The organism is Brevundimonas sp. A19_0, from assembly GCF_017744255.1.
In the GTDB taxonomy this organism is placed as follows: domain Bacteria; phylum Pseudomonadota; class Alphaproteobacteria; order Caulobacterales; family Caulobacteraceae; genus Brevundimonas.
Genome location: NZ_JAGHQP010000002.1, coordinates 1 through 109,293, shown reverse-complemented (window position 1 = coordinate 109,293; position 109,293 = coordinate 1). Strand labels below are relative to the sequence as shown.

The 109,293-nt window shown below is 67.2% G+C and carries 119 protein-coding genes, 4 tRNA genes and 1 other RNA gene (1 of these 124 only partly in view); 65 read left to right on the top strand and 59 right to left on the bottom strand.

From position 1 onward, the window contains the following. From J7346_RS02815 to J7346_RS02800, 4 genes are all read left to right on the top strand, one after another. Positions 1-737, top strand: partial view of an FAD-binding oxidoreductase gene (locus J7346_RS02815; protein WP_209117562.1) — the 3' portion only. 670 nt of this gene lie to the left of the window's left edge; the window shows 737 of its 1,407 coding nt (coding positions 671-1,407); its start codon lies off the left edge, out of view; it ends in the stop codon at positions 735-737. 76 nt (positions 738-813) lie between these two features. Next, positions 814-1,584 (top strand): peroxide stress protein YaaA, encoded by a 771-nt coding sequence (gene yaaA / locus J7346_RS02810; RefSeq protein WP_209117560.1) that lies wholly within the window; start codon positions 814-816, stop codon positions 1,582-1,584. 132 nt (positions 1,585-1,716) lie between these two features. Then, a complete protein-coding gene (locus tag J7346_RS02805; RefSeq protein WP_209118038.1) occupies positions 1,717-2,505 on the top strand; it encodes a 3-hydroxybutyrate dehydrogenase in 789 nt (262 codons plus the stop codon). Positions 2,506-2,510: 5 nt separating this feature from the next. Further along, on the top strand, positions 2,511-3,545 hold the full coding sequence (locus J7346_RS02800; RefSeq protein ID WP_209117558.1) for a patatin-like phospholipase family protein: 1,035 nt from the start codon (positions 2,511-2,513) through the stop codon (positions 3,543-3,545). Here J7346_RS02800 and J7346_RS02795 read toward each other — a convergent pair. Both J7346_RS02795 and J7346_RS02790 read right to left on the bottom strand, forming a co-directional pair. Continuing rightward, positions 3,542-4,462, bottom strand: a complete 921-nt coding sequence (locus J7346_RS02795; RefSeq protein WP_209117556.1) for an L-threonylcarbamoyladenylate synthase — start codon at positions 4,460-4,462, stop codon at positions 3,542-3,544. The genes J7346_RS02800 and J7346_RS02795 overlap by 4 nt on opposite strands. Further along, positions 4,459-5,010: a cytochrome b gene (locus tag J7346_RS02790; RefSeq protein WP_209117553.1), complete on the bottom strand. Its 552-nt coding sequence runs from the start codon at positions 5,008-5,010 to the stop codon at positions 4,459-4,461. Before J7346_RS02790 ends, J7346_RS02795 begins: the two co-directional genes overlap by 4 nt. A 103-nt stretch (positions 5,011-5,113) precedes the next feature. On the opposite strand from J7346_RS02790, the gene J7346_RS02785 reads away from it, so the two are divergent. From J7346_RS02785 to J7346_RS02770, 4 genes are all read left to right on the top strand, one after another. Further along, positions 5,114-6,898: an acyl-CoA dehydrogenase gene (locus tag J7346_RS02785; protein WP_209117551.1), complete on the top strand. Its 1,785-nt coding sequence runs from the start codon at positions 5,114-5,116 to the stop codon at positions 6,896-6,898. 91 nt (positions 6,899-6,989) lie between these two features. Beyond that, entirely contained in the window at positions 6,990-9,191 is a 2,202-nt protein-coding gene (locus J7346_RS02780) for a S9 family peptidase (protein WP_209117549.1), read from the top strand. A 47-nt stretch (positions 9,192-9,238) separates the two neighbouring features. Beyond that, the gene (locus tag J7346_RS02775; protein WP_209117547.1) at positions 9,239-9,586 is read left to right on the top strand and encodes a hypothetical protein; all 348 of its coding nucleotides are present in this window, start codon (positions 9,239-9,241) and stop codon (positions 9,584-9,586) included. A 52-nt stretch (positions 9,587-9,638) separates the two neighbouring features. Then, complete coding sequence (locus J7346_RS02770; protein ID WP_209117545.1) at positions 9,639-10,979, top strand: hypothetical protein; 1,341 nt, start codon at positions 9,639-9,641, stop codon at positions 10,977-10,979. Positions 10,980-11,020: 41 nt separating this feature from the next. Here J7346_RS02770 and J7346_RS02765 read toward each other — a convergent pair whose 3' ends face one another. Next, on the bottom strand, positions 11,021-11,458 hold the full coding sequence (locus J7346_RS02765) for a response regulator (protein WP_209117544.1): 438 nt from the start codon (positions 11,456-11,458) through the stop codon (positions 11,021-11,023). A gap of 309 nt (positions 11,459-11,767) precedes the next feature. On the opposite strand from J7346_RS02765, the gene J7346_RS02760 reads away from it, so the two are divergent. Beyond that, positions 11,768-12,226 carry a hypothetical protein gene (locus J7346_RS02760; RefSeq protein ID WP_209117542.1) on the top strand — a complete coding sequence of 153 codons (459 nt, stop codon included), beginning with the start codon at positions 11,768-11,770 and terminating at the stop codon, positions 12,224-12,226. 3 nt (positions 12,227-12,229) lie between these two features. Here the strand turns inward: J7346_RS02760 and J7346_RS02755 are convergent, their stop codons facing one another. Both J7346_RS02755 and J7346_RS02750 read right to left on the bottom strand, forming a co-directional pair. Beyond that, positions 12,230-12,685, bottom strand: a complete 456-nt coding sequence (locus tag J7346_RS02755) for a surface-adhesin E family protein (protein WP_209117540.1) — start codon at positions 12,683-12,685, stop codon at positions 12,230-12,232. Between the two features lie 98 nt (positions 12,686-12,783). Beyond that, positions 12,784-12,857, bottom strand: a tRNA-Gln gene (locus J7346_RS02750). 175 nt (positions 12,858-13,032) lie between these two features. Here J7346_RS02750 and J7346_RS02745 point away from each other — a divergent pair. Continuing rightward, positions 13,033-13,109, top strand: a tRNA-Pro gene (locus J7346_RS02745). Between the two features lie 37 nt (positions 13,110-13,146). Here J7346_RS02745 and ilvC read toward each other — a convergent pair. Beyond that, on the bottom strand, positions 13,147-14,163 hold the full coding sequence (gene ilvC / locus J7346_RS02740; protein ID WP_209117538.1) for a ketol-acid reductoisomerase: 1,017 nt from the start codon (positions 14,161-14,163) through the stop codon (positions 13,147-13,149). On the opposite strand from ilvC, the gene J7346_RS02735 reads away from it, so the two are divergent. Together J7346_RS02735 and J7346_RS02730 are read left to right on the top strand one after the other, a co-directional pair. Next, positions 14,162-14,704: a DUF924 family protein gene (locus tag J7346_RS02735; RefSeq protein ID WP_209117536.1), complete on the top strand. Its 543-nt coding sequence runs from the start codon at positions 14,162-14,164 to the stop codon at positions 14,702-14,704. The genes ilvC and J7346_RS02735 overlap by 2 nt on opposite strands. 664 nt (positions 14,705-15,368) lie before the next feature. Beyond that, a complete protein-coding gene (locus J7346_RS02730; RefSeq protein WP_209117534.1) occupies positions 15,369-16,226 on the top strand; it encodes a thymidylate synthase in 858 nt (285 codons plus the stop codon). A 14-nt stretch (positions 16,227-16,240) separates the two neighbouring features. Here the strand turns inward: J7346_RS02730 and J7346_RS14950 are convergent, their stop codons facing one another. Then, positions 16,241-16,555 (bottom strand): hypothetical protein, encoded by a 315-nt coding sequence (locus tag J7346_RS14950; protein WP_245157594.1) that lies wholly within the window; start codon positions 16,553-16,555, stop codon positions 16,241-16,243. 267 nt (positions 16,556-16,822) lie between these two features. On the opposite strand from J7346_RS14950, the gene J7346_RS14945 reads away from it, so the two are divergent. From J7346_RS14945 to J7346_RS02710, 4 genes are read left to right on the top strand one after another with little or no spacing between them, the layout of a single operon-like run. Further along, positions 16,823-17,074, top strand: a complete 252-nt coding sequence (locus J7346_RS14945; protein WP_245157593.1) for a hypothetical protein — start codon at positions 16,823-16,825, stop codon at positions 17,072-17,074. A 2-nt stretch (positions 17,075-17,076) separates the two neighbouring features. Next, complete coding sequence (locus tag J7346_RS02720) at positions 17,077-17,379, top strand: phosphoribosyl-ATP pyrophosphohydrolase (RefSeq protein ID WP_209117530.1); 303 nt, start codon at positions 17,077-17,079, stop codon at positions 17,377-17,379. Then, positions 17,376-17,897 (top strand): dihydrofolate reductase, encoded by a 522-nt coding sequence (locus J7346_RS02715; RefSeq protein WP_209117528.1) that lies wholly within the window; start codon positions 17,376-17,378, stop codon positions 17,895-17,897. Before J7346_RS02720 ends, J7346_RS02715 begins: the two co-directional genes overlap by 4 nt. Further along, the gene (locus J7346_RS02710) at positions 17,894-18,214 is read left to right on the top strand and encodes a YbjQ family protein (protein ID WP_209117526.1); all 321 of its coding nucleotides are present in this window, start codon (positions 17,894-17,896) and stop codon (positions 18,212-18,214) included. The genes J7346_RS02715 and J7346_RS02710 overlap by 4 nt, the downstream gene beginning before the upstream one ends. 98 nt (positions 18,215-18,312) lie before the next feature. On the opposite strand, the gene J7346_RS02705 is transcribed toward J7346_RS02710, so the two are convergent. From J7346_RS02705 to J7346_RS02695, 3 genes are all read right to left on the bottom strand, one after another. Next, the gene (locus tag J7346_RS02705) at positions 18,313-19,410 is read right to left on the bottom strand and encodes an NADH:flavin oxidoreductase (RefSeq protein ID WP_209117524.1); all 1,098 of its coding nucleotides are present in this window, start codon (positions 19,408-19,410) and stop codon (positions 18,313-18,315) included. Positions 19,411-19,502: 92 nt separating this feature from the next. After that, entirely contained in the window at positions 19,503-19,850 is a 348-nt protein-coding gene (locus J7346_RS02700; RefSeq protein WP_209117523.1) for a hypothetical protein, read from the bottom strand. Between the two features lie 73 nt (positions 19,851-19,923). Then, positions 19,924-20,991 carry an Mrp/NBP35 family ATP-binding protein gene (locus J7346_RS02695; protein WP_209117521.1) on the bottom strand — a complete coding sequence of 356 codons (1,068 nt, stop codon included), beginning with the start codon at positions 20,989-20,991 and terminating at the stop codon, positions 19,924-19,926. A 73-nt stretch (positions 20,992-21,064) separates the two neighbouring features. Between J7346_RS02695 and miaA the strand changes: the two genes are divergently transcribed. After that, complete coding sequence (gene miaA, locus J7346_RS02690) at positions 21,065-21,937, top strand: tRNA (adenosine(37)-N6)-dimethylallyltransferase MiaA (RefSeq protein WP_245157592.1); 873 nt, start codon at positions 21,065-21,067, stop codon at positions 21,935-21,937. On the opposite strand, the gene J7346_RS02685 is transcribed toward miaA, so the two are convergent. Both J7346_RS02685 and J7346_RS02680 read right to left on the bottom strand, forming a co-directional pair. After that, complete coding sequence (locus J7346_RS02685) at positions 21,903-22,763, bottom strand: hypothetical protein (protein ID WP_209117517.1); 861 nt, start codon at positions 22,761-22,763, stop codon at positions 21,903-21,905. The genes miaA and J7346_RS02685 overlap by 35 nt on opposite strands. Continuing rightward, positions 22,760-23,332, bottom strand: coding sequence for a hypothetical protein (locus tag J7346_RS02680; RefSeq protein WP_209117515.1), 573 nt, complete (start codon positions 23,330-23,332; stop codon positions 22,760-22,762). Before J7346_RS02680 ends, J7346_RS02685 begins: the two co-directional genes overlap by 4 nt. Before the next feature lie 75 nt (positions 23,333-23,407). On the opposite strand from J7346_RS02680, the gene ssrA reads away from it, so the two are divergent. The 6 genes from ssrA (at position 23,408) to J7346_RS02650 (ending at position 27,842) form a co-directional block, all read left to right on the top strand. After that, positions 23,408-23,771: a transfer-messenger RNA gene (gene ssrA / locus J7346_RS02675) on the top strand. A gap of 80 nt (positions 23,772-23,851) precedes the next feature. Then, a complete protein-coding gene (locus tag J7346_RS02670) occupies positions 23,852-24,343 on the top strand; it encodes a ClpXP protease specificity-enhancing factor SspB (protein WP_209117513.1) in 492 nt (163 codons plus the stop codon). Between the two features lie 36 nt (positions 24,344-24,379). Continuing rightward, a complete protein-coding gene (locus J7346_RS02665; RefSeq protein ID WP_209117511.1) occupies positions 24,380-25,492 on the top strand; it encodes a hypothetical protein in 1,113 nt (370 codons plus the stop codon). Beyond that, a complete protein-coding gene (locus J7346_RS02660; protein WP_209117509.1) occupies positions 25,482-26,531 on the top strand; it encodes an endonuclease/exonuclease/phosphatase family protein in 1,050 nt (349 codons plus the stop codon). The genes J7346_RS02665 and J7346_RS02660 overlap by 11 nt, the downstream gene beginning before the upstream one ends. Before the next feature lie 72 nt (positions 26,532-26,603). Continuing rightward, the gene (locus tag J7346_RS02655; protein ID WP_209117507.1) at positions 26,604-27,362 is read left to right on the top strand and encodes a C13 family peptidase; all 759 of its coding nucleotides are present in this window, start codon (positions 26,604-26,606) and stop codon (positions 27,360-27,362) included. A 33-nt stretch (positions 27,363-27,395) separates the two neighbouring features. Next, the gene (locus tag J7346_RS02650) at positions 27,396-27,842 is read left to right on the top strand and encodes a GFA family protein (RefSeq protein ID WP_209117505.1); all 447 of its coding nucleotides are present in this window, start codon (positions 27,396-27,398) and stop codon (positions 27,840-27,842) included. Here the strand turns inward: J7346_RS02650 and J7346_RS02645 are convergent. After that, positions 27,815-28,207: a RusA family crossover junction endodeoxyribonuclease gene (locus tag J7346_RS02645; RefSeq protein WP_245157618.1), complete on the bottom strand. Its 393-nt coding sequence runs from the start codon at positions 28,205-28,207 to the stop codon at positions 27,815-27,817. The two genes, J7346_RS02650 and J7346_RS02645, sit on opposite strands and share 28 nt — an antisense overlap. After that, positions 28,195-28,812: a peptidylprolyl isomerase gene (locus J7346_RS02640; protein WP_209117501.1), complete on the bottom strand. Its 618-nt coding sequence runs from the start codon at positions 28,810-28,812 to the stop codon at positions 28,195-28,197. Before J7346_RS02640 ends, J7346_RS02645 begins: the two co-directional genes overlap by 13 nt. Positions 28,813-28,918: 106 nt before the next feature. Here J7346_RS02640 and fumC point away from each other — a divergent pair, with 106 nt between their 5' ends. Together fumC and J7346_RS02630 are read left to right on the top strand one after the other, a co-directional pair. Further along, positions 28,919-30,316 carry a class II fumarate hydratase gene (gene fumC / locus J7346_RS02635; protein ID WP_209117499.1) on the top strand — a complete coding sequence of 466 codons (1,398 nt, stop codon included), beginning with the start codon at positions 28,919-28,921 and terminating at the stop codon, positions 30,314-30,316. 5 nt (positions 30,317-30,321) lie between these two features. Beyond that, complete coding sequence (locus tag J7346_RS02630) at positions 30,322-31,077, top strand: AAA family ATPase (RefSeq protein WP_209117497.1); 756 nt, start codon at positions 30,322-30,324, stop codon at positions 31,075-31,077. On the opposite strand, the gene J7346_RS02625 is transcribed toward J7346_RS02630, so the two are convergent. From J7346_RS02625 to J7346_RS02615, 3 genes are all read right to left on the bottom strand, one after another. Further along, positions 31,074-31,313 (bottom strand): DUF2188 domain-containing protein, encoded by a 240-nt coding sequence (locus J7346_RS02625; protein WP_209117495.1) that lies wholly within the window; start codon positions 31,311-31,313, stop codon positions 31,074-31,076. The two genes, J7346_RS02630 and J7346_RS02625, sit on opposite strands and share 4 nt — an antisense overlap. 91 nt (positions 31,314-31,404) lie before the next feature. Beyond that, the gene (locus J7346_RS02620; protein WP_209117493.1) at positions 31,405-31,632 is read right to left on the bottom strand and encodes a DUF2171 domain-containing protein; all 228 of its coding nucleotides are present in this window, start codon (positions 31,630-31,632) and stop codon (positions 31,405-31,407) included. An 82-nt stretch (positions 31,633-31,714) separates the two neighbouring features. After that, positions 31,715-32,116, bottom strand: a complete 402-nt coding sequence (locus J7346_RS02615; protein WP_209117491.1) for a YccF domain-containing protein — start codon at positions 32,114-32,116, stop codon at positions 31,715-31,717. A 71-nt stretch (positions 32,117-32,187) separates the two neighbouring features. Here J7346_RS02615 and J7346_RS02610 point away from each other — a divergent pair, with 71 nt between their 5' ends. Beyond that, on the top strand, positions 32,188-32,373 hold the full coding sequence (locus J7346_RS02610; RefSeq protein WP_209117489.1) for a DUF4169 family protein: 186 nt from the start codon (positions 32,188-32,190) through the stop codon (positions 32,371-32,373). Next, the gene (locus J7346_RS02605) at positions 32,366-32,506 is read left to right on the top strand and encodes a hypothetical protein (protein WP_209117487.1); all 141 of its coding nucleotides are present in this window, start codon (positions 32,366-32,368) and stop codon (positions 32,504-32,506) included. Before J7346_RS02610 ends, J7346_RS02605 begins: the two co-directional genes overlap by 8 nt. Before the next feature lie 12 nt (positions 32,507-32,518). On the opposite strand, the gene J7346_RS02600 is transcribed toward J7346_RS02605, so the two are convergent. Then, positions 32,519-33,430: an EamA family transporter gene (locus J7346_RS02600; protein ID WP_348521439.1), complete on the bottom strand. Its 912-nt coding sequence runs from the start codon at positions 33,428-33,430 to the stop codon at positions 32,519-32,521. 191 nt (positions 33,431-33,621) lie between these two features. On the opposite strand from J7346_RS02600, the gene J7346_RS02595 reads away from it, so the two are divergent. From J7346_RS02595 to J7346_RS02585, 3 genes are read left to right on the top strand one after another with little or no spacing between them, the layout of a single operon-like run. After that, positions 33,622-35,487: a sodium:proton antiporter gene (locus J7346_RS02595; RefSeq protein ID WP_209117485.1), complete on the top strand. Its 1,866-nt coding sequence runs from the start codon at positions 33,622-33,624 to the stop codon at positions 35,485-35,487. Continuing rightward, entirely contained in the window at positions 35,484-36,023 is a 540-nt protein-coding gene (locus J7346_RS02590; protein WP_209117483.1) for an OmpA family protein, read from the top strand. The genes J7346_RS02595 and J7346_RS02590 overlap by 4 nt, the downstream gene beginning before the upstream one ends. Positions 36,024-36,069: 46 nt before the next feature. Beyond that, entirely contained in the window at positions 36,070-36,315 is a 246-nt protein-coding gene (locus tag J7346_RS02585) for a ribbon-helix-helix domain-containing protein (RefSeq protein ID WP_209117481.1), read from the top strand. An 18-nt stretch (positions 36,316-36,333) separates the two neighbouring features. On the opposite strand, the gene J7346_RS02580 is transcribed toward J7346_RS02585, so the two are convergent. Both J7346_RS02580 and J7346_RS02575 read right to left on the bottom strand, forming a co-directional pair. After that, the gene (locus J7346_RS02580) at positions 36,334-36,546 is read right to left on the bottom strand and encodes a hypothetical protein (RefSeq protein WP_209117479.1); all 213 of its coding nucleotides are present in this window, start codon (positions 36,544-36,546) and stop codon (positions 36,334-36,336) included. A gap of 66 nt (positions 36,547-36,612) precedes the next feature. Beyond that, positions 36,613-36,966 (bottom strand): DUF4282 domain-containing protein, encoded by a 354-nt coding sequence (locus J7346_RS02575; RefSeq protein WP_209117477.1) that lies wholly within the window; start codon positions 36,964-36,966, stop codon positions 36,613-36,615. 120 nt (positions 36,967-37,086) lie between these two features. Between J7346_RS02575 and J7346_RS02570 the strand changes: the two genes are divergently transcribed. Next, positions 37,087-39,399: a UvrD-helicase domain-containing protein gene (locus tag J7346_RS02570; RefSeq protein WP_209117475.1), complete on the top strand. Its 2,313-nt coding sequence runs from the start codon at positions 37,087-37,089 to the stop codon at positions 39,397-39,399. 30 nt (positions 39,400-39,429) lie between these two features. On the opposite strand, the gene J7346_RS02565 is transcribed toward J7346_RS02570, so the two are convergent. The 8 genes from J7346_RS02565 to J7346_RS02530 form a co-directional block, all read right to left on the bottom strand. Continuing rightward, positions 39,430-39,506, bottom strand: a tRNA-Pro gene (locus J7346_RS02565). A 51-nt stretch (positions 39,507-39,557) separates the two neighbouring features. After that, complete coding sequence (locus J7346_RS02560) at positions 39,558-40,058, bottom strand: DUF192 domain-containing protein (protein WP_209117473.1); 501 nt, start codon at positions 40,056-40,058, stop codon at positions 39,558-39,560. A 1-nt stretch (position 40,059) separates the two neighbouring features. Beyond that, on the bottom strand, positions 40,060-40,554 hold the full coding sequence (locus J7346_RS02555) for a DUF192 domain-containing protein (protein ID WP_209117471.1): 495 nt from the start codon (positions 40,552-40,554) through the stop codon (positions 40,060-40,062). Between the two features lie 17 nt (positions 40,555-40,571). Beyond that, positions 40,572-41,150, bottom strand: a complete 579-nt coding sequence (locus tag J7346_RS02550; RefSeq protein WP_209117469.1) for a cold-shock protein — start codon at positions 41,148-41,150, stop codon at positions 40,572-40,574. Positions 41,151-41,331: 181 nt separating this feature from the next. Beyond that, positions 41,332-41,406 (bottom strand) — tRNA-Glu (locus J7346_RS02545). A gap of 70 nt (positions 41,407-41,476) precedes the next feature. Further along, complete coding sequence (recJ, locus tag J7346_RS02540) at positions 41,477-43,288, bottom strand: single-stranded-DNA-specific exonuclease RecJ (protein WP_348521438.1); 1,812 nt, start codon at positions 43,286-43,288, stop codon at positions 41,477-41,479. A 7-nt stretch (positions 43,289-43,295) separates the two neighbouring features. After that, positions 43,296-44,255, bottom strand: coding sequence for a class II fructose-bisphosphatase (glpX, locus tag J7346_RS02535; RefSeq protein ID WP_209117467.1), 960 nt, complete (start codon positions 44,253-44,255; stop codon positions 43,296-43,298). A 63-nt stretch (positions 44,256-44,318) separates the two neighbouring features. Continuing rightward, positions 44,319-44,780, bottom strand: coding sequence for a hypothetical protein (locus J7346_RS02530; RefSeq protein ID WP_209117465.1), 462 nt, complete (start codon positions 44,778-44,780; stop codon positions 44,319-44,321). Between the two features lie 96 nt (positions 44,781-44,876). Here J7346_RS02530 and phaC point away from each other — a divergent pair, with 96 nt between their 5' ends. Then, a complete protein-coding gene (gene phaC / locus J7346_RS02525) occupies positions 44,877-46,838 on the top strand; it encodes a class I poly(R)-hydroxyalkanoic acid synthase (protein WP_209117463.1) in 1,962 nt (653 codons plus the stop codon). Then, positions 46,835-47,206: a hypothetical protein gene (locus J7346_RS02520; protein ID WP_209117461.1), complete on the top strand. Its 372-nt coding sequence runs from the start codon at positions 46,835-46,837 to the stop codon at positions 47,204-47,206. The genes phaC and J7346_RS02520 overlap by 4 nt, the downstream gene beginning before the upstream one ends. Here the strand turns inward: J7346_RS02520 and msrB are convergent. The 6 genes from msrB to J7346_RS02490 form a co-directional block, all read right to left on the bottom strand. After that, a complete protein-coding gene (msrB, locus tag J7346_RS02515; protein WP_209117459.1) occupies positions 47,203-47,703 on the bottom strand; it encodes a peptide-methionine (R)-S-oxide reductase MsrB in 501 nt (166 codons plus the stop codon). The genes J7346_RS02520 and msrB overlap by 4 nt on opposite strands. Positions 47,704-47,735: 32 nt before the next feature. Beyond that, positions 47,736-48,668: an N-acetyl-gamma-glutamyl-phosphate reductase gene (gene argC / locus J7346_RS02510; RefSeq protein WP_209117457.1), complete on the bottom strand. Its 933-nt coding sequence runs from the start codon at positions 48,666-48,668 to the stop codon at positions 47,736-47,738. Positions 48,669-48,675: 7 nt separating this feature from the next. Then, the gene (locus tag J7346_RS02505; RefSeq protein ID WP_209117455.1) at positions 48,676-49,065 is read right to left on the bottom strand and encodes a VOC family protein; all 390 of its coding nucleotides are present in this window, start codon (positions 49,063-49,065) and stop codon (positions 48,676-48,678) included. Positions 49,066-49,917: 852 nt separating this feature from the next. After that, positions 49,918-50,412 (bottom strand): 30S ribosomal protein S9, encoded by a 495-nt coding sequence (gene rpsI, locus J7346_RS02500; protein ID WP_209117453.1) that lies wholly within the window; start codon positions 50,410-50,412, stop codon positions 49,918-49,920. A gap of 2 nt (positions 50,413-50,414) precedes the next feature. After that, a complete protein-coding gene (gene rplM / locus J7346_RS02495; protein WP_209118032.1) occupies positions 50,415-50,888 on the bottom strand; it encodes a 50S ribosomal protein L13 in 474 nt (157 codons plus the stop codon). Positions 50,889-51,075: 187 nt separating this feature from the next. Further along, complete coding sequence (locus tag J7346_RS02490; RefSeq protein ID WP_209117452.1) at positions 51,076-51,471, bottom strand: hypothetical protein; 396 nt, start codon at positions 51,469-51,471, stop codon at positions 51,076-51,078. A 238-nt stretch (positions 51,472-51,709) separates the two neighbouring features. On the opposite strand from J7346_RS02490, the gene J7346_RS02485 reads away from it, so the two are divergent. From J7346_RS02485 to J7346_RS02475, 3 genes are all read left to right on the top strand, one after another. Continuing rightward, positions 51,710-53,218: a DEAD/DEAH box helicase gene (locus tag J7346_RS02485; protein ID WP_209117450.1), complete on the top strand. Its 1,509-nt coding sequence runs from the start codon at positions 51,710-51,712 to the stop codon at positions 53,216-53,218. 95 nt (positions 53,219-53,313) lie between these two features. Next, entirely contained in the window at positions 53,314-54,366 is a 1,053-nt protein-coding gene (locus tag J7346_RS02480; protein ID WP_209117448.1) for a GGDEF domain-containing protein, read from the top strand. Next, on the top strand, positions 54,350-55,177 hold the full coding sequence (locus J7346_RS02475) for a 1-acyl-sn-glycerol-3-phosphate acyltransferase (protein ID WP_245157591.1): 828 nt from the start codon (positions 54,350-54,352) through the stop codon (positions 55,175-55,177). The genes J7346_RS02480 and J7346_RS02475 overlap by 17 nt, the downstream gene beginning before the upstream one ends. Here J7346_RS02475 and J7346_RS02470 read toward each other — a convergent pair. Next, positions 55,174-55,722, bottom strand: coding sequence for a hypothetical protein (locus tag J7346_RS02470; protein WP_209117446.1), 549 nt, complete (start codon positions 55,720-55,722; stop codon positions 55,174-55,176). The two genes, J7346_RS02475 and J7346_RS02470, sit on opposite strands and share 4 nt — an antisense overlap. 541 nt (positions 55,723-56,263) lie before the next feature. Here J7346_RS02470 and J7346_RS02465 point away from each other — a divergent pair. Further along, positions 56,264-56,839 carry a hypothetical protein gene (locus J7346_RS02465; protein WP_209117444.1) on the top strand — a complete coding sequence of 192 codons (576 nt, stop codon included), beginning with the start codon at positions 56,264-56,266 and terminating at the stop codon, positions 56,837-56,839. A 4-nt stretch (positions 56,840-56,843) separates the two neighbouring features. On the opposite strand, the gene J7346_RS02460 is transcribed toward J7346_RS02465, so the two are convergent. From J7346_RS02460 to J7346_RS02420, 9 genes are read right to left on the bottom strand one after another with little or no spacing between them, the layout of a single operon-like run. Next, positions 56,844-57,227 carry an iron-sulfur cluster assembly accessory protein gene (locus tag J7346_RS02460; protein WP_209117442.1) on the bottom strand — a complete coding sequence of 128 codons (384 nt, stop codon included), beginning with the start codon at positions 57,225-57,227 and terminating at the stop codon, positions 56,844-56,846. Positions 57,228-57,230: 3 nt separating this feature from the next. Beyond that, the gene (locus J7346_RS02455; protein ID WP_209117440.1) at positions 57,231-57,617 is read right to left on the bottom strand and encodes an SUF system Fe-S cluster assembly protein; all 387 of its coding nucleotides are present in this window, start codon (positions 57,615-57,617) and stop codon (positions 57,231-57,233) included. Positions 57,618-57,619: 2 nt separating this feature from the next. After that, entirely contained in the window at positions 57,620-58,864 is a 1,245-nt protein-coding gene (locus tag J7346_RS02450; RefSeq protein WP_209117438.1) for a cysteine desulfurase, read from the bottom strand. After that, the gene (gene sufD, locus J7346_RS02445; RefSeq protein ID WP_245157615.1) at positions 58,843-59,859 is read right to left on the bottom strand and encodes a Fe-S cluster assembly protein SufD; all 1,017 of its coding nucleotides are present in this window, start codon (positions 59,857-59,859) and stop codon (positions 58,843-58,845) included. Before sufD ends, J7346_RS02450 begins: the two co-directional genes overlap by 22 nt. A gap of 2 nt (positions 59,860-59,861) precedes the next feature. Further along, positions 59,862-60,611 (bottom strand): Fe-S cluster assembly ATPase SufC, encoded by a 750-nt coding sequence (gene sufC / locus J7346_RS02440; RefSeq protein WP_209117436.1) that lies wholly within the window; start codon positions 60,609-60,611, stop codon positions 59,862-59,864. Continuing rightward, complete coding sequence (locus J7346_RS02435; RefSeq protein WP_209117434.1) at positions 60,604-60,936, bottom strand: hypothetical protein; 333 nt, start codon at positions 60,934-60,936, stop codon at positions 60,604-60,606. Before J7346_RS02435 ends, sufC begins: the two co-directional genes overlap by 8 nt. A gap of 38 nt (positions 60,937-60,974) precedes the next feature. Beyond that, positions 60,975-62,441: a Fe-S cluster assembly protein SufB gene (gene sufB / locus J7346_RS02430; RefSeq protein ID WP_209117432.1), complete on the bottom strand. Its 1,467-nt coding sequence runs from the start codon at positions 62,439-62,441 to the stop codon at positions 60,975-60,977. Continuing rightward, positions 62,441-63,565, bottom strand: a complete 1,125-nt coding sequence (locus tag J7346_RS02425; protein ID WP_209117430.1) for a cysteine desulfurase family protein — start codon at positions 63,563-63,565, stop codon at positions 62,441-62,443. The genes sufB and J7346_RS02425 overlap by 1 nt, the downstream gene beginning before the upstream one ends. Next, positions 63,562-64,050, bottom strand: a complete 489-nt coding sequence (locus J7346_RS02420) for an Rrf2 family transcriptional regulator (protein WP_209117429.1) — start codon at positions 64,048-64,050, stop codon at positions 63,562-63,564. The genes J7346_RS02425 and J7346_RS02420 overlap by 4 nt, the downstream gene beginning before the upstream one ends. 184 nt (positions 64,051-64,234) lie before the next feature. Between J7346_RS02420 and J7346_RS02415 the strand changes: the two genes are divergently transcribed. Further along, positions 64,235-64,885, top strand: coding sequence for an alpha/beta hydrolase (locus tag J7346_RS02415; protein ID WP_209117427.1), 651 nt, complete (start codon positions 64,235-64,237; stop codon positions 64,883-64,885). Between the two features lie 3 nt (positions 64,886-64,888). Here J7346_RS02415 and J7346_RS02410 read toward each other — a convergent pair whose 3' ends face one another. Beyond that, positions 64,889-65,446 carry a DUF2239 family protein gene (locus J7346_RS02410; protein WP_209117425.1) on the bottom strand — a complete coding sequence of 186 codons (558 nt, stop codon included), beginning with the start codon at positions 65,444-65,446 and terminating at the stop codon, positions 64,889-64,891. 65 nt (positions 65,447-65,511) lie between these two features. On the opposite strand from J7346_RS02410, the gene J7346_RS02405 reads away from it, so the two are divergent. Next, entirely contained in the window at positions 65,512-65,853 is a 342-nt protein-coding gene (locus J7346_RS02405; protein WP_209117423.1) for a GIY-YIG nuclease family protein, read from the top strand. A 40-nt stretch (positions 65,854-65,893) separates the two neighbouring features. On the opposite strand, the gene J7346_RS02400 is transcribed toward J7346_RS02405, so the two are convergent. From J7346_RS02400 to J7346_RS02390, 3 genes are read right to left on the bottom strand one after another with little or no spacing between them, the layout of a single operon-like run. Continuing rightward, positions 65,894-66,598, bottom strand: coding sequence for a DUF6624 domain-containing protein (locus tag J7346_RS02400; RefSeq protein ID WP_245157590.1), 705 nt, complete (start codon positions 66,596-66,598; stop codon positions 65,894-65,896). A 46-nt stretch (positions 66,599-66,644) separates the two neighbouring features. Beyond that, on the bottom strand, positions 66,645-67,847 hold the full coding sequence (locus tag J7346_RS02395; protein WP_209117421.1) for a DUF1343 domain-containing protein: 1,203 nt from the start codon (positions 67,845-67,847) through the stop codon (positions 66,645-66,647). Then, entirely contained in the window at positions 67,844-68,350 is a 507-nt protein-coding gene (locus tag J7346_RS02390; protein WP_209117419.1) for a DOMON-like domain-containing protein, read from the bottom strand. Before J7346_RS02390 ends, J7346_RS02395 begins: the two co-directional genes overlap by 4 nt. A 75-nt stretch (positions 68,351-68,425) precedes the next feature. On the opposite strand from J7346_RS02390, the gene tyrS reads away from it, so the two are divergent. From tyrS to J7346_RS02365, 5 genes are all read left to right on the top strand, one after another. After that, positions 68,426-69,688, top strand: a complete 1,263-nt coding sequence (gene tyrS / locus J7346_RS02385) for a tyrosine--tRNA ligase (RefSeq protein ID WP_209117417.1) — start codon at positions 68,426-68,428, stop codon at positions 69,686-69,688. A 51-nt stretch (positions 69,689-69,739) separates the two neighbouring features. Next, positions 69,740-70,102 (top strand): GIY-YIG nuclease family protein, encoded by a 363-nt coding sequence (locus tag J7346_RS02380; protein WP_209117415.1) that lies wholly within the window; start codon positions 69,740-69,742, stop codon positions 70,100-70,102. After that, entirely contained in the window at positions 70,092-70,553 is a 462-nt protein-coding gene (locus tag J7346_RS02375) for a peroxiredoxin (protein ID WP_209117413.1), read from the top strand. Before J7346_RS02380 ends, J7346_RS02375 begins: the two co-directional genes overlap by 11 nt. A 212-nt stretch (positions 70,554-70,765) precedes the next feature. After that, positions 70,766-71,911 (top strand): peptidoglycan DD-metalloendopeptidase family protein, encoded by a 1,146-nt coding sequence (locus J7346_RS02370; RefSeq protein ID WP_209117411.1) that lies wholly within the window; start codon positions 70,766-70,768, stop codon positions 71,909-71,911. Beyond that, a complete protein-coding gene (locus J7346_RS02365) occupies positions 71,901-72,476 on the top strand; it encodes a polymer-forming cytoskeletal protein (RefSeq protein WP_245157589.1) in 576 nt (191 codons plus the stop codon). Before J7346_RS02370 ends, J7346_RS02365 begins: the two co-directional genes overlap by 11 nt. A gap of 187 nt (positions 72,477-72,663) precedes the next feature. On the opposite strand, the gene prfB is transcribed toward J7346_RS02365, so the two are convergent. The 3 genes from prfB to J7346_RS02350 form a co-directional block, all read right to left on the bottom strand. Next, a protein-coding gene (gene prfB / locus J7346_RS02360) for a peptide chain release factor 2 (RefSeq protein WP_209117409.1) occupies positions 72,664-73,786 on the bottom strand; the annotation gives its coding sequence in 2 pieces (ribosomal slippage) (positions 72,664-73,716 and positions 73,718-73,786; 1,122 coding nt in all). 75 nt (positions 73,787-73,861) lie between these two features. Next, positions 73,862-76,273 (bottom strand): penicillin-binding protein 1A, encoded by a 2,412-nt coding sequence (locus J7346_RS02355; protein ID WP_348521437.1) that lies wholly within the window; start codon positions 76,271-76,273, stop codon positions 73,862-73,864. A 92-nt stretch (positions 76,274-76,365) separates the two neighbouring features. Continuing rightward, a complete protein-coding gene (locus J7346_RS02350) occupies positions 76,366-77,610 on the bottom strand; it encodes an N-acetylmuramoyl-L-alanine amidase (protein WP_245157588.1) in 1,245 nt (414 codons plus the stop codon). A gap of 468 nt (positions 77,611-78,078) precedes the next feature. On the opposite strand from J7346_RS02350, the gene J7346_RS02345 reads away from it, so the two are divergent. The 3 genes from J7346_RS02345 (at position 78,079) to J7346_RS02335 (ending at position 83,044) form a co-directional block, all read left to right on the top strand. Next, positions 78,079-80,691: a ribonuclease E/G gene (locus tag J7346_RS02345; RefSeq protein ID WP_209117407.1), complete on the top strand. Its 2,613-nt coding sequence runs from the start codon at positions 78,079-78,081 to the stop codon at positions 80,689-80,691. A 138-nt stretch (positions 80,692-80,829) separates the two neighbouring features. Then, on the top strand, positions 80,830-82,245 hold the full coding sequence (locus tag J7346_RS02340) for a M48 family metalloprotease (protein WP_209117405.1): 1,416 nt from the start codon (positions 80,830-80,832) through the stop codon (positions 82,243-82,245). Between the two features lie 7 nt (positions 82,246-82,252). Beyond that, complete coding sequence (locus tag J7346_RS02335) at positions 82,253-83,044, top strand: thioredoxin domain-containing protein (protein WP_209117403.1); 792 nt, start codon at positions 82,253-82,255, stop codon at positions 83,042-83,044. Positions 83,045-83,053: 9 nt separating this feature from the next. Here J7346_RS02335 and J7346_RS02330 read toward each other — a convergent pair whose 3' ends face one another. From J7346_RS02330 to thiS, 3 genes are read right to left on the bottom strand one after another with little or no spacing between them, the layout of a single operon-like run. After that, a complete protein-coding gene (locus J7346_RS02330; protein WP_209117401.1) occupies positions 83,054-83,836 on the bottom strand; it encodes a thiazole synthase in 783 nt (260 codons plus the stop codon). A 31-nt stretch (positions 83,837-83,867) separates the two neighbouring features. After that, positions 83,868-85,577, bottom strand: coding sequence for a hypothetical protein (locus tag J7346_RS02325; RefSeq protein WP_209117399.1), 1,710 nt, complete (start codon positions 85,575-85,577; stop codon positions 83,868-83,870). 24 nt (positions 85,578-85,601) lie between these two features. Then, positions 85,602-85,799, bottom strand: coding sequence for a sulfur carrier protein ThiS (gene thiS / locus J7346_RS02320; RefSeq protein ID WP_209117397.1), 198 nt, complete (start codon positions 85,797-85,799; stop codon positions 85,602-85,604). 89 nt (positions 85,800-85,888) lie between these two features. On the opposite strand from thiS, the gene aroQ reads away from it, so the two are divergent. Genes aroQ through aat form a run of 4 tightly spaced genes read left to right on the top strand, consistent with a single transcriptional unit; the run spans position 85,889 to position 88,931 of the window. Beyond that, positions 85,889-86,350 (top strand): type II 3-dehydroquinate dehydratase, encoded by a 462-nt coding sequence (aroQ, locus tag J7346_RS02315; protein WP_209117395.1) that lies wholly within the window; start codon positions 85,889-85,891, stop codon positions 86,348-86,350. Between the two features lie 31 nt (positions 86,351-86,381). Then, a complete protein-coding gene (accB, locus tag J7346_RS02310) occupies positions 86,382-86,882 on the top strand; it encodes an acetyl-CoA carboxylase biotin carboxyl carrier protein (protein ID WP_209117393.1) in 501 nt (166 codons plus the stop codon). A 4-nt stretch (positions 86,883-86,886) separates the two neighbouring features. Then, entirely contained in the window at positions 86,887-88,242 is a 1,356-nt protein-coding gene (accC, locus tag J7346_RS02305) for an acetyl-CoA carboxylase biotin carboxylase subunit (protein WP_209117391.1), read from the top strand. Further along, positions 88,209-88,931 carry a leucyl/phenylalanyl-tRNA--protein transferase gene (gene aat, locus J7346_RS02300; protein ID WP_348521449.1) on the top strand — a complete coding sequence of 241 codons (723 nt, stop codon included), beginning with the start codon at positions 88,209-88,211 and terminating at the stop codon, positions 88,929-88,931. Before accC ends, aat begins: the two co-directional genes overlap by 34 nt. Here aat and J7346_RS02295 read toward each other — a convergent pair. Together J7346_RS02295 and J7346_RS02290 are read right to left on the bottom strand one after the other, a co-directional pair. Continuing rightward, entirely contained in the window at positions 88,898-89,623 is a 726-nt protein-coding gene (locus J7346_RS02295; protein ID WP_209117389.1) for a DUF2155 domain-containing protein, read from the bottom strand. The two genes, aat and J7346_RS02295, sit on opposite strands and share 34 nt — an antisense overlap. Further along, positions 89,620-90,012, bottom strand: a complete 393-nt coding sequence (locus J7346_RS02290) for an NADH:ubiquinone oxidoreductase subunit NDUFA12 (RefSeq protein WP_348521448.1) — start codon at positions 90,010-90,012, stop codon at positions 89,620-89,622. The genes J7346_RS02295 and J7346_RS02290 overlap by 4 nt, the downstream gene beginning before the upstream one ends. A gap of 170 nt (positions 90,013-90,182) precedes the next feature. Between J7346_RS02290 and J7346_RS02285 the strand changes: the two genes are divergently transcribed. Together J7346_RS02285 and J7346_RS02280 are read left to right on the top strand one after the other, a co-directional pair. Then, complete coding sequence (locus J7346_RS02285) at positions 90,183-90,695, top strand: pentapeptide repeat-containing protein (protein ID WP_209117385.1); 513 nt, start codon at positions 90,183-90,185, stop codon at positions 90,693-90,695. Positions 90,696-90,757: 62 nt separating this feature from the next. Then, positions 90,758-91,735, top strand: coding sequence for a pentapeptide repeat-containing protein (locus J7346_RS02280; protein WP_348521436.1), 978 nt, complete (start codon positions 90,758-90,760; stop codon positions 91,733-91,735). A gap of 9 nt (positions 91,736-91,744) precedes the next feature. Here J7346_RS02280 and aspS read toward each other — a convergent pair whose 3' ends face one another. Beyond that, on the bottom strand, positions 91,745-93,586 hold the full coding sequence (gene aspS / locus J7346_RS02275; protein ID WP_209117383.1) for an aspartate--tRNA ligase: 1,842 nt from the start codon (positions 93,584-93,586) through the stop codon (positions 91,745-91,747). 151 nt (positions 93,587-93,737) lie between these two features. On the opposite strand from aspS, the gene J7346_RS02270 reads away from it, so the two are divergent. The 7 genes from J7346_RS02270 (at position 93,738) to J7346_RS02240 (ending at position 102,440) form a co-directional block, all read left to right on the top strand. Further along, a complete protein-coding gene (locus tag J7346_RS02270) occupies positions 93,738-94,130 on the top strand; it encodes a hypothetical protein (protein ID WP_209117381.1) in 393 nt (130 codons plus the stop codon). A 69-nt stretch (positions 94,131-94,199) separates the two neighbouring features. Continuing rightward, the gene (locus J7346_RS02265) at positions 94,200-96,251 is read left to right on the top strand and encodes a TonB-dependent receptor (protein WP_209117379.1); all 2,052 of its coding nucleotides are present in this window, start codon (positions 94,200-94,202) and stop codon (positions 96,249-96,251) included. Further along, complete coding sequence (locus J7346_RS02260) at positions 96,251-97,498, top strand: PepSY domain-containing protein (RefSeq protein ID WP_209117377.1); 1,248 nt, start codon at positions 96,251-96,253, stop codon at positions 97,496-97,498. The genes J7346_RS02265 and J7346_RS02260 overlap by 1 nt, the downstream gene beginning before the upstream one ends. A 93-nt stretch (positions 97,499-97,591) precedes the next feature. Continuing rightward, the gene (locus J7346_RS02255) at positions 97,592-98,272 is read left to right on the top strand and encodes a chromosomal replication initiator DnaA (RefSeq protein WP_209117375.1); all 681 of its coding nucleotides are present in this window, start codon (positions 97,592-97,594) and stop codon (positions 98,270-98,272) included. Between the two features lie 44 nt (positions 98,273-98,316). Then, positions 98,317-100,551: an RNA degradosome polyphosphate kinase gene (locus tag J7346_RS02250; RefSeq protein WP_209117374.1), complete on the top strand. Its 2,235-nt coding sequence runs from the start codon at positions 98,317-98,319 to the stop codon at positions 100,549-100,551. After that, positions 100,532-102,043: a Ppx/GppA phosphatase family protein gene (locus J7346_RS02245; RefSeq protein ID WP_209117372.1), complete on the top strand. Its 1,512-nt coding sequence runs from the start codon at positions 100,532-100,534 to the stop codon at positions 102,041-102,043. Before J7346_RS02250 ends, J7346_RS02245 begins: the two co-directional genes overlap by 20 nt. Before the next feature lie 37 nt (positions 102,044-102,080). Continuing rightward, positions 102,081-102,440 (top strand): VOC family protein, encoded by a 360-nt coding sequence (locus J7346_RS02240; protein ID WP_209117370.1) that lies wholly within the window; start codon positions 102,081-102,083, stop codon positions 102,438-102,440. Here the strand turns inward: J7346_RS02240 and rnd are convergent. Beyond that, entirely contained in the window at positions 102,437-103,588 is a 1,152-nt protein-coding gene (gene rnd / locus J7346_RS02235) for a ribonuclease D (protein ID WP_209117368.1), read from the bottom strand. The two genes, J7346_RS02240 and rnd, sit on opposite strands and share 4 nt — an antisense overlap. Positions 103,589-103,668: 80 nt before the next feature. Here rnd and purM point away from each other — a divergent pair, with 80 nt between their 5' ends. The 4 genes from purM to J7346_RS02215 all read left to right on the top strand — a co-directional run bounded on the left by purM (position 103,669) and on the right by J7346_RS02215 (position 107,028). Next, positions 103,669-104,709: a phosphoribosylformylglycinamidine cyclo-ligase gene (purM, locus tag J7346_RS02230; RefSeq protein ID WP_209117366.1), complete on the top strand. Its 1,041-nt coding sequence runs from the start codon at positions 103,669-103,671 to the stop codon at positions 104,707-104,709. 58 nt (positions 104,710-104,767) lie between these two features. Next, entirely contained in the window at positions 104,768-106,153 is a 1,386-nt protein-coding gene (locus tag J7346_RS02225; protein ID WP_209117364.1) for a M28 family peptidase, read from the top strand. After that, positions 106,150-106,725, top strand: a complete 576-nt coding sequence (purN, locus tag J7346_RS02220) for a phosphoribosylglycinamide formyltransferase (RefSeq protein WP_209117363.1) — start codon at positions 106,150-106,152, stop codon at positions 106,723-106,725. The genes J7346_RS02225 and purN overlap by 4 nt, the downstream gene beginning before the upstream one ends. A 75-nt stretch (positions 106,726-106,800) precedes the next feature. Next, a complete protein-coding gene (locus J7346_RS02215; RefSeq protein ID WP_209117361.1) occupies positions 106,801-107,028 on the top strand; it encodes a hypothetical protein in 228 nt (75 codons plus the stop codon). Positions 107,029-107,097: 69 nt separating this feature from the next. On the opposite strand, the gene ndk is transcribed toward J7346_RS02215, so the two are convergent. Further along, a complete protein-coding gene (gene ndk, locus J7346_RS02210) occupies positions 107,098-107,517 on the bottom strand; it encodes a nucleoside-diphosphate kinase (RefSeq protein ID WP_209117359.1) in 420 nt (139 codons plus the stop codon). A gap of 137 nt (positions 107,518-107,654) precedes the next feature. Here ndk and J7346_RS02205 point away from each other — a divergent pair. After that, on the top strand, positions 107,655-109,293 hold a 1,639-nt coding region (locus J7346_RS02205), incomplete at its 3' end, for an ABC-F family ATP-binding cassette domain-containing protein (RefSeq protein WP_245157586.1).

Below are 109,293 nucleotides of genomic sequence, written 5' to 3'. Positions count from 1 at the left end.
CGATCGTCGGTCTGGAGGCGCCCGAGCAGGCCATCACCCTTCTGGCGCGGGCCAAGGCCGAATCGGGCGGCGGGGTCGAAGCCTTCGAGCTGATGAAGCGACTCGGCACTGAACTGGTGCTGAAATGGATTCCGGACACGCGTGAGCCGCTGGAAAGCAGCCCGCCCTGGTCGGTGCTGATCGAGCTGGGCTCCGGCTCTCCGGACGAGGCGGGCAAGGCGCTGGAGCGGCTCTTGGCCCAGGCCTTCGAGGACGGCCTGATCACGGATGCCGCCATTGCCGCGAACGAGACCCAGGCGGCGGCCTTCTGGCGCCTGCGCGAGGAACAGTCCGCAGGCCTCAAGCCTGAGGGCGGGGGCTGGAAGCACGATGTCTCGGTGCCGGTGTCGCGGATCGCCGACTTCATCGAAGAGGCCTCCGCCGCCATCGAGGCCTTCGAGCCCGGCGCGCGAATCAGCGTGTTCGGCCATGTGGGCGACGGCAACCTGCACTACGACGTCCTCTGTCCTGAAGGCGCGAACCTGAGGCCCTTCCTGTCCCGCTGGGCAGACGGATCCCGCATCGTCCACGACATCGTCGCGCGCTACGACGGCTCGATCTCGGCCGAGCACGGCTTGGGACGACTGAAGACCGACGAGGCCCGGGGCTACAAGTCGGATGTCGAAATCGACACCTTGAAAGCCGTCCGCAAGGCGCTGGACCCCCACGGCATTTTCAACCCGGCCATCCTGTTCTGAACGACTGCGACCCTCTGACGCCGGTTCCCATCTGCGGCGAAGCTGCCTAAGTCAGGCGCCCGAAGGGAGACCCGATGTGCTGATGATCCTGTCTCCGGCCAAGCGGCTGGACTTCTCCGAACCTGCGCTGGACGCCCCGGCGACCGCTCACCGCATGGCGGAGGACGTTCGCAGCCTGTCGGTCACGGCCCGGCGCCAGACCCAGGCGGACCTGCGGCGCCTGATGGGTATATCGGCGGATCTGGCCAAGCTGAATCAGGCGCGGTTCAAGGCTTTCGATCCCGACAGCGACGAGGGGATGCAGGCCGCCTTCGCCTTTGCCGGCGATGTCTATCAGGGCCTGGATGCCCGCAGCCTGGATCGCGACAGCCTGAACTGGGCCCAGGACCACCTGCGCATCCTGTCCGGCCTCTACGGCCTGCTGCGACCGCTCGACCGGATCCAGCCCTACCGGCTGGAGATGGGCACCCGGCTGAAGACCCGCCGGGGTTCCAGCCTCTACGACTTCTGGGGCGACCGGATTTCGAAGGCACTCAACGCCGATGCGGACGGCCAGACGGACCCGACGCTCGTCAACCTGGCCAGCCAGGAGTATTTCGGCGCCGTGGACGCGAAGGCGCTGAAGCTGCCGGTCGTGACCATCCACTTCCGCGAGGAGAAGGACGGCGAAAGCCGGGTCATTTCCTTCTTCGCCAAGAAGGCGCGCGGGACGATGGCGCGTTATGCCATCGATAATCGCCTCGACCGGGCCGAGGATCTGAAGGCCTTTGATCGCGATGGCTATGCCTTCCGGCCCGGGCCGTCGACGGAAACCGACTGGATATTCACCAGATCAGGAAATTCCTGATCCGCCTCCGTGGCGCGCCCGAGGATCAGCGGCTATAGATCACGGACGGTTTCATTCACGAGCAGGCAATCGATGTTTCAGTGGCCCAAGCGCGGTGACAAGGCAGAGTCCGAACAGGCCCGCCCGCGCGACATGAACGATCTTCGCGGCCAGGTGGCCGTGATCACGGGCTCGACGTCGGGAATCGGACTGGCGCTGGCCCGGGCCGTGGCCGCGCGGGGCGGTGATGTGGTGCTGAACGGGCTGGGTGATCCCTCCGAGATCGAGCGCACCCGCACCGAGATGGAAGCCGCCTGCGGCGTCCGCGTCCGCTATCACGCTGCCGACATGCGCCATGGCGAGGAGGTGGCCGACATGGTCGCCTATGCCAAGCACGAGCTGGGCCGGCTGGACATCTTGGTCAACAACGCCGGGGTGCAGCACGTCGAGGCCATCGAGAAATTCCCGGCCGACAAATGGGAACAGATCATCGCGATCAACCTTTCGTCGGCCTTCTATGCCACCCGCGCCGCCGTGCCGATCATGAAGGCCCAGGGGCGCGGCCGGATCATCAATGTGGCCTCGGCCCACGGTCTGGTCGCCAGCCCGTTCAAGTCCGCCTATGTCGCGGCCAAGCACGGCGTGATCGGCCTGACCAAGACCGTCGGTCTGGAACTGGCGCGCGAGGGCATCACCTGCAACGCCATCTGCCCGGGCTTCGTCGAAACCCCCATCGTCGAAAAGCAGATCGCCGATCAGGCCCGCACCCACGGCATCTCCAAGGACCGGGTACTGGAGGAAGTGATCCTCAAGTCCCAGCCGACCAAGCGGTTTGTGACGACCGACGAACTGGTCGGCATCTTCCTGTACCTGGTCTCCGATCTGGGCGCCTCGGCCAACGGGACGGCCTTCTCGATCGACGGCGGCTGGACGGCGCAATAGGCCTCATGGCCCGCACATCCCCTCCCCCGCCTGTCTGCCTTGCCCTGCAGGGCGGAGGCTCGCATGGGGCCTTCCAGTGGGGTGTGCTGGACAGATTGCTGGAGGCTGAGGCGCTGGATTTCCGCGCCGTCACCTGTGCCTCGGCCGGCGCGATGAACGCCGCGGCGCTGATCACCGGGCTTGAGGCCGGCGGCTTCAACGGGGCTCGCAAGACGCTGGACAAGCTGTGGCGCGAGATCAACCTGTCGGGGGGCAAGAATGTCTTCGGCGACAGCGCTATCTGGAATGCCGCCTTCAGCCCGTCGTGGTTGAAGGACACACCGTTGTGGCGCTCGGCCGAAAGCCTGGCGATGACCATGTCGCCCTACCAGTTCAATCCCTTCAACCTGAATCCGCTGCGTCGTGTGCTGGATACGGTGGTCGATTACGAAGCCGTCCACCGCTCGGATATCCGGATGTTCGTGGCCACCACGGCCGTGCGCAAGGGCCGCGTGCGCCTGTTCGAGAATGCGGAACTGACCCAGGACGTGCTGCTGGCGTCAGGCTGTTTGCCGCACCTCTTCCAGGCGGTCGAAATAGACGGAGAGCCCTATTGGGACGGCGGCTATCTGGCCAATCCGCCCCTGTGGCCGCTGTTCTATGCCTCCACCCCCGACGACATCCTGCTGCTGCCGCTTAACCCTTTCCGGCGGGACGAAACGCCCCGTGATGCCGATTTGATCATGGATCGCCTGAACGAGATCGTCTTCAACGCCCCGCTGGTGGCCGAACTGCGGGCGGTGGCCTTCGTCCAGGACCTGATCGAGGCCGGGCGGCTGAACCAGACGGGCGACGACGGCTATCGCAAGCTACGTATGCACGCCATCGAGGCCGATGCCCACCTGTCGGACCTGCCGCTGCGGTCCAAGTTCGACACGGAATGGACCTTCCTCAACCGGCTCAAGGACAAGGGCCGGGCTGCCGCTGATATCTGGCTATCCGACTGTCTGGCCCATGTGGGCAAAGCCGCCAGTATCGATCTGAAGGCCCGCTTCCTCTAGCCGACGAACCCGGCCGCCCGGCGGATCCGGTCATTGATAGCTTCGCCCAGCCCGGTCTGCGGAAGGGGTGCGATGGCGATCCCGGCCGGCTGCTCGCGGTCGGCCTCGCGCAGCAGGCGGAATAGTCGGGCAGCTGCCTCGGTCAGGTCGCCGCTGGCGCTGAGGCTCCAGCGCGGATCGCCCACACCGGGGCCGAAGCCCAGCAGGATCTCACCCGGCCGCGCCTCCTCCGCCTCGATTCTCACCGGTGCGTCCGGCGCATAGTGCAGGCTGAGCCGCCCGGGCGACCGGTGGCCCTCCGCCCCGTCGGCCTCCAGCGGCCCGACCACCACCTCCAGCTGCTCGCGGGTGATGCTGCCGGGCCTGAGCAGCCGCGGGCGATCACCCAGCAGGGACACGACCGTGCTCTCAAGCCCCACAGCACAGGGCCCGCCATCCAGAGCGACGGCGGCCGCGCCTCCCGTCTCCTCGACGGCATCGTCGAAGGTGGTCGGGCTGGGTCGTCCCGACCGGTTGGCCGAGGGCGCGACGACCGGACCGCCGAACGCTTCCAGCGCGGCGCGCGCGACCGGATGCCCGGGCACGCGGACCGCCACACTGTCCAGTCCCGCCCGCGCCAGCTCACAGACCCGACTGCCCTCTCGCACGGGCAGGACGAGGGTCACGGGACCCGGCCAGAACCGGTCGGCCAGCGCCTCGCCCATCGCCGTCATCACGCCCACGCGCGCGGCGGCCTCGACGCTGTCGACGTGGCCGATCAGGGGGTTGAAGCGCGGTCGCCCCTTGGCGGCAAAGATGCGCGCCACGGCCTCGGCATTGCCCGCGTCGGCGGCCAGCCCATAGACGGTCTCGGTCGGCAGGATGACCAGATCACCGCGGCGGAGGGCCGCCACGGCATCCGGGATCGTCCAGGTCACGGGCGGCGCGGAATGAACGGCAGCATCCGGTGCAGCACATTGTCGCGGTCGACGAAGTGGTGCTTCAGCGCGCCGAGGATGTGCAGGGCCAGAAGCACATACAGCAGCTTGGCGCCCATCTCGTGCGCATCCATGAACTGGCCCGCGACCTCGCGTCCGCCGGAGATCGGCAGCAGGGGCCAGTTGAACAGGCCAAAGAACTCGATCTCACGACCCGCTGCCGAGGATGCTGCCCAGCCACCCAGCGGCATGCCGATCAGCACCACATAGAACAGCACGTGGGTCGCGCGGGCCATCCAGACCTGCCATTTCGGCATTTCTGCCGGCAGCGGAATGGCCGGATTGGCGATCCGCCAGCCGATGCGGATCAGGGTCAGGACCAGAATCGAAAGGCCCACCGATTTGTGCAGAAGCACTAAGGACCGGCTGAGGTCCCCCTCGGTCGCGTCGTGGGCCATGATCAGGGCGATCTGTCCGATCACCAGAACGGCGATCAGCCAGTGCAGGGTCAGGGACACCTGCGAGTATCGATTGCGAGGCTCGGCCATGACTTCCCTTCCGTGACGGCAGCGGACCAAACTTGGCAAATCCGGTGTTCGCAGCCAAGTGTCTGAGGAACCGCATCACCACCCTCCGGTCAAGGGAATCTCTATGAGCTACCGCGCCCCCATTCGTGATCTCGGGTTCACGCTGAAGCATGTCCTCGGTCTGGAAGAGCTTCAGGCCACCGGGGCCTGGCCCGACCTCGATGCCGATCTGGTCGATGCCGTGCTGGAGGCCGCCGGTCAGGTGGCCGAGGGGACGCTGGCGCCGCTGAACGTCCCGGGCGACCGAGCCGGAGCGCGGCTGGAGGGCGACGGTGTGATCCCCGCGCCGGGATTCGCCGGGGCCTACCAGACCTTCGTCGAGGGCGGCTGGATGGGGCTGGCCGCGCCGATCGCCCATGGCGGACAGGGCCTGCCCAAGGCGCTGGAGCTGGCGGCCTATGAACCGGTGCACTCGGCCAATATGGCCTTCGGCCTGTGCCCCATGCTGTCGCTGGCGGCGATCGAGGCGCTGGAGGCCCACGGCACCGAGGCGCAGAAGGAGACCTATCTGACCCGACTGATCTCGGGCGAGTGGACCGGCGCCATGGTGCTGACCGAGCCCAATGCCGGATCCGACCTCGGGGCCCTGACCGCCACCGCCACGCCGAACGGCGACGGCACCTACAGCCTGACCGGACAGAAGATCTTCATCACCTGGGGCGACCACGACATGACGGACAACATCGTCCACATGGTGCTGGCCCGCCTGCCCGATGCCCCGCCGGGACCGAAGGGCATCAGCCTCTTCCTCGCCCCCAAATACCTCGTGAACGACGACGGCTCGCCGGGCGAGCGGAATGCCTTCCGGCCCGTGGGCGTCGAGCACAAGCTGGGCATCCATGCCTCTCCGACCTGCGTCATGGCCTATGAGGGCGCCACGGCCGAACTGGTCGGGCGGCCCAATGAGGGGCTGGCCCATATGTTCGTGATGATGAACGCCGCCCGCGTCGCTGTGGGCGTCGAGGGCGTGGGCATCGCCGAGCGCGCCTATCAGCATGCCCTGGCCTATGCGTCGGATCGTCGGCAGGGCCGTTCGGTCTGGACCGGCGAGGCCTCGGCGCCGATTCTGGATCACCCGGACGTCCGCCGCAGCCTTTCGGTGATGAAGGCGAAGGTTGCCGCCGGTCGCGCCATCTGTCTGGCGACCGGCATGGCGGCCGATCTGGCCCGCAGTTCGACGGACGCGGACGTGGCCCGGCACTGGAAAGGCCGCGAGGATCTGCTGACCCCGATCGCCAAGGCCTGGGCAACCGACATGGGTGTCGAGGTGGCTTCCATGGGTTTGCAGATCCACGGCGGCATGGGCTTCATCGAAGAGACCGGCGCCGCCCAATACTATCGCGACGCCCGGATCGCCCCGATCTACGAGGGCACCAACGGCATTCAGGCCATGGACCTCGTCGGCCGCAAGCTGTCGCAGGACGGCGGGGCCTCGGCGCGCCTGCTGATCGAGGAGATGAAGACGGTCCTGACGCCGCTGGCCGGCCTCTATGACGGCAAGCCGGTCGAGCGGATGGCCAATGCCCTGTCGGCGGTCGAGGACGCCACGCTCTGGCTGCTGGACCGCAAGACCGCCGAGGACGGCACCGCCGATGTGCTGGCCGCCGCCGACGCCTATCTGAAGCTGATGGGCGACGTCATAGGCGGCTGGTTTTTGGCCCGCGGCGCGCTCGCGGCCCAGGCGCTGAAAGCCAATGGCGAGGGCGACACCGAATGGCTGGACGGCCGCATCACGCTCTACGAGGTCTATGCCGCCAATGTTCTGGGCCATGTGTCCAGCCGTCTGGCTGCGATCGGTCAGGGCGGCGACCTGCTGCTGCGCATGACCCCGGCGGTTCTGGCCCCCTGAGGCCCTTCATGGCCGTTTGTTCATTTGACGCCTTCGCGCGCCGCCGATCATGGTGCCGGCTCCTGATTTCCGTCCCTTGCTGGAGCCTGTCATGAACCGTCGGCAGATGATCGCGTCCACCGCCGCCACCGCCCTCGCGGCCGCGGCCTCCCCTGCCCTTGCCCGTTCTCCGAAAGGCTACCTGCCCGACATGCCCGTGCCCCCCGTCGCCAAGAAAATCCCGGTCACCATCGAACAGCTGGGCCGCGTCCGCGTGGACGAGTACCAGTGGATGAAGGACGACAACTGGCAGGCGGTGCTGCGCGATCCGACCCTGATCAAGGCCGACGTCAAGGAACACCTCGAGGCCGAGAACGCCTATCGCGAGGCCATGATGGCCTCGACCGAGCCGCTTCAGGCCACGATGTTCGACGAGATGAAGGGGCGGATCAAGGAAGCGGACAGCTCGGTCCCGTCGCCGGACGGCCCCTGGATGTACTACACCGAATACCAGGTCGGAGATCAGCACCCGCGCTACATGCGAATGCCGATGCCTGACCCTGACGAAACGCAACGTGTCGAGCTCCAGCCGCAACTTCTGCTCGACGCCAACGCCCTGGCCGAGGGCAAGGCCTATTCCGACGTCGGCGACATCGCCTGGACACCCGACCATAGCCTATTCGGCTATTCCGAAGATGCGCAGGGGTCCGAGGTCTATCGCATCTATGTCAAGGATCTGGCGACCGGCGAGTTGCTGGGCGAGCCGATCGAATCGGCCTCGGGCGGGCTGACCTTCTCGCCCGACAGCCAGTGGATCTTCTGGACCAACCGCAACGACAACGGCCGCCCCGACAAGATCTTCCGCCGTCCGGCCCGCGGCGGCGCCATCACCCTGGTCTATGAGGAAGAGGACGAGGGCATGTTCATCGGCGTCGGCCGCACCTCCGACGACCGCTTCATGATCATCGGCATCGGCGATCAGGAGACCTCGGAGACCCGCTACATCCCGGCCGACGACATCGCCGGCACGCCGCGCGTACTGGAGCCCCGCCAGGTGGCCCGCAAGTATGACGCCGACCACTGGGGCGACCGCTGGGTCATCCACACCAATGCCGACGACTCGATCGACTTCAAGGTCTGCGAGGCCCCGACGGCCACGCCGGGCAAGGCGCACTGGCGGGACCTGATTGCCCACACCCCGGGCCGCTATATCGAGGGCATCTCGCTGGTGAAGGGCTTCATCGCCCGTCAGGAACGCGCCGATGCCAACACCCGGATCGTCATTCGGGACCGCGCCGGCGCCGAGCACGAGATCGCTGTCGACGAACCCGCCTATGCCCTGACCCTGGGCGGGGCGTCCGAGTTCGACACCCCGGTGATGCGCTACACCTACAACTCGCCGTCCACCCCGACCTCGACCTATGACTACGACCTCGCGACCCGCGAGCGGAAACTGCGCAAGGTTCAGGAGGTCCCTTCGGGGCACAATCCCGATGACTATGTGGTCGAGCGGGTGAACGCCCCCGCCAGCGACGGCCAGCTGGTGCCGGTCACCATCCTGCGCCGCAAGACCACACCGGTGAACGGCTCGGCCCCGCTGCTTCTCTACGGCTATGGCTCCTACGGCATCCCCATGTCGGCCAGCTTCTCGACCAACCGCCTGTCGCTGGTCGACCGGGGCTGGATCTATGCCATCGCCCATATCCGGGGCGGATCGGACAAGGGCTGGGGCTGGTTCCTCGACGCCCGCCGCTTCACCAAGAAGAACACCTTCACCGACTTCATCGCCGCCGCCGAGCACCTGATCTCGACCGGGCACGGCAAGGCCGGGCACATCGTGGCCCAGGGCGGTTCGGCCGGTGGCCTGCTGATGGGCGCCGTCAACAATATGCGCCCCGACCTGTGGGCCGGGGTGATCGGCCAGGTGCCGTTCGTGGACGTCATCAACACCATGAGCGACGTCAGCCTGCCGCTGACCCCGCCGGAGTGGCCCGAGTGGGGCAATCCGCTCGAGGACCCCGAGGCCTATGACTACATCGCCAGCTACAGCCCCTATGACAACATCGAGGCCAGGGCCTATCCGGCGGTGCTGGCGACCGGCGGCCTGTCGGACCCGCGCGTGACCTATTGGGAGCCCGAGAAGTGGGTCGCCCGCCTGCGTCCTGCGACCACCTCGGGCAAGCCGGTGCTGCTCAAGATCAATATGGAGGCCGGCCACGCGGGGTCCTCGGGCCGCTTCGACTATCTGAAGGAAGTCGCCCACGACTACGCCTTTGCCATCTGGGCCATCGACAAGGGCTGGGAGCGGGCCTGACAATCCGCCGCCTCGACCTGACAGCCGGACGGCGCTAGAGACAGCGCATGGCGATCGTTCGCGTCCTGTCGATCCTGTTTGGTGTCCTGGCCGTGCTGGCGCTGGGTTCCGTCCCGGCCCCGGCCAGGGCGGACGCCATGCCCTGCCATGAGCAAGGCATGCAGACGACCGACATGGCGATGCCGTCCTCGCCGGACACTCCCGCGCCGTCGAAGCCGGTCGGGGTGGCCATGGCCTGCTGTGTCATGTGCGTGGTCTCGCCGCTTCAGGAACCCGCGACACCTGCATTGGTGGCCCTCCCAACCTCGACGCCTGTGATCCGGGCGGGGCAGGGCATGACCGGTCTGGCCCCCGCCCCCGCATCGCCCCCGCCCCGACGCCCTGCCTCATTCTGAAAGCCGCGCCGGGTTCGCCCGGCATTCCGATACCTTTCAAGAGGAGGGCCTTATGGCTGTCCGATATCTTGCCGCCCTGATGTGCGGCACCTGCCTGACCGTGGTGGCCCCTGCCGCCCAGGCCCAGGACTCGCATGACCACCGCCCCGCGCCTGACGCCCATGCGGAGCATGACATGAGCGCCGACACGCAGCCGGCGGATCCACACGCCGGTCACGCCATGCCGATGACCAGCGTGCTGGGCGCCTGGCCCATGACGCGCGACGCCTCCGGCACCAGCTGGCAGCCCGACACCTCGGAGCATGGCGGCATCCACTGGGGCGAAGGAGGCTGGTCCTTCATGGCCCACGCGACCTTCGACCTGGTCCATTCGGATCAGGGCGGGCCGCGCGGCGACACCAAGACTTTCCTGGCCGGCATGATCATGGGATCGGCCCGCCGGGACTTTGCCGATGGCTCGACCGTCAACCTCAGGGGCATGATCAGTCCCGACCCGCTGATGGGCAAGGAGGGCTACCCCCTGCTCCTCGCGGCCGGGGAAACGGCGGATGGCGCCACGCCACTGGTGGACCGCCAGCACCCGCATGACCTGTTCATGGAGCTGTCGGCCTCATACGCCCGACCCGTTACGGATCGCGACAGCGTGTTCGTCTATGTGGGACTGCCGGGCGAGCCGGCCTTCGGTCCTCCGGCCTTCATGCACCGCATGAGCGCCATGGCCAGTCCTGAGGCGCCGATCACCCATCACTGGCTGGACTCGACCCACATCACCTTCGGCGTGGCCACGGTCGGCTGGGTCCGGGATGACTTCAAGCTGGAGACCTCGGCCTTTCGGGGCCGTGAGCCCGATCAGGACCGCTACGACATCGAAAGCCCCGACCTGGACAGCTGGTCGGTGCGCGCGTCCTGGAATCCCTCGCCGGAATGGTCCCTGCAGGTCTCGTGGGCGGATGTGACAGCCCCCGAGCAGCTCGAACCCGACGAGGACGAGACCCGCATGTCGGCCAGCGCCATTCACACGCGCCGGCTCGGCGATGCGGGCTGGTGGTCCACCACCCTGGCCTGGGGCGCCAAGACCAACGACCACGATGAAACGAAGAACGGCTGGGCACTGGAAAGCGCGCTCAGCCCCGACGACCGCTGGACCCTGTTCGGCCGGTACGAGCGGATCGAGACCGACGAGCTGGTGGCTGGTCATGGCGGTGGACACGGAGACCTCTACACCGTGTCCAAGGTGTCGGTCGGGGCGGTCCGTGAATGGGAAGTGCGGCCCAATGCCCGTTTCGGCGTCGGGGCTCTGTACTCAATGAATAGCGTCCCCGCAGCGCTGGACAGCGAGTATGGCCCGGATCCGGACGGCAGTATGGTGTTCGTGCGGCTGCGGCTGAACTGAACCACTGGCCCGGGTCGCTTACCGGCGGCCCGGGTTCTCTCCTAGTGCGGGGCGATCGTCGGCGGAGGCGTTTGCAGCCACGGCGCAAGCCTCAGCCTGCGCGGGGGCCGGGACGTGTCGCCGGAGGCCCGGAAGCGGCAGGCAAAGTCCACGACATCCTTGAGGGTGCTCTCGTCGAAGGGCTTGCACACTACGCCGAGCGCGCCGGCAAAGCCCTCCGGAATCTGTTCGGGATTGGCCGTCATGAAGACCACGGCCGCCCCGTGGCGGCTGACCAGCTCATGCGCGACGGCCGGGCCGGACAGCCCGTCCAGCAGGTTCAGGTCGACCAGGGCCAGATTGGGCTTGTGACGCTCGGCCAGAATGGCCGCAGTGGCCTGGTCCGCTGCGATGCCCACGACCTCGCAGCCGTGGTCAAGCAGCATCAACTCCAGCTCCATCGCCAGAATGGGCTGGTCCTCAACGACGATGACCCTCATTTCCCCCGGGAGATACTTGATCAACACAACAACCAAACGCCGGTGGACGAGGCGGCTAACACGGTTGAGCCCGCAATTGTCCGATTGCGTACACAGTGAACGCACCTGTATCGGATTGGTTCGACCTTTGCTATTCACGCGCCGGGGCGATGTCAGGATAGAGTAGGCGGCGTGTCGGAATTTGAGCCTCGTCACGAGGAAACCCCTGTTTCCACGCAGGGATTGAAGCTTCTTGGAAGCCTGGTGCGAATCCGGTTGCGCGCGGTGCGCGACCCGGAGGCCGTGCGTCATTTGGGCTGGGTCGCGGACATGACCAGTGCCCTCAACCTGATGGCGGAGCGTGTCGCGCGCAGCGACGGGGCCGCCCTGGACGACTATCTCAACGAGGCCGTTGCCTTCTGGCGCCGCCACTATGAGGACGCGGGCCTCAGGCTGACCCTCAGCGGCCTGCCGCGCGAGGTGCCGCGGGCCCTGCACCTGCCGCTCGCCATCATCCTCCACGAGATCTGCGGCGAGGTCGCCCGCCTGCATCAGCCCGGCGAGGTCGGGGCGGCGCTGGCGGTCGCCTTCTCGGCCTCCCGCGAGGATGTGGGCATGGTGGTCACGACCACCGCCAGCCCCCGCGAGGACACGCCCCACGCGGAGGTCCGCGCCATGATCGAGGGGCTGGTGGCCCTCATGGGTGGCATGACTGGCTGGTCGGACCCGCGCGAGGGCGGCCTGACGCTCCGCGTCCGCCTGCCTCGCGAGGGCCGCAGCCTGCAGTAGGGCCTACTGGCCGTCCGCCGCGACTGCCCAGGCGTTGTTCGCGAACTGCTGGGCCGAGATGAAATAGCCCTTGCGCGACGCATCGCTGGAGCAGACCTCGCGGCGCACGTCACTCATGATCGTGCCGTCGTTGACGGGCGTCAGACTGCCGTCGCCGATAAAGTCCTCGACGACGATGTTCCCGCCACGATCAAAGAACTGGCTCCGAAGCGTGGCATAGCTGGCCTGCGAACAGTCCATGGTGATGCTCGAGACGGCGTAATCGAACGGCACTGCGTCCGGCACCAGGGAGACCATGGTGAAGGTCACGTCCCGGCTGCTGCCGCTGATCCGCATCGAGCTCCAGTCCACGGCCGCCACGGCAGTGTCGGATGCGGAGACCGCTTCCCAGCTCTGGGCCAAGGCAGGGGTTGCGCCGATGACGGCCAGAGACGCGGCGATTGCGAGCGATTTCAACATGGAAGGCCTCCCGAATGATGCGCCGCATTCTGACCGAACGGCGGTCGCGGGTCGACCGCGATGTCCTGATCATATCTGACGGGAGGGCCGCGAGGCGGTGGCTGGGGAACTAGGACTCGAACCTAGAATGACGGTACCAAAAACCGTAGTGTTACCATTACACCATTCCCCAGCAGGGCCGGTGCGTCGCGGGGCGGGCCCGCGAGAGGCGCCGAAATACGCCAAGGGCGCGGGCGATGCAACACCCCCTTTCGCAACTTTGCAGCGCTTTTCCTCCCCCTTGAGAATTAGGCCATATCGCGGCTTGCGGGGGGTGGGCTGCATGGGTATAAGCCGCGTCCTCAAGTCGGAGTGTGGCTCAGTCTGGTAGAGCACTGCGTTCGGGACGCAGGGGTCGCAGGTTCGAATCCTGCCACTCCGACCATTTTCCCGGGGCCCGTCCCGTCGGCCCCCTTCCCTCCCTAATCCTCGGCCTTCGAGGCGACCCCGGCCAGATGGCGGCCCACGGCCTCGATCGGGCGTTCGCCCAGCGCCTTGCGCCGCGCGACCAGGTCCGGGGAGCCGGCGTCATAATCGGCCATCAGCGTCTTCACGAAGGCGCCCGAGCGGACCTCGGCAAGCACCTCGTCCATGGCGGCCTTTGACGCCTCGCCCAGCACGCGCGGACCGGTCAGATAGGCCCCGTATTCCGCCGTGTTCGAAATCCGGGCGAAAGCCCCGGCAATGCCCCGCTCGAACATCAGGTCGGTGACCAGCTTCAGCTCATAGAAGCATTCGAACCAGGCGACCTCGGGCGGATAGCCGGCCTCGACCAGCTTCGTGAAAGCGCCGTCCACCAGATTCTTGACCCCGCCGCACAGCACCACCTGTTCGCCGAACAGGTCGCTCTCGCACTCGGCAGCAAAGGTTGTCTCGAGAATGCCCTTGCGCCCACAGCCCAGCGCCGCCGCATAGGACAGGCCGAGCGCATGGGCGCCCCCGGATGCGTCCTGGTGCACACCGAACAGGCAGAAGACCCCCTGCCCCTCCTCATAGAGGTCGCGGATGCGCGGCCCGATGCCCTTGGGCGAGGCCAGAATCACATCGAGGTCGGCGCGCGGCTGGACCAGTCCGAACCGCACGGACAGGCCATGGGCGAAGATCAGGGCGGCACCCGGCTTGATGGCCGGCTCGATATCGTCGGCCCACAGATCACGGTGCGCCTCGTCCGAGACCATGATGGCGACGACATCGGCGCCCTCCGTCGCCTCGCCGGCGGTCAGCACCTCGAAGCCGTCCGCCTCGGCGACAGCGCGGGTCTTTGAGCTGCCCTTCAGGCCGACGACGATGTCGGTCACGCCCGAATCGCGCAGGTTCAGCGCATGGGTCCGCCCCTGGCTGCCATAGCCGATCACGGCGACGCGCTTGCCGCGGATGATCGACAGGTCGCAGTCGCGGTCGTGGAAAACGGGCAGCGGGGCGGCTAGGGTCCGGGTCATGACCCAAGACATAACGCCTTCTGACGTGATCGCCTTCTGGAAAGCGGCCGGACCGGAGAAATGGTTCGCCAAGGACGAGGCTTTCGATGCCGAATTCAAGGACCGGTTCCTGGAGGCGCACATGGCCGGTGCGCGGCGCGAGCTGGACGGGTGGATGAGGACGGCAGAGGGGGCGCTGGCGCTGATCATCCTGCTGGACCAGCTGCCCCGGAATGCCTTTCGTGACACGGCGCACCAGTTCGCCACTGACCCGCTGGCGCTTAGCCTGGCGAAGGACGCCGTGGCCCGTGGCCATCTGGAGCGGACCGAGGCGGGGTTGCGGAAATTCCTGCTCCTGCCGTTCGAGCATTCCGAGCGGCTGGAAGACCAGGACCGATTCATCGACCTGATCGGAGACGATCCCGAGGATCTCAAATGGGCGAGGATCCATCGCGACATCATCGTGCGCTTCGGCCGCTTTCCGCACCGCAACCCGTCGCTGGGCCGCGAGACCACGCCCGAGGAACAGGCCTTCCTGGATGAGGGCGGGTTCGGGGGGTGAGAAATACCGTCTGAATGGTCTGAATGGTCTGAAGTGCGGGCCCCGAAAACACCGTCTGAACCGTCTGAATAATCCGAAACGTCATTTCTCATATCCTCCCCGCTTGCGGGGAGGTGGCGCGGCGCGCTGGCGCCGTGACGGAGGGGGCGGCGCTGCGGGTTCTGAGTTTGCGCTTTCCCCTCGCTTGGCGGCGGTGCCGCCCCCTCCACCACTCCGTGGTCCCCCTCCCCATCAAGATGGGGAGGTGATGGAAAATTACCGTCTGAATGGTCTGAATCGTCTGAAATGTGTGCGCCTCCGTCGGCCGGGCCTCTGCCAACCGGACAGTGTGGGCGCGGCGCGGACCAGGGCGGGCAGAACGGCCCGGGAAGCGGCGGCGCTGTTGAAGGCATTCGGGAAATGGGGGGCGGCTATCGCAGTTTCCGTCTCCTCCCTGTCGAAGATGGGGAGGTGGCGCGGCGCGCCAGCGCTCTGACGGAGGGGTTTTCGAGGGCACGCACAGCCAAGAGCCCCTCCACCCTGCTTCGCCAAGGCTTCGCAGGGTCCCCCTCCCCACCGCTGCGCGGCAGGGAGGAGACGCCGGCGCGACTGAGTCCACAGGTGGGTGGGCAAGCTATCCACCGTGCCGCATTGGCGTTTCGCGAATCAGCGGCAAAGTGGCGGGATGAACGCGCTCGCTCCGATCCTGACCGCTGATGCCGGGCCGGCCGCCGATCCGGCGCATCCCGAGTATCAGTATCTGAACCTGCTCCGGGACATCCTGGACAATGGCGCGCGACGCGGAGACCGGACGGGCACGGGGACGCTCGGCGTATTCGGACGGCAGATCCGGTTCGACCTGTCGAAGGGGTTTCCGCTTCTGACGACCAAGAAGCTGCATACCCGTTCGATCATCGTCGAGCTGCTGTGGTTCCTGCGCGGCGAGACCAATATCCGCTGGCTGAAGGACAATGGCGTCCGCATCTGGGATGAATGGGCCGATGCCGAGGGCGAGCTGGGCCCGGTCTATGGCAAGCAGTGGCGCAGCTGGACCGCGCCTGACGGCCGGGTGATCGACCAGATCGAAAAGGTGGTTGAGAGCATCCGCACCAATCCCAACAGCCGCCGGCACATCGTCACGGCCTGGAACCCGGCCGATGTCGACGACATGGCCCTGCCGCCCTGTCACTGCCTGTTCCAGTTCTTCGTCGCCGACGGCAAGCTGAGCTGCCAGCTGTACCAGCGGTCGGCCGACATCTTCCTCGGCGTGCCGTTCAACATCGCCAGCTATGCCCTGCTGACCCATATGCTTTGCGAAGTGACGGGCTACGCGCCCGGTGAATTCATTCACACCTTTGGCGACGCGCATCTGTATCTGGATCATCTGGATCAGGCCCGGCTCCAGGTGACCCGGGAACCGATGGACTTCCCTCGCCTGACCTTCGGGCGACGGGTGCGTACTCTTACCGAGTTTGAACTCGCTGACATCGTGATCAGCGACTATCGGGCCCACCCGCACATCGCGGCCAAGGTTTCGAAGTGATACGGCGGCCGCCGCTATTTATAGGATCTTCGGTTGAGGCACTGGATGTCGCCTACGCCATTCAGGAGAACCTTGAGTTCGATTGTGAACCGACGGTCTGGTCGCAGGGCGTGTTCCAGCCGTCCAGCGCGGCGTTGGTCGACCTGCTGAAATTTTGCGATCGGGCGGAATTCGCGATCTTTGTCTTTACGCCCGATGACATAGTCCAAATGCGTGGCCAAACTTTCCCCGCCGCGCGCGACAATGTGATTTTCGAACTGGGCCTCTTCGTGGGCGCCCTTGGTCCAAATCGCTGCTTCTACGTCGTCCCGTTCGGTGAGGACCTGCATTTGCCCTCGGACCTCATCGGCGTCGAACCCTTGCGATACGTTGCGGATCGTAGTGACCGGAACTTGCGGGCTGCCCTAGGTCCGGCTTCCAACAAAATCAGGCAAGCGATCAGGTCCATCGCCCCGGCTCAGCCAACTCCTGACCTGCCATATAATGTGGCAAGATTGGCAACCCCAGTGGAACTCGCCCAAGGGTTGGCTGAGGCTTGGGACTCAGAACCCCTACTCAGCATGCGCGAACATCTGAGAGCAGGACTGCCAAGTCACATGGCAGACGATGACTCCGTAGAAGTGACCCGGTCGCTATCCGAGATATATAGTTTCCTGAACAGCGCCGCGCATGGTGTGCTGACCGGGTCTGTAGACGAGACTATCGCGCGGGCCACATTCGCTGAAGCCATGACTGCGGTATGGGCGGCGGCCTACACCTATTTCGTCCCGGCAGGCGTCGACCCTGCGGAGGCTTGGCATCCCCTGCCTCCCCTCGCCCAACTGGTGCAGCAATGGCATCAAGATTGACGATGAAGCTGAACGACCTCTCCGCCTCGGTCCTGCGCATCTCCGACATCTATGCGGCCGAGCACGGGATCGACCGGGATCGCGACTGGGCGCTGCTGAAGCTGCAGGAGGAGCTGGGCGAGCTGACGGCCGAGCATCTGCGGATGAGCGGACGGGCGCGGGGTGAGGCGGATGCGTCAAAGCTGGGCGATGAGGCCGCCGATGTGCTGGGCATGCTGCTGATCTATTGCGACAGCGCCGGCATCGAGCTGGAGGCCGCGATGCAGCGCAAATGGCTGCACTGGCTGGAGAAGGCGCCCGCATGATCCGCCCTCGCCTGTCCCTCGTTGCGGCCCGCGCGCGGAATGGCGTAATCGGGCGTGACGGCGATCTGCCCTGGCGGCTGCGGGGCGACCTGCAGCGGTTCAAGGCCATCACCATCGGCAAGCCGTGCCTCATGGGGCGGACGACCTGGGAGAGTTTGCCGCTCAGGCCCCTGCCCGGCCGGCTGAACATCGTGCTGACCCGGGACGAGAGCTTCGAAGCGAAGGGCGCGGTGGTCTGCACCAGCCTGTCGGAAGCGCTGGAGATGGCGCGCGAGCAGGCGCGCGAGGACGGCGTCGACGAGATCTGCGTGATCGGCGGGGCGCAGCTGTACGAGGCGGTGATGGACCGGGCCGACCGGCTGTACATCACCGAGGTCGAGGCCGAACCTGACGGCGACACCCACTTTCCGGCCTTTGACGAGGGGGCCTTTGTCGAGATGGCGTCCGAGGCGCATGATGCGGGCGAGAAGGACGACCACGCCTATGTGTTTCGCACCCTGGACCGGAGAGCCAAATGATCGTCGCCACCACCAATGACCTGCCCGGACACCGCGTCGTGCGCGTGATCGGGATGGGGCGCGGGATCACCGTGCGTTCGCGCAACATCGTGTCGGACGCCCTCGGCGGGCTGCAGTCGATCGTGGGCGGGCGCATCGGCGCCTATGTCAAACTGGCGGAGAGCGCCCGCAAGGAAGCCTATGAGGCCCTGATCGAGGAGGCGCGCGCCATGGGCGGCAACGCCATCCTCGCCATGCGCTATGACGCCAACGAGATCATGCCGGGCATCACCGAGGTGCTGGCCTATGGCACGGTCGTGGTGGTGGAAGCCGAGTGAGTGACGAATGGCGAGTGATGAGTGGCGAGCAAGGACTCGCAAGCTTTGAGCGCGCCTGATTTTTTCCTCGTCACACGCCACTCGCCACTCGCCACTTCCTAGCTGAGCGTCGTCAGCGCGCTGCGCTCAAAGTCCTTGAGCTCGTCGTGGCGGCCGTCGCGGATCTTCTGCACCCAGTACGGATCGGCCAGCAGGGCGCGGCCGACGGCGACCAGATCGAACTCCTCGCGCTCCAGCCGGGCGATCAGGCCGTCCAGCGAGGCAGGCTTTGAGCCCGCGCCGCCGAAGGCCGCGATGAACTCGCCGTCCAGACCGACCGAGCCGACGGTGATCGTCGGCTTGGCCGTCAGCTTCTTGATCCAGCCGGCGAAATTGAGGTCCGAGCCTTCGAACTCCGGCTCCCAGAAACGGCGCTGCGAGCCGTGGAAGACGTCGACGCCCGCGTCCGACAGCGGGGTCAGCCACTGGGTCAGCTCGTCCGGAGTATGGGCATTCTTCGCGGTGAAGTCGTGCGACTTCCACTGGGACAGACGCAGGATCAGGGGCATGTCAGGGCCGATGCCCTCGCGCACCGCCTTGACCACCTCGGCGCCGAAGCGGGCGCGATCGGCGATGGTCGGGCCGCCCCAGCGGTCGGTGCGGTCGTTGAGGCCGCTCCAGAAGAACTGGTCGATCAGATAGCCGTGGGCGCCGTGGATCTCGACCGCGTCAAAGCCCAGCTCGCGGGCGGCGCGAGCCGAGCGGCCGAAGGCGGCGATGGTGTCGGCGATGTCCTCCTCGGTCATCGGCTCCAGCTTGCGCTTGCCCGGGGTGGTCATGCCGGACGGGCTGTCGACCTTGCCGAGGGGCTGCCAGTCCTCGCCCGGACCGCGGGCCGAGCCGACGTGCCAGATCTGCGGCGCGATCAGGCCGCCGGCGGCGTGGACCTCGCCCACCACCTTCTTCCATTCGGGCAGGGCCTCGCCGTGGAAGACGGGGACCTTCGGGTCATTGCGGGCAGCGGGGCGCTCGACCACCGTGCCCTCGGTGATGATCAGGCCGACGTCACCCTCGGCCCGGCGGCGATAGTAGCCGGCCACATCCGGGGTCGGGATGCCACCCGGCGAGAACGACCGCGTCATCGGCGCCATGACGATCCGGTTGGGCAGCTTCAGCGACTTGATCTGAAACGGCTGGAACAGGGCATCGACGGACATAAGGGACTCGCGGTTCAGTGACTGGAACCGTCGATGTGGCGATTGAGGTTGCGTTTGAAAACCCTCGCGCGGAAAAAACCGTGTGCGCCGGATCAGGACCGGAACGGCGCTCCACATCGTGTGCACTCGCGGGGAAGCGGCAGGTGCACCCCACCTGGGTCCTTGCCCCAGAAGCGGGTCCAGAAGCGCTGATCCTGTTTGAGCCGCTCCTCCGCAGCATGATCCGTGAAGGCCGGCCAGCCGCAGCGATAGCATTTCAGCGTGAACAACCACACGCTCGGCAGGAAGGCGACGAGAGCCGCCGCAGCCGGCCAGAGATATCCCAGGGGCCACGCCACGAAGACCGTGATCACAGCCAGGGAAGCCCCGGCCAGAGCGACCCACTGCCAGCGCCGGGCAATGGCAAAGCGTGGAGGGATGGAATTCGGAGGCTCGCTCAATCCGTTCTCCCGGGAGGTCCGGGGAAGCCTACCGCCGCAGGAACCGCCCGCAAAGGTCTCAGTGGATCGCGCGTCAGGGAAAGAGCACGGCCGCGACCTGCCCGGCCAGACGTCCGAACGGCTCTGCCGCATCAGGGGTGACCGCACCGATCAGGAAAGGTGTGCCGGAATCGCCTGCCCGGCGGACGGCGGCGTCCAGCGGGATGTCGGCCAGCAGGGGGATGCCCAGTCGCCCGGCCTCCGCCGGGCCGCCGTCGGTGCCGAAGACGTCGCCGCTCATGGTCTGGACCAGGCCGAGCACGGGGGTGCCGACCTTGCCGAACAGGGCGTGGGCACGGCGGGCGTCGGCGAGGGCGACCTCCTGCGGCGTGGTGACGATGATGGCGCCGTCCAGCGGGGTCTTCTGGATCAGGCTGAGGTGGACGTCGCCGGTGCCGGGCGGCAGGTCGACGACCAGCACGTCGAGGGGCGCGGCCTCGGTGCCCCAGCGGGTCTGGGTCAGCATCTGGGTCATGGCCTGGGAGGCCATCGGCCCCCGCCAGACCATGGCGTCCGAGGCCTGGGTCAGGAGGCCGACCGACATGGCGGCGAGGCCGTGCACGCGCTGCGGCTCCATCTTGCCGTCGACATAGTCGGGCTTGCCCGAGATGCCGAGCATGGTGGGCAGGGAGGGACCATGCACATCGGCGTCGAGGAGGCCGACGCGGAGGCCGCGCTGCGACAGGGCGACGGCCAGATTGACGGCGACGGTCGACTTGCCGACCCCGCCCTTGCCGCTGCCGACGGCAATCACCCGGCGCACATGGTCAGGACGGTCGGTCGGCACCGGGGCCTTCGGGCGCCCCTGATCCACCGCCTCTTTCGACAGGCCGGCCGTGCGGCGCGGCGGTGCGGGCGTCGTCTCGGCGGTCAGGATCACCGACACCCGGGTGATGCCCGGCAGGCCCTTCAGCGCGGCCTCGGCCTGATCGCGGACGGGGGCATAGCGAGCGACCTCGGCCTGATCGACCTCGAGCACAAAACCCGCGCGATCCTCGGCCACCACCAGACCCTTGACCTTGCCGCCGTCCATCAGACCGCCGCCGGTGACCGGATCGGTCAGGCGGTTCAGCAGATCGATGACGGCCTGTCTGTCGGGCACGGCTTGCTCCTTGGCGCGCGAGGGGGTTTACCGGGCCTTCTATCCCCCTGACCGCATCGGCGCGAGGTTCCATTTGTCCCAGGGCGAGGCCGCCAGATTGACCCTGATCGGGGGGCCGACCGCGTCAGGCAAGTCGGCGCGGGCGCTTGAGATGGCCGAGCGAACCGGGGCGGTGATCGTCAACGCCGACAGCCAGCAGCTGTATGCCGAGCTCAGCGTGCTGAGCGCCCGGCCGGATGCCGACGAGGAGGCCCGGGCCGAGCACCGGCTGTACGGCGTGGCGGCGGGCGACGATCCCTGGTCGGTCGGGCGCTGGGTGCGCGCGGTGCGGGACCTGCTGGCGGAACTGGACAGGCGACCCGCCGTGCTGGTGGGGGGCACCGGCCTGTACCTTACCGCCCTGACGAAGGGGCTGGCCGATATCCCGCCCGTGCCTGACGCGGTGCGGCAGAGCATCGAGGCGGACTATGACCGGATGGGCGAAGCCGCCTTCCGGCAGCGACTGGCCGGGGTCGATCCCGAGGCCGCCGCGCGGATCGAGGACCATGACCGGCAACGGTTGATCCGGGCCATGGCGGTGGCCACGCACACCGGACGCGCGCTGTCGGACTGGCAGGCGGACACCCGCCCGATCCTGCCGCCCGGAAGCTGGACCGGCGAGTTGATCGTTCCGGAGCGCGAAGTCCTCTACGCCGCCTGCGATGCCCGGTGCGCCGTCATGCTGGAGCGGGGCGCGCTGGACGAGGTACGGGCCCTGATGGCCCGGGACCTGTCCCCTGCCCTGCCGGTGATGAAGGCGGTCGGGGTCCGTGAACTGGCAGCGCACCTGCGGGGCGAGACCTCGCGCGCGGTGGCGCTGGACCAGATGCGTCAGGCCACCCGCAACTATGCCAAGCGCCAGCTGACCTGGTTCAGGAACCAGATGCCGGACTGGGAGCGGGTCTGAGCCGCGCGGCCAGCAGGCCCACGCCCAGCCAGGCCCCGACAATGGGGCTCATGCCGATGCCCAGCCACGGGACCGGAAAGGCGCCGCACAGGGGCGTGACGGCGGTCGCCACAAACCAGGTAGAGAGTGCCAGCGCGGCCGTCGACGCCGTCGACCGGCTTGCCAGCACCGGGGTAAGCACCGTCGCCGCCAGCATCAGCACGCCGGCAACGGCAAGGACGGGCGACAGCGACCAGGCCAGCTGGACGATCTGCTCAACCTCGGGGACCGGCTGGAGCGGATCGGGCCGGAGCCAGCTGACCGCCGCCGCCACGAACAGGGCGCCGAGCAGGACCATCTTCGCCGGTCGCTGCAGATCCGACCGGGCCACAATCACCGCAAACGCCAGCGCGAAGGCTGTGGCCTGCGAGGCGTCAGGCTGCCCGACCAGCACGGCGAGCACGCCGAGGGCCAGCACGCCCTGCCATGCCTTGAGACTTGAACCGGCCAGGGCCACGACCATCACGGGCAGGACGACGAGGGCGACATTGATGTGAAGGGGCCCGACATCCAGCCAGCGATGAACTCCCTGCTGGGGCATGCCGAGCAGGCTGGCGACCAGCAGCGCCGCGCCGGACATCAGCAGGACCATTCCGGTGCGCGGTCCGGCCGCCATCATCAGCGGCAGGGCCAGCACGGCTCCGGCGGCCCAGGCGATCAGATTGCGGACCCACGACCCCGTCGCCACGTCCGCGAGGGCGCATATCCAGCAGCCGAGGGCCACCGTGATCAGGCTGGCGACCGCAAAGAGGCCGTAGAGGCGCAGCGGACGACGGCTTTCCGTCAAGGCTCGACCATCTCCATCACGCCGGAATCGAACCGGACGCCCTCGAACTCGGGATAGGCCTTGCGGAGCATGGCGGCCTGATCGGGGCTGGAGGGATCCATGATGTACCAGACCCCGTCGACCACGAAGGCAAGGTTCGGCGTGATGGCGCGCACCTGGATGTCCTCGACCTCCATGAGCATGGTCAGGTCGAAGATGGCGTATCGACGGCTGCCGTCGGGGGTGATGAAGGCCTGCGCGTCGTCGACGTCGATGTCATATTGGACAATCGTCACGCTACTCATGACCTCGCGGACCGATGCCTTGGTCGCGGCCCGGGCTTCTGCTTCGTCCACGCCGAAATGCTCGGCGATCGTGGGAAGAAGCCGCGGCGGCAGGAAATCCATGATGGCCTCGAACTGGCCGGCATCGACATAGCCGGTCATTTCGGCGACGCGGGCCTCAAGGCCGGCGCGCTCGTCAGCGGTCAGCTGTACGGCGGTCTGTGCAGCGGCCGATGTCGGCGCAACCAGTGCCACAGCTACGAGGGGCCCCAGAAGGGCAAGACAGAGTGCGAGACGACGAAACATGGGACCTCCCCCTTTGAATCAGGAATGATTGCCTGAGGCTGGTCCGACAGGCCAGCGCGTTTCTTCATCCCGACGATTATTGGATTCGTGACCAATGGCCCCTATATTGGGGGTGTCCGGGTTCGCCCGGACTATGGCGATAAAGGCGCTTGTAATAAGCGGACCGGACCCGGGTGCGATTCCCGGCGGCTCCACCATTTTCCCCCGCGTTATCGGCGGAAGGTATGGGGCCGACTAGCATCGACGGACGTGTAAAGAAGATTGCTTTCGCTCGTACTGGCCCATCGTTATCGGGCCATTTTCTAACTGCGAACGATAACTTCGCTGGGGAATACGCTGTCGCCGCGTAATGCGGTTCCGGTAATTCCAATCTAAACTCCTGGAGGTTCAGATCTTCAGGCGGGGCCTGTCGGGAGCCTGGCAACAGAATCCCGGCGCTTTTCCCGCATTCCGGCTCATGTCGCCCTTTCGTCCCCCGGCGCACGGGGCTATCAGGGTGCGTTCCTGACTGAGGCTGGCATGACAAGCGCGACCCCACCCGTCGACGAGATGCATTATGAGCGCCTGGCGCAGGATGCCCTGCGCGGGGTGATCCGGGCGGCGCTGGCGCGCGCCGCCGAGCCCGATGGCCTGCCCGGGGCGCACCATTTCTACATCACCTTCCAGACCCGGGCGAAGGGCGTGCAGCTGCCGCCCGACGTGGTCGCCAAATATCCGGAAGAGATGACCGTCGTCCTGCAGCACCAGTACGAGGATCTGGTGGTCGAGGACGACCAGTTCAGCGTGATGCTGCGCTTCGGCGGCGTGCCCAAGGCGATGACCGTGCCCTATCGCGCCATCAACCGCTTCTTCGATCCCTCCGTGCAGTTCCTGCTGCAGTTCGAGACCGTGGCCGCCCCCGATCCCGACGAGGATGGGGACGAGGAAGAGGCCGTGGAGGCGCCCGTCGCCGAGGTCCCGGCCGATGACGGCCCCAAGGTCGTCTCGCTGGACCAGTTCCGGAAAAAATAGCTAAGGTTCCGCCGGCCAGCCGGACGGAGCCCGCCCTTGCCTTCACTCGCCGCCGATGCCCTGCTGATCGGGGTCGTGTACGCCATCGCGCTTGTGCTGCTGCGGGCGTCGTATCAGCGCAGCGGACGGGTCTGGGTGCTGCGCCACTGCATCGTCGTCCCGAACGCGCGCCGCCCTTCCCAACGGGCCTGGGTCGAGGGCTGGATCGGCGAGGCCGTCATCCTGACCCTGGCCGCCGCAGCCAGTCTGGTGATCGCATACTTCACGCCGGATATTTCTCTGGTCGGCCTGCTGGTCCGCTGGTGGTGGCAGGCTCTGCTGACCACCCTGATCGTCGTGGCCGTGGTGCAGGTCTACTCCACCACGGTCATCCGCGCCGCCGTGCTGGAGGGGCGGAAGGCGGTCTATTGCAAGCGCCTGCGGGCGGCCTATGCGACCTATAATTTCTACAGCGTCTGCCTCTTCGGGGTCGGCGCCATGGTTCTGCTGATGCTGGCGGCCCAGTACCTGAGCGACGGTGCGGCCTTCCGGGCCGAGGCGCGGGTGATCTCCGATGTGTTCGATCTGGCGCGCATGGCCGCCCTTTCGGGCACGGAGCCGGGAGCCTCGCTGCAGGGCCGCTACGTCGAGGCGATGACGCTGGCCGAGACCGGTTTCGGCCGGATCGCCCTGGCCGCCAAGCTGCTGCAGAGCCAGTTCAACCCGCTGTTCGTGTTCGCCGGCCTGCTGATCGCGATCAATATGCTGATCAACTTCACGCCGCTGAAGCACATGTTCATGGGCGAGGCCGTGGTGATGACGGCGATCTTCACCTACGGCCCACTCGCCATCATAGGCCTGTTCGCCCTGGCGGTTTACATGGGGTCGTACGAGACCCTGCTGGAGGGCGCGCTGGCCAACCTGCGGGCGTTTACGCCCCCACCGGGTCTCGGCGACTGGGAGATCGCCCAGCGCCATTCCGAAATGGTGGCCGAGCTTGCCAACTCGATGAACCTGTTCGGATTTGTGCGGATGATCGCGGGGGAAGGCGGCGGCTTTGCCATCCTCGCCTGGGGTCTTCAGTTCGCGCTCGAAAAGATTTCAGACAAACGGGAGGCCGCCGTGCCCGTCCGCCTGCCGAACGCCCGGTTCCGTCCCAATGCGGGTTAGGGCCGCCCTCGCCACCGCCGTGGTCTTCTGCGCGGGCCTGATCGCGGTGCATGCCTGTTCGGCGCCGCTGAAAGAGGCTACGCGCACCTTCCCTGCCCATCCGGAGTGGCCGCAGTCCATGGACACCATCAGCGTCATCACCTGGAACCTGGGCTATAGCGGACTGGGACGGGGCTCGGACTTCTTTGCCGACGGGGGACGGTCCTGGCTGCCGCCGGGGCCGGGCACGACGCGCGAGTCGGCCGATGCGATCGCCGCCTGGCTGGGCGACAGCGATGCCGATGTGATCCTGACGCAGGAGAACGCCCGGGCCAGCGTGGTCAATTTCTGGACCGATCTGAAGGGCCGCACGGACCGGGCGCTGGCCGACTATCAGGCCCAGTTCCATGACGACTTCCGCACCCGCTATCTGCCGCCGCCGCTCCGGATCAGCAACGGCATGGCCACCTATGTGCGCCACGGCCGGGTCCGCTCCGAGATCTGGCCCATGCCCAGCGACGGCGACCCCTATGACGGGCTGATCCGGCGTCGCTATGGGGCGCTGGCGACCTATGTCGAGGGGCCCGGCGGGTGCTGGGTGATGGTCAATCTGCACACCTCGGCCTTCGACGAGGGCGGTGCCCTGCGCAAGCGTCAGGTGGCCGCCGTGCTGGAGCGCGCAAACGAGGCGCACGGCCAGGGCTGGCGCGTCGTGATCGGGGGCGACTTCAACCTGCGCCTGGTGGAGACCGCCTTCCCGCACACGACCGAAGAGCAGTATCTGGACTGGATCCACGACTTTCCGGACGAGATCCTGCCCGAGGGCTGGCGGATCGCCGCCGACTCCTCGGTGCCCAGCGTGAGGACCAATGAGCGCCCCTTCGAGGCGGGCCAGAACTATACGACGGTGATCGACGGCTTCCTCGTGTCGCCAGGCGTCGAGGTGGTGTCGGTGGCCGGGACACCCATGGGCTTTCGCCATTCCGACCACCAGCCGGTGCGGGCCGTGTTTCGGAGCGCGGATATGCCGGGCGCGGCGGTCTGTAGCGAGGCGCCCTGACCTCCATCAGGTTCAGCAGGCTTGACCCCCTGACGAATTGGCGGCTCCAATCGCGTCAGGAGGAGGCCTGCCATGATCCGTCGCATCATCCCCGCCCTGTTCGGCGCCCTGGTGCTGTTGGGCACAGTCGCTTCGCCGGCCGCGGCCATGCCCGGCGTCGGGTTCGAGGGCTGGGCCTCGGCCATCGTCGCCGCCGACTGGCGCACCAGCCGCGGGACGCCGATCCAGGCCTTTGACAATGCCCGGCGCGATCTGGTGGCCGGCTTCACCGGGGTCGGCTTTGACCGGGCGGACATGGTCGACTTCAGCCTGCGCCCCGACGTGGCGGATCCGGTTGGCGGCGACCAGGCACTGGCAGCGATCACCGAGGTCACGGACCGCGCGACCCGGGGGTGCTTCCTCTATTTCACCTCGCACGGCTCGCCGCGCGGAATCGTGTTCGGCCCGGACCGGATGATCAGCCCCATGCTGATGGACCGGCTGGTCGATGGCTGGTGCGGCGAGCGGCCCACGGTGGTGGTGGTCTCGGCCTGTTTCTCCGGCGTGTTCGCCGATCAGCTGGCGGCCCCGAACCGCATGATCATGACGGCGGCGCGGCGGGATCGCTCCTCGTTCGGCTGTTCCGAGGACGCGACCTATCCCTATTTCGACGGCTGTGTGCTGGAGAGCCTGCCGACCGCGCCGGACTTCCTCGCCCTGGCCGATCAGGCTGCCCTGTGCGTCGAACGGCACGAGCAGGAGGAAGGCCTCAGCCCCGCGTCCGGGCCGCAGACCGTCGTCGGGGTCGAGCTGGCCCCCCTGCTGCGCACCACCTACGCCTTTCGCCGCTGACCGCATCTTCCCGCTTGCCATGACCGGCCGGCCATGGAACATATGAAGAACATCGAGGCAGGGAGGGACGAAATGCTCGAGGGCGGATGCCACTGTGGCGCAGTGCGGTACAAGACAGACGGCAAGGTCGAGCACCACGCGCTTTGCCATTGCATGGACTGCAGGAAGTCATCAGGCGCGCCGGCGGTCAGTTGGTGCCTGGTGCCGACCGACAGCCTGACCATCACGGGCGAGACCCGGACCTACGCCTCGTCGGAGCATGGACGACGGTCCTTCTGCGTCACCTGTGGAACAGGCCTGTTCTATACGAATGAAGTCATCTTCCCCGGGATGACCGATATCCAGGGGGCCACGCTGGATGACCCCGACGCCCTGCCGATCCAGGCCCAGATCCAGACGGCCGAGCGCATCGGCTGGATGGCGACCCTGGACCAGATTCCGGCGTTCGAGCGCTATCCGCCGATCGGGCCGGACGCCTGATCGGGCCTGGGAAAGACCCGGATCACAATGCGTTCGCGCTCGCCCTCGTGGCGCTGGACCAGCAGGCGCGCGACCTGGGCGTCGTCGTGGAACAGATAGCCCTTGATGGCGTCCAGCAGGGCCTTGGCCAGATTGTCGAGGTCCATGTGCGGGGGCTCGCCGACATGCTCCATGTCGATCTCGACGACGTGGTCACCCCATGAGGGCCGGGCGCCACGCCATTCCTTGCGCATGAACTCATAGACGAGCGGCTTGTAGTATTTGGCCTGGGTGGTCAGGCCGTCGATGGTGATCTCGACCCCCTGCCCGGCCTCGCGCGCCCGGACCTTTCCCGTGCCGATCCAGTCCGGACTCACGGGAAGCAGGGCGCCGGCAGGTCGCCGACCAGACTGGCGGACAGGATGCGCACCGGCGGCGTCAGCTGTTCCTCGGCATTTGCAGGGCTGCGGTGGATCGCGTGAACCAGATCCATGCCGGCGGTCACATGGCCGAAGGCGGCAAAGCCCTGGCCGTCCGGATTGCGCGCGCCGCCATAGTCGAGGCTGGGCGCGTCCTCGACCACGATGAAGAAGCTGGAGGTCGCCGTGTCGGGCCCGTCGCGCGCCATGGAGATGGTCCCTGCCAGATGGCTGAGGCCCGTGTCGCGGGTGCGCTCAAGGCTGATCGGCGGGTTGAGGTCGTCGTCCGACCCGCGCGGGGTGGCCGCCTGGATGACGCTGATCGGATTGGGGTTGGCGTTGGTCTCGGCGACGACGGTGCGGAAAAAGCTGCCCCCCTCGTAGTGCCCGTCGGTGACATAGGACAGGAAGTTGCAGACCGTCAGCGGGGCCTTGTCCGTCGCCAGCTCAAGCGAGATGACGCCGCGCTCGGTGACCAGATCGACGCGCACCGGCTCACCGACCGGCCGGGGTTCGGTCGCACAGGCCGCGAGGGCCATGGCGGCGACCGGAATCAGGGACAGAATTCGCATCAGGTCCTCCGCATGTGAGGGCCGCTTGCCCCCCTGACGCTTCGTGCTACACCCGCGCCCATCCAGGCGCCAAGCCCGATCCCTCTCCGCTGCCGGAAAGCTGTCCATGTCCGATACCCAGAAGCCCCGCGTCGAAACCGATACCTTTGGCCCGATCGATGTGCCCGCCAGCCGTTACTGGGGCGCGCAGGCGCAGCGCAGCCTCGGCAATTTCAAGATCGGCTGGGAGACGCAGCCCCTGCCGGTCGTGCGCGCGCTGGGCATCGTCAAGAAGGCCGCCGCCGAGACCAATATGGCGCTGGGCAAGCTGGACCCGAAACTGGGCCAGGCCATCATCAAGGCTGCCGATGAGGTGATCGAGGGCAAGCTGAACGACCATTTCCCGCTGGTCGTCTGGCAGACCGGCTCGGGCACCCAGTCGAACATGAACGCCAATGAGGTGATCAGTAACCGCGCCATCGAAATGCTGGGCGGCGAGATGGGCTCCAAGGCCCCCGTTCACCCGAACGACCATGTGAACATGAGCCAGTCGTCGAACGACACCTATCCGACGGCCATGCACATCGCCTGTGCCGAGGAGGTGGTGCACCGCCTGCTGCCGGCCCTGCAGACCCTTCACAATGCCCTGAACGACAAGGCCCAGGCGTGGAAGGACATCATCAAGATCGGCCGCACCCATACCCAGGACGCCACCCCCATCACCCTGGGTCAGGAGTTCAGCGGCTATACCCAGCAGATCGCCAAGGGCATCGAGCGGATCAAGGGCACCCTGCCTGACCTGATGCAGCTGGCGCAGGGCGGCACGGCCGTCGGCACCGGCTTGTCGGCGCCGGTCGGATTCGCCGAGGGCGTGGCCGACAAGATCGCCCAGATCACCGGCCTGCCCTTCACCTCGGCGCCGAACAAGTTCGAGGCATTGGCCGCGCACGACGCCATGGTCATGACCCACGGCGCGATCAACACGGTCGCCATGTCGTGCTTCAAGATCGCCAACGACATCCGCTTCCTCGGCTCGGGCCCGCGCTCGGGCCTGGGCGAGCTGGCCCTGCCGGAGAACGAGCCAGGCTCGTCGATCATGCCGGGCAAGGTCAATCCGACCCAGTGCGAGGCCCTGACCCAGGTGTGCGCCCACATCCACGGCAACAATGCCGCCATCGGCTTTGCCGGGTCGCAGGGGCATTTCGAGCTGAACGTCTACAACCCGATGATGGCCTACAACTTCCTGCAGTCGGTGCGGCTGCTGGCGGATGCGGCGGTCAGCTTCACCGATAACTGCGTGGTCGGCATTGAGCCCCGCCTCGACAACATCGAGCGCGGGCTGAAGAACTCGCTGATGCTGGTGACGCCGCTCAAGGAAAAGTACGGCTACGACCTGGCCGCCAAGGTGGCCAAGACCGCGCACAAGAACGGCACGACGCTGCGCGAGGAAGCCATTGCGCTTGGCATCCCCGGCGAGGACTTCGACGCCATCGTGCGGCCCGAGACGATGATCGCCCCGGGGTAACAGGCATGGCGCGGCTGGATCGCCCCTACTGGATCGAGGCCCGACTTGAACGGCGGGAGGGCTGGGACGAGTCGCGATACCCTTTCGACATCCCGGTCGTTCGCACCCTTGACACCCTGGCCTTCCATCCCGCTGTGACGTTCCTCGTTGGCGAGAACGGGTCCGGCAAGTCGACTTTGATCGAGGCGCTGGCCACGGCGTGGGGTTTCAATCCCGAGGGTGGATCACGGGACCACGTCCACAGCACACGGGCCTCGCATTCCGAGCTCCACGCCTACATTCGCCCTGTGCGGGCGCCGCAACGGGCACGGGACGGCTACTTCCTGAGGGCCGAGAGCCTGTTCACCCTCGCCACCTACATCGAGAGCACGGGCAGCGGACGTCCGGGTCAGGCCGGCCTGCACGAACAGTCCCACGGCGAGGCCTTTTTCGACCTGTTCGAGAACCGCCTGCAGGGCCACGGACTGTACATTCTCGATGAGCCCGAGGCGGCCCTCTCCCCGTCACGGCAACTGTCGTTCCTGACGCGTCTCCACGAGCTGGTGAACACCCGGTCGCAATTCATCATCGCGACCCATTCGCCCATCCTGCTCGCCTATCCAGACGCCTGGATCTACGAGACCTCGTCGCACGGGCTGAACCGGATCGCCTACGAAGACACCGAGCATTTTCAGGTCACGCACAACTTCCTGAACCGGCGCGAAATGATGCTCGACATCCTGCTGGAACGCCGGGACCAGAACGGAGACGACGACGGTTAGTCGACCACCGTCGTTTCGGGGCGGTCGCCGCCGTCCGAAACTTCGCGGTGCCACTGGCCGGAGGAGTCCTCCCAGCTGATGGTGCGGGTCTGGCCGCCGACCTGCTGTTCGGCGGCGGCGGTGCGGGCCGCCTTCAGCGCCGCGTCATGGTCAGGGAAGGTCTCGGAATATGTCTCGCCGACCTGATAGGCCCAGCCGCCATCGTGCTGGACGATCTTGTAGATGACTTCGGTCATGGGGTGTTCCCGGGTTGATTTGACTTGAGATAGGCAGAAGGCCCCGCCTGTGAAAGCGGGGCCTTCCGTATTTCAGATGGGAGGCCGCGACCTATTGCTTGTCGGTCCAGCGGTCCTTGGCCTGGTCCTCGGTGAGGTTCAGGTGGACATGCTCATCGACGCGCGAGACCCACTCGGTGGGGATCATCCGGTGCTTGAACCCGGTATCGAAATCCAGCTTGGCCAGTTCGATCTGATCGCCCTTCACATGGTCGACGCGGCCGATGCGACCGCCGTCCGAGGCGATGACGTCCATATGTTCCTTGATGGCTTCCAGCATGGTGTTTCTCCCTGTCTGTTGGATGTGATCCATAAACGGGGAGGCGCCGGGGGCCGTTGCATACGGCAGCGCTGAGGGCGCCTCAGGGCTTGTCGCGGATGGTCCGTCCGACGGGGGCCAGGGCCAGCTTGGCCAGCTCGAGATCCTTGAGCGCGAAGGGGATACCGATGATGGTGATCGCCTCGGCGAAGGCCGCGATCAGGTGGCTGAGCGCGATGTACCAGCCGGCAAAGATGAACCACACGACGTTCAGCACCACACCCACCGGCCCCGCGCCGATGTCGGCTGCGTCCGGCTCGCGCCACACGACCTCGCGACCGAACGGCCAGAGGGTGTAGGCGCCAATCCGCCAGGCCGCGAAGGTCCACGGCAGGCCGACGATGGTGACGGCCAGGATGGCGCCCCCGATGAACCAGCCGATCGCCGAGATCAGTCCGCCGAAGATCAGCCAGAGAACGTTGAGAACAAGTCGAATGAGGTCCATGCGGTAACCATAGAAGACGACCGGGCGCCCACCGAGTGAATTTCCTGACATCCTGATGTAGGCTTTGCGGCATGGCCGAGATCATCAATCTGAACCGGGTGCGCAAGGCACGTGCGAGGGACGAGGCCCGCGCCGACGCCGAGGCGAACCGCGCCCGCCATGGTCGCACCCGGGCGGAGCGCGAGGCGGCCGGGAAGGCCCGCGATACGGCGGCCCGCCATCTGGATGGCCATAGACGCGAGCTGGACGATGACTGATCCGCGCAAGGACAAGCGGGTCCGCCACGGTCTGGTCCCCCTGCTGGTCGCCCTGCGACTGGAGGCGAAACGACGCGCGCAGAAGGAGGGCAAGTCGCCGCCGGACGACGAGCCCGACGACGATCAGCGCTGAGGCTTTGTCGCTCTAGCTGACCTTGGGCGCGCGAATGAGCAGCACCTGTCCGGCCAGCACCAGCGCCAGACCGGCGAAGGCCGGCAGGCCGAACCGGGCCCCCTCGAACATCACCGACACCAGCATGGCGGTGGGCGGCGTCAGGGCCGAGATGTAGCTGGCGAGGCCATAGCCGCGGCTGCGCGCGATGGTGAAATAGAGGACGAAGGCCACCACCGACCCCATCAGCGACAGATGGAGCAAGGACCCGATGTAGGCGAAGGACGGCTCGATCCGCCACTCGACCCCCTGCGTCAGGCCGAACAGGGCCAGCATGGCGGTGCCATAGGCCATCGCCCAGGCGGTGGCGGGCATGACAGCGGCCCCCGCCACCTGTCCCCGCCAGGCGAAGTAGTTGCCGACCGCCGAGCTGAGCACGGCGATGCAGGCCATGCCCACGCCCAGTCCGGCGGCACTGGTCATGGGGCTGCCGAGGATTTCGCTGCCGGACAGGACGGCCACGCCCAGAAGTCCGAGCGCCGACCCGGCCCAGGCCAGGCGCGACGCCTTTTGACCCGCCACCAGCCGGAACAGCACCAGATTGACGAACGCAAGTCCCGCGAAGATGACCGCCACGACGGCCGAAGGCACGCGTTCCTCCGAGGCATAGACGAAGCCATAGGACAGGGCGAAGACGAAGGCCCCCTGCCCCAGCGCCGCCAGATGCTGGACCCGGTTCAACCGGACCCGGCGGCGGGTCGCGAGGCAGAAGGCGAACAGGACCAGCGCCGCCAGTCCGAACCGCCAGACCACCGAGACGGTCGGCGCAACCGGTCCCAGTTGCAGGGTGATGGCGTACCAGGTCGTGCCCCAGATCAGCGCGCAGACGGCGATCCCGGCGACCAGCCAGCGACCCCCGAGCATCGGAGATGAAGGAGACGACACGGCATTTTCCCTGCGGCAAATGGAGGCGGAGCCATGCGCCGATTTCCCCGCCATGGCGAGGCCCGCGCGCCTTCGCGGCGGTCAAATCGCGTTCCAGTGCGTGACACGGCGCCGTGACGGCGCTGTTTTGCGGCAACGCTTGGGGCGCTCGTTCATTGTGCTCCTGAACGATTGCAGACATCCGGGGCGGAATGGAACATCAGGGAGTGGTACTGGCGGCCATCGGCGTGCTGGGCATTGGCGCGCAGTGGGTCGCGTGGCGCACCGGCTGGCCGGCCATCGCCCTGATGCTGCTGGCCGGGATCATCGGCGGACCGCTGACCGGCTTTATTCAGCCCGAGCGGGATTTCGGCCACCTGCTGGAGCCGATCATCTCGCTGGCGGTCGCCATCATCCTGTTCGAGGGCGGGCTGAACCTGAACTTCCGCGAACTGCGCCACTCAGAGGGCGCGGTGCCGCGGCTGGTGTTCCTGGGCGTGCCCATCGCCTGGGTGCTGGGTACCCTGGCCTGCTACTACGTCGCCGGACTGATCTGGCCGGTCGCCATCCTGTTCGCCGGCATTCTGGTGGTGACGGGCCCGACCGTTATCCTGCCCCTGCTGCGACAGACCAATCTGGCGCAGAGGCCCCGGGCGATCCTGAAGTGGGAGGCCATCGTCAATGACCCGCTGGGCGCCCTTTGCGCCGTGCTGACCTATGAGGTTCTGCACCGGGCCGGAGAGGGTGACACGATTGCGGGAGTCGTCATCTCCCTGCTGCTGGCGTCGGTGGTCGCCTGCCTGATCGGCTGGGGCGCGGCCCGGATCATCGCCTGGGCCTTCCCGCGCGGCTATGTGCCCGAGTTCCTGAAGTCACCGATCCTGTTGATCGCCGTGATCGGCGTGTTCGTGGGCGCCAATATGATCCAGGAAGAGTCGGGCCTGCTGACCGTGACGGTGATGGGCGTGGCGCTCGCCAATATGAAACTGGCCAGCTTCCGCGACTTCATGCACTTCAAGGAGAACATCACCGTCCTCCTGGTCTCGGGCGTGTTCGTGATGCTGTCGGCCTCGCTGAACCTTGAGGTGCTGCGCCAGTTCGAATGGCGCTTCCTCGCCTTCCTGATCGTGCTGCTGTTCGTGGTCCGGCCGGCGACGGTGCTGCTCAGCCTGGCCTTCAGCCGGGTGCCCTTCCGCGAGCAGCTGTTCATCGGCTGGATCGCGCCGCGCGGGATCGTGGCCGTCGCCATCAGCGGCCTGTTCGCCCTGAAGCTGGGCGAGCTGGGCTATGCTGACGGCAGCACGCTGGTGACCCTGTCTTTCGCCGTGGTGATCGTCACCATTCTGGCCCACAGCTTTACCGCCAAACTGGCCGCGCGCTGGCTGGGCGTGACCGGCAAGGGCGACAAGGGCGTGCTGATCGTCGGCACGACGCCCTGGAGCCTGTCGCTGGCGCAGCTGCTGCAATCGCTGAAAATCCCGGTGCTGATCGCCGACACCAGCTGGCAGCGCCTGGCCGCCGCGCGTCAGATGGGCATGCCGGTCTTCCACGGGGAGATCCTGTCGGAGGTGACCGAGGACCACGTCGACATGAGCCAGTTCCAGGCCCTGGTCGCGACCACGGACAACGAGGCCTACAACGCCCTGGTCTGCAACGAACTGGCGCCCGAGGTGGGCCGCCACGCCGTCTTCCAGCTGGGCGACACCTCCGAGGACAATCCGCGCGCCCTGCCCCCTGCCCTGCGCGGCCGCACCCTGTTCGCCTCCGGCCTCGGCGTCGAGGAGATCGAGCGGCGCGAGCGGTCCGGCTGGGACTTCCGCAAGACGCGGCTGAGCGAGAAATACGGTCTGGAGGACGCCCGCAAGGAGCTGCCGGACGAGGCCGAAATTTTGGTGCTCGTGCGGGACGGCGGTAAGCTGCACTTCTTCAGTCATGCATCGCGGCCCAAGCCGCAGCCCGGCGATACGGTGGTGTCCTATGCGCCGCCGCGTGAAACCGCCAAGGCCCGGGCGAAGAAAACCCCGCCCCCGAAAGGAGACGAAGGCATGATCCCGATCCCTTCGCCGTCAGGCGCATGAACCGGACCGTACCCCTGCTCATCGGCCTGGGACTGGTGACGGTCGCCTGCCAGGAGCCGGCCGAGCGCCCCGCCGACACGGCCCCCGAGACCCCGCCGGCCACAGAGCCCGCGACGGTCGAGCCCCGCGGGTCGATCATGCGGCCCGACGTGCTGGCCGAGGCCGATCCGCCGGCCGCTCCCCTGCCGCCGCCCGTCGAGGGGCAGGTTCTGTTCGGTCTGGGCGAGACCGGCCTGAGCGACGAGGCGCGTGCCATGCTGGACGCCCTGGTCGAGGGCAAGGACCTGACGGAGCCGATGTGGCGCCTGACCCTGACCGGCCGCACGGACGCCAGCGGCGACCCGCAGGTCAACCAGCGGCTGGCACAGGAGCGGGCCGAGTCGGTCCGCGACTATCTGGTCGAAAAGGGTATTCCGGCGGACCGTATCGCGATCGTGGCCGCGGGGGCGCCCGAGCCCGGTGAGGACCGCTCCGGCACTCCGATGCAGGATCGCCGCGTGGACATCCGTGCCGAGGCCCGGGCCGCCGAAGATTAGACGTCCCGGACATGCCTGTTTGAGCCGGATGCGCTAGGCTGGGTGTATGCTGAAAAAGAAGTCCGTGCTGCTGGCCGGCCACGCCACCTCCATCGCGCTCGAGCCTGAATTCTGGGCCGTGCTGGAGGGGCGCGCCACGCGCGACGGGCTAAGCCTTGCCGCCCTGCTCAAGCAGATCGACGCCGGCCGCGGTCGGCGGCCCCTGGCCTCGGCCTGTCGGCTGGCGGCCCTTCAGTGGGTAGCCGAAACCGCGCATGAAGAAGGGCAGGCCGCCCGAGGCGACCTGCCCTGATCCACACCGTGCCTTGAATCACTCGGCGGAAGGGGTGGGTACGTCGGGCGCCGAGACCTCGGGCAGGTTCACGTCGACGTCCACATCCTTCTCCTGGGTGCCGATGCCACCCGAGAAGACGAAATAGGCCACGATGGCCAGCACCACGACGATGCCGCCGACGATGAAGGCCAGCCCGGCGTTTCCGCCGCCGCCGCCGTTGCCACCCGTGTTGTTCGATTGATCCGACATACGCGTCCTCCTGTTTTGATCTGTCCAGCCAAACGAGACCAAACGGCACAGGTTCCCGGGGGGCTGTCAGCGCGGCGGCAGGCGATCCCGGATTTCCCCCATGCGGTTGTACATGAGGAACATGAGCAGCCACATCTCGCAAATGAAACGCCAGAAGACGAGGTAGATGATCCCGCCGATCGGGGCGAGGATGAACATGGCGAAGCCGCCCCCGCCCCCCTGGCCGCCCATCATGGCGCCCATGATGCCGCCACCGAACATGGCCAGTACCGTCGTGATCAGGATCACGGCCAGCCCCACGTAGTAGATGATCTTGATCAACGCGCTGCCGATCAGGTGGTCGAATCCCCAGAACCTCTTGATCAGTTCCTGAAATCCGCCCTCTTGCTGCGGCGGTACCGGTGTCCCCACTGTGCTCATGGCGAGCCCCCTCTGCTTTGGTTGAAGGCGCAACCTTGGGTCACCGACTCAGGTTCTGTCAAAACCGCCTCCGATCCCCGGGTGGCTTTGGCGTCGGGCAGTTCCTATTATGTTTCGCCCATGACCGAATCCGCCTCCCTGCCCTCGCCCCGCATCTCGGACCTCGCGCGAGCCCCCGCGCCGGTGCCGGACTATCTTGAGGGCCTGAACCCGGAACAGCGCGAGGCGGTGGAGACGACCGAAGGCCCCGTTCTGGTGCTGGCGGGTGCCGGCACGGGCAAGACACGGGTGCTGACCACGCGGCTGGCGCACATTCTGGCGACCGGCAAGGCGCGCCCGTGGGAGCTGCTGGCCGTCACCTTCACCAACAAGGCCGCGCGCGAGATGCGCGAGCGGATCACCCATCTGATCGGGCCGTCGGCCGAGGGCTTGCGCTGGCTGGGCACCTTCCACTCCATCGCTGCCCAGATCCTGAGGCGCCATGCCGAGCTGGTGGGCCTGCGCTCCAGCTTCACCATCCTCGACACCGATGATCAGGAGCGGCTGCTGAAGCAGCTGATGGAGGCCGAGGGCATCGACACCAAGCGGTGGACACCCCGTACGCTCGCCAGCCTGGTCGATCACTGGAAGAACCGGGGCTGGACGCCGGCCAAACTGCCCGCGACCGAGGACTTCGCCGACGGCAAGGCCAAGGCCCTCTATGCCGCCTATCAGAACCGCCTGCAGACGCTGAACGCCTGCGACTTTGGCGACCTGCTGCTGCACAACCTGACGATCCTGTCAGAACATGCGGATATCGCAGAGGAATACCAACGCCGATTCCGCTACATCCTGGTCGACGAGTATCAGGACACCAATGTCGCCCAGTACCTGTGGCTGAGGCTGCTGACGTCCTCGACCGGCAATGTCTGTTGCGTGGGCGACGACGACCAATCGATCTATGGCTGGCGCGGCGCCGAGGTGGACAACATCCTGCGCTTCGAGCGCGATTTTCCCGGCGCAAAACTGGTCCGGCTGGAGCGCAACTACCGGTCGACCGGCAATATCCTGGGCGCGGCCTCGGGCCTGATCGCCGGCAACCGGGGGCGACTGGGCAAGACCCTCTGGACCGAGGACGACGGCGGCGAAAAGGTCCGGGTGCGCGGCGTCTGGGACGGCGAGGCCGAGGCCCGGCTGATCGCTGACGAGATCGAGACGGCCAAAGCCAGCGGCATGAAATACAAGGACATGGCTGTCCTTGTTCGTGCTTCGCATCAGATGCGGGCGTTCGAGGAACGCTTCGTCATGCTGGCGATCCCCTACACCGTCATCGGCGGACCCCGCTTTTTCGAGCGCGCCGAAATCCGCGATGCCCACGCCTATCTGCGGCTGATCCAGTCCGAGGATGACGACCTGGCCTTCGAGCGGATCGTCAATGTGCCCAAGCGCGGCATCGGTGACACTTCGGTCCAGAAGATCCTGCATCTGGCGCGTACCGCCGGCATCTCGGCCATGGCGGCCGTCCACCGGCTGATCGAATCGGACGAACTTCAGGCCCGCACCCGGACCGCGCTGGCCGGGTTCGCCCGCGACCTGCACCGCTGGCGCACCCTGGCCGCCGACACGCCCCACCCCCAGCTGGCCGAAATCGTGCTGGAGGAGAGCGGTTATACCGATATGCAGAAGGCCGACCGCCTGACCGGCCAGACGCGGCTGGATAACCTCAAGGAGCTGGTCCAGGCCATGCAGGCCTTCGATACCCTGCAGGCCTATCTGGAGCATGTGTCACTGGTCATGGACATGGAGCGGGCCTCGGGCGACGACTCCGTCCAGATCATGACCCTGCACGGCGCCAAGGGGCTGGAGTTCCCGCTGGTGTTCCTGCCCGGCTGGGAAGAAGGGGTCTTTCCCAGCCAGCGCAGCATCGACGAGAAGGGCGAAAAGGGCCTCGAGGAGGAACGCCGGCTGGCCTATGTCGGCCTGACCCGCGCGCGCCGCGACGCCCGGATCAGCTTTGCCGCCAACCGGCAGGTCTACGGCCGCTGGACCGCCCAGATGCCCAGCCGCTTCGTCGACGAACTGCCGATCGACAACGTCCAGCCGGAAAGCGAGACCGGCTATTACGGGGCCGCCCCCAGCGCCCGGCAGGTCCAGGATCGCTGGTCAGAAGGCAAGACCTTTGGCGGCGGCTATGACAGTCCCGGCTGGAAACGCGCCCAGCAGCGCAGCACCACCGGCTCGGCCCACCGCAGCCCGCCCATCGAAGGCGTCAGCCGCCGCGTCGAGCACCCCACCACCGCGGCCCCCACGGGCCAGTGGAGCCGGGGCGAACGCGTGTTTCACCAGAAGTTCGGCTATGGCCGTATCCAGGGCGTCGAGGGCAACAAGCTGCGCGTCGCCTTCGACAAGGCCGGCGAGAAGAAGGTGATCGACAGCTTCGTCGAAAAGGCCTGACCGCAGAGAGGGACGGCCACGGCCGCGTGATGGTCGGGGCGAGAGGATTCGAACCTCCGACCCTCTGCTCCCAAAGCAGATGCGCTACCAGGCTGCGCTACACCCCGACATCAAGGGACGGCCCTCATGCCACGCCCCTGCCCCGCCCGCAACGCGGATCAGTGATCGCAGGGCGCGTCGGTATCGAAGAAGGGATGGCGGACCCGGTCGCCGGGCTGCGCGCCGATCTCGCCCATACGGCCGGCGCGAACCTCGAGCACGCCGTTGGCAGCCCCGCGCGAGGGATAGGTGGACTCGGTGTAGGGAGTCGTGTGGGCGGCAATCGAGATGATGCAGCCCTGCGGGTCCAGATAGACGATGTCGAGCGAGCTGGGCGTGTTCAGCATCCAGAAGCCGCGCTCGGCCGCCTCCGGGTACTGGAACAGCATGCCCCGGTCGTCGGCCAGCGGGGGCCGGTACATCATGCCCCGCTGGCGCTCGGGTTCCTCGTCGGCGATCTCGACATCGAAGTCGAAACTGCCCTGGGCCGTCACGACCGTCAGGGGCTCGATCGGCAGGGACTGTCCACCGGGGGTGCGGGCGTCCTGTGCGCCACAGGCCCCCGTGACCAGCAGCGTCGCCACCAGCGCGACGACGGCATAACCGCGAGCCAGGCTCATCCTATGAACCGCACGGTTTCTGGGTGTCGAAGAAGGGGTGACGGATGCGGTCGCCCGGTCCGGCGCCGATCTCGGCCATGCGGCCGGCCCGTACCTCAAGCACGCCCTTGGCAGCCCCGTTGGAGGGATAGGTCGTCTCGGCATAGGGGGTGGTGTGCGAGGCAATCGAGACGATACAGCCCTGCGGATCCAGATAGACGATGTCGAGCGAGCTGGGTGTGTTCTGCATCCAGAAGGCCCGCTCGGCCACGTCCGGGAACTGGAACAGCATGCCGCGATCATCGGCCAGCGGCGGACGGTACATCAAGCCGCGGGCGCGCTCTTCCTGATCGTCGGCGATCTCGACGTCGAAGTCGAAGCTGCCCTTGTCGGTGACGATGGTCAGGGCTTCGACCGGCAAGGTCTGGCCGTCACCGGTCGTGGATTCCTGGGCGCAGGCGCCGGTGAACAGAAGGGCCGCGCAGAGCGCCGCAGCAGGAAGGTAACGCTTGAACACCTGTTCCACCTCTTTCGTCAGGTGGAGCGGGCCCCACCCATTCTGATTTCAGCGACCACGAGGCCCTTGGGGCCCTCGGCGAATCGAACCTGAACCGGATCGCCCGGCAGCAGGTCCTCTATGCCGCAGCGGCGCAGGGTCTCGACGTGCACGAAGATATCGCCCTCGGCGTCGTCGCGCACCACAAAACCATATCCCTTGGTGCGATTGAACCATTTGACGACCGCCGGCTCGAGCGGGAGCCCCGAGGCCGCGACGGATGAGGCCCCCTCACCCCGGCCGAGGGCGCGCAACCCGTCATAGCCCGTGCGACGGGCGGGCGTCGTATCGGCGGCGTCTTCCTGGAGGTCCAGAACCTCGAGCACCTGCCAGCCCTTGGGCCGGCGCACGCATTCACAGCGGATTTCGGCGCCCTCGGGCGCCGTGTCGCGACCGGTGTCGCGCAGATTGCTGATGTGCAGCAGCACATCCTTGAGGTCCGTCATGTCCGGATCGTCCGGAACGATGAACCCGTATCCCTTGCCGGGATCGAACCACTTGACCTTGCCGACGATCTCGATCGTCCCCGGCGTATCAAGCCCCTCTGTATCAGACACAGTCAAACACCCCCGCCCGCGACAGCAGACAGAGGATGCTTAACACGGTTCGGCGAAGCGTGTGGAGTGCGAAAACGCCGGTTTTACACCTTAGGTTGCAAATGCGAAGCAGTGTCAGAACGACGACTGACCGCAAAGCGCGGGACGGACGCAATAAATTGTCGGGGGGAATACTCCCGCGTGGCAGTCCCTAGGGGAATCGAACCCCTCTTTCTAGGTTGAAAACCTAGCGTCCTAACCGATAGACGAAGGGACCGCTGCGCGGGAGGACGGCGATATAGCGGGCGATTCCGACGCTTGCAACCCTCTTTGGCCAACTGAATCGATCAAAGTCGTCTGGGATCGGCGACGTCGTCAATTTCCAGCTGAACCCCCCGTCGGCCGTTCCAGTCGTCGGGCTTCAGACGGCCGACGATATTGAGCGCGCCACCGGCCGCGAGGGCCTGTCCGGTCTCCTGATCCGCACACCGCCAGGCCACTGCGCGAACGGTCCGGCCGTCCGCGCCGCGCAGCTGACAGCGCAGGTGCCCGCCCTTCATGGCGCGCACATCGACGGCCCGGACGCGCTCGAGGGCGAATACAGGCTCCGGATTGCCGGGACCGAAGGGCGCCAGCCGTTCGAAGGCGTCCAGCAGGGCCCGGTCGGCGGCTCCCGGCTCGATCAGGGCGTCGATCAGCACGGCGTCGAGGGCGCGCGCGGCCTCGGCATCGGTCTGGGCCGTCAGGGTGGTGTTCAGATAGTCGCGCAGGGCGTCGATCCGGTCGGTCCGGACCGTCAGGCCCGCCGCCATGGCGTGACCGCCGCCGGCCATCAGGATCCCCTCATCGGAGGCCTGTTGAACTGCCCGCCCGAGGTTATAACCGGGCTGGGACCGGCCCGAGCCCTTGCCGATGCCGTTGACGGGATCGAGGCCGATCACGACCACCGGCTTGCGCCAGCGCTCGCGCAGACGGCCGGCGACAATGCCGACCACGCCGGGGTGCCAGCCCTCGCCCGCAATGACGGCGGCGGCGACTGCGGGATCCTCCACGCCCTGGGCCTCGCCCAGCCGGACGGCGGCCTCGGTGACCTCGGCCTCGACCTCGCGCCGCGCCAGATTCAGGGCATCCAGTTCGCGGGCCAGGGCCAAGGCCTCGTCGGGGTCGTCCGTCGACAGCAGACGCGCGCCCAGGTCCGCACGTCCGATCCGGCCCCCGGCATTGATGCGCGGGCCGAGGATGAAGCCGGCGTGATTGCTTCGGGCCTCGCCCGGCTCACCGCCGGCGACGGACAGAAGGGCGCTGAGCCCGGGATTGGCCCAGGACGACATGACCTGTAGCCCCAGCCGCGCCAGCGCCCGGTTGAAGCCGGTCAGGGCGGTCACGTCACAGATGGCGCCCAGCGCCGCCAGGTCCAGCCAGCGGCGGATGTCGGGCTCGCTGCGCCCTTCGAACAGGCCGCGCCTGCGGGCCTCGCGGTTCAGGGCGGCCAGCAGCACGAACACCACGCCCGCGGCCGCAAGATTGCCCTGTCCCGAGCGACAGTCGGCCCGGTTGGGATTGACCACCGCCAGACAGGCCGGGGCCTCGCCCCGCATGAGATGGTGATCGACGACCACGACGCCGAGGTCGATGGCGGCGGCATGGGCCAGGGCGACCTCGGCGGCCGCGCCGCAGTCGACCGTGATGACCAGATCGGCGCCCGCGGCCTTCAGCGTGTCGAAGGCGCGGGGGCTGGGCCCGTAGCCTTCGGTCAGCCGGTCGGGAACATAGAGGGGCAGCTCGTGCCCCATCTCGCGGAACCAGCGGACCAGCAGGGCGGCACTGGACGCCCCGTCCACGTCATAGTCGGCAAAGACGTGGATGCTCGCGCGACGCTCAAGGGCATCGACGATGGCCGAGGCCGCCGCATCCATGTCGGCAAAACTGGATGGGTCCGGGAACAGGGCGCGCAGGGTCGGATCGAGGAAATCAGCCCCCTCCTCCGCTCCCACCCCCCGCGAGGCCAGGGCGCGGGCCAGCGGCTCGCCCAGTCCCAGCGCCTGGGCGTGGGCGCGGGCAATGGCCGGATCGTGCGGGCGCTCCAGCCACTGCCGTCCCGACAGGGAGCGTTCGACCCCGAGGAAGGCCGGCGTCGGTCCTGTCCGTTCCGCCTCCACCCGCGCGTCAGGCGGGGCGCGAGGTGCGGATGCGACGCACCGTGCGGCTGAAGGAGTCCATCACCAGGGTGTGGGTCTCGATCCGGCCGCCGACATGGCGCACGCCATCCAGCAGGGCGCCCTTGGTGACGCCGGTCGCGACGAAGATGGCGTCCTTGGAGACCAGTTCGTGGAGATCGTACTTGCGGTCGAAGTCGGTGACGCCGGTACGCTCGGCGCGGGCGCGCTCGTCGTCATTGCGGAAGATCAGCCGGCCCTGGAACTGGCCGCCCACGCATTTGAGGGCCGCAGCGGCCAGCACGCCCTCGGGCGCCCCGCCCGACCCCAGATAGAGGTCGATGCCGGTCTCGGGCTCGGTCGTGTGGATGACTCCGGCGACGTCGCCGTCGGTGATCAGCAGCACCCGGGCGCCCACACCGCGCAGGGCGGCGATCAGGTCGGCGTGGCGCGGCCGGTCCATGACGCAGACGGTGATCTCGCCGGGCTTGACCCCCTTGGCCCGGGCCAGCGCCATGACGTTGTCCTCGGGGCTGCGGTCCAGATCGACCAGACCCGGCTCGTAGCCCGGGCCGACCGCGATCTTGTCCATATAGGTATCGGGGGCGTGCAGCATGCCACCGCCGGGCGACATGGCCAGCACCGCCAGGGCATTGGCCATGGCCTTGGCCGTCAGGGTGGTGCCCTCCAGCGGATCGAGCGCGATGTCGATGGCCGGGCCCTGACCGGTGCCGACCTTCTCGCCGATGTAGAGCATGGGGGCCTCGTCCCGCTCGCCCTCGCCGATCACGATCTTGCCGTCGATGTCGAGCGCGTTCAGCGCCGTGCGCATGGCATCCACCGCGACCTGGTCGGCCGCCTTCTCATCGCCCCGGCCGACGAGGGACGAGGCCGCGATGGCGGCCAGCTCCGTCACACGCACCGCGTCGAACGGCAGGCTGGAAACGTAGGGTTTGGCGTCCTGGGCCATGAGTGTCTCCTGAGGGTCGCGTGACCGGCGGTCCGCGGCATTGTTATGGCTGTGTACCCGGACTCACCGTCTGGGAATGGGGGGTGGGGCGCGGCCCCGGTCGCGAAGGCCCTGGGCAAAGGCCTCGACCTCCTCGCGGGTCTGGAGCGTGGCGGGCGCGATCGGCCGGGCGGCAATGTCGTCGGCGACGCGACGGGCGAAGCCTTCGGGGTCCTCGAGCGTCCAGTCGATGGCCGCGACCTGGGCCGCCGCTTCCGACGAGGCCGAATCCAGAGCGGTCACGCGGCCCGCGACCTCGACCGCGGACGGCGGCGGCGTGCCCTGTCGGGGGAAGTCCCGCCAGTCCGGGTAGCCACGATTGGCGTCAATCAGCGCCGTGATTCGCGGCGACAGCGGCGCGATGGCCTCACCAGCAGTTTCGGCGCCAGGCGTGGCACAGGCAGCGAGGGACAGCCCCGCCGCGAGGCCGAGGCCGGTCATCGCCCACTTTTTCGCCTGCTGCGCATTCATATCGGGCACGGTCATATGTCATGATCCCGGCGCAAGAAAGGGCAAGGACGCGATCCGGGGCGGCATTCCCCGGCCGGGTCGACAAGGATCCCGCCCCATTGAGAGGAAACCATGGCGAAACGCCCGACTGAGTCCGACAGCCCTCGCCCGAAAGCCGGTGCCCGCGCGCCGCGCAAGGCGGGCCGGCCGACCTCGGCAAAGGGCAGCGCCAGACCCCGACAATCCGCGCCGCGTCCGGAGCCGGAAGCGGAACAGCCGGCGCCCGGCCCCGAGGCGCAGGCACGACAGGCGACCGCGCCCGGCACGCCGGAAACCGCCCTGCCCGACCTCGGGGCCCTGTCCATGAATCTCGCTCGGGCGGCGATGATGGCCCAGGCCGCCATGGCCGAATCGGCGATGAGCCAGGCCGGACGGCCGGCAGCGCTCAACCCGGACCCGTTCAATGTCGGCCCGGCCCTGACCTCGGTGATGACCGGTCTGGCCGCGCGGCCGGACAAGCTGTTCCAGGCCCAGGCCGATCTGTTCACCCGCTATATGGACCTGTGGTCGTCGACCGCCAGCCAGACGCAGGGGGTGCCCGCGCCGGCGGGACGCCCGGACAAGCGCTTCAAGGACCCGGCATGGAGCGAGAACCCGACCTTCGACATCATGCGCCGTTCCTACCAGCTGTCAGCCGACTGGATGAACGAGCTGGTGTCCTCGGTCGAGGACGTCGATCCGCGGACCAAGCGCCGGGCCGAGTTCTTCACCCGCCTGCTGACGGATGCCTTCTCGCCCTCGAACTTCCTGGCGTCCAACCCGGTGGCACTGAAGGCGCTGGCCGAGAGCAACGGCGAGTCTCTGGTCAAGGGGATGCAGAATTTCGCCGCCGACATGGAGCGCGGGGGCGGCAAGCTGAAGATCAGCCAGGCCGACTATGACCGCTTCCGGGTGGGCGAGAACGTCGCCACCGCCCCGGGCCAGGTGGTGTGGCGCGACGACCTGTTCGAGCTGATCCAGTACGCCCCGGCGACGGAGCAGCAGCACGACATCCCGCTGCTGATCTTCCCGCCCTGGATCAACAAATTCTACATCCTGGACCTGCAGCCGGCCAATTCCATGATCCGCTGGCTGTCGGAGCAGGGCTTCAGCGTCTTCGTCTGCTCTTGGGTCAATCCGGATGCCGACAAGGCGGGCTACGGCTTTGACGACTATCTGGAGAAGGGCATCTATCGCGCCATCGACAAGGTGCGCGAGCAGTGCGGCACCGAGACCGTCAACACGGTCGGATACTGCATCGGCGGGACGCTGATGGGCGCGGCCCTGGGCCATATGGCGGCGACGGGCCGCAAGGATGTCGGCGCGACGACCTTCTTTGCCGCCCAGCACGACTTTGCCGAGGCCGGCGATCTGCTGCTGTTCACCGACGAGCACTGGCTGGAGGAGATCGAGCGCCAGATGGACGAGGCCGGCGGCGTGCTGCCCGGCAGTGCCATGGCCGACACCTTCAATGCGCTCCGGGCCAATGATCTGATCTGGTCGTTCTTCGTCTCCAACTATCTGATGGGCAAGGACCCGCCGGCCTTTGACCTGCTGTTCTGGAATGCGGACCAGACGCGGATGCCGAAGCGGCTGCACATGGACTATCTGCGCTCGATGTATGGGCGGAATGCCCTGACGCAGGGCCAGTTCGAACTGGGCGGAGTGACGATCGACCTGTCGAAGGTGGCCATTCCCCTCTACTTCCAGGCCAGCCGCGAGGACCATATCGCTCCAACGCGTTCCGTCTATCGCTCGGCCCGGGCGTTCAGCGGCGCCGATGTGACGCTGACGCTGGCGGGCTCGGGCCACATCGCCGGGGTGATCAATCCCCCCTCGGCCCGGAAGTATGCCCACTGGACGAACGACGCCCTGCCCGAGACCTTCGACGCCTGGATGGAGGGGGCCGAGGAGCACCCCGGCAGCTGGTGGCCGCACTGGGCGGCATGGCTGTCGAAGCGGTCGGGGCCGAAGGTGAAGGTGCGGGATCCCGAGGCCGGCCCCCTGCCCCCGATCGAGCCCGCGCCCGGCAGCTATGTGAAGGTGCGGTCGTGACGGCTGGCCCCAATCTGATGCTGGCCGTGACCACGGGCACGGCCTATGCGCTGCAGGTGCTGACGACGTCGCTGTACGGGCGGACGGACCAGACGCTGAAGTATGTGCTGATCGCCCTGCTGGTGCCCGTGCTGTTCGTCCTGATGAACGGCTGGATGCTGAAGCGGATGGGCCGCAGGGCCCAGCCGATGATCCAGCCGGGCTATCCGGGCGCGGCCATCTGGGCGTCGATCCTGCCGCTGCTGACCCTGATCGGCGCGGCCATTCCGGTGTTCGTGCCGGGCTATGACTACGGCATCCTGATCGTCATCGCCGGCGTGTGGTTCGGCCTGACGGTCCAGTCGGCGCTGGCGGCACGCACGGCCTAGGCCGGTCGGAAGATCAGGGCGACGCCGTTGTTGCAGTAGCGTTTGCCCGTGGGGCGCGGGCCGTCGTCGAAGACGTGGCCCTGATGCCCGAGGCAGCGGGCACAGTGGTATTCTGTGCGCGGCACGCCGATGCGGTAGTCGGTCCTGGTGCCGATGTTGCGCGAGATCACATCGTAGAAGCTGGGCCAGCCGGTCCGGGAGTCGTACTTCCAGCGCGACTGGAACAGCGGCAGCTCGCAGCCCCGGCACAGGAAGATGCCGTCGCGGTGCTCGTCATTCAGAGGGCTGGTGAAGGGCCGCTCGGTCGCCTCGCGCCGCAGGACGTTGAACGATGGTCCGGACAGGCGGGCGCGCCACTGGTCCTCGGTCAGGCGACGAAACGGCGAGTCGGCGAAGCGGGGGTCACCGGCGCTGGCCGTTTCGGACGAACAGCCGGCGAGGGCCAGTCCGCCCAGACCGGCCAGAAGGGTGCGGCGACGAAGGAGCGCTTGGGTCATGATCCATATACGGCGCCCGGCCCCGAAGGGTTTCAGGTCAGACCCGCCCCCTCGTCCAGACCCAGCATGAGATTGAGGTTCTGGACCGCGGCGCCCGAGGCGCCCTTGCCCAGATTGTCCAGCAGGGCGACCAGGCGCGCCTGATGGCCGTCGCGGTCGCCGAACACGTGCAGGCGTAGGCGGTTGGTGCCGTTGAGGCCTTCGGGGGTCAGGCCGGTCATGGCCTCGGTCTCCTCCAGCGGAGCCACCTCGACGAACCGGGCGCCGTCATAGGCCTCGACGAGCGCGCCATGGATCACCTCGATCGACGAGGGAGACGGCAGGGCCGACAGGTGCAGCGGCACCTCGACCAGCATGCCCTGACGGTAGTTACCGACTGCCGGAGAGAACAGGACAGGACGGGAAAGTCCTGCATGTTTCGTCATTTCCGGCACGTGCTTGTGCTTCAGGGTGAGACCGTAGGCCCGGAAGGGATCGGGGGTGCCGTCCTCGAATTCTGCGATCATGGCCTTGCCGCCGCCGGAATAGCCCGAGACGGCGTTGACGCTGACCGGCCAGTCGGCAGGGATCAGGCCCGCGCGCACCAGCGGCGCCACCAGGGCCAGAAAGCCGGTCGGATAGCAGCCCGGGTTGGACACGCGGGTCGAGCCGGCCACGGCCTCGCGCTGGCCCGGGCGCAGTTCGGGAAAGCCATAGGTCCAGCCGGGCGCGACGCGGTAGGCGGTCGAGGCATCGATCACCCGGACGGACGGATTTTCGACCATGGCCACAGCCTCGCGCGCCGCATCGTCGGGCAGGCACAGGATGACGGCCTCGGCGCTGTTCAAGGCTTCGCGCCGGGCCTCGGGATCGCGCCTGCGGTCGCCCAGCAGGATCAGCTCGAGGTCGGATCGCCCCTCGACCCGCTCGCGGATCTCAAGGCCCGTGGTGCCGGCTTCGCCATCAATGAACAGGGTGTGGGGCATCTGTGTCTCAATCAACAACCGCCACGCCGGGCGGGTACCAGGTAATCTCGAACCTTAGGCCGTCCGGGTCCTTGAGGAACAGGGCCTTTGCACCCCCGAGGTCCTGAATTTCCGGAACCTCAAGCCCTGCGGCCTGCATGGCGTCGCGGATGGCCGTGACGGTTTCGGCATCGGGCGCCCCGAACCCCAGGTGGTTGAGGCCGGCGCCGTATCGCTCATAGGGCCGGGTCTCGGGCCTGGCTGGCAGGAACTGCAGGAAGAAGCCCTGCCCGTCGGTCCAGTTCTCGCGCGTGGTTCGGTGAAAGCCCAGCAGCGGCAGCAGCGTTTCATAGAAGGGCCTGCTGGCCTCGATCGAGGTCACCAGCAGGGTCAGATGGTCCAGCTTGAGGTTCGACATGAGGGGCCCCTTTTGGCGGGGATATGGGGAGCCTGAGCACGAGTGGCGAGAGGGGCGGAGACGCGCCAAGGCCACCGTCCGTGGTTGCGGCGGGTTGGAGGGCGGGCGGAGCGCCGGGCCTTCGCCCGGATGAGTTAGAGTTTACCGTTTCGACGAAGGCTGACGCTCCGCGCGGTGGTTTTCCGGAAGCTTGCGTCGGGTGGCCGTGTTCGGGCCTTACCGCAGCGCCTCCGACGGGCGGGCTGAACCTGCATTCAGTCCCGGAACGGCCGAGTATCCCCCTCGACCCTTGCCCTGATCACGCGCCCGGAGGCGGAGATCGAGGGTGCTCGGGCACGCTTTGCCCGATCCCGCTCCATCGCTCCCGCCGCTCACAAGGTCGCAGGCCTTACGAGCCCTCCGCGCGACGGGACGGGAGAAGGTTTGCACAGGGCCGGGGTGAGGCGGGAAGAACGGTGCGAGAAAGGGTGGGGGTGTTGAAAGGACGGGGGATTTCGGGGGCTGTTTTTATAGCTGCGCCGTTCAGCCCATCGTCATCCTCCGACTTGATCGGAGGATCGGTCCATCCAGACCGTTTCCCGTCGCGGGCGGCACCGATCCTCGGGTCAAGCCCGAGGATGACGGACTTTCTGTCTCCTCCCTGACGAAGTCGGGGAGGTGGCGCGGCGGCGAAGCCGACGTGACGGCGGGGGTTCTGGGCGGCGTGCGCGCAGTGAAGAGCCCCTCCACCCTGCTTCGCCAAGGCTTCGCAGGGTCCCCCTCCCCATCAAGATGGGGAGGAGACGAATACCCTAAAGAAAAAGGGCGCCGCGGTTTCCCGGGCGCCCTCTTCCGTAGCGTATCTGAAGAGCCTTAGCGCTTCGAGAACTGGAACGAACGGCGGGCCTTGGCGCGGCCGTACTTCTTGCGCTCGACGACGCGGCTGTCGCGGGTCAGGAAGCCGTGGGGCTTGAGGACCTTGCGCAGTTCCGGCTCGTAGTGGGTCAGGGCGTGCGACAGGCCGTGGCGGATGGCGCCGGCCTGGCCCGAGAGGCCCGAGCCCTCGACGGTGCAGACCACGTCGAACTGGGTGGTGCGGTCCGAGACGGTCAGCGGCTGGGCGACCATCATCTGCAGCACGGGGCGGGCGAAATACTGGGCCAGCTCCTTGCCGTTGACGGTGATCTTGCCCGAGCCGGGCTTCACCCAGACGCGGGCGATGGCGTTCTTGCGCTTGCCGGTCGAATAGGCGCGGCCCAGCTTGTCGAGCTTCTGGACGTGAACCGGGGCCTCGGCCTCGGTGGAGCCCATGCCCTTCAGGGCGTCAAAGCCGGTTGCGGCGGTGTCGGTGTTGGTCGCGTCGGTCATGATCAGACGGTCCGGATGTTCTTGGAGTTGGCCGACTTGAAGTCGATCGTTTCCGGCTGTTGGGCTTCGTGGGTATGCGCGCTGCCGGCGAACAGGCGCAGGTGCGTCATCTGCTTGCGGGCCAGGGGGCTTTCCTTGGGCAGCATACGCTCGACGGCCTTTTCAAGGACGCGCTCGGGGAAGCGGCCGTTCAGGACCTTCTCGGGCGTGGTTTCCTTGATACCGCCCGGGTGACCCGTGTGACGGTAGTAGACCTTGTCGGTCAGCTTGGCGCCGGTGAAGACGACCTTGTCGACGTTGGTCACGATGACATAGTCGCCGCAATCGACGTGGGGGGTGTAGTCCGGGCGGTGCTTGCCGCGCAGACGGTTGGCGATGAAGGTCGCAAGACGGCCCACCACGACGCCTTCGGCATCGATGTGGATCCACTTCTTCTCGACATCGGCCGGCTTCAGCGAAGCCGTGGTGCTCTTCAGCATGTCTGAGGTCCTGATGGTCGGATGACGCCCCAGAGAATGCGGTGCGCCGGATTGAAGGCGGGCTGCTACAGGATCGCCGCAGCGCCGTCAATGCCGGTTCGAGCACGGTTTAGACGTTAAGGCATTGTTCTAAAATGGCTTTCTTCGTACGGTATTAAATTACCGTATCGAAATGGTCGAATTGTCAGCTTCGACCCCGCACCAGGGTGTTGCGGACCCGTCGGCCCAGAGGGTCACGAGCCATCCAGCTGTCGCCGATCTCGGCCTCGACGATGTCGCTGCAGAAGCGCGGGATCATGAAGCCGGGGCGGATTCGGTCGAGGCAGACCCGGTTGCGATCCACCTCCCAGCGGGCAGTGATGCGGCGCCCGTCGGAAAAGCGCCCTTCATAGCTGCCGTCGCGGTTGAACCAGTGCTTGACCCAGCCGCCGTCGGGATAATGGGACATGACGGTGTTGTCGAAGGCCACCGCCATGAAGGCCGGCACCTCGTCCGCCCGACTGTCACCCGCCCGTAGCGACGACGCCGGCAGGAGCGCGAGCCCCGCGGCCAGGACAAATCCGACAATTGACCTGCGCATGCGCGGCCCCCTCCCCTCTGAACTCTCCCGGGACGAACTATTAACGATCTGTAAGGATTTGCAAGATCGCTGACGCGCCAAATACTTGACTTCGCCGTGTGGATATCTATATGCGGCGCTCGTGCTCGGGACAGGAACGGCAACGGGGCCGCCCGCACGCCCAGAGGGGCGGTTTCGCGCACAGTCGGCTCCACACGGGGGCCCGCCTGACTTTTCCTCCCGAACATACAAGGTTTGAATGACCGACTTTACCCAGCTGGGCCTTTCGCCCACGACGCTGAAGGCCGTGACTGACACGGGCTATACCTCCGCCACCCCGATCCAGGCCCAGGCCATTCCCGTGGCCCTCGCCGGACGCGATGTCCTTGGGATCGCCCAGACCGGGACCGGCAAGACCGCCGCCTTCACCCTGCCGCTGGTCGAGCGACTGGCATCCGGGCGGGCCAAGGCCCGTATGCCGCGCGCCCTGGTGCTGGCGCCGACCCGCGAACTGGCCGACCAGGTGGCCGAGAGCTTTGCCAAATACGCCAAGGGCACCAAGCTGAACTGGGTGCTGCTGATCGGCGGCGTGTCCATGGGCGATCAGGTCGCCGCGCTGAACAAGGGCGTGGATGTGCTGATCGCCACGCCCGGCCGCCTGCTGGACCTGTTCGATCGCGGCAAAATGCTGCTGACCGGGGTCGAGCTGATGGTGGTCGACGAGGCCGACCGCATGCTGGACATGGGCTTCATCCCCGACATCGAGCGCATCTTCAAGCTGACGCCGCCGCGGCGCCAGACGCTGTTCTTCTCGGCCACCATGCCGCCGGAGATCACGCGCCTGACCACCCAATTCCTGAAGGATCCGACCCGCATCGAGGCCTCGCGCCCGGCGATGACGGCCGAGACCATCACCCAGTATCTGGTGCGCATCCCGCGCAGCGACCCCAAGCTGAAGCGCGAGGCGCTGCGGGCGCTGGTGGCACGCGACGACGTCAAGAACGGTATCGTCTTCTGTAACCGCAAGTCCGACGTCGATGTCGTCGCCAAGTCGCTGAAACGGCACGGCTTCGATGCCGCGCCCATCCACGGCGACCTGGACCAGAGCCTGCGCATGAAGACGCTGGCGGACTTCCGCTCGGGCGATCTGAAGGTGCTGGTGGCGTCCGATGTGGCGGCCCGGGGCCTGGACATTCCCGACGTCAGCCATGTGTTCAACTATGACGTGGCGCACGCCGCCGACGACTATGTGCACCGGATCGGCCGCACGGGCCGGGCCGGAAAGACCGGCCAGACCTTCATGATCGTGACGCCGTCGGACGACAAGGCGCTCGACAAGGTCCTGAAGCTGATCAAGATGACGCCGGAAGAGCTGACCCTCGACCTGTCGGGCGGCGGCAAACCTGCGGCTGCGAAGGCCGAAAGGGCCGACAAGGCGCCCAAGGCCGAGGCCGCGTCGGATGAGCCTCCCGCCGACAAGCCGCGCCGCTCGCGCTCGCGCCGCAAGCCGGCCGGTGAACCGACGCAGGACACCGCCCCCGAGGCGAAGGCTCCGGCGGCGGAGGCCGCGCCCCCTGCTCCCGCACCCGAGACTCCGAAGAAGGACGCCGAACCGCGCACGCGCGGCCGCTCGGGCCGGGGCAAGAAGGCGGACAAGGCCGAGGCGGCGCCCAAAACGGATACGGCCGACAAGGCCCCCGTCAAGGCATCGGACAGCACGGCCTTTGGCAATGAGGGCGTGCCGGCCTTCCTGAGACGTCCGATCTGACGACCGGCTCCCGCGTTTAACCCGCTGTTACGCTTCGCGGCCTAATGTCGGGAAAGCGACCCAGAACGGGGCGCCGGTTTCGGGGGAAATGACGTATGACCAAGGTCGACACCACGGTGCGAGGGCCTGAAGCCTATGGGCTGGCCCGGCGCGTGCTCGACGACATGGAAGCGGCCGGTGTGTGGCCGACCCCCGTCAATTTCGAACTGTGGCTGCACTATCTCGGCGATCCGGAAGGGGCGCTGGGCCGGGAGATCCGGCGCATCCTGGCGGCGCAGGAGCCGTTCTCGGAGTCGACCTCCGAGATGCTGGCCTCGGAATATCTGCCGCGCGGACGTCTGAACGAGGAAATCCGCGACGCCGGGCGCATGCTTGACAAGGAACTGTCCACCGTCGCGACCACCATCGCCAATGCCCACAAGTCCCAGGTCGAATACGGCGTGACCCTGGCCGATGCCAGCGGACGCATGGACGCGGTGGAAAGCCCCGAGACGCTCAAGACCCTGGTCAGCACCCTGGCTGACGCAACCCACAAGGCCAAGAGCCAGAACAGTGCGCTGGAACAGCAGCTGGAACACTCGACCCGCGAGGTCGCCAAGCTGCGCGAACACCTGGAACAGGTGCGCCGCGACGCCATGACCGACGCCCTGACCAATCTGGCCAACCGCAAGGCGTTCGACGAACACCTCGAGGGGTCGGTCGACGCGGCCCACGCGACGGGCAAGGCGCTGACGCTCGCCGTCATCGACATCGATCATTTCAAGCGGTTCAACGATACCTGGGGCCACCAGACCGGCGATCAGGTGCTGCGCTATGTGGCCAGTGTGCTGGGCCGGTCGGCCCGCTCGCCCCGCCTCGCGGCCCGCTATGGCGGTGAGGAGTTCGCCATGATCTTCCCCGACGAAAGCACGGCGGCCGTCGATCAGGCGCTGAAGTCGGTGCTCAAGGAAATCGCCTCGCGCGCGCTGCGGCGACGGTCGACCAATGACGAACTGGGCGCCGTGACCATTTCGGCGGGCTATGCCCGACTTCGTCCCGAAGAGACGCCGTCCTCGCTGCTGGAGCGGGCCGACGCCGCGCTCTATGCCTCCAAGCGGGCCGGGCGGAACCGGGTGACCGACGCGGACCAGCTTGAACAGGCCGCCTGACACCGTGGACGCCGGACGACTGGCGCCGTTCAGCCGACCCCGCAGCCTGGCCTTTGCCGCGGCCTACTGGACGCTGTCGATCCTGTACTGTCTGGCGGCCGTGTTCGCGGCCTTGCTGCCGGGACGCGGCGCGACCGGCTGGATCATCCGCCGCTATGTGCATCGCATGGTGCAGGCCATGCGCCTGCTGGCCGGCATCCGCGTGACGGTGCGGGGGCGCGAGCGCCTGCCCGAGGGGGCCTTCATCGTCGCGGCCAAGCACCAGAGCTGGGGCGACGGCTATTCGGTCTACAACCAGTTCCCCGACCTGGCCTTTGTGACCGGCGACCATCTGGAGAAATTCCCGCTGCTGGGCACGGTGCTGCGCAAGCTGGGCGCCATCGTCGTGAACAACTGCGGGGGGCATGAAGCGCGCGCGGCCCTGAAGCGCCGGGCCGAGGACGCCCGCGCCGAGGGGCGCCGCATCCTGATCTATCCCGAGGGCAATCTGGCGAAGGTCGGCGAGAAGTTCCGCTATCGCAGTGGTGTCTGGCACATGTACCGCGACTTCGACATGCCGGTCGTGCCGGTGGCGACCAATCTGGGCCTGTTCTGGCCGCAGGAGCAGTTTCTGAAACGGCCCGGCACGGCGGTGCTGGAGTTCCTGGAACCCCTGCCGATCGGCCTGCCCAAGGATGAGTTCATGGAGCGGCTGGAAGCGGCGGTCGAGGCCCGCACCGCCGAACTGGTGGCCGAGGCCACCGGCCTGCCGGTGACCCCGGCGGTCCAGGTGCCGACGCCGGACGAGGTCAGGCGGGAAACGGCAGGCTAACCCGGGGGCTTCTGAGCAGATTCAGCCACAGTGACGTTCTGGCCCTGATAGGCGAGAGGAAAGCCGGCTCGGTCGGACAGGTAGATTGCCGTCTCCGAGCGGCGGACAGCATCGATACCCTCTCGCGTCCGGCTGCGGCCCGCCGACGATACACGATAGACCCGAACAGGCTCGTCAACCTCTCCCATCCTCAACACGCCGCAAGCCTCATACCGGATGACTACTGGCAGGTTGAGCCGCATCGTCTTGCCGCCAAAGCGGCTGGTCTCGGTCATGCCGACTGAAACAACCTGGCCCACGTCGAGCGTCCGCAACGCTTCAGTGACCGGGCGTTCGAAAACGATCTCCCGACCGGTTGGGCCGGTCCCCCCTGCAGGCACCAGACCAGCCACCGTCCGCTGGGTCATAATCCGGTTCTGTTCGGGGAGGGCGTCCGCGACCGCCCAAGAAAGCGGGCGATAGGAACTCTCGATGATGCTGCCAGACACCGCTTCTATCGTCTGGCTGACCCGCACTCCATCTTCCCTGGCGTAGACAAAGACCATTCCGACCTGCGGCGGCCGGTATCCGCTCAGAGACGCGCAGCTTTCGCGGGCCGATGCCGTAAAGCCGGGCAAAAGCTCTATTGCCCGGTCAAAAGCTGGCGGACTGTCCGAAAGCCCTCCAGCATCACTGCTACAGGCCGCCGCAGCCCACATTGCAGCGAGCAATGCAGTGAAGCGCGAGGGCGACGACATATCCGCAGGGGTCAGCCAGTGCCGCCCTGGCAGGGGAAACCATTGCTATCGAAGCAGCCAGCCGCACACGCCATATAGGCAAACCAGCTGTCGGGTGTCCCGTCATTCGGGTGCAGCGTCTCGCACGCCGTCATACAAGGTCCACATTCCGCGTGCGCAGCGAGCGGGCTCATCACAACGATGGCTGCAGAAAAGACGCCAGCACCAATCTGTTTCAGGTTCCGCATATTCTCATCCTCCCCACGGGCGTTAATCCCACCCCCACAGTACGCAAAAAACCTCAGGTTGTCCATCCTGCATAACAACGATACAAGTAAGGCGGCTGGCTTTCCGGGTGAGGGGTAGAGCAATGCTATTTCGCGGCTGCATGGCGACTTTGATCGGGTTCACCCTGTCGGCATCGGTTGCGGTAGCCCCCGATGCACCCGACGTGTTTGAGGAGTTCAAGGCTGTCTGCCTGGACTGGCACGCGGATCCGGTAATCGCCGAGCAGATCGCCCTCGAGCGAGGATATGAGCCAGCCGGGGAACTGGTCCCGGACGACCTGTTTCAAGGGCAGGGCCTGAATGTCTGGGTCAAGGTCGAGGGCGGCGTGGAATACCGCGTCCTGACGAAGGAAGCCTCCATTTGGGGATACGGGGGCGGAAGGGCACCGCAGGATCGTTGCTATCTTTCCGCGGAGCCGGGTGACCATCGGCCCGCAAGACGTGCGGTGGGACGGTACCTCGGCCAGAGCTTTTTCCGCCAGAAGGACACATCGGTATTCGCCTGGATCGACACCCCCGAAGGTCGCGAGCCTGTGCGCCGCGCCACCTTTGAACGTGTGATGATCACCAGTCTGACGGAGCGTGGCATGCAGATGGTGCTGGTCCGCCAGCATCAGCGTCAGACAATGCTGGCCTATCTGGTGCCGCGCGAGGAGTGACTCATCATTTGGCCGGCGTCAGGGTCACGCTCTCGCCGCAGCCGCAGGCGTCGGTCTGGTTCGGGTTGTTGAACACGAATTTCGACGCCAGATCCGTGACCTGGAAATCGATCTCGCTGCCGATCAGGAACAGGACCGCCTTGGGATCGATCAGGATGCGGGCGCCCTTGTCCTCGACCACCTCGTCCAGCGGTTCGATCCGCTCGGCATAGTCGACGGTGTATTCCTGTCCCGCGCAGCCGCCGTTCTTGATGCCGACGCGCAAGCCCACGCAGGGGCCGGCGGCGCCTTCGGTCAGGTCGCGGACGCGCGCGGCGGCGGCCTCGGTCAGGCGGACGGCCTGGGGACGGGGACGGCGGGCGGGTCGGGTGGCGGTCAGGTCGGTCATGGATCAGAACATGTTGAGGGCCAGCTTGGCCTCATCGCTCATCTTGGAGGGGTCCCAGGGCGGGTCGAACACCAGATTGGCCTTTGCCGAGCGCACACCGTCGACGGTCATGACGGCATCCTCGACCCAGCCGGGCATTTCGCCGGCGACGGGACAGCCGGGCGCCGTCAGGGTCATCTCGACCAGCACGTCGCGGTCGTCCGAGACATCGACCTTGTAGATCAGGCCCAGCTCATAGATGTCGACCGGGATTTCCGGGTCGAACACGGTCTTGAGCGCCGCGACCAGATCATCGGTCAGGCGGTCGAGCTCGGCCTGGCCGAGGGCGCTCTTTTGCGGCGCGTCCCAGCTTTCGGCGAAATCCGGACTTTGGGTGATGCGATCGTCCATGCCTAAACGAAGAATTCCCTGGCCTTGATGAGGGCGTCGGCAAAGGCGTCGGCGTCCTCGATCGTATTATATAGGGCGAAACTGGCCCGCGTGCTCGACGTCAGGCCAAAACGGGCCGCCAGCGGCTCGGCGCAGTGGAGGCCGGCCCGCACGGCGACGCCATAGCGATCCAGCACCTGGGCGATGTCGTGGGCGTGGGCGCCGTCGACGGTGAAGGTGAAGATGGCCCCCTTGCCGGGCGCCGTGCCGATCTCGGTCAGCCAGTTCAGCCCCGACAGCCGCTCCCGCACGCGGTCCAGAAGCGCGGCCTCGTGGGCGTGAACGGCGGCGGGATCAAAGGTCGAATACCAGTCGAGCGCCGCGCCCAGACCGATGGCCTCGAGGATCGGCGGCGTGCCGGCCTCGAACCGCTGGGGCGGCTTGGCATAGGTGACGCGGTCCTGGGTGACGGACTCGATCATCTCGCCGCCCCCCTGATAGGGCGGCAGGGACTCCAGCGCTTCGGCCGTGCCGTAGAGGGCGCCGATGCCGGTCGGGCCGAACAGCTTGTGGCCGGTCAGGACATACCAGTCACAGCCCAGCGCCTGAACGTCAGGCGAGGCGTGCACCGCGCCCTGGCACCCGTCGATCAGCACGCGGGCGCCCGCCGCTTGGGCGAGGCGGCTGATCTCGGCCACCGGGTTGAGGGTGCCCAGCACATTGGACATGTGGGTGACGGCAACGATCTTCGTCTTTGGGCCCAGCAGGTCGGCACAGGCCTGCATGTCGAGGCTGCCGTCGTCGCGCACGGGAATCCACTTCAGCACCGCGCCCTTGCGTTCGCGCAGCATGTGCCAGGGCACGATGTTGGAGTGGTGCTCCATCTGGCTGACGAGGATTTCGTCGCCGGGCTGGATGGATTGGCCGATACCGGCGGCGACCAGATTGATCGCCTCGGTGCCGCCCCGCGTCCAGACAATCTGGTCCGCCGAGGGCGCGTTCAGATATCGGGCGACGGTCTCGCGCGCGGCCTCGAAGGCCTCGGTGGTTTCATTGGCGAGGGTGTGCAGGCCCCGGTGGACGTTGGCGTAGCTGCCCTCCATCGCCGCCGTCAGGGCGTCGATGACGGCGCGCGGCTTCTGCGCCGAGGCGGCCGAGTCCAGATAGACCAGCGGCTTGCCGTTCACCTGCCGCGACAGGATGGGGAATTGGGCGCGGGCAGCGTCAGCGTCGAAGCCGCTGCGGGTCATGAGCGTGCCGTCAGCCATGCGCGGACCTCCTCTCGTGCCCCTTCGTGGTCGATGCGGTCGACGACCTCCATCAGGAAGGCCTCGGTCAGCAGCGCCCTCGCCTCCTCGGCCGAAAGGCCCCGCTGCTGCATGTAGAACAGGGCGGTTTCGTCCAGCGCGCCGACCGTGTTGCCATGGGCGCACTGCACGTCGTCGGCATAGATGATCAGCTCGGGCTTGGCGTCGACCTCGCCGCGGTCCGACAGGATCAGGGCGTGGTGGCCCATGCGGGCATCGGTGCCGTCGGCCCCGCGCTCGACCACGATCCGGCCCTGGAAGACGCCGCGTGCCGTGTCGGTCACGACGCCCTTGGCCAGCTGCGAGGTCAGGCCGTCAGGGCCCGCGTGGGTGACGACGCTGGTCAGGTCCGCATGGCGGCTATCGGTCAGTCGATAGAGGCCGTCCAGACGCACATCGGCGCCATGACCGGCGTGATGCACATGGGTTTCCAGCCGCTGGAGGCGGCCGCCGGTCGCGATCAGGGTCTGGTGAAAGATGGCCCCCTCGCCCACCGTGACCTCGGCCTGGGTAATCGACAGGCTGTCGGCGGGCTCGTCGGTCAGGACGATCCGGTGAACGGCGGCGCCCGACGGGACGTCGATGCTGAGCCGGTTGTGCGCGGCATAGGCCGCCCCCTGGCCCTCATGGCTTTCGAGCAGCAGCAGGGTCGAGCCCGGACGGGCGGAAATGCGGGCGGTGGCCGTGTGGCCGGTGCCGCTGGCATCCGAGATGAAGCGCAGGCGCAGGGTGTGGTCCCCGAATGCGACATAGGCGTCGGCGCCCACGGCCCGGCCGTTCACGAACACCAGGCCGTCGCCGCCCAGCTCATAGAAGGGCCCCGCGCCTTCCACCCGGCCCGGCGGAGACGGCGGCGGCGCATCGCGCATATAGCGACGCACGTCGCTGTACTTCCACGCCTCGGTCCGCCGCGAGGGGAAGGTCGCCGGGTCGTTGAGATTGAAGGCGGCGGTCAAGGTCACGCGGCCTCGCCCACATAGCGGTCATAGCCCTCGGCCTCGAGCTGGTGGGCGAGCTCCGGGCCGCCCGACGCGACGATCTTGCCGGCGGCCAGCACATGGACCCTGTCCGGTTTGATGTAGTCGAGCAGGCGCTGATAGTGGGTGATGACCAGCATGGAGCGCTCGGGGCCACGCAGGGCGTTCACGCCATCAGCGACGATGCGCAGGGCGTCGATGTCGAGGCCGGAATCCGTCTCGTCGAGGATCAGCAGCGACGGCTCCAGCAGGGCCATCTGCAGGATCTCCATCCGCTTCTTTTCACCGCCCGAGAAGCCCACATTCAGGGGCCGCTTCAGCATGTCGAAATCCATCTTGAGGGCTTTCGACGCCGCCTTGACCTGTTTCAGGAATTCCGGGGCCGAGACCTCGTCCTCGCCGCGCGCGCGCTTCTGGGCGTTCAGCGCCGTGCGCACAAAGGTCAGGGCCGGGACGCCGGGGATCTCGATCGGATACTGGAACGACAGGAAGACGCCCTTCGCCGCACGTTCGGCCGGGTCGAGGTCCAGCAGGTCCTCGCCACGCCAGGTGACCGCGCCTTCGGTCGCTTCGTAGCCCGGGCGGCCCGACAGGGCGTAGCCCAGGGTCGACTTGCCCGCGCCGTTCGGCCCCATGATGGCGTGCACCTCGCCCGCCGGAACGTCGAGCGTCAGGCCCTTGAGGATCGGGGTGTCACCAACGGCGACGTGGAGGTTGTTGATCTTAAGCATCTTCAATCCGGGCTACACGAAACTCGACGACCGAGACGAGCAGCAACTCGTCCAAATCGCGCTCGAAGAAATCGACCAATTCTTGGGCTCGCTCCAAAAGAGCGTCGAGGTCACCCCCACCTCCACCGGCATGATCGCGAAAAAAGGCATAGAGGCAGGCCTGCAAATCGACCCTTTGCGACGAACATTTCAGGATCGATGCACGCGCAACCACGTCGGCCGGCTCGCCCGATTTCTCAAACTCCTCAGCGCGCTCGCAAACTCGCTTGAAATATTTCTCGGCAGCTTCCACGGCGAACTTATCGACCTCGTGACGAATCTTCACGCCATGGCTCTTGGCGCGTTGAGTGATGGTTAGAACACTCACCCCACGCTCCCTTCCAGGCTGATCGCCACCAGCTTCTGGGCTTCGACGGCGAACTCCATCGGCAGCTTCTGCATGACATCGCGTACGAAGCCGTTGACCAGCAGGGCCACGGCTTCTTCTTCCGACAGGCCGCGCTGCTGGGCGTAGAACAGCTGGTCGTCGCTGAGGCGGGTGGTGGTGGCCTCGTGCTCCAGCTGAGCCGAGCCGTTCTTCGCCTCGATGTAGGGGATGGTGTGGCTGCCGCAGTCCTTGCCGATCAGCAGGCTGTCGCACTGGGTGAAGTTGCGCACGCCCGTCGCCTTGGGGTGGACCGAGACCAGACCGCGATAGGTCGAGTCCGATTTCCCCGCCGAGACGGCCTTGGCGATGATCCGGCTCTTCGAATTCTTGCCGAGGTGGATCATCTTGGTGCCGGTGTCGGCCTGCTGGTGGCCGTTGGTGATGGCGATCGAATAGAATTCGCCCGAGCTGTCCTCGCCCTTGAGGATGCAGGAGGGGTATTTCCAGGTGACGGCCGAGCCGGTCTCGACCTGGGTCCAGCTGACCTTGGAGCGGTCACCGCGGCAGTCGGCGCGCTTGGTGACGAAGTTGTAGATGCCGCCCTTGCCCTCGGCGTCGCCGGGGTACCAGTTCTGGACGGTCGAGTACTTCACCTCGGCGTCTTCCAGCGCGACGATCTCGACCACGGCGGCGTGCAGCTGGTTCTCATCGCGCATGGGGGCGGTGCAGCCCTCGAGGTAGCTGACGTAGCTGCCCTTGTCGGCGATGATCAGGGTGCGTTCGAACTGGCCGGTCTGGCTGGCATTGATGCGGAAATAGGTCGACAGCTCCATCGGGCAGCGCACGCCCGGCGGGATGTAGACGAAGCTGCCGTCCGAGAAAACCGCGCTGTTCAGGGCGGCGAAATAGTTGTCGCTGACCGGCACGACCGAGCCCAGATACTGGCGCACCAGCTCGGGGTGTTCGCGCAGGGCCTCGGAGATCGGCATGAAGATCACGCCGGCCTTTTCCAGTTCCTTCTTGAAGGTGGTGACCACCGACACGCTGTCGAACACGGCGTCGACCGCAACCTTGGGCGCGCCCTGGACGCCGGCCAGGACTTCCTGTTCCTTCAGCGGAATGCCCAGCTTTTCGTAGACGGCCAGCAGCTCGGGATCGACCTCGTCGAGGGACTTTGGCCCCTCCTTCTTCTTCGGCGCGGCGTAGTAGTACAGGTCCTGATAGTCGACCGGCTCATAGCGAACCGAGGCCCAGGTCGGCTCTTCCATCGCCAGCCAGCGCTCATAGGCGGCCAGACGCCATTCCAGCATCCACTCAGGCTCGCCCTTCTTCTCCGAGATGAAGCGGACGATGTCGGCGTTCAAACCCTTGGGGGCGAAGTCCTGCTCGATGTCCGAGGTGAAGCCGTATTTGTAGCGCTCCAGCTCGGCGACGGCGTCGACGGTTTCCTTGACGGCGACCATCAGGCGATCTCCTCGACGGGCTGGCGGGCGCGCACGCGGGCGCGGGCCTCGCACCAGGCGTCAGCAAAGGCCTGCCAGTCGGCCTCGGTCGTGCCCCAGCCCCCCGAGACGCGGATGGCGAAGGTGGCCAGCGGCTCCAGCCCCATGGCGACCATGGTCTTGGACGGCCTGGTCTTGCCCGACGAGCAGGCGCTGCCGGCCGAGACCATCACCCCCTTGAGGTCGAGGCTGATCAACTGTTGCGGGCTGTCCCAGCCCTCGGTGGTCACGAACAGGGTGTTGGGCAGGCGGGGCGCGCCCTCGCCCACCACGACCGCGCCCTCGACCTTGAGGCGCTCGGCGGCGGCGTCGCGCCAGGCGGAATGGTCATGCGCCAGGTCACGGACAGCGCATTCGGCGGCGATGCCAAAGGCGGCGATGCCCGGGACGTTTTCGGTGCCGGCGCGGAAGCCGCGCTCCTGACCCGCGCCGTGCAGGATGCGAACCGCGCTGCGCCCCTCGCCCATCACCAGGGCACCGACGCCCTGGAGGCCACCCAGCTTGTGCCCCGACAGGGTCAGGGAGTCCGCGCCCAGTTCGCGCATGTCGACCGTGATCTTGCCGGCCGACTGGATCGCGTCGACGTGCAGCCAGCCACCGGCCCCGGTGACCAGGGCGCGGGCTTCGGCGATCGGCTGGATGACGCCGCTTTCGTTATTGGCATGGTGGATGGCGACCATGGCCCGGCCCGGGCGCTTCAGCGCCCCGGCCAGCCAGTCCAGATCGACCTGACCGTTGGCATCGACCGGCAAGGTCTCGACCGGCACGGATGACATGGCGGCGGCCTCGGCCACGCAGGGGTGCTCGGTAGCCGAAACGATCAGCCGCTCGCAGCCCGCCGCAATGGCGCTGGCCACGGCCTGGGCATTCGATTCGGTCCCGCCGGAGGAGAAGATGACAGCCGTCGGATCGGCGCCGACCAGATCGGCGACGCGCGTGCGGGCGGTCTCGATATGAGCACGGGCGCGACGGCCCTTTGCGTGGACGGCATTGGGGTTGCCGCCCTCGGCCATGATCTGGGTGACCAGGGCCTGGACCTCGGGACGGATCAGGGCCGAGGCGTTGTAGTCGAGATAGACGGTCATGCGGCGGCTCCCACGCTGGCCGGGGCCCCGGCACACGGCGAGCGACGGCGCGCGCCCGTGCGGTTCAGAACAACGTCCTCGAGCGACACGCCGGCCAGATAGGCGTGGATCTCGGCCCCCAGATCTTCCCAGAGATTATGGGTGATGCAGCGTTCGCCCGAGGCCATGCAGCCGCGCGGCGAGGCATGGGCGACGCAGCGGGTGGCGCGGATCGGCTCGTCGACGGCCAGAACGATGTCGGCGACCACGGTCTCGGACGGTGCGCGCGCCAGACGATAGCCCCCGCCGGGTCCGCGCACGCTCTTCACAAGGCCGCAACGCCGCAGCCGGGCGAACAATTGCTCAAGGTAGCTGAGCGAAATTTCCTGGCGCTGGGCGATCTCGGACAGCGACACCGAACGAGCCGATCCGTCCTGGGCACGGCCGTTCCGCGCCAGATCGGCCATCGCCATCACAGCATAGCGTCCCTTCGTCGACAGTCGCATCCCGCACCTTCCTCATTTGCGCGCACAGACGGGCAATTTTCCCGCGCACAGGCGATCAGGTGTGTTAGAACCCGCGCCTTCGCCGCCGCGCCCTCGGGGTACCGGCACTTAGAAAGTCCTACTACAGCAGTCAAGTATTGCCTGACCCTGCTGTGACCTTTTGAACCGGATGGTTTGAAGACACATGCCTGAAGTGATTTTGCCGGGTGCGTCCGGTCGTCTCGAAGCCCGCTATTCCCCCGGCAAACGCCCCGATGCGCCGATCGCCCTGATCCTGCACCCGCACCCCAAGGCGGCCGGCCATATGAACAATCCGGTCGTGCTGACGCTTTTCCAGCTGTTCCAGCAGCGCGGCTTTGCCACCCTGCGCTACAACAGCCGCGGCATGGGCAAGTCGCAGGGCGAGTTCGACAGCGGCATCGGCGAGCTGGGCGATGCGGCGACCGCGCTGGACTGGCTGCAGGCCGAGAACCCCGCCGCCACCCAGACCTGGGTCGCGGGCTATCAGTTCGGCGCCTACATCGGCATGCAGCTGCTGATGCGCCGGCCCGAGACCGACGGCTTCATCTCGGTGTCGCCGCCCTCGAACATCTACGACTTCTCCTTCCTCGCCCCCTGCCCCGCCTCGGGCCTGTTCCTGCACGGCACGGCCGACACCATCGTGCCGCCGGTCGAGGTCGAGCGCGTGGTCAACAAGCTGCGCACCCAGAAGGGCATCGTCATCGACTATGAGCTGGAGGACGGCGCCAGCCACTTCTGGCAGGACCATATCGATGCCGTCGACCGGCGCGTCGGCGCCTATCTGGACAAGCGACTGGAAGAAAAGCCGGCTTAAGGCCTAGTCGGCCCCGTCCAGCCAGAACTCGATCTCCCGCACAATGTCCTGCGACCAGGACGCGGTATGCTGTCCCAGCGCCTTGCGGTCGCCCGCGAACAGGGCGCGTGAGGCCTCCTCGAACCCCGGGCGGTCCCCGGCCATGGCGGACATGAAGCGGTACGCGGCCTCGCGGCCGAGGCGAACCCGCTGCGTCTGGCCCTCTGCCCGGCTCGCGGCCTCGACCATGCGGCGCAGCGCGGCCGAGGCGCCCCCCGGCTGGGTCGCCAGCCAGTCCCAGTGGCGGGGCAGAAGTGTCACCTCGCGCGCCACCACCCCCAGCTTCGGGCGGCCCCGGCGTGGCTTTTCCGCGGGCGCATAGCGCGCGACCACATCGGCAAGGTCGCCGCGCAGGTCCAGATCGACCACCGCCCCCCGGGCGTCGAAGACAAGGGTGGTTCGCTCCGCGTCCTGTTGCCGGGCGTGCCAGACGGCCCCGGCGACCTCGGCCAGGGTGCCCTCCCCGATCCGCTCATCGCCTGCGAAGGCCGTGTAGCGCGATTGCGAATTCTCGTCGGTCATGCCGGTTCCTATATTTACCCGGGTATATTTATGCGTCATATTACCCGGGTAATACGGAGATGACCATGGACCGCCAGGCCAGAAAAGAGGCCCTCAGCCAGTACCGCGAACGCCCGCCCGCCTGGGGCGTGTTCGCCGTCGTGTGCGAGGCCAGCGGACAGGTGTGGGTCGGCAAGGGCGCCAACGTCGACCGGCAGCAGAACGGCCTGTGGTTCGCGCTCAGGATGGGGTCCAGCCCCTTCCGCTCGCTTCAGGCCGCCTGGCGCGAGCACGGCGAGGCGGCCTTCCGCTATGAGGAACTGGAGCGCCTGCGCCCCGACTATCCGGAGGTCGGCATCAAGGATGAGCTGGCGCGCCGCGCCGCCCTGTGGACCGCCCGGCTGGAGGCCGATGTGCTGAAGGCCTGATCACCGTATTCATCCCCTCCGCGCAACCCGGCGGGTGGCGTCAGTCTTCTTCGCAGGGCGGGTAACGGGCGAATATCCCCTCGTACTCGGCGAGCGTTCCGACAAAGCCTATTGAAGCGCGTCGCTCGTCTGCGCGATCGGGGTCTTCCAGATTCTCGTAATCAATGACCCAGCGCCCCCCTTTACACGTCACCTGAGTCCCATATCGCTGGGGCCGTCCTTCGCTGACGGCCAACCGGTCGTACATCAGGCCGTAGTCCTGACCGTCGATTTCGCCAGCCAGTGCCAGCGGCTCGAGAATGGGCACGAAGCGGCGCCACTGCTCCACGTCCGAGTGCTGGATGATCAGGAAGGCGGCTCCAGACGCCCGCTCTCCATAGCGATCGATCGTGAACCAGCCCTCGGGAGGAACGAGGGTCAAAAGCTCGGCGAGCAAGCGGTCGTCCAGAGCTTGAATCGGCGCGGCCATCGCGTCGAAGGCCGCCTGACGCTCCTCTTCCGGAAGACCGGACAGGTCGATGGTGACCACGACGCGGCGAGCCGCCTGATCCAGCTGTCCCATGCGAACCAGCCGCTCACTGACGTCGACCGGCGGCGGCAGGGCGGCCTGACGCGCTTCCTCAGCCTTGATGGCCTCGGACACCGGCGCGATCAGGGCGCGAGCCTCGGGGCTCAGCACGACGGGATCCTGTCCCCCAGTCAGGCCCAGAACCGAAAGCACGCCGACCAGCATGAGCGCGATCATGGCAATTCCTCTCCCGACAGGGCGTCAGGTCAGGGCGCGTGGAACTCTAGTAGATCAGGAACGGCCTGCGGGTGTCTTCCCACGCGTGCTCGTCCGGGGTGGCGAGGGCGTCGAGGTCGGAGGGGATTGCGCCTGCGTCGTCGACCCATTCCCTCAGCGAGGGACCGCCGTTGATCACGTCGATGGGCAGTTTGCCGAAGGCGTATTCGTAGGGGAAGTCGCGCCACAGGTCGTAGTCGGGCCACAGGGCGCGGATGGCCTTGAAGCCCAGGGCCTGGAGCCGCCAGGGGCGGAAGGCGGCGTGGTCATAGTGCGGACCTTCCGCATGAATCTGTACCCCATGGCACAGCTGGCCGACGTGTTTGTGGAAGGTCGGCTGGAACCACATTTCGCGGAGGGCACAGCCCGTCAGCCAGTCGGGCGCCAGACGCCGCATTTCGGTGATCACGGCGCGGGCGTCGATGTCGGGGGCGCCGAACAGTTCGAGCGGGCGGGTGGTGCCGCGCCCTTCGGACAGGGTCGCCCCTTCCAGCATGACGGTGCCGGCATAGGCGCGGGCCATGCCGAGCGTCGGGGCATTGGGGCTGGGGTTGATCCAGGCGCGCTCCAGCAGCGGCCAGCCATGGCCGGGGGCGGCGTCGATGGCATAGCCCTGCATCTCGATGACGCGATAGTCGACGTCGAGGTCGAAGTGGTCGATGAACCAGCGGCCCAGCTCTCCCATGGTCAGGCCGTGGCGCATGGGCATGGGGCCGGCGCCGACGAAGCTCTCCCAGCCCGGCTGCAGCAGGGTGCCCTCGACCGGGCGGCCGGCGGGGTTGGGGCGGTCCAGAACCCAGACCGTCTTGCCGTGCGCCTGTGCGGCCTCCAGCACGTAAAGCAGGGTCGTGACATAGGTGTAGATGCGGCAGCCGAGGTCCTGCAGGTCGATCAGGATGACGTCGAAGGTGTCCATCCATTCGTCCTTCGGACGGCGGACCTCTCCGTAGAGGCTGAAGACGGAAAAACCATGGACCGGATCGCGATAGTCCGGGCTCTCCATCATATTGTCCTGCAGGTCGCCCTTCATGCCGTGCTGGGGACCGAAGGCAGCGGTGATGTCGATGTCCGGGCAGGCGACCAGGGCATCGATCGCATGCGTCAGATCCTCGGTCACCGAAGCCGGATGGGCCAGCAGGGCCACGCGACGGCCCTTCAGCGGGGCACGCAGCGCCGGTTCGGACAGGAGGCGGTCGAGGCCGGTTTTCATGGGATCTCCAGCACGAACGAGTCGGGATGATGAAAGTCGGGCTTATCCGACGGATGCGCCAACGCCCAGTAGCTGAGGGATCCGTTGGTCGCCTCGATCACGGCGGAGAGGGCGATCGGGCCGGTGGCGTCAGAGGGTAGATCGATGACGGCTTCGAGGGCGACGTAACGCTCTCCGCCATCCAGACCATGAACGTCAACGACCTGATCCGCCGGACTCATGCCTTCGCGATAGCCGCTGAAGGCATATGTCGCCCAGGCATCCGAGGGCGACAGATTATACTCGACGTAGCCATCGCCGGTTCTGATGAAGACCTCGAAACAGGTGTGCTGCCAAAGACCGTCTGTGCGGATCGGCGGAGCCTTGCGCGGCCACTCGATGGCATCCGTGTCGCCCTCAACAATGAAGCGCAGCCAGAGCCGGTCGGCCCGGCGCTCCTGATCGACCGTCACGGCCAGACCGGCGCGCGGGGATGCGGGGTGAGCCGACAGACTGACAACCATTCGAAATCGGCTCCTTAAGCTGGCGCAAGGTCCGTGCTACACGCCCCTTCCCCTCCCCGCCAAGCCTCAAGCCCCATGACCGAGCCAGCCTTCAAGTCCGACTTCCTCAAGACGCTGCGGGATCGCGGCTACATCCACCAGATCACCCATCCGGACGAGCTGGATGCGGCGGCGGCCGGCGGGGTGGTGTCGGGCTATATCGGCTTTGATGCGACGGCCCCCAGCCTGCACGTCGGCAGCCTGATCCAGATCATGATGCTGCGCCGGTTGCAGCAGGCCGGGCACCGGCCCGTGGTGGTCATGGGCGGCGGCACGACCAAGGTCGGCGATCCGACCGGCAAGGACGCCTCGCGCCCGCAACTGACCGACGAGACGATCCAGGCGAACATCGCCTCGATCCGCACGGTGTTCGAGAAATTCCTGACCTTCGGCGACGGGCCGACCGACGCGGTCATGATCGACAATGATGAATGGCTGTCGACCTATGGCTATATCCAGTTCCTGAGGGATTACGGCACCCATTTTACGGTCAACCGGATGCTGGCCTTTGACTCGGTCCGGCTGCGGCTGGAGCGCGAACAGCCGATGACCTTCCTCGAGTTCAACTATATGCTCATGCAGTCGGTGGACTTCCTCGAGCTGAACCGGCGGCTGGGCGTGACCCTGCAGATGGGCGGCTCGGACCAGTGGGGGAACATCACCTCGGGCGTCGACCTGGTGCGGCGCGTGGACCAGAAGTCGGCGTTCGGCCTGACCACGCCGCTGCTGACCACGGCCTCGGGCGGCAAGATGGGCAAGACCGCCCAGGGCGCCGTCTGGCTGAACGCCGAACAGCTGAGCCCGTATGACTACTGGCAGTTCTGGCGGAATGTGGACGATGCCGACGTCGGCAAATTCCTGCGCCTGTTCACCGACCTGTCGCTGGACGAGATCGCGCGGCTGGAAGCGCTGGACGGCGCGGCCATCAATGACGCCAAGAAGGCCCTGGCCGATGCGGCAACCACCATGCTGCACGGCGAAGAGGCCGCCGCGACCGCCCGCCAGGCCGCCGAGAGCGCGTTTGAGAAGGGACAGCTGTCAGAAGACATGCCGACGTTCACGGTCGACCGGCAACAGGTGTTGGAGGGAGCCGTGACCACAACGTCGATACTGATCATGTCGGAAGTGGTCTCTTCGCGAAATGCGGCCCGCCGCGAGATCATGGGCGGGGGAATCCGGATCAATGGCACCAAGGTCGCCGATGCCGAGCAGGTGTTGTCGCTCTCGGACTTTGGGGCGGACGGTGAACTGGAACTGGCAAAGGGCAAGAAGACCCGTCTCAGGGCAAAGCTAACCTAAAATCCGCTCATCCCCGCGGACGCGGGGACCCAGATCTGGAAGGACAAGACGATGACCTTCTTCACCTACATGCTGGCCAGCCGCCGGAACGGCACCCTTTACACCGGCTCGACCGACGATCTGATCACACGTGTCGGCCAGCACAGGACCAAGGCGCTCGGTGGGTTTACCGCGAAATATGGTGTCCAGACACTCGTCTGGCTTGAGCGGCACGAGACACGGGAAGCGGCCTTCCGGCGTGAGCGACAGATCAAGAAGTGGAACCGCGCCTGGAAGCTAGACCTGATCGAGAGCGTCAATCCGGAATGGCGGGACTTGTATGATGAGGTTCGTCTCGGAGACCTCTCGGATGTATCGAACTGGGTCCCCGCGTCCGCGGGGATGAGCGGAGATGGGGATAGAGATGACACTTGAAGGCAAACCCGTTCCGGCGTTCGACATGCCGACGGCCGACGGCGACCGGGTCAGTGACGGGGCGCTGAAAGGGAAACCCTATGTGCTCTACTTCTACCCCAAGGCGGACACGCCCGGCTGCACGACCGAGGGCAAGGACTTCTCGGCCCTGATGGACGCCTTTGCCGCCGCGGGCGCGCGGGTGATCGGGGTGTCGAAGGACACGGTCCGCAGGCTCTCGAACTTCAAGGCCAAGCACGATCTGACCGTCACCCTGGCCTCGGACGAGGACGAGAGCGTTTGCGAGGCATTCGGCACCTGGGTCGAGAAGTCTATGTACGGCCGGACCTATATGGGCATCGAGCGCGCCACCTTCCTGGTAGATGCCGGGGGGGTGATCCGCCGCCACTGGCCCAAGGTGAAGGTCAAGGGGCACGCCGAGGCGGTTCTGGCGGCCGTGCGCGGGCTCTAGATTCGCGGACGCTCAGCACGCCGATCAACTGTACGGCATCTGACACACGATTTTGCCTGTCCAGATTCGCGGATACCCTTGAGAGGCGAAAACCGGTTTCGGCGACCGTCGTTATTCGCCCAATACGATTCCGAAGAGGGTTAATGCTTCACTAACAGGGTTGAAGCCCCCTGCCCCCTGCCGCATAAAGCGTGCGTTCGGGGGTGTAGAGTATGCACGACGAGGCAGAAACGACCCGGACAGGCTGGCTGCAACGGTGGTTTCCTGTCCGTTACATCTATCTTCGCACCGGCGATGAGGTTCAGGCCTATGCCCTGACCGCCAGGCGCCAGATCATGATGGGTGCCCTGGCGCTCGGACTGGTCGGGTGGGGTCTGGTCGCCAGTTGCGGCTTTATCATCGACATGATCGGCGTCAGTGGCGCCGAGCGCGCCGTTGCCCAGGCCCGCGCGGCCTCCGAGCGGGTCAACGCCGATCTGCAGGCCCGTCTGGACACCGCCGTGGTGCGAATGGAGGCCAGCACCGGCTCGCTGGACGAACTGGCCCAGATGGTCGAGCGGCGCCACGCCGCCCTGACGCAGGTCATGGGCACCTTCCGCGGCGTGGACGGGGCCGAGCTGGCGCTGCAGCCGGTCGTGATGACCGACTCCGACAGCCGCACGCCCATGGAACGCATGGCCGCCGTGCGCATGGATCAGGAGCGGCTGATCGCCCGCGCCGAACAATTTGCCGAGACGCGCGCCGAGCGCCTGCGTCTGGCGTTCCGTCTGGCCGGCCTGAACCCGGCGGCCTACGTCGGACAGGGCACATCGCTGGGCGGGCCGCTGATCCAGGCCGATGACCCCAGCGCGCTCGCCGCCATCCTGAATGTGGACGAGCCCTTCGCGACCCGCATCCTCAACGCCTCTCGCAATCTGGGCGATATGCGCGGCCTGACCGATGCCGCCGAGGGCCTGCCCTTCTCGCGTCCGACCCAGGCACGCACCACCTCGGGCTTTGGCGTGCGGTTCGATCCCTTCAACGGACGCCCGGCCCTGCACCAGGGTCAGGACTTTGCCGCCCCGCTCAATACGCCCATCCATGCGACCGCGCCGGGCATCGTCTCTTTTGTCGGGGTGCGTTCAGGGTATGGCAACACCGTTGAGATAGACCATGGAGGCGGTTTCAAGACGCGCTACGCCCATCTCAACTCGACCTCTGTCCGGGTCGGGCAGCGGGTTGCGCTGGGTCAGAGAATTGGCGCCATGGGTTCGACCGGCCGGTCGACCGGTGTGCACCTCCATTATGAGGTCTGGATGAATGGCCGCGCCCAGAATCCAGCCCGCTTCATGAAAGCCGGAGATTATCTTGTTCAATAAGTCCAAATCGCCCGCCAAGCCCTCGTCGGTGCCGTCGATCCCGCCGCTGCCCGACATGCCGCAGGCCCCGCAGTCGACCCAGTCGGCCCAGCCCCGTCCGGCCGCCCCGGCCCCGCAGGCCCAGCCCGCACGCAATCTGTCGACCCTGTCGGCGGATCTGAAGTTCGACGGCAATGTCTCGGGCTCGGGCGACCTGCAGGTCGACGGCCAGATCAAGGGCGATGTGAAGGTCGGCCGTCTGATCGTCGGCGAGACCGGCGCGATCGAGGGCAGCGTCAGCGCCGACTATGTCGAGGTGCGCGGCCGGATCGTCGGCGCCGTCTCGGGCAAGCAGGTCAAGCTGATCTCGACCGCCTATGTCGATGGCGACATCACCGCCGAACAGCTGTCGATCGACATCGGCGCCTATTTTCAGGGCCGCTGCATCCAGGGCACCCGCAATCCGGCACCCTCCGCCCAGTCCGCCGCGCCGCGTCCTTCGGCCCAGCCCGCCGTCGCGCCCCAGGCGCCGCAGCCGGTCCCGCAGGCCGATGCGCCGCAACGGATCGACATGTCGTCCAACTAGCAGCGACCTTTTCGTTGGATACCAAAACGGGGCCAGGAGCCTGATCCGCTGAGAAGGGATCGCTTTCGCGATCCCGCCGATGCGGTGAATCAGGCTCCAGTATTATGCGAGAGCCTGATTCACGCTCTCGTCAGAACCCAGCAGGGGTTCTGTCTCGAACGATCAGGCTCTGGCCCCGTTTTTCGTATCAGCTGTCGGCGCCCTCGCGTGTCTCGCCCACCCGGGCCGCCAGCGCGGCGCCCATGAAGGCGTCCAGATCGCCGTTCAGGACCCCGTCGGTGTCCGAGGTTTCGACATTGGTCCGCAGGTCCTTGACCATCTGATAGGGCTGCAGGACGTAGGAGCGGATCTGGTGGCCCCAGCCGATGTCGGTCTTGGCGTCGGCCAGCGCCTGGGCCGCAGCCTCGCGCTTCTGCAGCTCCAGCTCGTAGAGCCGCGCACGCAGCATCTTCCACGCCTGTTCGCGGTTCTGGTGCTGCGACCGACCGGCCTGACAGGCGACGACTGTGTTGGTCGGCACGTGGGTCAGACGCACGGCCGAGTCCGTCTTGTTGATGTGCTGACCGCCGGCGCCCGAGGCGCGGTAGGTATCGGTTCGGACGTCGGCCGGGTTGATGTCGATCTCGATGGTGTCATCGACCACCGGCGACACTCCGATCGAGGCGAAGCTGGTGTGGCGCTTGGCCGCCGCATCATACGGACTGATACGGACCAGCCTGTGCACGCCGGATTCGGACTTGAGCCAGCCATAGGCGTTGGGGCCCGAGATCTGGACGGTGGCGGACTTGATGCCGGCCTGTTCGCCCGAGGTCTCTTCCTGCAGCTCAACCTCATAGCCGTGGGCCTTGGCCCAGCGCGTGTACATGCGCAGCAGCATGCCGGCCCAGTCGTTCGACTCGGTGCCGCCGGCGCCGGAGTTCACTTCCAGATAGGCGTCATTGCCGTCGGCCTCGCCGGACAGCAGGGCCTCCAGCTCGGCGCGGGCGGCGCGTTCCTTGATGGCCTTCAGCTGATCGACGGCCTCCTGATAGGTGGCCTCGTCGCCTTCCTCGTCGGCCATTTCCGAGAGCATCACGCCCTCCTCCAGACCCGATTCCATCTCGCGAACCGTGTTGACGCGGGCCTCGAGCTGGGACCGCTCGCGGCTGACGGCCTGGGCCTGATCGGGGTCATCCCAGAGCGTCGGGTCCTCGACCCGGGCATTCAGCTCATCCAGTTTCCGTAGGGCGACATCCCAGTCAAAGACGCCTCCTGAGCAGAGCCACGCTCTGCTCGATGTCGGCCTTCAGGGCCTCGACATCCGCTCTCATCGCCTACTCCTGCGATCTGATGAAAAGGCGCACCCGACCGGGGCCGGGTGCGCGCCATGGCAGCTACCTAGAGCGTCAGTAGAGTCCGCTCAAGTCCTCGGCCGGCTCCTTGCGAGGCGGCGGCGGGGTGGTCGGGGGGGCGGGAGTCGAGTCCTCACGGGCCTTTTCCTCCTGCTCACGCCGGATGATGTCGTTGTAGTTCTGCGGCCCCGTCGGGGTTTCCGGCTCGCGGGTAGGTTCCTCACGGCGACGCTCGGTGCCGGGGCGGAAGGCTTCCTCGATGCCGTTGACGGTGCGGAACACGGCATTCTTCGGCTTCAGGAACGGGCGCGCCGGATATTCCTTCAGCGCTTCCTGCATGAAGGCGTTGAACACGGGCACGGCGGTCGCTGCCCCGGCCTCGCCACTGCCCAGCGAGCGGTTGTCGTCAAAGCCGATGAAGACGCCGACGACGATGTCCGTGGTGAAGCCCACGAACCAGGCCGAGCGGTATTCATTGGTCGTGCCGGTCTTGCCGCCGACCCAGCGGCCGAGGCCCCGGGCGCTGGCGGCCGTACCGCGCTGGACCACGCCTTCCAGCATGGAGCTGACCTGATAGGCGGTGATGGGATCGATCACCTGCTCGCCGCGCGGCTCCAGCCGGGGCGACTCCTGACCGCTGAACCCGCGGGTGCACTCGCGGCAGGTGCGGTCATCGGCGTTGAAGATGGTCTCGCCGTTCCGGTCCTGGATCAGCTCGATCAGATACGGCTCGACGCGGCGCCCCCCGTTGACGAAGGCGGCATAGGCGGCGGTCAGGTCATAAGGGGTGGTCTCGCCGGCCCCCAGCGACACCGACAGGTTCGGCTGCAGATCATCGGCCACGCCCATGCGCGACGCCAGATCGATGATCCGGGGCATGCCGACCTTGTCGGCCAGACGCACGGTCATGACGTTCCGCGACAGTTCCAGCCCACGACGCAGGGTCTGGGGTCCGTAATATTGCCGGCTGTAGTTTTCCGGGCTCCAGCGGGTGCCGTTCGGCCCGCCTGCGAAACTGATCGGCGCGTCGTCGATGACCGAGGCCGGGGTAAAGTCACCCTCGAGGGCCGCGGCATAGACGATGGGCTTGAAGGCCGAGCCGGGCTGGCGCCGGGCCTGGGTGGCGCGGTTGAAGCTGGACAGGGCATAGGAATAGCCGCCGACCATGGCCAGCACCCGGCCGGTCTGGGGGTCCATGGCGACGAGGGCGCCGTTCACCGCGGGGATCTGCTTCAGGGCGTACTGGTCACCCCGGGGCTCGACGAAAATCAGGTCGCCGCGCTGAAGCTGCTTGCGCGCATTGGCCCAGGCCGCATCGGCCGGAACCAGGGTGCCGGCGCTGCCGTCGCCCGCCAGACGCACCCGGACGGTGTTGCCCGAGACGCTCTCGACGGCGGCGGCCTGCCAGGCGCGACGCTCGGGCGGGGCGGTCTCCTTGAGCGCCTGTTCTTCCCAGCCTTCCGAGAAGTCGGTCGTGCCCCAGGGCCCGCGCCAGCCGTGGCGGCGGTCGTAGGTCTCAAGGCCGGTCATCAGCGCGTCACGGGCGGCCGTCTGAAGCGTCGGATCCAGCGTGGTCCGCAGATAATAGCCGCCGGCATTGATGGCCTGGGCCCCGTATTCGGCGATGGCCTGGCGACGGGCTTCCTCGACGAAGTAGTCGGCGTCGCGGTACTGGGCCCGGCGCGGGGCGTCCTGGGTGACCAGCGGGCGGGCGCGGGCGGCCGCCAGTTCCTGGGGTGTCAGGGCGCGGTTGTCGGCCATTTCACCCAGCACCCAGTCCCGGCGGGCCTTGGCGGCCTCGGGATACCGTTTGGGGTGATAGTTGGTCGGCCCCTTGGGAAGGGCCGCGAGGAAGGCAGCCTCGTCGGCCGTCAGCTGGTCCAGCGACTTGCCGAAATAGTTGTAGGCCGCCGAGGCGATCCCGTACGACCGGTAGCCCAGATAGATCTCGTTCAGGTACAGCTCGATGATCTGTTCCTTGCTGAGGGTGGCCTCCAGCCGGCTGGACAGGATGGCTTCCTTCAGCTTGCGGTTCACGCTGGTCTCATTGGTCAGCAGGATGTTCTTGGCGACCTGCTGGGTGATGGTCGATCCGCCCTCGAGGCGCCGTCCCGTCACGACATTGAAGACGTTCTTGAACATGGCCCGGCCGAGGCCGGACACGTCCACACCGCCGTGGGTGAAGAAGTTGCGGTCCTCGGCGGCCAGGAAGGCCTGAATGACCACCGGCGGAATCTGTTCGAAGGAGACATAGATGCGGCGTTCCTCGGAGAACTCGCCGATCAGGGTGCCGTCGCCCGCATAGACGCGCGTGGCCGTGGCCGGACGATAGTCGGCCAGCTCGGTCGCATCGGGCAGGTCGTGGAACAGCCACGCCGCATAGACGGTGACCACCAGACCAGCCAGGGCGATCGCGCCCAGAAGGCCGATCCCCGCCATCACGAACCAACGTTCGGCTATCTTCACCGCTTACTCCGACAGGACCCGTCCGGAGGGTTTAGCCCGCGTCGCTCCCCGGCGAAAGGTCTTGCGCGCATGGGGCAGACCGGTCGGCCGTCTCAGCGATTGCCGCCGGCCTGGGGCGTGCCCGCATACTGGGCCGGCGAGGCCAGGGTGGTGAAATACTGGTCGATGCCCTGCACCACACCGCGCATCAGTTCGCGACGGCGACGTTCGTCCATCAGGACGCGCTCATCCTCGGGATTGGTGACAAAGCCCATTTCCAGCAGGACGGCGGGCACATCGGGGGCCAGCAGCACCGCCAGACCGGCGTCGCGGTGGCTGCGCCGCAGCAAGGGGTGGCCGGTGCGCTCGATCTCGGACAGCAGGTTGCGGGCGAACTGGGCCGAGCGGTTCTGGGTCGAGCGCTGGGTCATGTCCAGCAGGATGCGGTCGACCGACGGGTCCTGACCGGGCAGGTGCAGCTCGCGGTGCCAGTCATCGCGGCCGGTAAACTCGCGCACGGCACGCCCCGCGCCCTGTTCGGACAGGGTGTAGACACTGGCGCCCCGGGTCGCGGGGTCGCCACCGGCATCGGCGTGCAGCGAGATGAACAGGTCGGCGCCGGCCTGACGGGCGATCTCGACGCGGCGGGGCAGGCCCACATAGACGTCGGTCTGGCGGGTCATGATGACGCGGTAGCGGCCGGTGCGCTCCAGCTCGGCCTTGAGCGCCAGTCCGGCGGCCAGGGTGATGGCGCTCTCCCGCGACTGCTGGCCGAGGGCGCCGGGGTCGTGGCCGCCATGGCCGGGATCGATGACGATCAGCGGGCGGCGGTCGCCCGAGCGCGAGGGCGGCGGCGGCGTGGCCACCCGGGCGCGGCGCGACTCGGCCGTGCGGGGCTGCGGTGCGCCGGTGGCCTTCAGGTCGATGACATAGCGATAGTGGTCGACGCCGTCGCCGGGCGACAGCAGGAAGCGGCGCTCGATCTCGACGCCCGAGGCCAGAACCAGCTCGATTCGCGAGCGGCTGCCGGTCTGGGCGACCTGGTAGGCGCGGACGAGCCCCGTCCCCTGCCCCGTCTGGCCACGGCCGGCACGCACGCCGTCGAGGTCAACGACCACACGGCCATCGCCGCCGTCATCGACCACCGTGCCGCGCGTCGAGGCTTCCAGATCGACGACCACGCGGGTGCGCTGGGCATCGCCACCAAAGCGGACGCGCAGGATCTCGCCGTCCACGCCGAGGGCAAAGCCGCGCCCCGCCGTCAGGATCAACATGCAGATGACGACAAAGGCCAGGGCCGTCATGGCCCATTCCCTGGCTCGCCACCCGGCGAGATCGAATTTCAGACGCGCACGCATTCTGTCGTAACCAAAAGCCCGTATTTCCGGTCTCGATCAGGGATGACACAGGCCTCTGAGGATTCCGTTAAGACCATTCGCCTTTCAATTCCGTCAGAGGCCCCCTATTGTTCAGGTGCTGTGGTTGCGGCCCGCCCCGAGCGGGACCTTTGACCGGCAGCCCCGATCCCACCCTTCTGACGCCCGCACGGCCCGACCGACGGACGACAGGGCGGAACCGGCCTCGCGGATGGCGGATGCCGACGAATGGCAGACTGACCGACGCAGACCGCGTTCCAGGAACACGCACGACCATGGGCCTTTCGACCCGCTCGAATCCGGAGACCGAACCTGTCCGCTCAGCAGACGGCATGACCGTTTGCGCGAGGTTCCTCCTGGCCCACCCCCCTCATTTCAATCGGCGAGCCGCTCGACCGGTCGGGACACGTCCCGACGGGCGGGGACCGGCGCGCCCAGGAAAGACCCTTTATGTCCAAGACAATGCTTATCGACGCGGCCCATGCCGAGGAGACCCGCGTCGCCATCGTGGAATCTCGCCAGGTTGAGGAATTCGACTTTGAATCCCGGGCGCGGCGCCAGCTTCGCGGCAACATCTATCTGGCCAAGGTCACACGGGTAGAACCCAGCCTCCAGGCCGCCTTCGTCGAATACGGCGGCAACCGCCACGGCTTCCTGGCTTTCAACGAAATCCACCCCGACTACTACCAGATCCCGGTCGCCGACCGGGAGGCCATCATGGCCGAGCTGTCGAACTCCTCGTCCGAGGATGAGGCCGACGACGGCGAACTGCGCGAGGTCGACGAGGAACACGACAGCGACGGCGCCCTGGCCGACGAGGAGCGCCTGAAGCGGCGCCTGATGCGGCGCTACAAGATCCAGGACGTCATCCGCCGCCGCCAGATCCTGCTGGTGCAGGTCGTCAAGGACGAGCGCGGGGCCAAGGGCGCGGCCCTGACCACCTGGCTGTCGCTGGCCGGCCGCTACTGCGTGCTGATGCCCAACACCGGCAAGGGTGGCGGCATCTCGCGCAAGATCACCAATGCCGCCGACCGCAAGCGCCTGAAGGCCGCCGCCTCGGCGCTGGACGTGCCGCACGGCATGGGCCTGATCATCCGGACCGCCGGCGCCAAGCGCACCAAGGCCGAGATCAAGCGCGACTACGAATATCTGCTGCGCCTGTGGGAGACGATCCGCGAGACGACCCTCAGCTCGAACGCCCCGTCGCTGATCTATGAGGAAGAGAACCTGGTCCGCCGTGCCGTGCGCGACATGTTCGACAAGGATTTCGACGGCATCCAGGTCGAGGGCTATGAGGGCTGGAAGCAGGCGCGCGACTTCATGCGCGTGCTGATGCCCGCCCAGGCCAGGAAGGTTCACCTTTACCGGGGCTCCAAGCCGCTGTTCGCCGCGAACGGCATCGAGGATCTGCTGACCCAGATCCACCAGCCGGTCGTGCCGCTGAAGTCCGGCGGCTATCTGGTCATCAACCAGACCGAGGCGCTGGTCGCCATCGACGTGAACTCGGGTCGCGCGACCAAGGAACGTAACGTCGAGCAGACCGCCTACAAGACCAATCTGGAGGCCGCGGCCGAGGCCGCCCGCCAGCTGCGCCTGCGCGACCTGGCCGGTCTGATCGTCATCGACTTCATCGACATGGATGAGTCGAAGAACAACCGCTCCGTCGAAAAGGTCATGAAGGACGCGCTGGCCAAGGACCGTGCCCGCATCCAGATGGGCCGGATCTCGGACTTCGGACTGATGGAAATCAGCCGCCAGCGCCGCCGCCTGGGTGTGATCGAGGGCGCGACCGAGGTCTGTCCGCACTGTCAGGGCGCCGGTCGGGTCCGCTCGCCGGAATCCGCCGCCCTGATGATGCTGCGTGCCGTCGACATCGAGGCCGGCAAGAACGGCGCCGGCACCGTCGGCCTGAAGGTGCCGCTGGCGGTCGCCCTCTACATCCTGAACCACAAGCGCGACTATCTGGACGCGCTGGCCCGCACGCGCGGCGTGGTGGTCATGGTCTCGGTCGACGAGAGCCTGGCCCAGGGCGACTACAAGGTCGAGCGCCTGACCTCCGATCCGGACTTTGTCGCGCCCGAGGCCGACGCCCTGCCGGTCGACGACGCGCCGATGGATGACTTCGCCGACGACGATTTCGACGACGAGGACGAGGACGAAGAGCTCGACGCCGCCGAGGCCGGTGGCGAAGACGAGAGCGAGAACGAGCACGAGGACGGGGACCGCTCGAGCGGCCGTCGCGGCCGCGGCCGGGGCCGTCAGCGCGGACCGGCGGTCGAGGCCGCGACCGAGGACGACAGCGAGGACGGAGGCCGCCGCCGCCGTCGGGGTCGTCGCGGTGGTCGCCGGGTCCGCGAGGACACCGAGCGCGACGGCTTTGCCTGGGTGCGCGGTCGCACGCCGGACCTGTCCGATCCGTTCGTCTGGTTCGACCCGCTCAACCCGCACGGGGATGGCGACGACAGCGAGCCGAAAGCCGAGCGGACCGAGCGTCCGGCCGTCCAGGCCTCGAACGACGATGCCGAGGGTGAGCGCGAGGGCGGTCGTCGCCGTCGCCGCCGTCGCGGCCGCGGTCGGGACCGGAACGGGTCCGACGGTGCCAGCCCGCGTGCCGAGGCCCGCGCCTCGAACGAGGGCATGATCGACGAGGATCCGGTCGACACCGCGATCGCCGCGCCCTCGGAAGAGGATGCGCCCTCGGTGCCGGTGACGCCCGATGCCCCGGCCGCCGAGGAAGCCGCGCCCAAGCGTCGCCGCGTGCGCCGCAAGGCCGCGCCGGTCGAGGCCACGGAAACGCCGGACACCGTCGATGCCGAGGTCGATGCCACGGCGGAAACGGCTGTCTCGCCCGACATCGCGACGGAGTCGGTCGAGGCCGAACCGGCCGAGGTCGAGCCGGTTGCCGTGGAGGCGGACCCCGCGCCGCAGACCGCCGAAGACGTCGAGGTCACGCCTGCCGCCCCGCCACGCAAGACGGTCGATGTCGAGGAAATCCTGGCCAATGATCCGAACCAGATCACGGCCCCGCCGCCCAAGCCCAAGCGCGGCTGGTGGCGCCTTTGACCTGACGCGCCCCCGCGGCGATGATCGGGCAACCGGTCCTGTCGGGCGACTTGGTCATTGTTTGGCCTTGTCGCCCGGCGACCAATAGACATCCCGGGACCAGTCGGCCGCGCGGCCGTCGTCGGACAGGAGCACGTCTTGAGCTGGCTTAAGCGAACCGTTTCCCGCGTCGGCGGCGTGGCCGTCGCGATTGCCGCCCTGCTGGCCCTGCCCGCGCAGGCCAATGCCCAGAGCATCATCCGGGACACTGAGATCGAGGGCATCATCCACGACTGGTCGGCGCCCGTGTTCACGGCCATGGGGCTGAACCCGGACGAGATCACCATCCTGCTGGTCAATGACCCCTCGCTGAACGCTTTTGCCACGCGCGGGCGGATCATGGGACTCAACACCGGCCTGATCCTCGAGACCGACAATCCCAACCAGCTGCTGGGCGTCATCGCCCACGAGGGCGGCCACATCCGCAACCGCCACACCCTGCGCGACGGCGTGCAGCAGGCGGGCATGCAGCCGTTCCTGATGACCATGGCGCTGGGTGCGCTGGCCGCCGTGGCAGGCGCCCCCGACGCCGCGGCCATGCTGGTCGCCTCCAGCCAGTATTTCGGCACCCTCGGCGCGCTGCGGTATATGCAGAGCCAGGAAGGCGAGGCCGACATCACCGCCGCACGCGCGCTGGAGTCTGCCGGGATTTCCGGCCGGGGTCTGGTGGAGTTCTTCGAGAATTTCCGCTCGCAGGAAGTCTTCTCGGAGGCCCGGCGCTACCCCTACTTCCGCAGTCACCCCCTGTCGTCGCAGCGCATCGAGAACCTGCGCCGCCCGGTCGAGGCCTCCCCCTATTACGGCGAGGTCGACACCCCCGAGCGGATGGCCGAACACGCCCTGGTCATCGCCAAGATCCACGCCTTCATGGATCACCCGGGCATCACCCTGCGCGAATATCCCGAGAGCGACACCTCCCTGCCCGCCCGCTATGCCCGCGCCATCGCCTGGTTTCGCGACGGCCAGACGGACCGCGCGCTCAATGCCGTGGACGCCCTGATCGCCGAACAGCCCGAAAACCCCTTCTTCTGGGAGCTGAAGGGCCAGATCTTCTTTGAGGAAGGCCGCCCGGTCGAGGCCGTCGAGGCCCACCAGCGCTCGGTCGACCTGATGCCCGATGCGCCGCTGCTGCGCATCAATCTGGGCCATGCGCTGATCGAGTCGCGCGACGATACCCTGCTGGACCGCGCGGTGGCTGAGCTGAAACAGGCCACGGTGCTGGAGCACGACAACCCCATGGCCTGGCGACTGCTGGCCCAGGCCTATTCGCAGATGGGCCGCGAGGGCGAGGCGCGGCTGGCCTCGGCAGAGTACTATTATGTTCAGGGCCAGACGGACCAGGCGACCCAGTTCGCCCTGCGCGCCCGTGACATGCTGGAGCCCGGCTCGATGGAATGGCGCCGGGCCATGGACATCATCCTCGCGTCGGGCGCGACCATGGACGACATCCGCGTGCTGGACGAATCGAACGCCAACCGGCCACAGGGGGTGATCCCGCCCTCCGGCCAACACTAGAGACCACATGACCGACACGCCCCCCGAGACCGGCTCCGAGACTCACCCGGCGCCGCAGGACACGTCCTCGCGCTGGATCGCCCGCCACGGGACTCCGCTGGCGCTCGGCCTGGCCGTGGTCGCGCTGGGCCTGTCTTCCTGGGCCAGTTTCGGCGGCGGGTTTGAAAGCCGGGTGCGGACCTATCTGGTCGAGAACCCGCAGATCCTCGACGAGATGATTCAGGCCCGCGACCAGCGCGCGGCGACCGAGCGGATCGACCGCATCAATGCCGCCGTCGCCTCGATGCCGCAGATGCTGGAGCCCGGCCCCGGCGAGCCGGTGTTCGGGCCGGCCGATGCCGATGTCACCGTGGTGGAATATTTCGATTATCGCTGCCCCTACTGCAAGTCGGCGGCGCCCGGCTATCTGGAGCTGATGCGCGCCAATCCCGATGTGCGGTTCATCTTCCGCGAATGGCCGATCCTGGATTCGGGCACCACCACCGTGTCGCAGCACGCCGCGCGCGCGGCGCTGCTGGCCCATAGCCAGGGCAAGTATCTGGCGGTGCACCAGGCCCTCATGGCGGAAAGTGCCCTGTCGCACGAGGCGATCGACCGGATTCTGGCGGCAAACGGTGTCGATACCGGGCCGAACGGTCAGGCCCTGATGGCCACCGGGATCAGCCGAACCCTGGCCGATGTACAGGCCGGCGCGGGCGCCGCCGGGATGGACGGGACGCCGACCTTCTTCATCAATGGCAAGGCCAGCCCCAGCAACGACCCGGCGGCCATCGACCAGGCCATCGCCGCCGCGCGTTAGAGCAGCTCTCTAAATCAGGCCGCTGAGCGGCGAAGAGGCGCTGGCGTACCGGCGCTTGGGCATGCGCCCGGCCAGATAGGCCTCGCGCCCGGCGATCACCGCGTGCTTCATGGCGCGCGCCATCCGGATCGGGTCCTTCGCCTCGGCGATGGCGGTGTTCATCAGGACGGCGTCGCAGCCCAGTTCCATGGCGATGGTGGCATCCGAGGCTGTGCCGACCCCGGCGTCGACCAGCACCGGCACCTTTGCCTGTTCAACAATCAGCCGCACATTGACCCGGTTCTGGATGCCCAGCCCCGAGCCGATCGGGGCGGCCGCCGGCATGATGGCGGCGGCGCCGGCCTCTTCCAGATGGCGGGCCATGACCACGTCGTCGGTGCAATAGACCATGACGTCGAATCCGTCCTTGACCAGCATCTCCAGCGCCCGGAGCGTCTCGGGCATGTCGGGGTACAGGTGCGGGGTCTCCGACAGGACCTCCAGCTTGACCAGGTTCCAGCCCCCCGCCTCGCGCGCCAGCCTGAGCGTCCGCACGGCATCCTCGCCGGTGAAACAGCCGGCCGTATTGGGCAGATAGGTAAAGCGGTCGGACTTCACATGATCGACCAGCATGGGCTGGGAAGGATCGGAAAGGTTCACCCGCCGCAGCGCCACGGTGACGATCTCGGCCCCCGCTGCCTCGGCCGCCGCCGCGTTCTGGGCATAGTCGGCATATTTGCCGGTGCCGACGATCAGCCGCGAGGTGAAGGTGCGACCGGCAACGGTCCAGGTGTCGGAGTGTGTATCAGTCATGCCTTGCGTTGCGCGCGAATACACCCACAGGTCAACCCCCGGCGCAGGGGGCGTGGTCGGGGATCGTCGACCCAAGCATCGAGTCAATCAGCACGATGAGGTTCATCAATTCGTCGCTGTCCCGGCCCCCGAACATCGACGGTTCCTCATGCTTGGTCATTTCGGCGTACCTAAACGTCAACGCATCGCGGACCTTATCCAAGCCAGACGTGTCGGGCAGATCCTCGATCAACCTTTCAAGAAGCATGAAGTCCATGATCGTGTCCCCACGCTGTGCGAGTGCCGTCATGATCACGATCCGGCCCGTCTTCCCACCGCTGCAATACGCATCCAGCAGCGCTTCATCCCGGGGTTCTCCATACCCTAGCACCAGCATTTGAGCAGGCAGCCAGACAGGGTCGGCCTCGTCCCGCCAATCCGCCAGCGGCAGTGCCCGGGCCAGTTCCGCGATGGCCCACGCTTCAGCATCTTCATCGAACCCTGCGGCCAGTATCAGGGAGATACGCGGGTCAGCGCGCCAATCGCCCGTGAACAGCTCCCGAATCGGTCTCGTGAGCGACCATCCCCCGTCCCCTAAGCCGAGCTCCTCTCCCGTCACTTGCAGAGACAATGCCAAGGTTGGCCAACGGGACGCCACATAAGGGTCCCGTGCCCAAGCCTCCTCGTCCAGATCGCCGCTCATGGCTACGAGTATGTCGCTGATCAATAACGCCGCCTCGTCCCGCGTTAGATTTGCCAAGCCAACTGCCGCCGCTTCAGCCATGTCATAGGCCCGCGCGAGCTTGCCGTTCCCGGCGAGCCAACGAATGGCCATGCCGGTCTGACGGGGAGTAGGTTTAGCGGCTATGATCCGCTCGAAAAAAGGCCCAGCCTCGGGATGCTCCCCAGTGATCAGCGATTGCAGGATATAGAACTTCTGCTCTTCCCGATCGAAGGGCGGACGCTGGGTGTCGAAGACCGCATCGGTCAGGGCCTGAGCGGGCCCTCCCTCCTGGTTGGCCTCCAGCCCCCGGATACCAAAGCGCGGACTCTCGCCTCGATCCAACGCCTCATAGGCTTCAATGAGAAAGGCGGTAGGCTTCCAAGGCGACAAGGAACTCAGATGATCTCGAATATCAGCGGCCAGCGCTCGCTCATTCGGCGTAGCTCCCGGCCGTTCTAGGCGGGGTAAATGCCCAGCCAGAACCTCAATAACCCTCATCCGGTCCGGTTCTGCGGCCTCGACGCCGATGTAGAAGTTGAGCACCTCTACCCACAGGCTGTCCGGCCCATGATAATCCTCGCCATCGCGCCAGAAGGTGTGATGAACCTTGCGCCAGCCCGTACCGGAACCATCCACACTGCGTTTGAGAAAGACGACATATTGTCTCCCCTCCTCAAAGGTCATCCGCGAACACGGACCCATAAAGCCCTCAGGGTGGGCGACCGAGATGTCGTTGGGATCACTTTGGCGGGCGCGCCCGATGTATGCCCAGTCATCAATGAACTCGGAGGGCGGCTTGCCTTTCAACGCAAAGTCCACGCGGAACTGCACGCTCGTCGAACCAGGCTCATCGCCGACCTCTTTGATCGGTGTGGCCACCACGACGGCATCCGCCCCCTCGACCATTTCATAAGTCGAAGACCGGACAAAATCCCCGCTGACGGAGCAGGCCTCGACTGCTGAGGCCATCGCCCAAAGCACAGCGACAAGAATAGCCGAACACCGCATACCAACCGCCCTCCAGATGACGACGCTCACGCTAGCCTGCCTTGGGAGAGCCGGTCACCCCCCGCCGACGAACTGGACGATCTCGATGCGGTCGCCGTCGGTCAGGGCCGTGTTGGCGTGCAGGGACTTCGGCACGATCTCAAGGTTGCGCTCAATGGCGACCTTGCGCGGGTCGAGACCCAGTTCCTCGACCAGACCGGTCAGGGTGGTGGCAGTGACCTGACGGGATTCGCCGTTGACCTGAATGTGCATGACGCGGGGTCACCTTCCTTGCCGTCCGGGCTATGACCGGCCGGAATGCTAAGCTAAAACCCGGGCCGGAATCGCGAGCGGCGGAGCCCATGGGCCGTACTGACGTCATCTATGTGCTGAACGGCCCCAATCTCAACCTTCTGGGCGAGCGGGAGCCGGAAATCTATGGCCGGGAGACCCTGGCCGATGTGCAGGCGCTGTGCGAGGCGGGGGCCGGGGACGTCCCCGTCGTGTTCCGGCAGTCGAACCACGAGGGCGAACTGGTCGAGTGGATCCACGAGGCCCGCGGCACCGCCCGCGCGCTGGTGATCAACCCTGCGGCCTTTACCCACACCTCGGTTGCCCTGCTGGATGCGCTCAAGACCTTGGACATTCCGGTCGTGGAGTGCCATTTGAGCAATCCGGCGGCGCGGGAGGAGTTCCGGCGCCATTCCTATGTCTCGCTGGTTGCGACCGGCGTCATTTCGGGCTTCGGCCCCCACGGTTACGAGCTGGCGGTCAAGGCCGCCCTGAGGCTGGCGCAGGAACGCGCCGACGCCGCGGCTCGTTGAAAGAACGAAGAAGAACAAGGGTCACCCTCTCATGGCTGTGAAGAAATTGCCGAACGAATCCGAGATCGACACCACCCTGGTCCGCCAGCTGGCCGACATCCTGAAGGAGACCGAGCTCTCGGAGATCGAGGTCGAGCGCGGTGAGCTGAAGATCCGGGTGGCACGCGAGCTGACCGTGGCGGCCGGCCCGGTCACCTATGCGGCGGCGCCGGCTCCGGCCGCTGCCCCCGCCCCGGCTGCTGCGCCTGCGCCGGCGGCCATGCCCAGCGACCCCGCGACGATGGTGGCGCGCGCCGGCGAAGAGGTGAAGTCGCCGATGGTCGGCACTGTCTATCTGCAGCCCTCGCCTGAGGCCCCGACCTTCGTGAAGGTCGGCGACAAGGTGAAGAAGGGCCAGACCCTGCTGATCGTCGAGGCGATGAAGACCATGAACCCGATCCAGTCGCCGCGCGACGGCGTGGTGGCGGACGTGCTGGTCGGCGACGCCCAGCCGGTCGAGTTCGGCGAACCCCTCGTCCTGCTCGAGGCCTGATCCCGTGTTCACCAAGGTCCTGATTGCCAACCGGGGTGAGATCGCCCTGCGCATCCATCGCGCCTGCAAGGAGATGGGCATCTCCACCGTGGCCGTGCACTCGGAAGCCGACCGGGGCGCCATGTGGGTGCGGCTGGCCGACGAGAGCGTCTGCATCGGCCCGGCGCCGGCGGCCAAATCCTATCTGAACATCCCCTCGATCATCGCGGCGGCGGAAATCACCGGGGCCCAGGCCATCCACCCCGGCTATGGCTTCCTGTCCGAAAACGCCCGCTTCGCCGAGATCGTCGAGGCTCATGGCATGAGCTTCATCGGGCCCAAGTCCGAGCACATCCGGATCATGGGCGACAAGATCACCGCCAAGCAGACGGTCAAGGACGCGGGCATTCCCGTGGTTCCGGGCTCTGACGGTGAGGTCGAGACGGTCGAGGCGGCCATTGCGGCCTCGAAGTCGATCGGCTTCCCGCTGATCGTCAAGGCGGCGGCCGGCGGCGGCGGACGCGGCATGAAGGTGGCGCTGACGCCCGACGATCTGGTCGAGGCCGTCCAGACCGCCCAGTCCGAGGCCAAGGCCGCCTTCGGCAATGGCGCGGTCTATATGGAGCGCTATCTGCAGAAGCCGCGGCACATCGAGCTTCAGGTCGTGGCCGACAGCCATGGCAATGTGGTGCACCTGGGCGAACGCGACTGTTCCTTGCAGCGTCGTCACCAGAAGATTCTGGAAGAAGCCCCCTCGCCCGCCCTGTCGGCGGCCGAACGCGCCCAGATCGGCGAGACGGTCAACAAGGCTATTGCCGCCATCGGCTATCTCGGCGTCGGCACGATAGAATTCCTTTGGGAGGACGGCGAGTTCTTCTTCATCGAGATGAACACCCGCCTGCAGGTCGAACACCCGGTGACCGAAATGATCACCGGCGTCGATCTGGTCCGCGAGCAGATCCGCATCGCTGCGGGCGAGCCGCTGAGCTTCCGGCAGGAAGATGTGAAATTCACCGGCCATGCCATCGAATGCCGGATCAATGCCGAGAATTCGGAGACCTTCACCCCGTCGCCCGGCACCATCACCGACTATCACGCGCCCGGCGGACTGGGTGTGCGCATGGATAGCGCCATCTATGCCGGCTATTCGATCCCGCCCTATTACGACAGCCTGATCGGCAAGCTGATCGTGCACGGGCGCGACCGCGAGGCCTGTCTGGCGCGGCTGAAGCGCAGCCTGAACGAGATGGTCGTGGGCGGCATCGACACCACCATCCCGCTGTTCCAGAAGCTGCTCAACGAGCCGGACATCCTGTCGGGGGATTACGACATCCACTGGCTGGAGAACTGGGCCAAACGCCAGAAGGGGCCGGCCAGCTGAGCGAGGCGCTCACAACGCTGATCGACCCCGAGGCCCTGACCGCCGACTATCTGCTGCATGCCTATCGCTATGGGTCCTTTCCCATGGCGGAGGCGCGCGACGACGACACCCTGATTATGATCCGGCCGAATGTGCGCGGCGTGATCCCGCTGGACCGGTTTCACATTCCGGCGCGTCTGGCCCGCACGGTCCGGAGCAGCAATCTGGAAGTGCGGGTGAACGGGGACTTCCCGCAGGTCATCGCCGGCTGTGCGGCCCTGATCCGGGACCGCTGGGACACCTGGATCAACCGGCGCATCGAGCAGGTCTACACCGAGCTGCACGAACAGGGACATGCGCACAGCATCGAATGCTGGGCCGGCCATGCCCTGGTCGGGGGCCTGTATGGCGTACAGATCGGCGGGGCCTTCTTCGGCGAAAGCATGTTCACCTGGCAGCGCGACGCCTCGAAGATCGCGCTGGTGCATCTGGTGGCGCGCCTGAACCGCGCCGGGTTCAGCCTGCTGGACGCCCAGTTCGTCAACAATCACCTGAAGCAGTTCAACATCGTTGATGCCCCGCACCGGGTCTACATGCGCGTGCTGCGTCCTGCGCTGGAGCAGCAGCCGGATATGGAGGCGTTCAGGGCAACGATGAGCGGCGAGGAGGCCGTGGCCTATGCCCGGCAGTCGACCAGCCAGGCGTCGTAGACGGGGTGCTCCAGCACGGCCATGCCGGGCGAGGATGCGAACATCCAGCCGCGGAAGATCTGGCGCGGCTCGGCCCCGGTGACCACGCCCCGGGGCTGCAGGCTGACCTCGACATAGCCGGCGGCTTCCTGATCGCGCTCTTCCTCGGACGACACCTCGCAGGCGCGCACGCGGAAGATCAGCTCGCGCTTGAAGGCCACCGGGCGACCGCCAACCTCGACCTCGAAGCGGATGGATTCGGCCGTCACCTTGTCGATGGCCTGGATCACGGCGACGCGGCGGCGCTGACGCGGCGGCGGCGGGCCTTCGGGCTCGGTCGGAGCCTCGATCACCTCGACCTCGTCCTCCTCGGCGACCTCGACCTCGTCGGTCTCCTCCGGGGGAGTCTGGATCTCGTTGAGCGGCGTGTTCCGGCGCGCCTGATTGAGGGCGGCCGTGGTCTCTTCCGGCGTCAGCGGCACGGGCACCGGCGCGGCCGGGGCCGGCTGGGTGTTAGGCGCCGTCTCGGTCGGGGTGAGGGTGTTCTGCGCGGGCGCAGGGTCCTGCCGGGCCGGAGCCGGATTGCCGGCGGGCGGGTCCTGGATCGGCCGGGCGTCCTGGGGCAGGTCGTTCAGCGCAGCGGTCACGCCGACACCGGCCACCGCCAGGGTGGCCACCGTCACCAGTCCCAGAAGGCGGACCGGGCGCTTCATTCGGGCGTCCAGGCCTCATAGTCGCCCGTGGCGGCCGGGCGCTTGCCGGTCGTCAGCAGCGATCCGGGCGGGCGCCAGGCCAGCGGCGTACCCGTCAGATTGGGCAGGTGATCCTTTTCCCAGGTCTGGCGCGGCAGGGCCATCTCGGTCGGCGGCTCGTCGAAGGTGTAGTGCAGCCAGCCGTGCCAGTCGGGCGACACCTTGGTCGCCTCGGCATAGCCGTCATAGATCACCCAGCGGCGGCGGCGGCCGTCATAGCTCTGGGTGTCGCGCGATTCGTAATAGCGGTTGCCCTGCTCGTCCGTGCCGACCAGCCGGCCACGCTTGGCCACCGTGAACAGGGTGCCGATCGTTGCACCACTCCACCAGGAAAACAGTTTGGCCAGCACGTCAGGAAACCCAGTCATGTCAGTGGGGCGCGAACCGGTGCGCGCCGATGGATCATCATACGAACCGGCACCCGGCACGTCCAGCGGCGGATCGCCGCGAAACAGGGCTGGACGGGCGGCGCGGAACTTGCATGACAGGGGGTGACTGATCCGCAAACGGGACCCCTGCCATGACGCGCTCCGCCCTTGCCGCCGCCTTCGGCCTCGCCACAGCCGTGGTCATGCTGGCCGTCGCCATGCCCGAGCCGGCCTTTGCCCAGAATGCCAGCCAGATCGCCCGGGTGCGGGCCGGCAACAGCTGCCCGGGCTGCAACCTGTTCCAGGGCGATTTCTCGTACATGGAGGCGCGCGGGCTGAACCTGTCCGGGTCGCGTCTGCGTCAGGCGAATCTCAGCCTGTCTGTGATGAACCGCACCCGCTTCACCAATGCCGACCTGCGCGACGTCGATGCCTATGGCGGTGTCTTCTCCAGTTCACGGTTCGGCGGGGCCAATCTGACAAACGCCAGCTTTGTGGGCGCCTATCTGGAGGGGTCGGACTTTTCCGGCGCCACGCTGGACGGCGCCAATTTCTCGGGCGCCCAGATGCAGCGGTCGACCGGCCTGACCCAGCGCCAGCTGAACCGGGCCTGCGGCGACGCGGAAACCCGCCTGCCCGGTTCGCTCCGCATTCCGGCCTGCTGAGGGGCCCGATCCTTACGCCGAATTAAGTAGGGATTTGCGGACAATGACGGCATGGAGACGGTGTGAACACTCTCGTCCTTCCCCTTGCGAAGCCTGAACGCCGCGGTCGCGCCGCCCTGGCCGGTCTGGCGCTGCTGACCGCCTTTGCCGCAACGGGTGCGCAGGCCGGGGTCTGGCGCGGGGACGGCGACCGTCAGGACGCCCGCTCGGTGCAGGTCCAGGTCGTGCCCGCCCTGCAGGACGGCCAGATCTGGGATCAGATGTTCGTTCAGGATCCGGACGTGGCCCGCGTGGTCTCGCTGGGCGGGACCTGTCGCCGGTGCGAACTGTCCGGTCGCGACCTGTCCGGGGCGACGTTCACGGCCGCCACCTTCACCGATGCGACCCTGGTCGACGCCAATCTGCGCGGGTCCGAACTGGTCGGATCGAACTTCTCGGGCGCGGACTTCACACGGGCAGACCTGCGGGGCGCGACCCTTGTCGCCGCCAACTTTACCGGGGCCGACTTCACCGACGCCCGCATGGACGGCATCGAGGGCCTCGGGTCGGTGTTCGTGCGCGCCGACATGTCCTCGGCCAATCTTCAGGGCGCGGCCCTGGGCGGCGCCAATATGAACGGGGCCATTCTGGCGCGCGCCGATCTGCAGGGGGCCGAGCTGTTCGGCGTGACCCTGGCCAATGTGAACGCGCGCGGCGCCGATTTCCGCAATGCGGAGATCACGGCCTCGAACCTGTCCAACGGCAATTTTGCCGGCGCCAACTTCCGGGGAGCGGAGCTGGACGGCGCGCGCCTGACCGGTGGATCCTTCTCTCGCGCCGACTTCACGGGCGCCTCGCTGGACCGTACCGACATACGCGGCACGGATCTCAGCCTGTCGCGCGGCCTGACCCAGTCGCAGATCAGCGAGGCGTGCGCTGACTCGGGCACCCGACTGCCCTCGGGCCTGACGGGCCGCAGCTGCCGGAACCTGTCGCGGGTTCAGCCCCCGGCCGCGCCCCGGCCTCCGACCCCTCCCCGCGTCGTGGTCGCGGGCCGCTAGGCCCGGACCTCAGACCTTGATCGGCAGGGCCGTGCGGATGTGCACATCCTTCAGCTGACGCTCGTCGGCCGCCGTCGGCGCATTCATCAGCAGATCCTCGCCCTGCTGGTTCAGCGGGAAGGCAATGACCTCGCGGATGGCCGTCTGGCCGGCCAGCAGCATGACGATCCGGTCGATGCCGGGGGCCAGACCGCCGTGCGGCGGGGCGCCATAGCGGAAGGCGTTCAGCATGCCGCCAAACTGGTCCGCGACCACGGAGGCGTCATAGCCGGCGATCTCGAAGGCCTTCAGCATGATCTCGGCCTTGTGGTTCCGGATCGCGCCCGAGCAGAGCTCATAGCCGTTGCAGACGATGTCGTACTGATAGGCGCGGATGGTCAGCGGATCCTGGGTCTCGAGTGCCTCCAGCCCGCCCTGCGGCATCGAGAAGGGGTTGTGGCTGAAGTCGACCTTCTTCTCTTCCTCGGACCATTCGAACATCGGGAAGTCGACGATCCAGCAGAATTTGAACTGCTCCTCGTCGATCAGCTTCAGCTCGGTGCCCACGCGGGTGCGCGCCAATCCGGCGAATTTGGCGAAGGTGGCCGGCAGGCCTGCAGCAAAGAAGGCGGCGTCGCCCTTGCCGAGGCCGAGCGACGTCATCAGGGCCTCGGTCGGCTCCTGCCCCAGGTTCTTGGCGATCGGTCCGCCCCAGGCCTGCTGGTCATCGGACCAGAAGATGTAGCCGAGGCCCGGCTGGCCCTCGCCCTGGGCCCAGCTGTTCATGCGGTCACAGAAGGCGCGCGAGCCGCCGGTCGGGGCCGGGATGGCCCACACCGCGTTCCTGGCGTCGGCCGCGAGGATCTTGTTGAACAGGCCAAAGCCGCCGTCGCGGAAGTGGTCCGAGACGTCCTGCATCTTGATGGGGTTGCGCAGGTCGGGCTTGTCCGTGCCGTACCAGGCCATCGACTGGGCGAAGGTCAGGCGCTCAAAGCCCTTGTGCTCCAGCGTCTGACCGAAATCGTTGGTGAAGGTGTGGGGCTGGTCGATCGGCGAGACCGGCTTGCCGTCGGCGAACTCCTCGAACACGCCGTGCATGACGGGTTCAATGGCGGCGAACACGTCTTCCTGGGTGACGAAGCTCATCTCGACGTCGAGCTGGTAGAACTCCAGCGACCGGTCGGCGCGCAGGTCCTCGTCGCGGAAGCAGGGGGCGATCTGGAAATAGCGGTCGAAGCCCGAGACCATCAGCAACTGTTTGAACTGCTGCGGCGCCTGGGGCAGCGCATAGAATTTGCCGGGGTGCAGGCGCGACGGCACGAGGAAGTCACGCGCACCCTCGGGCGAAGAGGCCGTGAGGATCGGCGTCTGATACTCAAGGAAGCCCTGATCAACCATGCGGCGGCGGATCGAGCTGATCACCTTGGAGCGCAGGACAATGTTCTTGTGCAGGGTCTCGCGGCGCAGGTCGAGGTAGCGGTGCTTGAGCCGCAGCTCCTCGGGATATTCCGGCTCGCCAAAGACCGGCAGCGGCAGTTCGGCGGCTTCGGACAGCACCTCGACCGACTTGACCTGGATCTCGATCTGGCCGGTCGGCAGGGTGGCGTTGACCGTCTCGGGCGAGCGAGCGACGACCTCGCCGTCCACGCGAATGACGCTTTCGGCGCGCAGACGCTCGACGGCCTCGAAGCCCGGCGTTTCCGGATGCAGCACCAGCTGCGTCAGGCCGTAGTGGTCGCGCAGGTCGATGAACAGCAGGCCGCCGTGGTCGCGCTTGCGGTGCACCCAGCCCGACAGGCGGACGGTCTTGCCAGCATCGTCACCCCGAAGGGCGCCGCAGGTGTGGGTACGATAAAGATGCGTCTCGGCCATGGGTCTGGATCGGTCACGAAAGGGGAGAATTCGGGAGGCCGGAAGGGCGCATTATCGCCGCTGAAAGTCAAGCACGCGGGTGATCAGGAAAGACACTCCCCGCGCGGGAAAGCGCTTTTCACAAGCGATACAATATAGCATTAGGCGACGCGTGACACGCGATCCCGCAGACGAGATCAGCCTGACCCGGGCGCTGGCCATTCTGGCCGCGACCTTTGCCATCGTGTTCGCCAGCCTGCTGCCCTCGGCGGTGGCGGCCTCGGCGGCCGGCGACACGCCGATCCAGCTCTGCTCCGGTCAGGTCATCCGCGTCACGCTAGACACCGACGGCCATCCCGTCCCGGTCGATCCGGACCAGCAGGCCAGCCTGACCTGCGCCATGGCCCTGCTGTCGGGCCTGCAGGCCGTCGACACCCCGCCGGTCGTGCTGCCGGTGCACCCCGAGGCCGCCGCCGCTCCGGCATTCGCGCCGGTCTCTGCCAGTGCGCGCCCGACCGCGCTCTATCCGCCCAAGCCTCCGGCCACGGCCCCACCTCACGCCTGAAGACGTCTCTGCCGACCGTGCACGCCCCTTCGGCTGCGCGCCTCCGTGACTCTTTCAGGATATCTTCCCGTGAAATCCCATCTGTTGGCCGCCACTTCTGCGGTGGCCCTGGCCTGTGCGGCCACCCCTGCCCTCGCCCAGGACGCGACCGAGACGACGGTCGACTCGATCATCGTCACCGGCACCCACAATCCGGACGACCCGCCCGTGGTCGCCGAAGCCCGGACGCGCCTGTCGCGCACGCCGGGCGCCGTGTCGGTCGTAGCCGCCGAAACCTATGAGGACCGCTTCGCCCAGGGCTTCTACGACACCCTGCGCAACGTCCCCGGCGTGCTGGCGCAGAAGCGCTATGGCGAGGAGGCCCGGCTGTCGATCCGGGGCTCTGGCATCGCCCAGGGCTTCCACCAGCGCGGCGTTCTGTTCGCCCAGGACGGCGTGCCGTTTGCCGATGCCGACGGCTTTTCCGACTTTCAGGCCATCGACCCGATGAGCGCCCGCTACATCGAGGTCTACAAGGGCGCCAACACCCTGCGCTTCGGCGGGGCCCAGCTGGGCGGGGCGGTCAATCTGGTTTCGATCAACGGCCGGACCGCACCCTATGAGACGATGCTGCGCGTCGAGGGCGGCTCGTTCGACAGCTATCGCGGCCAACTGGCCCTGGCGCGCCAGTGGGGCGACTGGGATCTGTACGCCTCGGTCGCCGGCATGGAATCCGACGGCTATCGTGATCATGCCGACCAGTCGCAGGGCCGTCTCAGCTTGAACCTCGGCCGGTCGTTCGGTGAGGACCGCGAGGTGCGGCTGGTCTTCCAGGCCGCCGACATACAGCAGGACCTGCCCGGCGCCCTGACCCTGACCCAGGCGCTGGAGACCCCGGAAATGGCCAGTGCCGGCTCGGTGGCCGGGGATCAGGCCCGCGACCTGACGGTCAGGCGCCTGACCGTGCAGACCCGCTGGCGTCTCGGCGCATCGACCGTCTTCGAAGGCGCCGTCTGGGGCTGGCAGAAGGATCTGTGGCACCCGATCTTTCAGGTGCTCGACACCGACTCGCAGACGGCGGGCCTGTTCGGGCGGTTCGACTGGACCGGTCAGGTCGGCGGCCTGAAGGCCGATCTGTTCTATGGCCTCAGCTATCGCGACGGCGAGGTGGACGGCCAGCGCTATCTCAACACTGCCGGGATGGCCGGGGCCCTGACCGCTGACAATCTGCAAAAGGCCACGGGGCTGGACGTGTTCGCCGAAGGGCGGCTGTTCGTCACCGACCGGCTGGCTCTGGTGGCGGGCGGGTCCTATGGCCGGGCGACGCGCGACTATGTGGATCGCCGGAATGCCGCCAACAACGACGGTGTCACCTGGGACTGGGTCTCGCCGAGGCTGGGCCTGTTGTGGGAGAGCGAGGACGGGGCGCAGGTCTATGCCAACCTGACCCGCTCGGTCGAACCGCCGACCTACGGCGCCCTGGTGCAGGCCCCGCTGATGGGCTTTACCCCGGTCGACGTCCAGGACGCCTGGACCGCAGAGATCGGCACGCGCGGCCGTCGCGGAGCGCTGGCCTGGGATGTCACCGTCTATCGCAGCCGGATCGACGGCGAGATCCTGAACTACATCACCGGACCCGACATTCCGGCGGCGACCTTCAACGGCGACCGGACCATCCATCAGGGCCTCGAGGCCGGGCTGGAATGGACGCTGCCGGTCACGCCGGCGGACGGCCGGCTGGTGCTGCGCCAAACCTATAATTACAACGACTTTTACTTCGAACGCGATCTCCTGTGGGAAGGCAACCGGCTGCCGGTCGTGCCCGAGCATCAATACCGGGCCGAGCTGAGCTGGCGGCATCCGTCGGGCCTGTTCGTCACGCCCACGGTCGAGTGGCGGATCGACGACGTCTGGGTCGACTATGCCAATACGCTGAAGGCGCCGGGCTTTACCGTCTGGGGTCTGAACGGCGGCTGGGACCTGGCCAACGGCACCACCCTGTTTATCGACGCCCGCAATCTGACGGACGAGCGCTATATCAGCGAGATCAGCGCGGTCACCGACGCGCGGACGGCCTCGACCGCCGTCTTCATGCCGGGCGAAGGGCGCTCGGTGTTCGTGGGAGTGAGGTTGAGCCTGTAATGTCGAAGGTCACACAGCCCTTGCAGGACGGCCCTGCCCTGTCCAACAGCTGGCGCCGCGTCTGGCGCTGGCATTTCTTCGCCGGCCTGATCGTCATGCCGGTGCTGATGCTGATGGCCCTGACCGGCGGCCTCTATCTCTACAAGACGGAGATTGAGGGGCTGGCTTGGCGATCAATGGCTGTGGTCGAGGCGCGGGATACCCGCGCCTCGGCTGACCTCTGGCAGCAGGGGGCCGAGCAGGCGGCGGACGGCACGGCGCTGGCCGTCGTCGTGCCCGACCGCCCCGACCGCGCCGTGCAGGTGCGGGTCCGCGGCGACCGCGGCGAGCGCACCGTCTTCGTCGATCCCTATGACGGTCGGGTCACCGGCATGGTCGGCGGTCAGGGGATCATGGAACTGGTCAAGAAGCTGCACAGCCTCGAACTGCTCGGAAAGCCGTTCAACATTCTGGTCGAGGTGGTGGCCGGCTGGGCGATCATTCTGGTGGCGACCGGCCTGTTCCTGTGGTGGCCACGCAAGGGCCGCAACGTCGCCGTCGCCCTGCCCCGTGCCGGCGATCCCGCCCGCCGCCCGTTCTGGCGCGACGCGCATGCGGTGACGGGCCTCTATGTCGGCGGCATCATCCTGTTCCTCGCCCTGACCGGCATGCCCTGGTCGGCGGTCTGGGGCGACCGGTTCATGAATGTGATGCGCGAGAGCGGTCTGGGCCGTCCTCCGGCACCGGCGGCGGCCAGTCCGTGGAGCCACGGCAAGGGCCACAATGCGCCCTCCGGCACCGGCTGGACCATGGAGCATGCCGTGCTTCATACCCCGACCGGGGGCCCCGGTATGCTGTCCCGCGTCATCGCCACGGCCGAGGCCGAGGACGCCCGCAGCCTGTACGTCGAGGGCACGACCGGCCAGGTGGTCGCAGACCTGCGCTGGGAGCAGTTCGGCGGCGGCGCCAAGGCCTTCGAATGGGGCATCGCCGTCCATCAGGGCATGCAGTACGGCGAGATCAACCGGTTGATCATGCTGCTCGGCTGTATCGGTATCTGGGTGCTGGGCATCAGCGGCGGACTGATGGTGTGGAAGCGGCGTCCGCGCGGACGTGGCATCACCCCGCCGCCTGCGCCACCGGACGCTCGGGGACGGGCCGCCGTTCTGGGCATCGTCCTGCCGCTGGCGGTGATCTTTCCGCTGACGGGCCTGTCGCTGGCGGTCGCCCTTGGCGCAGAGTGGCTGTGGGGGCGGATGCGACGCTGAGACACGCCATTCATCCACAGACGCGACAGCTTGTCCCGGATGGTCACAGCCATGCTTAACCGATCGCCGCAGGGTTCTGATATGTCAGGGGCCATGACGTCCCCGACGGACAGCACCGGCCAGATGCGACTGCCCCTCAGGCGAGGCCTGAGCGGGCAGGAAGAGGCGTTTGTCGTCTCGGCCAGCAATGCGGCGGCCCACCAGGCGCTTCTGACCTGGCCCACCCCGCTGGGCGGCACGGCGGCCCTGTGCGGCCCGGCGGGGTCGGGGAAGAGCCATCTGGCACGGGTCTGGGCGGAGCGGGTCGGGGCCCTGCCCTTCGACGGCATGGAGATCGCCCTGGCCGACCCGCTGGAGCTGGAAGGCCGTCCGCTGCTGCTCGACTCTGCGGCCACAGTGGATGACGAGACGTTGTTTCACCTGATGAATCTGGCCCAGGCCCCGGGCGGCGCCCTGCTGCTGGTGTCGCGCGACCTGCCGGGACAATGGCCGGTCGGCCTGCCGGACCTCCGGTCGCGCCTGAACGGCCTGCTGGTCCTGCAGCTGGAGGCGCCGGATGATGCGGTGCTGGCCGCCATGTTCCGCGCCCGCTTCGCCGAACGCAGCCTGCAGCCCGCCGAGGATGTGATCGCCTATCTGATCCGCCGGGTGGACCGGTCTGCCGACAGCGTCGAGCGCGTGGTGGAACTTCTGGACGGGGCCCACGCTCCGGTCACGCGGGTTCTGGCGCGCCGGGTGCTGGACGAAAGTGGCGACCTGTTCGCCCCGGAGTGAGATCGAAGGTTGCGACTGTCATTGCCCCGGTCCAGAACCGCATCATGACGGATACGCCCTCACCCGACCTGTCCTCCATCACCGATCAGGCCGTGGGCGAAGGTGTGCCCACCTCGCGCGCGCCCCAGCTCAAGCTGTCCGAGACCCTGATCACCTCGCCCACCCGGTTCATCAACCGGGAACTGTCATGGCTGGCCTTCAACGGGCGGGTCATGGAGGAGGCGTCGAATCCCGCCCACCCGCTGCTGGAGCGGCTGCGGTTCCTGTCGATCTCGGCCAATAACCTGGACGAGTTCTTCATGACCCGGGTCGCGGGCCTCAAGGGTCAGGTTCGCGAGCGGGTGCGGGTGCTGTCGGCCGATGGCCTGACCCCCAGCGAGGCGCTGGAGCGGATCAATGAGGCCGCCGGCGAGCTGATGGCGCAGCAGCAGAAGCGCTGGCGCAAGCTCAAGATCGAGCTGGCCCATGCGGGCATCGAGGTGATCGACGCCGGCAAGGCGACCAAGACCGAGCGCGAGCGGCTGGAGCCCGAATTCCTCGACCAGCTATTCGCCATCCTGACGCCGATGGCGATTGACCCGGCCCACCCCTTCCCCTTCCTGCCCAACCTCGGCTTCTCGCTGGCGCTGAAGCTGCGGCGGCGTCGCGACAACCGGATCCTGTACGCCCTCGTACCCGTGCCGACCCAGGTGAAGCGGTTCTGGCCGCTGCCTACCGACGGCCGTTCGGCCAAGGGTCGCACCCGCTATGTGACGCTGGAAAGCCTGCTGATGCTTTTCATCGACCACCTGTTCCCCGGCTGTGACGTGCTGGAGCGCGGGACCTTCCGCCTGATCCGCGATTCGGACATCGAGATCGAGGAAGAGGCCGAAGACCTGGTCATGGAGTTCGAGGAGGCGCTGAAGCAGCGCCGGATGGGCTCGGTCGTGCGCATCAAGATCGAGGCCTCCATGCCCGACGACTTGCGCGACTTCATCACCCACGAACTGCACGCCCTGCCACAGGATGTGGTGATGATCGACGGCATGCTGGGTCTGGCCCAGGTGTCGGAGCTGATCGGCGGCGGCCACCCCGACCTGAAATTCCCGGGCTATGAGCCCCGCTATCCCGAGCGGGTCCGCGACCATGGCGGCGATGTCTTTGCTGCCATCCGCGAGAAGGACATGCTGATCCACCACCCGTTCGAGAGCTTCGACGTGGTGGTGCAATTCCTGCGTCAGGCCGCGCGCGATCCGAATGTGATCGCCATCAAACAGACCCTCTATCGCACCTCGCGCGACAGCCCGGTGGTCGCCGCCCTGATCGAGGCCGCCGAGAACGGCAAGAACGTCACCGCCGTGGTCGAGATCAAGGCGCGCTTCGACGAGGAGGCCAACCTGCGCTGGGCGCGGGCCATGGAGCGGGCCGGCGTGCACGTCGTCTTTGGCTTCGTCGAGTACAAGACCCACTCCAAGCTGAGCGTGGTCGTGCGGCGCGAGGGCGATGGGCTGCGGTCGTACTGCCACGTCGGCACGGGCAACTATCACCCGGTGACGGCGCGCATCTATACCGACCTGTCGCTGTTCTCGTGCCAGCCGACGCTGACGCGCGATGCCAACCGGGTGTTCAACTACATCACCGGCTATGCCCAGCCCGACGATCTGGAACAGATGGTCGTCTCGCCGCTCAACATGAAATCGACCCTGATCGAGCTGATCGAGAAGGAGATGGCCGCCGCCGCGCGGGGCAAGCCGGCCGCCATCTGGGCCAAGATGAACTCGCTGGTCGATCCCGACATCATCGATGCCCTGTACCGCGCCAGCCAGTCGGGCGTGCGCATCGATCTGGTCATCCGGGGCATCTGCTGCCTGCGCCCGGGGGTGAAGGGTCTGTCCCAGAACATCCGGGTCAAGTCGATCGTCGGTCGCTTCCTCGAGCACAGCCGCATTGTGGCCTTTGCCAACGGGCGGGACCTGCCCAACGACCGGGCGAAACTGTTCATCTCGTCCGCGGACTGGATGAACCGCAATCTGGAGCGCCGGGTCGAGGTGATGGCGCCGGTCCTGAATGCGACCGTCCACGATCAGGTGCTGGATCAGATCATGGTCGCCAATCTGAAGGACGACGCCCAGAGCTGGGAGCTGGACTCCGAGGGCAATTACCACCGGCTGAAGCCCGCCGATCCCGAACGGCCGTTCTCGGCGCACCGCTATTTCATGACCAATCCCAGCCTGTCCGGACGCGGCAGCAAGGTGAAGACGCTTCCGGCCACGCTGCGCTATGACCGCCCTGACGCCTGACCCCCTCCACTCCCGCGCCACGACCTCGGCCGACGCCGCGGTGATCGACATCGGCTCCAACTCGGTGCGCATGGTGCTGTACCGGCTGGAGGGGCGCGCCGTCTGGACGGTGTTCAACGAAAAGGTGCTGGCCGGGCTGGGCCGCGACCTGCCGAACACGGGCCGCCTGTCCGAAGAGGGCGTGCTGATGGCGCTGCCGGCGCTGCGCCGGTTTGCCGCCGTCATTGAGGGCGTACGCCCCGAACATGTGTTCGTGGCCGCGACCGCCGCCGTCCGCGACGCCGAGGACGGGCTGGAGTTCTGCGAGCGGGTGGCCGCCGAGACCGGCATGCACATCCGCGTCCTGTCCGGCGAGGAAGAGGCCCGCGAGGCCGCGCGCGGCGTGCTGGCGGGTCACCCGGCCGCCGAGGGCGTGGCCGCCGACATGGGCGGGGCCAGCCTGGAGCTGATCCGGCTGACGGACGGCGAAGTCGGTCAGGGAATCACCCTGCCGCTTGGCCCCTTCGCCTTGGCCGATGGCGGCGATTTCGACGCCAGGAAGCTGCGAACCAAGATCGACAAGCGACTGAAGGGCAAGACGGCGGACTTCAAGGCCCCGATCCTCCACGCCGTCGGCGGGGCCTGGCGCAGCATCGCCCAGTTGCATATGGCGATGTCGGACTATCCGCTGCAGATCGTGCACCAGTACGCCATGACGGCCGACGATGCGCGCGAGGTGGCCCGCTTCGTCTCGCGCCAGTCACGCGCCTCGCTGGACCGGACACCGGGTGTGTCGCGGCGGCGCGCCGAGACCCTGCCCTATGCCGCCCTGGTGCTGGAGGCCCTGATCGAGCGGCTGGAGCTGAAGAGCATCGAGTTCTCGGCCTGGGGCCTGCGCGAAGGTCTGTTGCAGGACGCCCTCAGCGACGAGCATCGCGACAGCGACCCGCTGATCGCCGGCTGTGCGGCCTGGGGGGCACGACAGGGAATTTCGCCCCTGCTGCCCGGCGCCCTTCAGGCCTGGCTGGAGCCCGTCCTGCCCGCCCTGCCGGAGAGCTTCGGCACGGCGCGGGACCATGCGCTGACCACCGCGGCCTGTCATCTCTGCGATCTCGGAGCGCGCCTGCACCCGGACCACCGCGTCGAACTGGTCTTTGATCAGGTGTTACGCGCGCCGGTTCCCGGACAGACCCATGCGGAACGCGCCTTCCTCGCCTGCGCGCTGAACGCCCGCTACGGCGGGCCTTCGGCCACGCCCCAGCCCGAGGTCATCGACCGCCTGCTCGACGAAGGGGCGCGTCGGCACGCCAAAGCCCTGGGGCAGGCGATTCGCCTGGCCTGTGACCTGTCCGGGCGCGCGCCGCAGCTGCTGGCCGGCGCCCGCCTGTCGCTCAAGGACAAGACCCTGATCCTGACGGCGGCGGACGGCTATGCCGACATGCTGCTGGGCGAACAGACCCGGCGGCGACTGAAGAACCTGGCCGACACACTCGATCTTGAGTGCGGCGACTGACCGGCGCAGTCTGTCCCTAAAACTTCGGGAGGGTGACATGCCAGTGACGGGAATCGGCGGCTTCTTCTTTCGCTCAAGCGATCCGGACGGTCTGGCCGCCTGGTATCTGAAGCATCTGGGTGTGGGCGCCCCGCCCGGCGCCTTCGTCTGGGACCAGCAGGCGGGCCCGACCGTCTTCGCCCCGTTCAAGGACGACAGCGACTATTTCGCCGCCGACAGGCGCTGGATGCTGAACCTGCGCGTCGAGGGTCTGGACGACCTGCTGGCGTCGCTGGCCGCGGCCGGCATCCCGGTCGAGACTCGCGCCGACTGGGACGCGCCCGAGGTCGGGCGGTTCGCCCGCATCCACGACCCCGAGGGCAATCCGATCGAACTGTGGGAGCCCGCGGGGGCCTAGTCCTCGATCTCGACGACCTCGACGCGCGAGCCGTTCAGGACCAGAGCCAGCTCGCCGCGCTTCAGCTTCAGGGCGTCGTCACCAAACAGGTCCCGCCGCCAGCCGCGCAGGGCATCGACGTCGGCGTCGTCATCCAGCGCGATCTTCTCGAGATCGGCGACATTGGCGATCATCTTGGGGGCGACGCCGGCATTGTCGCTCTTGGCCTTCAGCAGCACCTTCAACAATTCCACCACCGAGGGGGCCGCCGCCGGCCGGTGGCCCGGACGCTCCAGCTTCGGCGCATGGGCCTCGGGGTCGGCCAGCACCCGCCGCAACTCCTCGATCAGGCTCTCGCCGAGGCGCGAGGCCCCGAATCCCTTCGAGACCGAGCGCAGCCGGTTGAAGGCGTCGGGATCGGTCGGGGCCTGGGTGGCGATCTCGTCGATGGCCTCGTCCTTGATGATGCGCCCGCGCGGCTGGTCGCGTTCCTGGGCCGTGCGCTCGCGCCAGACGGCCGTGGCCACGAAGGCGGCCAGATATTTGGCCGAATATTTCTTGGGCTTCAGGCGCTTCCAGGCGTTTTCGGGTGTGGTGTCGTAGAGCGCCGGGTCGGTCAGGCTGCCCATTTCCTCGAGCACCCAGTCCAGCCGTCCGGCCCTCTTCAGCTGCTCGCGCAGTTTCGGATACAGGGCCGCCAGATGGGTCACATCGCCGAGCGCATAGGTCAGCTGGGCGTCCGACAGCGGGCGCCGCGCCCAGTCGGTGAACCGGCTGCCCTTGTCCAGATCGCGCTTCAGCATCTGGCGCACCAGCGCCTCATACGACACCTGATCGCCAAAGCCGGCCGCCATGCCCGCCACCTGGGTGTCGAACATCGGCAGGGGCATTGCCCCCAGCCGCACGAAGATCTCCGTGTCCTGCCGCGCGGCGTGGAACACCTTGATGATGTCCGGATCGCGCAGCAGTTCGAGGAACGGCTCGAGGTCCAGTCCGTCCGCCAGCGGGTCGATGATGCCCGAGACCTCCGACGACGCCGCCTGGATCAGGCACAGCTTGGGCCAATAGGTCGTCTCGCGCATGAATTCCGTGTCCACGGCGATGAACGGCGCGCGGGCCAGTTCGGCACAGAATTCGACAAGGGCTGGATTGGTGGTGATCGGTGTCATTTGGATGCTATAGCCCCGGCGTGCGCCCCCATGGCAAGAGGGACGCCGGATTTCCGTCCACTGATTCAGGTTCGTGTTCGATGAGCGACAGTTCCCCTCCCCCGCCCAACGGCCTGACCTACGCCCAGGCGGGGGTGGATATCGACGCCGGCGAGCGGCTGGTCGATGCGATCAAGCCGCTGGCCAAATCGACCGCGCGCAAGGGGTCCGAGCCCTCGCTGGGCGGATTCGGTGCCCTGTTCGATCTCAAGGCGGCCGGGTTCGAGGACCCGCTGATCGTCGCCACGACCGACGGGGTCGGCACCAAGCTGAAGATCGCCATCGAAACCGGGCGCCACGACGGCGTTGGCATCGATCTGGTGGCCATGTGCGTCAACGACCTGCTGGCCCAGGGCGCCGAGCCCCTGCTGTTCCTCGACTATTATGCCACCGGCAAGCTGGACGTGGAGGCCGCCCGCCGCGTGGTGGCCGGGATCGCCGAGGGCTGTCGTCAAGCCGGCTGTGCCCTCGTGGGCGGCGAGACGGCCGAGATGCCGGGCCTCTATGAAGGCAGCGACTATGATCTGGCGGGCTTTTCGCTGGGCGCGGTCGAGCGCGGCCACACCCTGCCCCGCCACGACCTGCAGAACACCGGCGACGTCATCATCGGCCTTGCCTCCAGCGGCCCGCACTCGAACGGCTATTCCCTGATCCGCAAGGTGATCGAGACGCGCGGCCTGAACTGGGCCGACGACGCCCCCTTCGCCCACGAGCGCACCCTGGCCCAGGCGCTGATGGAGCCGACCCGCATCTATGTGAAGTCGGTCCTGCCGCTGATGAAACAGGGCTGGGTCAAGGGCGCCGCCCACATCACCGGGGGCGGCCTGATCGAGAATCCGCCCCGCTGTATCGCCCCTGGCCTCGAGGCCGCGTTCGACTGGCAGGCCTGGCCGCGCCCGGCCGTATTCGACTGGCTGGCCGAGAACGGCGGCATTTCCGACCATGAGATGCGCCGCACCTTCAACTGTGGCGTGGGCTTCATCCTGATCGTCGGTCCCGAACACGTCGAGGATGCTCTGGAGGCCCTGCTGGAGGCCGGCGAGACCGCCTTTGTCTGCGGCCAGCTCCAGGCCAGCGCCTGAGCGGTTGACGCCCCGGGCGGCTTGCCCTCACGGTAGCCGCTCTGTTCAGGAGATCGCCATGCGTCTGCTCGCTTCCCTCTGCCTGACGGCAGGTCTTGCCCTCTCGGCGGGACTGGCCTCCCCGGCTGCGGCCCAGACCCCGGCCGCTGTAGATCATGCCGACCTCAGGGCCCTCGGCCTGCTGGTCCAGCCCGAGCGGATGCGGACCGACATCCAGAGCATGGTCGACTTCGGCACCCGCCACACCCTGTCGGAGACGCAGTCCGGGACGCGCGGCATCGGCGCGGCCCGTCGCTGGGCCGAACGCGAGTTCGAAAGCATCAGCCGCGACTGTGGCGGCTGCCTCGAGATCGTCACCCCGTCCGACACGGTCACGGGCCGGCGTGTGCCGACCCCGACCGAGGTCGTCGATGTCGTCGCCATCCAGCGTGGCACCGGTGATCCGAACCGCGTCATCATCATCTCGGGCCACCTCGATTCGCGCGTCAGCGACGTGATGGACTTCACCTCCGACGCCCCCGGGGCCAATGACGACGCCTCGGGCGTGGCCGCCGTGCTGGAGGCCGCCCGCATCCTGTCGGCCTATGAGTTCGACGCCACCCTCGTCTATGCCGTCCTGTCGGGCGAGGAGCAGGGCCTGCTGGGCGGCAAGATCCTGGCCGACTATGCGACCGAACAGGGCTGGTTCGTCCAGGCCAATCTGAACAACGACATCGTCGGCAATTCCGAGGGCCAGAGCGGCATCATCGACACCACCCGCGTGCGCGTCTTCTCGGAAGGCACCAAGACGGTCGAGACCGAGGCCCAGGCCAACAGCCGTCGCTACAACGGCGGCGAGGTCGATTCCTCCTCGCGCAATCTGGCCCGCTTCATCGACGGCATCGCCGACCGCTATCTGACCAATTTCGACGTCGAGATGATCTATCGCACCGACCGCTTCGGGCGCGGCGGCGACCAGGTCGAGATGCTGCGCGCGGGCTTCCCCGCCGTGCGGATTTCCGAGGGCGCCGAGAATTACGACCGCCAGCATCAGGACCTGCGCGTCGAGGACGGTGTCCACTATGGCGACACCATCGACGGCGTGGACTTCGACTATCTGGCCCAGGTCACCCGCCTGAACGTCATCAGCATGGCGGCGCTGGCCCGTGCTCCCGCCCCGCCGACCGGGGTGACCATCGCCGGGGCGGTCCAGCCAGACACCACCCTGACCTGGCAGGCCGTGCCCGGCGCCGCCGGCTACCGCGTGTGGTGGCGCTCGACCACCGCCCCGCAGTGGACCTCGAGCCGCTGGATCGCGGGCGGCGACGCGACCCGCGCCGTGCTGGAAGGCATTGTCATCGACGACTACTTCTTCGGCGTCTCGGCGGTCTCGGCAGACGGCTATGAGAGCCCGGTCACCTTCCCCGGTCCGCCCGGCGACTATCGCGTGGCACCCGCCGAGTGAGCAGACCACCTGTCCGTGTCGCCGTGCTGATCTCCGGCACGGGCAGCAATATGCGCGCCCTCGTCGAGGGTGGCGGCGACGCCTATGCGGTCGCGCTCGTGCTGTCGAACAGGGCGGAGGCTCCGGGTCTGGCGTGGGCCTCCGAGCGCGGCATCCCGACCATTGCCATTCCCCACGCCCCCTATGGCAAGGATCGACAGGCGCACGAGGCGGCCATCGATGAGGCCCTGCGTGACCATGACATCCAGGTCGTCGCCCTCGCCGGCTATATGCGCGTCCTGACCCCCTGGCTGGTCGGGCGCTGGTCCGGCCGGATGCTGAACATCCACCCCAGCCTGCTGCCGAAATACCCCGGCCTCGACACCCACCGCCGCGCCCTCGAGGCCGGCGACGCCGAGGCCGGCTGCACCGTCCACCTCGTCAGCGAAGGCGTGGACGAAGGCCCGATCCTCAACCAGGCGCGTGTGCCGGTCATGGCAGACGACACACCGGAGACCCTCGCCGCCCGCGTGCTCGAGGCCGAGCACAGGCTGTATCCGCAGGCGCTGGCGGCGTTCTGCGCGGGCCTGTGAGATCGTGAGTCTTGTCGCACCCAAGCTCGGCATTCCCTCTTGCAGAGCGTTCAACCTGCGACGCAACGTGCTGGCATGACCGATGCCGAAGAACGCCTGCTGTACGCGCTGGCCTTGATGGGGCAGCAATATCTTCAGACACCCACGGGCGATCTGGATCACGTCTATATGGGCGCCGGGGAAGAGGCGATCGCGTTACTTGCCGAATACGGATTGGTGGAGCCGTCGGTCCGGGGCGGCGAATGGACGGCGGCAGGCCAAGCATTACTGACGAGCCGAAGGCCCCCCCGTCACGACGGCTAGCCTGGGTATGCTCGCACGAAAAAGGCCCCGGTGTTTCCACCGGGGCCTCATTCATCAAACCATTCAGCCTTAGCCGACGATCTGGTCTTCGGTGAAGAACTGCTCGATCTCGATCTTGGCGTTCTCCAGCGAGTCCGAGCCGTGGACCGAGTTTTCACCGATCGACAGGGCGAACTGCTTGCGGATGGTGCCCTCGGCGGCCTGTTCCGGGTTGGTGGCGCCCATGACTTCGCGATAGCGGGCCACGGCGTTCTCGCCTTCCAGGACCTGGACGACGACCGGCTCGGCGGTCATCTGGCCGACCAGCTCACCGTAGAAGGGGCGCTCGGCGTGGACTTCGTAGAATTTCTTCGCTTGCGCTTCGGTCAGCTTGACGCGGCGCTGGCCGACGATGCGCAGGCCGGCGCCCTCGATCACGGCGTTGATGGCGCCCGTCAGGTTGCGGCGCGTCGCGTCGGGCTTGATGATCGAGAAGGTGCGTTCGGTCATGGGGTCAGTCTTCGTTTGGGGGTTTCGGGTCGCGGGCTTATAGCGGGGCGCCCGCGCCTTTCCAACCACCCCCGTGATGCCGGTCGCCGTCAGGCGCATCCGGTGCCCGTCTGCCTTTTGCGATATTCCTCCTCCCCATGCTTCAAATCACCAATCTGACCTTCAACGCCTGGGGCCGCCGGTTCCTCGACGATGCCTCCGTCTCCCTGCCGCCCGGGTCCAAGGTCGGCCTCGTGGGCCGCAACGGCATTGGCAAGTCGACCCTGTTCAAGATCATCCTCGGCGAGCTGGCCGGCAACGGTGACGAGGTCTCCCTCCCGAAGACCGCCCGCATCGGCTCGGTCGATCAGGAGCACCCCGCCACGCCCGTGAGCGTGCTGGACACCATTCTGGAGGCCGACGAGGAGCGTCACGCCCTGATGACCCGGCTGGAGACGGCCGAGCCCGAGGAGATGGGCGAGATCTGGGCCCGGCTGATCGAGATCGACGCCGACAGCGCCCCGGCGCGCGCCTCGGAAATTCTGGTCGGCCTGGGCTTCAGTCAGGAAGACCTGCACCGGCCGATGTCGCACTTCTCAGGCGGCTGGCGGATGCGGGTGGCACTGGCCGCCGCCCTGTTCGCCGAGCCCGACATGCTGCTGCTGGACGAGCCGACCAACTACCTCGACCTCGAAGGCGCGCTGTGGCTGGAAGCCCGGCTGAAGAAGTATCCGGCCACGGCCCTGATCATCAGCCACGACCGCGAGATGCTGAACGCGGTCTGCACCCACATCCTGCATCTGTCGAACCACAAGCTGGACCTCTACACCGGCAACTACGACACCTTCGAAAAGACCCGGTCCGAGAAGCTGCGCCTGATGGCCGCCACCCGGGCCAAGCAGGACGCCGAGCGCGCCCACCTGCAGTCCTTCGTCGACCGGTTCAAGGCCAAGGCCTCAAAGGCCGCTCAGGCCCAGTCGCGGGTCAAGAAGCTGGAGAAGATGCAGCGCATCGAGCTGCCACCCGAGGACCGGGTCGCGCCCTTCGTCCTGCCGTCCCCGCCGCGCCCCCTGCCCCCGCCGCTCATCCGTCTGGAAAAGGCCTCGGTCGGCTATGAGCCGGGCAAGCCGATCCTGCGGAACCTCAACCTGCGAATGGATCTGGACGACCGCATCGGCCTGCTGGGCGTCAACGGGGCGGGCAAGTCGACCTTTGCCAAGCTGATCGCCAAGGCCCTGGCCATCCAGGCTGGCGAGTTCCACCGCGACGGCAAGATGCGGGTGGGCTGGTTCCACCAGCACCAGATCGAGGCCATGGATCCGACCGACACCCCGCTGGAGATCATCCGCCGGGCCATGCCGGACGCCTCCGAATCCAGCCGCCGCTCGCGTCTGGCCCAGTTCGGCCTGCCGTTCGAGAAGCAGGAGACCCGCGTCGACGCCCTGTCGGGCGGCGAGCGCGCGCGGCTGCTGCTGAACATGGTGGCCATGGACGCGCCCCACATCCTGATCCTCGACGAACCGACCAACCACCTCGACATCGACAGCCGGCGGGCCCTGCTGGATGCGCTCAACGAATATACGGGCGCCGTCATCCTGATCACCCACGACCGCTCGCTGATGGAGCTGGTGGCCGACCGGCTGTGGCTGGCTGCCGACGGCACGGTGAAGCCCTTCGAGGGCGACATGGACGCCTATGCCGCCTTCGTGCTGGAGCGGGCCAAGCAGGGCTCAAAGCCTGCCCAGCCCAAGGCCGAGCCGGAACCGGCGCCCGTATATTCGTTGAGCGCATCCAGCA

Excerpts from the sequence above, each read along its gene's own strand:
- fumC (WP_209117499.1), top strand. The coding sequence starts at position 28,919 with ATGTCCGATACCCAGAAGCCCCGCGTCGAAACCGATACCTTTGGCCCG.
- J7346_RS02490 (WP_209117452.1), bottom strand. The coding sequence starts at position 51,471 with ATGCGCAGGTCAATTGTCGGATTTGTCCTGGCCGCGGGGCTCGCGCTC.
- J7346_RS02585 (WP_209117481.1), top strand. The coding sequence starts at position 36,070 with ATGCTGAAAAAGAAGTCCGTGCTGCTGGCCGGCCACGCCACCTCCATC.
- J7346_RS02755 (WP_209117540.1), bottom strand. The coding sequence starts at position 12,685 with ATGTTGAAATCGCTCGCAATCGCCGCGTCTCTGGCCGTCATCGGCGCA.
- J7346_RS02770 (WP_209117545.1), top strand. The coding sequence starts at position 9,639 with ATGGCTGTCCGATATCTTGCCGCCCTGATGTGCGGCACCTGCCTGACC.
- J7346_RS02465 (WP_209117444.1), top strand. The coding sequence starts at position 56,264 with ATGCTATTTCGCGGCTGCATGGCGACTTTGATCGGGTTCACCCTGTCG.
- J7346_RS02460 (WP_209117442.1), bottom strand. The coding sequence starts at position 57,227 with ATGACCGACCTGACCGCCACCCGACCCGCCCGCCGTCCCCGTCCCCAG.
- J7346_RS02730 (WP_209117534.1), top strand. The coding sequence starts at position 15,369 with ATGAACGCGCTCGCTCCGATCCTGACCGCTGATGCCGGGCCGGCCGCC.
- tyrS (WP_209117417.1), top strand. The coding sequence starts at position 68,426 with ATGACCGAGCCAGCCTTCAAGTCCGACTTCCTCAAGACGCTGCGGGAT.
- accB (WP_209117393.1), top strand. The coding sequence starts at position 86,382 with ATGGCTGTGAAGAAATTGCCGAACGAATCCGAGATCGACACCACCCTG.
- J7346_RS02595 (WP_209117485.1), top strand. The coding sequence starts at position 33,622 with ATGGAACATCAGGGAGTGGTACTGGCGGCCATCGGCGTGCTGGGCATT.
- J7346_RS02380 (WP_209117415.1), top strand. The coding sequence starts at position 69,740 with ATGACCTTCTTCACCTACATGCTGGCCAGCCGCCGGAACGGCACCCTT.
- J7346_RS02640 (WP_209117501.1), bottom strand. The coding sequence starts at position 28,812 with ATGCGAATTCTGTCCCTGATTCCGGTCGCCGCCATGGCCCTCGCGGCC.
- J7346_RS02570 (WP_209117475.1), top strand. The coding sequence starts at position 37,087 with ATGACCGAATCCGCCTCCCTGCCCTCGCCCCGCATCTCGGACCTCGCG.
- rpsI (WP_209117453.1), bottom strand. The coding sequence starts at position 50,412 with ATGACCGACGCGACCAACACCGACACCGCCGCAACCGGCTTTGACGCC.
- J7346_RS02420 (WP_209117429.1), bottom strand. The coding sequence starts at position 64,050 with ATGCGACTGTCGACGAAGGGACGCTATGCTGTGATGGCGATGGCCGAT.
- J7346_RS02780 (WP_209117549.1), top strand. The coding sequence starts at position 6,990 with ATGAACCGTCGGCAGATGATCGCGTCCACCGCCGCCACCGCCCTCGCG.
- J7346_RS02615 (WP_209117491.1), bottom strand. The coding sequence starts at position 32,116 with ATGGACCTCATTCGACTTGTTCTCAACGTTCTCTGGCTGATCTTCGGC.
- J7346_RS02630 (WP_209117497.1), top strand. The coding sequence starts at position 30,322 with ATGGCGCGGCTGGATCGCCCCTACTGGATCGAGGCCCGACTTGAACGG.
- J7346_RS02625 (WP_209117495.1), bottom strand. The coding sequence starts at position 31,313 with ATGACCGAAGTCATCTACAAGATCGTCCAGCACGATGGCGGCTGGGCC.
- J7346_RS02680 (WP_209117515.1), bottom strand. The coding sequence starts at position 23,332 with ATGTTTCGTCGTCTCGCACTCTGTCTTGCCCTTCTGGGGCCCCTCGTA.
- J7346_RS02485 (WP_209117450.1), top strand. The coding sequence starts at position 51,710 with ATGACCGACTTTACCCAGCTGGGCCTTTCGCCCACGACGCTGAAGGCC.
- ndk (WP_209117359.1), bottom strand. The coding sequence starts at position 107,517 with ATGACCGAACGCACCTTCTCGATCATCAAGCCCGACGCGACGCGCCGC.
- sufC (WP_209117436.1), bottom strand. The coding sequence starts at position 60,611 with ATGCTTAAGATCAACAACCTCCACGTCGCCGTTGGTGACACCCCGATC.
- J7346_RS02390 (WP_209117419.1), bottom strand. The coding sequence starts at position 68,350 with ATGGTTGTCAGTCTGTCGGCTCACCCCGCATCCCCGCGCGCCGGTCTG.
- J7346_RS02240 (WP_209117370.1), top strand. The coding sequence starts at position 102,081 with ATGCCAGTGACGGGAATCGGCGGCTTCTTCTTTCGCTCAAGCGATCCG.
- J7346_RS02405 (WP_209117423.1), top strand. The coding sequence starts at position 65,512 with ATGGACCGCCAGGCCAGAAAAGAGGCCCTCAGCCAGTACCGCGAACGC.
- J7346_RS02785 (WP_209117551.1), top strand. The coding sequence starts at position 5,114 with ATGAGCTACCGCGCCCCCATTCGTGATCTCGGGTTCACGCTGAAGCAT.
- J7346_RS02720 (WP_209117530.1), top strand. The coding sequence starts at position 17,077 with ATGAAGCTGAACGACCTCTCCGCCTCGGTCCTGCGCATCTCCGACATC.
- J7346_RS02765 (WP_209117544.1), bottom strand. The coding sequence starts at position 11,458 with ATGAGGGTCATCGTCGTTGAGGACCAGCCCATTCTGGCGATGGAGCTG.
- J7346_RS02350 (WP_245157588.1), bottom strand. The coding sequence starts at position 77,610 with ATGCGTGCGCGTCTGAAATTCGATCTCGCCGGGTGGCGAGCCAGGGAA.
- J7346_RS02245 (WP_209117372.1), top strand. The coding sequence starts at position 100,532 with ATGACCGCCCTGACGCCTGACCCCCTCCACTCCCGCGCCACGACCTCG.
- J7346_RS02345 (WP_209117407.1), top strand. The coding sequence starts at position 78,079 with ATGTCCAAGACAATGCTTATCGACGCGGCCCATGCCGAGGAGACCCGC.
- J7346_RS02790 (WP_209117553.1), bottom strand. The coding sequence starts at position 5,010 with ATGGCCGAGCCTCGCAATCGATACTCGCAGGTGTCCCTGACCCTGCAC.
- J7346_RS02400 (WP_245157590.1), bottom strand. The coding sequence starts at position 66,598 with ATGATCGCGCTCATGCTGGTCGGCGTGCTTTCGGTTCTGGGCCTGACT.
- J7346_RS02255 (WP_209117375.1), top strand. The coding sequence starts at position 97,592 with ATGACGTCCCCGACGGACAGCACCGGCCAGATGCGACTGCCCCTCAGG.
- J7346_RS02215 (WP_209117361.1), top strand. The coding sequence starts at position 106,801 with ATGACCGATGCCGAAGAACGCCTGCTGTACGCGCTGGCCTTGATGGGG.
- J7346_RS02330 (WP_209117401.1), bottom strand. The coding sequence starts at position 83,836 with ATGACTGATACACACTCCGACACCTGGACCGTTGCCGGTCGCACCTTC.
- rnd (WP_209117368.1), bottom strand. The coding sequence starts at position 103,588 with ATGACACCGATCACCACCAATCCAGCCCTTGTCGAATTCTGTGCCGAA.
- J7346_RS02285 (WP_209117385.1), top strand. The coding sequence starts at position 90,183 with ATGACGCGCTCCGCCCTTGCCGCCGCCTTCGGCCTCGCCACAGCCGTG.
- J7346_RS02735 (WP_209117536.1), top strand. The coding sequence starts at position 14,162 with ATGACCCAAGACATAACGCCTTCTGACGTGATCGCCTTCTGGAAAGCG.
- J7346_RS02295 (WP_209117389.1), bottom strand. The coding sequence starts at position 89,623 with ATGAAGCGCCCGGTCCGCCTTCTGGGACTGGTGACGGTGGCCACCCTG.
- J7346_RS14945 (WP_245157593.1), top strand. The coding sequence starts at position 16,823 with ATGGCAGACGATGACTCCGTAGAAGTGACCCGGTCGCTATCCGAGATA.
- J7346_RS02715 (WP_209117528.1), top strand. The coding sequence starts at position 17,376 with ATGATCCGCCCTCGCCTGTCCCTCGTTGCGGCCCGCGCGCGGAATGGC.
- J7346_RS02425 (WP_209117430.1), bottom strand. The coding sequence starts at position 63,565 with ATGACCGTCTATCTCGACTACAACGCCTCGGCCCTGATCCGTCCCGAG.
- glpX (WP_209117467.1), bottom strand. The coding sequence starts at position 44,255 with ATGGCCCAGGACGCCAAACCCTACGTTTCCAGCCTGCCGTTCGACGCG.
- J7346_RS02225 (WP_209117364.1), top strand. The coding sequence starts at position 104,768 with ATGCGTCTGCTCGCTTCCCTCTGCCTGACGGCAGGTCTTGCCCTCTCG.
- J7346_RS02480 (WP_209117448.1), top strand. The coding sequence starts at position 53,314 with ATGACCAAGGTCGACACCACGGTGCGAGGGCCTGAAGCCTATGGGCTG.
- J7346_RS02670 (WP_209117513.1), top strand. The coding sequence starts at position 23,852 with ATGACAAGCGCGACCCCACCCGTCGACGAGATGCATTATGAGCGCCTG.
- J7346_RS02410 (WP_209117425.1), bottom strand. The coding sequence starts at position 65,446 with ATGACCGACGAGAATTCGCAATCGCGCTACACGGCCTTCGCAGGCGAT.
- J7346_RS02415 (WP_209117427.1), top strand. The coding sequence starts at position 64,235 with ATGCCTGAAGTGATTTTGCCGGGTGCGTCCGGTCGTCTCGAAGCCCGC.
- J7346_RS02590 (WP_209117483.1), top strand. The coding sequence starts at position 35,484 with ATGAACCGGACCGTACCCCTGCTCATCGGCCTGGGACTGGTGACGGTC.
- J7346_RS02375 (WP_209117413.1), top strand. The coding sequence starts at position 70,092 with ATGACACTTGAAGGCAAACCCGTTCCGGCGTTCGACATGCCGACGGCC.
- J7346_RS02705 (WP_209117524.1), bottom strand. The coding sequence starts at position 19,410 with ATGTCCGTCGATGCCCTGTTCCAGCCGTTTCAGATCAAGTCGCTGAAG.
- J7346_RS02505 (WP_209117455.1), bottom strand. The coding sequence starts at position 49,065 with ATGTCGAACCTCAAGCTGGACCATCTGACCCTGCTGGTGACCTCGATC.
- J7346_RS02610 (WP_209117489.1), top strand. The coding sequence starts at position 32,188 with ATGGCCGAGATCATCAATCTGAACCGGGTGCGCAAGGCACGTGCGAGG.
- J7346_RS02760 (WP_209117542.1), top strand. The coding sequence starts at position 11,768 with ATGACCAGTGCCCTCAACCTGATGGCGGAGCGTGTCGCGCGCAGCGAC.
- purM (WP_209117366.1), top strand. The coding sequence starts at position 103,669 with ATGAGCGACAGTTCCCCTCCCCCGCCCAACGGCCTGACCTACGCCCAG.
- J7346_RS02575 (WP_209117477.1), bottom strand. The coding sequence starts at position 36,966 with ATGAGCACAGTGGGGACACCGGTACCGCCGCAGCAAGAGGGCGGATTT.
- phaC (WP_209117463.1), top strand. The coding sequence starts at position 44,877 with ATGGCGAAACGCCCGACTGAGTCCGACAGCCCTCGCCCGAAAGCCGGT.
- J7346_RS02560 (WP_209117473.1), bottom strand. The coding sequence starts at position 40,058 with ATGAGCCTGGCTCGCGGTTATGCCGTCGTCGCGCTGGTGGCGACGCTG.
- J7346_RS02710 (WP_209117526.1), top strand. The coding sequence starts at position 17,894 with ATGATCGTCGCCACCACCAATGACCTGCCCGGACACCGCGTCGTGCGC.
- J7346_RS02470 (WP_209117446.1), bottom strand. The coding sequence starts at position 55,722 with ATGGTCTTTGTCTACGCCAGGGAAGATGGAGTGCGGGTCAGCCAGACG.
- J7346_RS02605 (WP_209117487.1), top strand. The coding sequence starts at position 32,366 with ATGACTGATCCGCGCAAGGACAAGCGGGTCCGCCACGGTCTGGTCCCC.
- J7346_RS02620 (WP_209117493.1), bottom strand. The coding sequence starts at position 31,632 with ATGCTGGAAGCCATCAAGGAACATATGGACGTCATCGCCTCGGACGGC.
- J7346_RS02650 (WP_209117505.1), top strand. The coding sequence starts at position 27,396 with ATGGAACATATGAAGAACATCGAGGCAGGGAGGGACGAAATGCTCGAG.
- J7346_RS02370 (WP_209117411.1), top strand. The coding sequence starts at position 70,766 with ATGCACGACGAGGCAGAAACGACCCGGACAGGCTGGCTGCAACGGTGG.
- J7346_RS02580 (WP_209117479.1), bottom strand. The coding sequence starts at position 36,546 with ATGTCGGATCAATCGAACAACACGGGTGGCAACGGCGGCGGCGGCGGA.
- J7346_RS02450 (WP_209117438.1), bottom strand. The coding sequence starts at position 58,864 with ATGGCTGACGGCACGCTCATGACCCGCAGCGGCTTCGACGCTGACGCT.
- J7346_RS02530 (WP_209117465.1), bottom strand. The coding sequence starts at position 44,780 with ATGACCGTGCCCGATATGAATGCGCAGCAGGCGAAAAAGTGGGCGATG.
- J7346_RS02455 (WP_209117440.1), bottom strand. The coding sequence starts at position 57,617 with ATGGACGATCGCATCACCCAAAGTCCGGATTTCGCCGAAAGCTGGGAC.
- J7346_RS02805 (WP_209118038.1), top strand. The coding sequence starts at position 1,717 with ATGAACGATCTTCGCGGCCAGGTGGCCGTGATCACGGGCTCGACGTCG.
- J7346_RS02335 (WP_209117403.1), top strand. The coding sequence starts at position 82,253 with ATGACCGACACGCCCCCCGAGACCGGCTCCGAGACTCACCCGGCGCCG.
- J7346_RS02800 (WP_209117558.1), top strand. The coding sequence starts at position 2,511 with ATGGCCCGCACATCCCCTCCCCCGCCTGTCTGCCTTGCCCTGCAGGGC.
- thiS (WP_209117397.1), bottom strand. The coding sequence starts at position 85,799 with ATGCACATTCAGGTCAACGGCGAATCCCGTCAGGTCACTGCCACCACC.
- aspS (WP_209117383.1), bottom strand. The coding sequence starts at position 93,586 with ATGGCCGAGACGCATCTTTATCGTACCCACACCTGCGGCGCCCTTCGG.
- aroQ (WP_209117395.1), top strand. The coding sequence starts at position 85,889 with ATGGGCCGTACTGACGTCATCTATGTGCTGAACGGCCCCAATCTCAAC.
- argC (WP_209117457.1), bottom strand. The coding sequence starts at position 48,668 with ATGCCCCACACCCTGTTCATTGATGGCGAAGCCGGCACCACGGGCCTT.
- sufB (WP_209117432.1), bottom strand. The coding sequence starts at position 62,441 with ATGGTCGCCGTCAAGGAAACCGTCGACGCCGTCGCCGAGCTGGAGCGC.
- J7346_RS02655 (WP_209117507.1), top strand. The coding sequence starts at position 26,604 with ATGATCCGTCGCATCATCCCCGCCCTGTTCGGCGCCCTGGTGCTGTTG.
- ilvC (WP_209117538.1), bottom strand. The coding sequence starts at position 14,163 with ATGACCCGGACCCTAGCCGCCCCGCTGCCCGTTTTCCACGACCGCGAC.
- J7346_RS02660 (WP_209117509.1), top strand. The coding sequence starts at position 25,482 with ATGCGGGTTAGGGCCGCCCTCGCCACCGCCGTGGTCTTCTGCGCGGGC.
- J7346_RS14950 (WP_245157594.1), bottom strand. The coding sequence starts at position 16,555 with ATGCAGGTCCTCACCGAACGGGACGACGTAGAAGCAGCGATTTGGACC.
- J7346_RS02775 (WP_209117547.1), top strand. The coding sequence starts at position 9,239 with ATGGCGATCGTTCGCGTCCTGTCGATCCTGTTTGGTGTCCTGGCCGTG.
- J7346_RS02395 (WP_209117421.1), bottom strand. The coding sequence starts at position 67,847 with ATGAAAACCGGCCTCGACCGCCTCCTGTCCGAACCGGCGCTGCGTGCC.
- J7346_RS02260 (WP_209117377.1), top strand. The coding sequence starts at position 96,251 with ATGTCGAAGGTCACACAGCCCTTGCAGGACGGCCCTGCCCTGTCCAAC.
- msrB (WP_209117459.1), bottom strand. The coding sequence starts at position 47,703 with ATGACCCAAGCGCTCCTTCGTCGCCGCACCCTTCTGGCCGGTCTGGGC.
- J7346_RS02250 (WP_209117374.1), top strand. The coding sequence starts at position 98,317 with ATGACGGATACGCCCTCACCCGACCTGTCCTCCATCACCGATCAGGCC.